The organism is Winogradskyella sp. PC-19 (genome assembly GCF_002163855.1).
Classification (GTDB): domain Bacteria; phylum Bacteroidota; class Bacteroidia; order Flavobacteriales; family Flavobacteriaceae; genus Winogradskyella.
Window position 1 is genome coordinate 2,568,634 of record NZ_CP019332.1, and the last position, 115,343, is coordinate 2,683,976.

The following is a 115,343-nucleotide window of genomic DNA, read 5'->3' on the forward strand; positions in this document are numbered from 1 at the left end:
GGTATTGGTTTAAGCGTGCGCTGATAATCTTCAAGATAACCGAGGTTTACCATTTTATCTTCTAACTCGGCTCTTAATTGATAATACTGATTTTCAGGGAGTTTAGGTAAAGACACAACATCAATCATTGAAGTTTTTTCAATAGGATTGATATAGGCTACAGTTTTTAAATCTTTTGCGCGGTCATTACCATTTAAAACATATTTTCTTGAGTCAGGATTATTCAATTTTTGAAGTTGAAAAGCTAGCGCATCTAGTTTTGAATTGTTTTTGTCAATATCTTCTCTTAAGTCAAAAATTTCGTCAACAACAATGTTGTTTTCGCTATTTAAAGCTTGATTTTTTTGATATAAATAGACACTTAAGGTAGCAAATGCAAAGGCAGCTATACTTGCAGCTATACTATACCATGGCGTTTTTTGTCTAGGCATTGCAATGACTTTTGGTGTTTCTTTTGTATAATTCAACACCTTGTTAAGAACTCCTAGTGGAGCTTCAACTGCATTAGCTTTTGCTATAATTTCTAAATTATTCTGAAGCTTAATGTAAGCATCTTCGATTTCAGAATGATTGTCTATTAGATGTTCGACTTCCAAGTTTTCGGCAATGGAAGTGTCGCCTACTAAATATCGCTCTAGTAAGCCTGATTGTAAAAATGTATGTGATTTTTCTTCCATAATTATTGTTTTAAAAATCGTAAACTTTTTTAAGCTCTCTCAAACCAATTTTTAGTCTAGATTTTACAGTGCCAAGTGGTATTTCCAACTCGTCACTAGCTTCTTGTTGTGTCATGCCTTCAAAAAATAAGGCATTAAGCACTATTTGGTATTTATCTTCTAAACGAGCCACATGCTCTTTAATGTCCATGACATCTTGATTAAGCTTTGTGCCTGGAAGTATATATACGTTGGATTTGTCTATTTGGACTTCTTTATGAAATCTATTATTAAAACTACGTAGCTTGTCTATTGCTGTATTTCTTGCAATTCTAAATAGCCATGTAAATAATTTAGCTTTTTTTGGGTCGTATCTCTGAGCATTTTTCCAAACTTTAATAAATGTTTCTTGAAGCGCGTCTTCAGCAATCTCTTCGTTTCTAGTTACTTTTAGGATAGCTCCGTATAAGCTGTCTGAGTAGTTTTCGTATAGCAAATTAAGCGCATACTGGTCGTTGCGTTTCAAAAGTTGTATAATACGTTGTTCTATGTTACTACTCAATGTTTGTTAATTTAGTTTGTGCGTTAGGGCTGCTGCACTTTTTAAAATTAAATAATATTTACTTCTGTCTCTATTTTTATACTAAACAATCTAAAAACTGTTTGTTGTATAAGCTTTGCCAAGTCATAAATATCTTTACCTAAGGCGTTTCCATAGTTAACGAGAACTAAAGCTTGCTTATTATGTACTCCGTAATCTCCAAATCGCTTTCCTTTAAAACCTGCAGTTTCTATAAGCCAACCAGCTGGGACTTTTATTTGTTTTTCTGAAATCACATAATGCGGTACTTGCGGAAAATTATTTTGAAGCTGTTTAAATTCTTCTTTTGAAATGACGGGGTTTTTGAAAAAACTACCACTATTACCAATCTCCTTTGGGTCGGGTAATTTACTTTGCCTGATGCTGATGACAGCTCTTGATATGTCTTTTATACTAGGTTTTGTGATTTTTAATTTTTCTAATTCGGATTTTATAGCACCGTAATCTATATTTAGTCTGTGATTGCCTTTTGAAAGCTTTAGCTTTACGCTTGTTATTATATATTGACCTTTTAAGTTTTGTTTAAAAACAGATTCGCGGTATCCAAAATTACAATCTTCAGTTGTAAAGGTTTTTATTTCTTGAGTCGAAATATTAATTGCTTCACAAGAATGAAAAACATCTTTTAATTCTACACCATATGCACCGATGTTTTGTATCGGAGCAGTGCCAATATTTCCTGGAATGAGTGACATGTTTTCAATACCTCCTAAATTTTTGTCAAGACACCAAAGTACAAAATCATGCCAATTTTCACCGGCTTTAGCCTCGATAATAGCGTAATCATTGGTTTTATCAAATATTGAGATTCCTTTTAGATTAAGATGAATTACTAAAGCTTCAATATCTTTTGTAAGAAGCATATTACTACCGCCACCGAGTACAAAAAAAGGATTTGAAGATTCTGATTTTAATACAGTTTGTAAATCAGAAATGGTTCTTATATCGACGTAAGATTGCGCTTTGGCATCGATACCAAAAGTATTGTAGTTTTTTAAGGATATATTTTCCTGTATTATCATTTAATCTTTGTAGACTTTTAAAGCTTCTTCAATAATTTTAATGGCTTTTTTGAGACTTTCTTCATTAAGTACGTATGCAATTCGTATTTGGTTTAGACCAACATTTGGTGACGAATAAAATCCTGCAGCTGGGGCAACCATAACTGTCTCATTTTCAAAAGAAAAATGCTCTAATAGCCATTGTGCAAATTTATCAGAATTTTTTATTGGAAGTTCGGCAATACAGTAAAATGCACCATTAGGCTTTGCTACTTTTACACCGTCAATTTTTTCAAGCCCAGAAATTAAAGTATCTCGACGTCCAACATACTCATTGATAACTTCTGTAAAATAAGAGTCAGGTGTACTTAATGCTGCTTCACTTGCAATTTGAGCTAATGTTGGAGGGCTTAGTCTTGCTTGTGCATATTTTAATGCAGTTTGGATGAATTCTTTATTTTTTGAAACTAAATATCCAATTCGAGCACCACACATACTATATCGTTTGGACACAGAATCAATGACAATAGCATGGTCTTCGAGACCTTCTTCTTGTAAAATAGAATAGTGGCTTATACCGTCGTAAATAAACTCACGGTAGACTTCGTCAGCAATTAAAAATAAATCATGCTTTTTTACTAACGAGGCTAATTTTTTTATTTCATCTTTTGAGTACAAATAACCAGTTGGATTACCAGGATTACAGATAAGAATGGCTTTTGTTTTTGAGGTAATCAATTTCTCAAAATCATCAATTGGAGGTAATGCAAAATTATCTTCAATTTTTGAAATTACGGGTACAACATTTACATCCGACGCTGTTGAAAACCCGTTATAATTTGCGTAAAAAGGCTCGGGAATAATAATTTCATCATCCTTATCCATTATACTACCAAAAGCAAAAAGCAAAGCTTCACTTCCGCCTGTAGTTACTATGATGTTATCATGATTTAAAGAGATATCATTTTTTAGATAATACTGTGCAATTTTTTTTCTATAATTTTCTGAACCCTCAGAACGCGTATAGGCAAGTATATCTAAAGAGTGAACTTTTACAGCATCTAATGCAACCTGTGGTGTTTTAATATCGGGTTGCCCAATATTAAGATAGTAAACCGTTTTACCGTCTTTGGTGGCTTGCTCTGCATAAGGAACAAGTTTTCTAATGGGCGATGAAGGCATTTTAAGACCTTTTTCTGAAATCTTTGGCATGATTAAATTTAATTTTTAACTAAGTTCTAAAAATTCTTAAAGTTTGATTAAAAAATGATAACAAAGTTAAGCTATTGCATGTAGAATTGTATTTTTAATTATAATGAATATTTCAATTAAATATATCTGTCTATTTGTTTTGTTATCAGTAGGTCTTCAATCTATTGGTCAAAATAGATTTAGCTTACCAGTAGAAAAAAGTTCTAAGATTAGATTTCAATTAATTAATAATATTATTGTTTTACCAGTTGAGCTTAATGGTGTCAAATTATCATTTGTTTTAGATACTGGTGTAAGTCGTCCAATACTATTTAATCTCGTAAATATGGATTCGTTGCAGATTAAAAATACTGAACGTGCTTATTTGAGAGGTTTGGGAAGTAACGGGTCAATACAAGCAATTAGGTCTAGAGGTAATATAATTAAAGTTGGCGAAGCTATTGCTGTTAATAGAGATGTTTCAATGGTTTTTGATCCTAGTATCAATTTCACACCAAGATTGGGTGTGCCGGTTCATGGTATTATTGGTTATGATATTTTTAGAGATTTTATTGTTGAAGTAAATTATAGTTCAAAATTTATTAGGCTCTATAGACCTAAACTTTTTAAATTAAGAAAATCTTCGAAGTGGAATCGTTTACCTATAGAAGTGATAAATAGAAAGCCTTATTTGGCGGGTAATATTGTTTTAGATGCTGAAGATATCCCTGTCAAACTTTTAATGGATACAGGTAGTAGTGATGCGTTATGGTTGTTTGAAAAAAGTAAAAGTAATATTGAAGTTTCTAAAGACTTGTATTTTGAAGATTTTTTAGGCAAAGGCCTCAGTGGTCCAGTTTACGGTACCAGATCAAAGGTTGAATCATTTAGTTTAGCATCATACAAGTTAGAGAAAGTTAATGTGGCTTTCCCGGACTCCATTTATCTTAGTATTGCTAGGAATTTCAAAGAAAGAAATGGAAGTGTTTCTGGTAATATATTAAAACGTTTTAATATATTCTTTGATTATGAAGGTGAGCAAATTTGGATTAAAAAGAATTCTAATTTTAATAAGCCATTTTATTATAACAATAGTGGTATTACACTAGAGCAACGTGGCTATAGAGTTATAAAGGAGCTTAAAAGAAAAGTAGTAACAGACGGTTACGGCAGGAAAGTTGAAGGTGGTAATGTCAATATTTCATTGTCAGACACGTATAGGTTTGTGCTAAAACCATCATTTCAAATTGTTGAATTAAGAGAAAGTTCTAATGCAAAAGCGGCTGGTGTTATGATTGGAGATATCATTACATCTATTAATAATAAGCCAACAAGTGAATTAACTCTTCAAGAAGTGAATGAGTTTTTTTACAATAAAAAAGGTACAGTACTACGTATAAGAGTAGACCGTGATAAAAAGATTTTATCGTTCAGATTTAAACTAGATGATGTGTTCAAAAAAAAGAGCCTTCAAATTGAAGACTCTAATTAATAGTATTTAGAAATTTCTATTGCTCCACAGAGCTTTTTCCTTTTTTGTCTAGGACACTAGTTTTGCTAGAATCTACAACAAGACCTTTGATTTTTAATGCTACAGTAGGAGTTTCGGCATTAGATATAACTGTTATGGTTTTTCTAATAGGATTAACTCTTTTAGTATCATACTTAACTTCAATTTCTCCTGTTTCACCAGGCATAATAGGTCCTTTAGGTTTTTTAGGAACCGTACATCCACAAGTAGATTTAACGTTTGATATAATTAACGGAGCATTCCCAGTATTTGTAAATTCAAATACGCGTACACCGTCAGCACCTTTCTCTATAGTTCCGTAATCTATTACTTCAGTTTTAAATTCAATCTTGGCAACCTTCTTGTCTTGAGCGTTTAAACTCAAACTCATAACGCCAATAAATAAAATTGTAATTATTTTTTTCATCACTTTATAATTAAATTATTCAATTCAAAATTATGTACTTTTTGTTTCTCATCAAAATTAATACGTTGTATAACACACTATTTAACAATAAATATGCTTTTTAGGCATATTCTCTGCATATTTTCTATTCAAAAAAAGAAATATAAGTACTTTTGTAGGTTATTAGCAAAAACGATACCAAAAAATGGAAATACCTTCAAAATATAGTGCTTCAAGTGTTGAGAGCAAATGGTACGACTACTGGATGAAAAACAATTATTTTCATTCGACACCAGATGAAAGAGAACCTTATACTATTGTAATACCGCCACCAAACGTAACGGGCGTATTACACATGGGGCATATGCTTAATAACACGATTCAGGATGTTTTAATCCGTCGCGCACGTTTATTAGGAAAAAATGCTTGTTGGGTTCCTGGAACAGATCATGCTTCGATTGCTACAGAAGCTAAGGTTGTTGCTAAATTAAAAGAGCAAGGTATTAATAAAAACGATTTGACTCGGGAAGAGTTTTTAAAGCATGCTTGGGATTGGACTGAAGAATATGGTGGTGTGATTCTTGAGCAACTGAAGAAGTTGGGTTGTTCTTGTGATTGGGACAGAACCAAATTTACTTTAGATGATGACATGTCCGAAGCTGTAATTAAAGTTTTTGTTGATTTATATAATAAAGGCATGATTTATCGCGGATACCGCATGGTAAATTGGGATCCAGAAGCAAGAACTACGTTGTCGGATGAAGAAGTAGAATATATTGAAAAACAAGGAAAACTCTATTACATCAATTATAAGATTGAAGACTCTAATGATGTGTTAACCATAGCTACAACACGTCCTGAAACTTTACTAGGTGATACAGCGATTTGTATCAATCCAAATGACGAAAGGCATATGGGTTTAAAGGGTAAACGTGCAATTGTTCCTATTAATAATCGTGTTATTCCTATTATTGAAGACGAATATGTAGATCTTGAATTTGGAACAGGTTGTCTCAAAGTTACTCCAGCTCACGATGAGAATGATAAAGTTTTAGGAGAAAAGCATAATCTCGAAGTGATTGATATTTTTAATGAAGATGCAACATTGAATTCTTTTGGATTACATTATGAAGATAAAGATCGTTTCGTTGTTCGTAAAGAAATAGTAAAAGAACTAGAAGAACTTGGTGCTATCGTTAAGATTGAAGACCACACGAATCGTGTTGGAATTTCGGAACGTACAAAGGCAATTATTGAACCACGTCTTTCTGATCAATGGTTTCTTAAGATGAAAGATTTAGCACAACCTGCTATTGAAGCTGTTTTAGAAACTGAGGATGTAAAGTTACATCCAAAGCGTTTCAACAATACCTATCGTCATTGGATGGAAAACATTCGTGATTGGAATATTTCTCGTCAGTTACGTTGGGGACAACAAATCCCAGCATATTATTATGGAGATGGAAAAGAAGATTTTGTAGTTGCAGAAAATATTAATGAAGCTCTGCAATTAGCAAAAACCAAAACGTCAAATTCTAATCTACAAGCATCTGATTTACGTCAAGATTCTGACGCTCTTGACACTTGGTTTAGTTCATGGTTATGGCCGATAAGTGTTTTTGACGGTATCAGAAATCCTGAAAATGAAGAAATCAATTATTATTATCCAACTAATGATTTAGTAACAGGTCCAGATATTTTATTCTTTTGGGTGGCACGTATGATTGTTGCTGGTTATGAGTTTAAAGGAAAAAGACCTTTTGAAAATGTTTACCTAACAGGTTTGGTTAGAGACAAACAACGACGAAAAATGTCTAAATCATTAGGTAATTCTCCAGATGCATTAAAACTGATTGAGGATTATGGTGCAGATGGTGTGCGAGTAGGACTACTATTAAGTGCAGCAGCTGGAAATGATTTAATGTTTGATGAAGAGTTATGTAACCAAGGTAAGTCCTTTGCTAATAAAATTTGGAATGCATTCCGATTAGTCAAAGGATGGGAAGTTGAAGATATTAATCAGCCAGAATCATCAAAATTAGCATTAGATTGGTATAAAGCTAAATTTCAAAAAGCATTAGCTGAGATGGAAGGTAATTATAACAAATACCGTTTGTCAGATGTGTTGATGACTAGTTATAAGTTAATTTACGACGATTTTTGTGGGTGGTTATTAGAAATGATAAAACCAGCGTATGGTCAACCGATAGATTCTAAAACATTTAATGCTGTAATTGAAATATTTGAGGCTAATCTAAAAGTGCTACATCCATTTATGCCATTCTTAACAGAAGAAATTTGGCAATATATGGCTGAAAGAACACCTGAAGAAGCTTTAATTATTTCAAAATATCCAAAAGTTGAAACTTCAGATTCTAAAATAATAGAAGATTTTGAATTGGTTAAGGATGCTGTATCAGGAATAAGAACGATTAGGAAAGAAAAGAACATCGCTTTTAAAGATGCTATAGAATTGTCTGTAATAAATAATGAAAATTTAGACACATCTTACAATTCAGTTATTGCTAAAATGGGTAATATTTCCGAATTGCAAACGGTAGATACTGCAATTGAAGGAGCATTGACATTTAGAGTTAAGTCTAACGAATATTTTATTCCAATGGCTGGTGCAATAAATGTAGAAGAAGAAATCGAAAAATTAACTGAAGAATTAAAGTATACTGAGGGGTTTTTAAAATCTGTTCAGAAAAAATTGTCTAACGAGCGTTTTGTAAATAATGCACCTGAGCAAGTTGTAGCTTCTGAAAAGAAAAAAGAAGCTGATGCTTTAGCTAAGATTGAAACTATAAATAAAAGCTTGTCAAGCCTAAAATAAGTTTTTTTAAATGAAAATTATAAAGCCTTGCATTAATTTGTGAGGCTTTTTTGTTTACCATTCATTAATCCTATTACTATCTAGCTTAATAAAAATAAAAAGCAAAATCGTAAAGCCCCAAAGCCCAGAGCCACCGTAACTAAAAAAGGGTAGTGGTATACCAACTGTTGGTATTAATCCCATAACCATACCGATATTTATTGTAAAATGTACAAATAGTATAGACGCAACTCCGTAGCCATAGACACGGCTAAATTGTGATTTTTGTTGTTCTGATAAGTATAAGATTCTAATAATAAGAAATACGAAAAGAATAACAACAATACTAGAACCCAAAAAGCCCCATTCTTCGCCAACAGTACTAAAAATATAGTCGGTATCTTGTTCTGGTACAAATTTACCGGTGGTACGTGTACCTTCCATGAAGCCTTTTCCCCAAAATCTTCCGGAGCTAATTGCTTCTTCGGATTGAATTAGGTTATAGGCTTCACGTTTTTTCATAAGCTCTAATTTAGCTGGGTCTTTTTCTAAACGTAGCCAAAGACTAATTCGGTTTTGCTGGTGTGGTTTTAAAACATGATTGTAAAATTGTTTCACCCCTAATGCAAATACTGTACATGCGACCAAAATTATTAAAGATTGAGGTATTGAGATACGTTTTTTTCGATTTAAAAAATATGCTGCCAAAAGTATTATTATGGAAATTAAAGCAGTAATTTTTACACCATATTTTAAGGATAACACAGCCACTACTATTAAAGAAAACCCTAGCAATAAATAGATTTTCTGTAAACCTTCTCTAAAAAAGACAAAGAAAAATGCGCCATATACTATTGTGCTTCCAGCATCATTTTGTAGTAAAATTAATAGGGCAGGCAAAAAAATAATAGCAGCAGCTTTTAGCTGGTCTCTAATGTTTTTCAGATTGGTTTGTATATCGCTAATATATTTAGCGACTGCTAAAGCGGTTGCAAATTTAGCAAATTCACTAGGTTGTATAGTCATACTGCCAATGCCATACCATGAGCGTGCACCGTTTATATCTTTTCCGAATACAAATAAGCCTAGTAGAGCTAATATGGCACCAATGTATATGAGGCTAGCAAATCTTTCATAAAACTTGGCGTCAACTGAAAGCGTGAGTAAAATGATGATAAGAGATGTCCCAATAAAAATAAGTTGCTTTCCATAGGAATTTCCCATATCAAAATAACTTGTGATTTCACCTGTATGAGATGCTGACATTATATTAACATACCCAAAACCAACAAGTAATATGTAGATAAGTATTGTTATCCAATCAAATCCAAAACGTCTCTGATTCTCTCTTATCATTTGCTGTCTATTTTTGCTTTTAGATATTTTAAAGCTTCAAACTCTTCTTGAGGAATAGTTTCTAAAGTTGTCTCTCTGTTGATTTTGAATGGCTCACCAGAATAAGGTTTTTTATACTCGTGTTCTAATGAGTGCGATAATACAAAGTTTTCTAAATCTGTTCTTGTTATTTCGTTTTTGAGATATTTTTCAATCATTAAACTCGCCATTTTTCCAGCAAATCGACTTCCGAAATAACCATTTTCGATAAAAACAGCTATTGCAATTTTCGGATTGTCTTTTGGTGCAAAAGCTATAAAAATAGAGTGGTCGGTAAGTTGCGTTTTGGTACTGTCAATAATGGCAAAATTTTCGGCAGTTCCTGTTTTACCACAAATATCAATACCTCTAACTTTTAGCATTTCAGCAGTTCCTTTGTTATACACATCGAACATACCTTGTATAACTGGTTCAAAATGTTTTTTAGCAATAGTGGTGTAATTAGGTGTTGTGTATTTTGAAGGAATTGTATCATTCTCAATATTCTTAATGATATGAGGTGTGTAATAATAGCCACGATTACCAATAGCAGCTGCCATATTTGCCAATTGTATTGGCGTGGCTAAAACTTCTCCTTGTCCAATGGCATTGGATAATGTGAAAGTTGGATACCATTTGCCTTTACCGTGAGCTCTGTCATAAGTTATAGCTGCTGGGATTTTGCCCGGTTGACCAACGGATAAGTCATTCCCGAGGTAATTGCCTAGCCCAAAACTTTTAACGTGGTTACTCCATGTATCCATTGACTTTGCTGGAGTATCATATTTATTCATGATTTTTAGATACACATTTGCAAAATAAGCATTACAGGATTCATAAATGCCTAAGTTCATATTTGCAGGACTTCTGTGAGCATGACAACCCATTTTTCTATTTCCATAGTTAAAACCCATGCTACATCTAAATGTATCATTAGTGTCTATAACACCTTCTTGTAAACCTATTAATGCATTTATAGTTTTAAATGGAGAACCAGGAGGATACATGGCTTGTAAGCCTCTATCAAACAAAGGTTGTGCAAGACTATCATTATAAAGCTTGGTAAAGTTTTTTGATCGTTCTCTTCCGACCAGTAAGTTAGGGTTATATGTAGGTCCAGAGACCATTGCTAATATTTCTCCACTACTAGGTTCAATAACTACAATACCACCACGTTTGTTTGTCATTAATAATTCGCCATACTCTTGTAATTTTGAATCTATGGTTATAGTAATGTCTTTTCCAGGTTGCGCTATTGTATCATTTTTGCCACCTTTAAAAGCTCCTAAATCTCTATTAAATCTATCTTTTTGAATAAACTTTGTACCTTTTATTCCTCGAAGAATTTTTTCATAAGTTTTCTCAACACCTTGTTTGCCAATTAAATCACCTTTTCCATAATAACCATCTTTGTTTATGATGGCTTGATTTACTTCTCCAATATCGCCAAGAACATTAGCTCCAATAGTTTTTCGATATGTTCTGATAGAACGTTTTTGGATGTAAAATCCATCATACTTTCGCATTTTTTCTTGTAAAACAGCATAATCATCTTTAGCTAAATTTGAAAGAAAAACATAAGGCAACCTTGGAGAATAATTTTTGGCTTTCTCTAGTGTCTTGTGAAATTTTTCTTCGGTTATTTTTAGAAGAGAGCAAAATTCTGAAATATCAAATTCTTCAACTTCTCTAGGAATAACCATCACATCATAAGATGGTTGATTTGCTACTAAGAGTTCACCGTTTCTATCATAAACATAACCGCGTTTAGGATATGTAAATACTTTTCTGACAGCCGTATCGTCCAAGGGATTATAGTTTTTTGAACTATGAACCTGAAGATAATATAGTCGCGCAATAAAAGCGATACCTACAAATACAACTAGCGTTAATAGTAACAGTTTTCTCATTTACGAGTTTTGAATAATAGAATAAGTATTAGACTCAGACTTACGGTGAATATGCCAGAGAATAACGCCTTTTTTAATAAAAGAATTATCTGCGAAATGTTAAAAATTTCGAGATAAAAAAGTATTATATGGTGAAAAATAACACAACCGCTAACATACATTATAAGAGCCCCAATGTCTGTATGACCAAACTTTAGATTTTGATGGTCATACATAGTCCCAAAAGCATATTTTAAAAATACAGGTCTAGCAAATGCTAAGCACACTGATGCACCAGCATGAACACCTCCAGAATCTAAAAACATATCTACAAGTAATCCAAGATTAAATGCAAGAATTAAAAATAATAATCGGTTATTTTTTACAGGGAATAATAAAATAAAAATGATGTAAATAAAAGGATTTATGTATCCCAAAAAATTAATATTATTGCAAATTGTGACTTGTACTAAAAGAATTACTATAAACCTTATGATATTTAAACTTATGCTATTATTCATTATTAAGTTCTTCTAGAGTTTTTAACTCCTCGATATCATTATTTTTTATAATATATACATGCTGAAGGGTTGTCATATCATTAAATAGACGTACTTGGATTGTGTAAGTATCTCCACCAGTATCAGTCGTAAATTCTTCAACCTTACCAATTTCAATGCCTTTTGGGAAAATTGCTGATTGTCCTCCAGTGACTATTGTGTCTCCAATGTTTAGCTTTGCAAATTTAGAGACATCTTCCAATTGCGCAAAGTAAGGAGAATTTGTATCCCATGTCAGTGAGCCACTTTGATTGGATGATTTAAGCTTTGCATTGATACGACTTTTTTTACTTAAAATAGAGAGTACAGTTGAATACTTGTTCGAAGTGTTATCTATAATTCCAACTATACCTTTTGAGGTAATAACTCCAAAATCTTGCTGAATACTGTCACGTAATCCTCGATTAATGGTCAAGTAATTATTTGGAGAATCGTAGCTATTCTTATAAACTTCAGCAGATATTATATCAAATTGTTCATCATTAAAACTAGAATTATCTATAATATTTTGACTAACCTTGTTAGTATTTAATAGCTGTTCACGAAGTAATTTGTTTTCTTCAACTAAGATTGAATTTTGCTCTTTTAAATCAAAGTACTGTCCTATGCTATTTACTGTACCATATACGCCACCAGTTAGGCTATTAGCAGAGTTTATAAATTGACTTTTATGGTAAGAGTGTGATTGAATTGTAAGGGATAATGCAATACCAAAGAGTAATAAAAACAATAGAAATGTTTTGTTTCTAATTACAAAATTGAAAATTTGTTGCATTATTTAGCTTTATTTAATCAATACGCTTTTGTATTTAGCTAGATTTTTCAGAGTAATTCCAGTACCACGAACAACTGCTCTTAATGGGTCTTCTGCAATATAAACAGGTAAATCTGTTTTTTGAGACAAACGTTTGTCTAGACCTCTAAGCATCGAGCCACCACCGGCTAAATAAATTCCTGTATTGTAAATATCTGCTGCTAATTCTGGAGGCGTCTGAGATAAAGTTTCCATAACAGAATCCTCTACTCTTAAGATAGATTTGTCTAGTGCTTTTGCAATTTCTCGATATGAGATTTGAACCTGTTTCGGTTTACCAGTTAATAAATCTCGTCCTTGAACGCTCATATCTTCTGGTGGCAAATCTAAATCTTCAGTAGCAGCACCAATTTGTATTTTAATTTTTTCGGCTGTACGGTCACCAACGTAAAGATTGTGTTGTGTACGCATGTAATAAATGATATCATTTGTAAATACATCACCAGCAACCTTAACAGATTTGTCACATACAATACCACCTAAGGCAATAACGGCAATCTCTGTTGTGCCTCCACCAATATCTACAATCATGTTACCTTTTGGTTGCATGATGTCTACGCCAATACCAATAGCTGCAGCCATTGGTTCATGGATCAAATAAACTTCCTTGCCATTAACGCGTTCACAAGATTCCTTTACTGCTCGCATTTCTACTTCAGTAATTCCAGAGGGAATACAGACAACCATGCGTAAAGAAGGGTTGAATAATTTTTTCTTTAAAGCAGGGATGTTTTTGATAAATAAATTTATCATTTGCTCTGACGCATCAAAATCTGCAATTACACCGTCTTTTAATGGACGAATTGTTTTTATATTCTCGTGTGTCTTACCTTGCATCATGTTGGCTTCTTTACCAACAGCAATTATTTTTCCTGAAATTCTGTCTCTGGCAACAATCGATGGGCTGTCGACAACGACTTTGTCATTGTGAATAATTAATGTGTTTGCGGTACCTAAATCAATAGCTATTTCTTCTGTTAGGAAGTCAAAAAATCCCATGCGTTATTCTAGTATTTTGGGGTGTGTATTCTCTTAAATTATTGGCTGTACGTAAATGTAATAAATTATACGGTATTTAATGCTTTATGGACGTTTATTGCGAGCTTTTTTTTATAATCGTTTAAAAACATTAAAATTTTGACAAAAAGATTTCTGCTATGAAAAGAAATCTAGTGTTTAAAATGGCGTGTTCCTGTGAATACCATTGATACATCATTAGCATCGCAATAATTAATACTTAATTCATCTTTTATCGAACCTCCAGGTTGAATTACTGAAACAATACCTGCATTATCTGCAATTTCTACACAATCAGGGAAAGGAAAAAATGCATCACTCGCCATTACAGCGCCTTTTAAGTCAAAATTGAAAGACTGTGCTTTATGAATCGCTTGATTAAGCGCATCGACACGACTTGTTTGTCCAGTTCCGCTGGCGCACAATTGTTTACCTTTTACCAAAACTATAGTATTAGATTTGGTATGCTTACATATTTTTGAAGCAAAAATTAAATCTTCAATTTGTGCTAAAGTTGGTGTAGTTTTAGTTACCGATTTTAAATCTTCTGGACAATCAGTTTTAGCATCTCTTTCTTGAACTAAAGCTCCATTTAAGCAAGTTCTTACAGTAGTTTTTGGTAACTCAACATCATTTAGAATTAAAAGAATTTTATTTTTCTTTCCTTTTAAAATAGCTAACGCATCATCACTAAATGAAGGCGCAATAACCACTTCGCAGAATAGTTTGTGTATTTCTTCAGCAGTAGCTGCGTCAATTTCGGTATTAGAAATTAATATGCCACCAAAAGCAGAAACTGGGTCACCAGCTAATGCATCTACATAAGCTTGATAAACAGAACTGCGTTGCGCAAAACCACACGCATTATTATGTTTTAAGATAGCAAATGTTGGTGCTTCTCCCTTAAATTCAAAAATTAAATTTACGGCAGCGTCTACATCTAAAAGATTATTGTAACTTAAATCTTTTCCATGTAATTTTGTAAACATCGCATCAAAATCTCCAAAGAAAAATCCTTTCTGGTGAGGGTTTTCTCCGTAACGTAAAACTTTACCGTTTGTTTCAGAAACCTTTAAAGATGCTATCTCATGATTTTTATTGAAATAGTTAAAAATTGCCGAATCATAATGTGATGAAACATTAAACGCTTTTGCAGCAAAACGCTTTCTGTCATCTTCAGAGGTTTCACCATTCTTAGAATTTAAAAGATCTAAAAATTCAGAATAATCATCAACAGAAGAAACACAAGTTACATCTGCATAATTTTTTGCAGCAGCTCTAATTAAAGAAATACCACCTATATCAATTTTTTCAATGATATCTTGGTTGCTAGCTCCAGAGGCTACTGTTTTTTCAAACGGATATAAATCTACAATGACTAAGTCTATTTGTGGGATTTCAAATTCTTTTAGTTCAGAAACATCACCTTCATGATTTTGACGGTTTAAGATACCTCCAAACACTTTTGGGTGTAATGTCTTTACACGTCCTCCAAGTATTGAAGGGTAAGATGTAACATCTTCGACAGGTACGACATTAATACCTAGGTCTTTAATGAATTTCTCTGTTCCTCCTGTCGAGTAAATTGTTACGCCAAGGTCATTAAGTTTTTTTACGATTGGTTCTAGTCCATCCTTACTAAATACCGAAATTAGTGCCGATGAAATGGTTTTGTTGCTCATTATGTTGTGTTGTAAATTTTGAAAGCATAAAAATACTCATAACTCCAAAAAAAGAAGACCAAAAAAACTACTTTGTTTCAGTTTTTTGTAACATAAAATTGTTGACAACGTCTTATGATTATATTTATAGAAAATTAAAGGCCAATGCTTGTATATCTTCGCCTGTTTAAAGAGAGTTTTTCTTTTGCACTAAATGCTTTGCGAAACAATAAATTGCGTACGTTTTTGTCGCTTTTAGGTGTTACAGTTGGTATATTTTCAATAATAGCTGTTTTGGCAGCTGTAGATTCATTAGATAGAAACATCAAGGAAAGTCTTGATGGTTTAGATAAAAATACAATTTACCTTACTAAATATTCTTTTGGACCAACCCAAGTCCCACGTTGGAAACGTGAAAATTACCCTCAAGTAGATTATGATGATTTTGAATTTGTAAGAAGGAATATTAATAATATTGAAGCTTCGGCATATGTTATTTTTGGCGGAGGAGAAACGATACGATATCAAGCGGAAACTTTAAGTAATGTAGAGGTTACTCCGATATCAGAAGGTATTTATATCATAGATAATCTTAAAATATCACAAGGTCGTTTTTATTCGGAATTAGAATCAGAAACTGGTGCTCCTGTTATAGTTTTGGGTTACACACTAGCTGAAAATTTATTTGACAGCGATAACCCTATAGGTAAACAAATACGTGTTTACGGACGAAAGCTTACTGTTATAGGTGTCTTGGATAAATATGGAGAAGGTCTAGGAGATACACCAGATGTAAAGGCCTTTGTGCCAGCTAATTTTGTGCGACGTTTTAGAAATGGAGGTGCAAATGGGCTGCCTGGTGCTGTCGTTATAAAACCGAAAGAAGGAATTGATATAGACGCTTTTGAAAGCGTTTTGAAGCAAAAATTTAGAATATACAGAGGCTTAAAGGCAGATGAAGAGGATGACTTTTTTGTCAATAAACTTGCAGGATTAGTGTCTTTCGTAGATAGTATTATCAGTGTCATGAACGGTATTGGTTGGATGATAAGTCTGTTCTCGTTATTGGTTGGAGGCTTTGGTATTGCAAACATTATGTTTGTAAGCGTTAAAGAACGAACTAATCTTATAGGTATTCAAAAATCTTTAGGTGCCAAAAATAGATTTATACTGTTTCAGTTTTTATTTGAAGCTACAATTTTAGCAGTAGTTGGAGGTTTGGTAGGCTTAGGTTTGGTATGGATTCTAACCTTTGTTGCATCAGGAATGTCAGGAGACTTTAAATTTGTTTTGTCTGTTCAAAATATGCTTTTAGGTTTTGGATTATCAACTATTATTGGGCTTATTTCTGGTGTATTACCAGCAATTAGAGCATCTCGATTAGATCCAGTAGAAGCTATAAGAACAGGTATGTAATTGCATTTTTATTTTTAAGCTTTCTGTAACAGTTTTTAGAATCTGAGATTATATCTTTAATTTTTTATAAAATCAACCATCAATGTTTGTCTATCTAAGACTTTTAAAAGAAAGTTTTTCTTTCGCTTTTAATGCACTTCGTAATAATAAACTTCGTACGTTTTTGTCATTGTTAGGTGTTACGATTGGTATATTTTCGATTATTGCAGTTTTGGCTGCGGTAGATTCCTTAGATAAAAATATCAAGTCCCAATTAAGTTCATTAGACAGCAATACCATGTATTTGGCACGTTTTTCTTTTGGGCCAACGGATGTCCCTAGATGGAAACGACAACAGTTTGATAAGGTAAACTTCACCGAATATAATTACTTAAAAGATAATTTATCAGGAGCTGAACATATAGCGTATCAATTGTTTGTTAGACCAGAAAGTGTACGGTACGAGTCAGAAGTGGTTAGTAATGTTAATACAGTTGTCGTATCACATCAGTTTGCTGACATACAAACTTTAGAATTTTCAAAAGGGCGTTTTTATAATGAATCCGAATCAAATTCAGGAAAACCAGTAATTGTAATAGGCGATGAAATTGCCAATTCACTCTTTGGAGAACTTGAGCCTTTAGGAAAGCGTATTAGAATGTATGGCCAAAAGTTTACCGTGATTGGCGTTGTCAAAAAAGAAGGTTCTGGATTATTTGGAGCAAGTAATGATGTTTCTGTTTTTCTACCCGCTAACTTTGTTAGAAATCGATATGGTGATAATAATAGAAACATAAATAATATTGTCATTATTAAACCCAATCCAGATGCAGATATAGATGAACTAAAAGCTGAGGTTACACAAATAATGAGAAATCGTCGTGGTCTTAAACCTAATGAAATAGACACTTTTTTTATTAGTGTAATTTCTGGATTAAAGGATGCTATCGATGGTATTATTGGTAGTATGAACTTTATCGGTTGGATGATAAGTCTCTTTTCACTACTCGTAGGAGGTTTTGGTATCGCAAATATTATGTTTGTTAGTGTAAAAGAAAGAACTAATCTTATTGGAATTCAAAAATCTCTAGGTGCAAAAAACAGATTTATATTATTTCAGTTTTTGTTTGAAGCAGTAATTCTAGCTATCGTTGGAGGTTTAGTTGGTCTTTTAATGGTTTGGTTAGGGACTTTAGTGGCTAGTAATTTAGCCGAAGATTTTGATTTTGTCCTTTCTACACGTAATATCATATTAGGTTGCTCAATCTCATCCCTTATAGGATTAATTTCTGGAGTAATACCTGCTTTAAGAGCGTCAAGATTAGATCCTGTTGAAGCGATAAGAACTGGAATGTAATTTAACCTATTAGTTTAGACACTTCTTTACAAACAAACTCTAAAAAACGTTCATCAGCTTCTGTAAAAGGGTCAGCAGTATTAGAGTCAATATCTATCTGACCTAAGTTTTCACCATTCACAAAAATTGGAACAACAATTTCGGCTTTTACGGTAATACTACACGCTATATAATTGTCTTGCGCTTTTACATCTGGTACCACAAAATTTTGATTACTAACTGCCACTTGTCCGCAAATACCTTTTCCAAAAGGGATAATAGTATGATCTGTTGGTTCGCCAACATAAGGTCCAAGTTTTAATTCGTGTTTATCACCGTTTTTAAAATAAAATCCAACCCAATTGTAGTATTCTATGTGTTGTTCAAGCAGTTCACATATTTTAAGAAGTTTCTCGTCAACAGTAGTTGTTGTGTTAGAAGTTATGTCTGTTATTTGAGGTTTTAATTCTGTAAAAGTCATTATTAAATTAAAATTTTGTCAAAAATATCTAAAAAGTGCTAGTTTCAAATTCGAAATTCGATAAATTTAACAGCACAATAACATAAGTCCATCTTTGAGAGCATTACTTACAAAATACAAACTTGTTATTCGCTTTATACTCACATTTGTTTTAGTATATGGTGTTTTGTCTATTGGATATAAATTTTATTTAGACTTTTCTGAAGATTCTAAATACTATCCAGATTATATGACACATTTAGTAGGTAAGCAAACAGAAACAATTCTAAACGGTTTTGGTTATCGAACAAATATTGTCCCAATGCTCGAAGAACCTTCATTATTGGTTATTGTAAACCAAAAGAGCTTAGCTAGAATCATTGAAGGCTGTAACGGTATGAGTGTTATTATTCTTTTTGTTGCTTTTGTAATTGCATTCTCTGACACCTTTAAGCGGACGTTTTTATTTATACTAGCAGGCAGTGTTTTAATTTATGCGATGAACCTTGTTCGAGTAGTATTATTAACAGTTGGCTTGTATCATTATCCATGGAGAAGCGAACTCATGCACGAAGTTATTTTTCCATTAGCGATTTATGGTCTTGTCTTCTTATTATGGATGTATTGGGTCAATCATTTTTCAAAAAAAGTAAAAGCTTCCAATGTCTAAAACGTTACGATATATTATTGTTTTTGTGCTCTTGTTATTGCTAGTCTTGGTGAGGGCTTTTGAAGACACATTGTTTTACGACCCATATTTAATCTTCTTTGAAAACGATTATTTATTCATAGACAGTCCTCGACGAGAAGTTGCTAAGTTGGTCTTCTTTACTTTTTTAAGGTATCTTATAAATTCATTATTATCATTAGGTATAATTTATTGTGCTTTTTTAGATAAGCAGATGATTAAGTTTTCTGCAATAGTTTTTGCAGTAGGATACATATGTTTTACAATCCCGTTTTTATACTTTGTAATTAATCCACGTCAAGAAGATTACTATCTGTTTTTTAATGTGCGTCGTTTTTTGATTCAGCCAATTATACTTTTATTGTTATTACCTGCTTTATACTACTATAAGCTAAAGCGTTAAGGAAGTTGTAAAAACTTCGTAATAATTCAAAATTTAGTAATTTTGCAATGTGAAATACTTACTATCACATAAAATCTTTGCTACAACGTTATCTGTATTAGTGTTGCTTTCGACATTTTCTTTCACTGTCGAAAAACATTATTGTGGCGATACCTTAATTGATACAGCTGTATTCTCTGAAGTAAAAGGCTGCGGAATGGATATGGAAGCGGTTTCGAAAAAGAAAAAGCCATGCTGTAAAGATGAGGTAGATGTTATAGAAGGACAAGATGAATTAAATAGAGCCAGTTTTGACGATTTAGAATTTTCAACACATTTATTTATTGCGACTTATGCATATAGTTGTGTTTCGCTATTTGAAAGTCTTCCAAAGCAAATAATTCCTAATAAAGATTACTCACCACCTAATATTGTTTATGATATTCAGCTCTTAGAGGAGGTTTTTTTAATTTGATGTTATTCTTTTAACTAATAGAACATGAAACAATCTTGTTTCAAATTATAACATCAAAACAAATTAAATGAAAACATATATCTTATACTGTGCTATATTTTTGGCAAGTATAATTCATGCTCAAGACAAGCTCGAAGGTGTGATTTTAGAGTCTATTGAAGATAAAGAAATTCCACTAGCTGGCGCAAACGTCTTTTGGTTAAATACTAGCGTTGGAGCGATGACTGATGAGAATGGCGCTTTTTCAATTTCTTATCAATCATTATACAAAAAACTTGTAATTAGTTATGTAGGTTTTAAAACAGACACGCTTACAATTACATCGAATAAAGCCATTCGTCATGTCCTAAAATCTACATCGAGTTTGGACGAAGTAACAATAACGTCTCGTAAACAAGCTACAGCAAAATCGTATCTAAAAGCGACCAATACGTTTACGGTTAGTAGTGACGAGCTACTCAAAGCGGCATGTTGTAATCTATCCGAAAGTTTTGAAACCAATCCATCAATAGATGTCAATTTTGCCGATGCGGTTTCTGGTTCGCGTCAAATAAAAATGTTGGGTTTAAGTTCGCCTTATATTTTAATAGCGACAGAAAATATCCCTGCAATCCGTGGTGCATCACAAGCCTATGGTTTAGGTTTTATACCAGGAACTTGGGTCGAAAGTATTCAAATTACAAAAGGTGCTGGTAGTGTTGTTAATGGTTATGAAAGTATAGCTGGCCAAATAAATGCCGAATTGGTTAAGCCAATGACAGACAATAATTTGTTTGTAAATCTCTATGCAGCAACTAGCGAACGTGTAGAATTAAACACCCATTTTAATACCAAACTAAGTGATAAGTGGAGTACAGGTTTGTACTTACACGGTAACACACATCAGGAAAATCACGATGTTAATAATGATGACTTCTTAGATATGCCACTTTACAATCAGATTAATATTATGAATCGTTGGCAATATGTTAATGGCGAAAAAGGGATTGTGAGTTTTATAAATCTAAGATATTTAAATGACGAAAAGCAAGCTGGACAAGTAAGCTTTAATCCCGAAAATGACACAGGAACGACTAATGCATGGGGAAGCGAAATTAATACGGAACGTTTTGAGATAACCACAAAGTTAGGTTATGTAAACCCCGAAGTACCTTGGCAGAGTATAGGGTTTCAAACAGCCTATAGTCATCATCGACAAGACTCTTATTTTGGGTTGAATATCTATGATATACAGCACAATAGCTTTTATAGCAATTTGGTGTATAACACCATTATTTCTGACTCTAGGCATAAAATTAAAACAGGACTTAGTTTTACTTTAGACGATTATGACGAGTTGGTAAATATAAATACGTATCAGCGTATTGAAAATTCCTTTGGTGGTTTTTTTGAATATGCTTATGACGATTTAGAAAACTTAACACTAACCGCAGGCTTACGAGCTGACCAACATAACCGTTTTGGTTTTTTTGTGACACCACGTTTACATTTGCGTTATACACCTTGGGAGAAATCTGCTTGGCGAATTTCTGCCGGTCGCGGTATAAAAAGTGCTAATATTTTTGCCGAAACTCAAAATATGTTTGCTAGCTCAAGACAAATAAATATTAGAAATGAAGGCGGAAAAATTTATGGACTTGACCCAGAAATTGCATGGAATTATGGTATAAGTTACTTGCAAGGTTTTAACCTTTTTGGTCAAAAAGGCGATATAACATTTGACTTTTATCGTACAGATTTTCAAAATCAAGTCGTCACAGATTGGGAAAACCCTTTTGAAATTAGTTTTTATAATTTAGATGGAAAGAGTTTTGCTAATAGCTTTCAAGTCGAAGTAAATTACAATGCTTTTGAAAATTTTGATTTAAGAACGGCATACAAATTTTACGATGTACAAACCGATTACGATTCTGGACGTTTGCAAAAACCATTAGTATCTCGTCATCGTTTTTTTGCAAATGCAGCCTATGAAACTAAATTAAAAGAAAGTGGCAGCCATTGGAAATTTGATGCCACTTACAATTGGGTCAGTGAACAACGTTTTCCTAACACTAGTCTAAGTGTACCTCAATTTCAAGTCGATGAATTTTCGCCAACAGTCGGTACTTTAAACTTGCAAGTTACCAAAGTGTTTTCTCCTAAATTTGAAATATATGTTGGCGGCGAGAATGTGACCAATGTTAGACAACCAAACCCAATAATTAGTGCAGATAATCCATTTGGTTCAAATTTTGATACTAACTTTGTATATGGTCCGATTTTTGGAAATTTGTATTACGCAGGATTACGCTTTAAAATAAAATAATAATTAAATGTCATTCCGAATTAAATGAGGGATCTCAAAAATTTGATGCTTTGCTTTCGCTCTGAATGAAAAAATTAATAATTAACAACATGAAAAAACTACTAACACTAACAGTAATGCTATTCACCGTAATAGCTTTTGCTCAAGACAAAAACGCACGTAAAACTATTGAAGTAGATGGTATTTGCGGTATGTGTAAAGAACGTATCGAGAAGGCAGCCATACGCACCAAAGGTGTAAAATCTGGCATTTGGAGTGTAAAAACACATGAGTTAAAGCTCATTTTTGATGAACGTAAAACTGATTTGGAAACCATTTCAAAAAAATTAGCCTCAGTAGGTCACGACACAAAAATTATTAAAGCCACAGAAGAACAATATAACTCTGTACATCCATGTTGTCGTTATCGAGATGATGATGTTAAGAAAGACCATGAAAATGAGGAAAATTAATAGAAAAGCCTGATTTGTAATCGAGCTTTTTGTTTTTTAAAAGCTTGATTTTCTGATAATTTTCAACGAAACTTCATGAAATAAGCCCTTGAATTTTAATAAAGGGCTTATTTTATTTTAATGAGATTAAACTTTTGTTAGTTACTGTAGTCTAAATTGAAAACACTAATTAAATCAATATGTCCAAATCAATCATTTTACGTCTATTATTCCTTTTTACGCTTTGTTTTTTCTCATGTAACGATAATGAGGGTTATGAACCTGTTGAGACTAATGATAGTATTTTAAACTTACCAGATCAGTCTTTTGATTATGAGAGTTTAAATTTACCAAATCATTTTACTACAGATTTACCTGGTCAACCTTTACCAACGTCTGTTAATGGTATTGATAATACCCCAAACGATAATCCAATTACCAATGAAGGTGCAACATTAGGTCGCGTACTTTTCTATGATAAAAAATTAAGTGCAAATGGTACTACAGCATGTGCATCTTGCCATAAACAAGATAAAGGTTTTTCGGATGACGCCATTTTAAGTATTGGTTTTGATGGGGGTTTTACTGGACGTCATTCGATGACCTTAATAAATTCTAGGTATTACCAACGTGGTCGTTTTTTCTGGGACGAAAGAGCTACTACTCTAGAAGAACAAGTGTTAATGCCGTTTCAAGACCCAGTTGAAATGGGAATGACTTTGGAAGAAGTTGTAAGCACAGTGCAAGAACAATCTTATTATCCTGAATTATTTGAAAGTGCCTTTGGTACAGAAGATATTGATAGCGATAAAATTTCAAAAGCGTTATCACAATTTGTTAGAAGTATTGTAAGCTATTCGAGTAAATATGATGCAGGTAGAGTTGTATCTGCAGCGCCAGGTGCAAACTTTTCTAACTTTACAGCCGAAGAGAATTTAGGTAAAAATTTATTTTTTCAGACTATTCCAAATGGTGGTGGTGCCTGTTTTGGTTGTCATACAACAGAAGCATTTGTTAGTGCAAATCCAGGTCCGCAAAATAACGGACTAGATTTATTAACTACCGATAATGGTGCAGGTGATGTATTTAATAACCCTATTTTTGTAGGTCGTTTTAAGACAAGTACTTTGCGTAATATTGAGTTGACTGCACCTTATATGCATGACGGAAGGTTTGCAACACTTGAAGAAGTTGTCGAGCATTATAATAGTGGTATACAAAGTCATCCGACATTATCACCAGCATTGACTGATAATAATGGTAATCCTGTTCGCTTAAACTTTACAGAGACAGAAAAAGCCGCTTTGGTGGCATTTCTAAAAACATTAACAGATACTAGTGTTAATACTGAAGTAAAATGGAGTGATCCTTTTTAGTTTAATTCAATATATAAAGCTGTAATTCAAAAAAAGCCCTTGAATATTAAATCAAGGGCTTTTCAATTTTATTTTAGTTTTTATCAAAGAGCATCACGCAAGAGTGAATTCTTTGCCTATCCGTGCTACGGATTACATCATGCCAGGCATTCCGCCGCCGCCCATTGGAGGCATTGCAGGCGTATCTTCTTTAATATCTACTAAAGCACATTCAGTAGTTAAAATCATTCCAGCAACAGAAGCTGCATTTTCTAAGGCAATACGTGTTACTTTTTTAGGGTCAATAATTCCCACTTTAAGCATGTCTACGTAATCTTCAGATTTGGCATCGTAACCAAAGTCTTTTTTACCTTCTAATACTTTGTTGATGACAACTGAACCTTCACCACCAGCATTTTCTACGATAGTGCGTAAAGGTGCTTCAATCGCTTTGTTTACGATTTGTACACCTGTAGTTTCGTCTAGATTATCTGTTGTAATTTTTTCTAGTGTCTTTTTAGCACGAACTAAAGCTACACCACCACCAGCAACGATACCTTCTTCTACTGCAGCACGTGTTGCATGTAAAGCATCATCTACACGGTCTTTCTTTTCTTTCATTTCTACTTCAGAAGCAGCGCCAACATATAGTACGGCAACACCACCAGCTAACTTAGCTAAACGCTCTTGAAGCTTCTCTCTGTCATAATCAGAAGTAGTTGTTTCTATCTGTGCTTTGATTTGGTTAACTCGTGCTTTTATATCTGAAGATTTTCCACTTCCGTTAACAATTGTTGTGTTGTCTTTGTCAATCATTACAGATTCTGCAGTACCTAACATAGTAAGGTCAGCGTTTTCTAAAGAGAAACCTCTTTCTTCAGAAATAACAACACCACCAGTTAAGATAGCGATATCTTCTAACATGGCTTTACGTCTGTCACCAAATCCAGGTGCTTTTACAGCAGCAATTTTTAATCCACCACGTAATTTGTTGACTACTAAAGTTGCTAAGGCTTGTCCTTCGACGTCTTCGGCGATTATTAATAATGGGCGACCAGACTGTGCTACTGGTTCTAGTATTGGAAGTATTTCTTGTAAGTTAGAAATCTTCTTATCAAATAATAAGATGTATGGATTTTCTAAATCAGCAATCATTTTATCAGAATCAGTAACAAAATATGGTGATAAATAACCACGGTCAAATTGCATACCTTCAACAACATCTACATATGTATCTGTTCCTTTTGCCTCTTCTACAGTAATTACACCTTCTTTGCCAACTTTTCCAAAAGCTTTTGCGATTAACTCACCAATTGTGTTATCGTTATTTGCAGAAATAGAGGCAACTTGTTCAATTTTTTCTGAAGAGTTACCTACTTTTTTTGCCTGCTTTTCTAAATCAGCAGTGATAGAAAGTACAGCCTTATCAATACCACGTTTCAAATCCATTGGGTTTGCGCCAGCAGCAACATTTTTTAGACCTTCTTTTACGATAGCTTGTGCTAAAACAGTTGCAGTGGTCGTACCATCACCAGCAAGATCATTGGTTTTAGAAGCAACTTCTTTAACCATTTGAGCACCCATGTTTTCCAATTCGTTTTCTAGCTCAATTTCTTTTGCTACAGACACACCATCTTTAGTCACTTGCGGTGCACCAAATGATTTGCTAATAATTACATTACGACCTTTTGGGCCTAAAGTTACTTTTACTGCATTTGCTAATGCATCCACACCGCGCTTTAATCCGTCGCGTGCTTCAATATCAAATTTTATATCCTTTGCCATTTTATTTTAATTTTCTAATTAAACAATTGCTAAAATGTCGCTTTCGCGCATCATTAAATAGTCTTTACCTTCAAGTTTAAGTTCTGTTCCGCCATATTTTCCATAAAGTACAGTGTCACCAACTTTTACTGTTAAAGGTTCGTCTTTTTTACCATTACCTACGGCAACAACAGTCCCTTTTTGTGGTTTCTCTTTTGCGTTATCTGGAATTATTATACCAGAGGCCGTTTTAGTTTCAGCAGCTGAAGGTTCTACAAGAACTCTATCTGCTAATGGTTTAATGTTTAAAGCCATTTGTTATATTTTTTAGTTATTAATTTAAATTTACGCGAAGCGTAGTTCGAAAATTATGCCAAGTATTAATGACTGACAAAGTTGCAGAAACAAAAAAGCCAACTGTAAAAAGTTGGCTTTTGATATCGTTTTGAAACTTATAATTAACTTCCTGTATTTGAATCGTCAGTTGTAGCTGGAGGTGTAACAGGTTGTTGAGTTGTAGTGTCGTCTGCATCTAATGCCTTAGAATCACTTACTCCGCCAGCACCATCAATTGTAATATTAGATAATAATATTAATGCAATTAAAAGTGTTGCTAAAAACCATGTACTCTTATCTAAAAAGTCACCTGTCTTTTTTACACCACCTAATTGTTGTGTACCGCCACCACCGAAAGAAGATGATAATCCACCACCTTTTGGATTTTGTACCATAATTACTACTACTAGTAAAAATGCTACCACTACGATTAATACCAAAAATATTGTAAACTTAGTCATTGTTTGTATTATTATGTTCTCTTAATTCTTTTATTGCCTTAATTTGGTCTGCAAAGAAACTACTTTTTTCTGGATATTTCAAACTTAAAATTCGGTAAGATTGAATGGCCTTTTCATAGTTTTTTTGCTCTAAGTAAATACGTGCCAAAGTCTCTGTCATTAAGCTGTCATCAGTGCTTTCTTCGTTGTTGACTAATTTTGGCTTTGGTGTATTTGCAGTAGGTTTTATTTTTGGGTTTTCAGTAATAAACTTGTCAATAGCTTCTAATTTGTTACTTATAGGTGCTTCGTTTTCTATTTGATTTTGACTTCTGTCAATAGGTTTAAAGCTTGTAATTTTCAACCATTCTGAAAATGAATGTGTTTCAGAAGAAGAGAATTCTAAAGGTTTTCCTATTTGAAGTTTTTCTTCAATTGGGTCGAGATTTGTTATGTTTCCAGAAATTTTAAAAGATGGAATGTTTTGTCTTTCAACTTCTTTTTCCTCAAATAGATTTGGGTCTAAAACACCATCAGTAGCTTCAACTTGTCTCTTCAAAGCATCGTCAATTGTAACACTTCTATTTATAGAGATGTCGTCTATCGCATTAACTTCGATATTTTTTATATATTCTGAATTTTGTTTTATCTGTTGCGATATCTCATTCTGATTAAAAACTTCAGAGGTAATGAAATCGAATAAAACACTGCGGTCAGTTGTATGTGCAGCAGTTACTTTTAGAGCGTTGTTGTATTTGTAACTGTCTTTGTTTTTAAGAGCCTTAAGGTACAGTGCACGAACAGGCTGAAAGTAAGAATACCTATCTACTAAAGTTTTAAGCTCACCAATTTTCTCTGTTTTTAGAGTTTCTGGGTATTGTAGTATAGATGTAAGTTCTTGTAATTGCATGTTACCAGTCTGCTAAAGCTTTTTGAAAAATATCTTGTGTAATACGCTCAAAAATAGCTTCCCAAGCTGTATCGCGTTGCCCGCCAGTTAACAGTGCATCACCTTCATAGTCAAAAAAGAATGAGAAGCGTTGGTCAAAACTTTTTTCGTCATCTTTTGTGTTAGTATATTTTACATTAACACCAATGGTTAATCTGTTTTGTGCTGCTCGATTATTTGCAGTAGCTGTTGTGGGGCTAATCCTGTACTCAACAATTTCGCCTTCAAAAATAACTTCGGCACCAGAATTTACAAGATTAGAATTAGTTTGATTTACTATTAAATCTTGAAGCGCATTTGTAAATTGAATATCTAAACCAGGCTCTATTAGAGGTGCGTTATTCTGAAAAAAATTAACCTGAAAAGTTTCTGGGGTTTCAGTAATTCCTGTAAATGAATAAGGACCACAAGCTGTTAGACTTGTGAAATATAGTGTGAAGCAGATATATTTAAATAATTTCATTAGTGTTGTTTTTGATAAAACGGAAAAATTATAAATCGTATTGTTTTATCTTTCTGTAAAGCGTTCGTTCGCTAATACCTAACTCGGCAGCGGCTAATTTACGTTTTCCGTTGTGACGTTCTAGTGATTTTTTTATTAATTCTAATTCTTTATCATGAAGCGACAAGGTTTCTTCTTCTTCAATCTCCTCTGCAAAGTGGTATTTGTCTTCAGTTTCTATAATTGGGTCGATTATCTCTTCTCTATGTTCTGGTATCGCTAAAACAGGAACGTCTTGTAGTGTTTCCTCTTCGTTGTTACCATAGATTTTTTGAATCAGTCCTTCGTTATCTTTTTCGACTTCAGAAATGTTACCATTTTTCATAAGTTCCATCGTTAACTTTTTCAAGTCATTGAGGTCACTTTTCATATCAAATAAAACCTTGTATAAAATCTCACGTTCGTTACTAAAATCGCTTTCAGATTTAGTGTCTTTTATTACAGCGGGTAAATTTTGACCAGCACCTGTCGGTAAATAATTTTTTAAAGTAACCCCAGAAATAGAGCGGTTGTGCTCTAAAACCGAGACTTGTTCCGCAACATTGCGCAGTTGACGTATATTTCCATTCCATCTGTAACTTAGAAGAAGCTGAATAGCCTCAGCGGTTAATTTTACCGTTGGCATTTTATATTTTAGTGCAAAATCACTAGCAAACTTTCTAAATAATAAATGTATGTCTTCTTTACGCTCACGAAGTGCAGGAAGATTAATCTCAATGGTACTTAAGCGGTAATATAAATCTTCTCTAAATTTCTCTTTCTTAATAGCCTCAAACATATTTACGTTTGTAGCTGCAACAATACGAACATCAGTTTTTTGAACCTTACTTGAGCCTACTTTGATGAATTCGCCATTTTCTAGAACACGCAACAGGCGCACTTGTGTTGTTAGTGGCAATTCTCCAACTTCATCTAAAAATATTGTTCCACCATCTGCAACTTCAAAATAACCGGAACGTGTTTGAGTAGCTCCTGTAAAAGCTCCTTTTTCGTGGCCAAAAAGCTCACTGTCAATTGTACCTTCTGGAATAGCACCACAGTTTACAGCAATGTATTTACCGTGTTTACGATGTGATAGTTGGTGTATGATTTTTGGAATACTCTCTTTACCAACACCACTTTCTCCGGTAACTAATATAGAAATATCGGTAGGTGCTACTTGTATCGCTTTTTCAATAGAGCGATTAAGTTTGGCATCGTTGCCAATAATTCCGAAACGTTGTTTTATGGCTTGTATTGATTCCATGTTTTAGTTATTGTCTGAGTACCCAACAGCTTCGCCAATAAGCGTTGCAGAAGTGCAATCTGTAATTTTTACATTTACAAAATCTCCAACTTTGTAGTTTTTCTTAAGAAAAACAGCAACAGTGTTTTGACTGTTTCTACCAGACCAATGTGCATCTGATTTTTTTGACTCTTTTTCAATCAAGATTTCTTGAATTTTCCCTACATTTTGTTTTGTTCTGTAATGGCTGTGTTCGCGTTGCAATGCCTGAATTTCATTCAATCTGCGTTGTTTAACATCCGCAGGAATATCATCTTCCATGCGACGACCTGCCAATGTTCCTGGTCTTTCAGAATATGCAAACATAAATCCGAAGTCATACTTTACATATTCCATAAGACTTAAAGTATCTTGATGCTCTTCTTCTGTTTCTGTGGGAAAACCAGCAATCATGTCTTGGCTTATAGCAATATCCGGGATGATACGTCTAATGTTGTCAATTAATTCAAAGTATTCCTCGCGAGTATGAAGGCGATTCATAGCTTTTAGAATTCTGTTGTTTCCGCTTTGAACAGGTAAATGCACATAGTTACAGATATTTCTATGTTTAGCCATTGTCTCAATAACATCTAATGTCATATCCTGAGGGTTAGATGTAGAAAATCTGAAACGCATTTTTGGTTGTGCTTTTGCACACATGTCTAAAAGCATTGCAAAATTTACAGCAGTTGCTTTTTGCATTTCGGTTGCTTTTTTAAAGTCTTTCTTTAAGCCGCCACCATACCATAAAAAGCTGTCTACGTTTTGTCCTAGTAACGTAACTTCTTTAAAACCTTTGCTTGCCAAATCGTTGATTTCTTCGATAATAGATTGTGGCTCACGACTACGTTCACGACCTCTTGTAAAAGGAACAACGCAAAACGTACACATATTGTCGCATCCACGTGTTATAGATACAAATGCAGTAACGCCGTTGGTATTAAGGCGAACTGGAGCAATGTCTCCATAGGTTTCTTCTTTAGAAAGAATAACGTTTATTGCATTTCGGCCATCATCTACTTCGCTAATAAGGTTTGGCAAATCTTTATAAGCATCTGGACCAACAACAAGATCTACCATTTTTTCTTCTTCAAGAAACTTGCTTTTCAAACGTTCTGCCATACAGCCTAAAACTCCAATTTTCATTTTTGGATTTTTGCTTCGTTTTACAGCATTGTATTTTTCTAAACGTTTTCTAACAGTTTGTTCTGCTTTGTCTCTAATTGAGCAAGTGTTTACCAATACTAAGTCTGCTTCTTCGAGAGATTTAGTGGTATTGAAGCCTTCTTCAGAAAGTATAGAAGCTACAATTTCACTGTCACTAAAGTTCATTTGACAGCCATAGCTTTCAATAAAAAGCTTCCTAGAGTTGGTTTGTTTATTTTCAATAACAAGGTTTTCACCTTGTTTGTTTTCGTCTATTATTTTTTCCATATGCATTATTTCGTCGAACGAAATATATATCTGTTATCTATTTCTCAATAAGCATGCAAAGATATGATTATTTTCAGAGTTGTGACAAAGTGACAGTATGAATTATTGTAATTCTAACACGTTAAAATGTCTTAAAAATAAGATGAATTAGTGCTTAATTAGGTTTGTATATTTTTTTTGATATACATTTGTATCCTCAAAAAAAACCAAGCATGCCGAAGAATCTAGTCATAGTTGAGTCACCTGCAAAGGCAAAAACCATAGAGAAATTTTTAGGGAAAGATTATAAAGTAGAGTCCAGTTTTGGACATATTGCTGATCTTCCTTCTAAAGAATTAGGGGTTGATGTCGACGGTGATTTCAAACCAAAATATCAAGTTTCAAAAGACAAGAAAGATGTTGTAAAGAAACTAAAAGATTTAGCAAAAAAAGCAGAGATGGTTTGGTTGGCCAGTGATGAAGATAGAGAAGGAGAAGCCATCGCATGGCACTTGGCTGAGACATTAGATTTAGATAAAGAAAAAACAAAACGTATCGTTTTTCACGAGATTACAAAGTCTGCAATTACAAAGGCTATTGAAAATCCAAGGAGTATAGATTACGATTTAGTAGATGCACAACAAGCGCGTCGTGTATTAGATAGAATTGTTGGTTATGAATTGTCCCCCGTTTTATGGCGCAAAGTCAAAGGTGGTCTATCGGCTGGTCGAGTACAATCTGTTTCTGTACGATTAATTGTCGAGCGAGAACGAGAGATTAATAAGTTTGAAGCCAAAGCGTCTTATAGAGTAGATGCAGAATTTAAAACTATTAGTGGAAGTACTTTTAAAGCAAAATTACCTAAGAATTTTAATTCTGAAGAAGAAGCACTTCAATTTTTGCAAAATAATGTTGGTGCTGGATATGAAGTTTCTGACCTACAAAAAAAACCAGCAAAGAAATCGCCAGCGCCTCCGTTTACAACATCTACATTACAACAAGAAGCCTCTCGTAAATTAGGGTATTCTGTAAGCAGAACTATGAGTAATGCGCAACGTTTATATGAAGCAGGTTTGATTACCTATATGAGAACGGATAGTGTAAATTTATCTGACGAAGCAAAAAAAGGTGCTGAAAGCGAGATAGTATCTGCATACGGTATAGAATATAGTATGCCTCGTAATTATAAAGGTAAATCAAAAGGAGCTCAAGAAGCTCACGAAGCCATACGACCAACAAATTTTGCAAACCATTCTGTTGGTGCAGAACGCGACCAAGCTAGATTATATGATTTAATATGGAAACGCGCTATTGCATCTCAGATGAGTGAAGCTAGGTTGGAGCGTACAAATCTTAAGATTCAGATTAATAGTTCAGGAAGTAAATTAGCCGAGCAGTTTTCTGCAAATGGTGAAATTATAACTTTTGAAGGTTTCCTTAAGGTATATCTAGAAGGTACAGATGATGAGGATGCTGAACAAGATGGTATTTTACCAGATTTAAAAATAGGAGAAAAACTAGATAATAAATATATCACTGCAACAGAACGTTTTACGAGACCACCATCTCGTTTTACAGAAGCTGCTTTAGTAAAAAAGCTCGAAGAGTTAGGTATTGGTCGTCCATCGACATATGCGCCGACAATTTCAACAATTCAGAATAGAAACTATATTGAAAAAGGAACGCACGAAGGCGATGAACGAAAATATAAACAGCTAATTCTTGAGGGTAGTGATATTAAAACAAAACTACTTTCTGAAACTACAGGTTCTAATAAAGGAAAATTAGTGCCAACAGATATTGGAACAATTGTTACTGATTTCTTAGTTAATCATTTTGAAAGTATCCTAGACTACAATTTTACAGCTCGAGTAGAAGCGAGTTTTGATGATATTGCAGAAGGAAAAGAAGATTGGCGAGAAATGATGAAAGACTTTTATAAAGGGTTCCATCCACAAGTGGAAGATGTTCAGGAAAATGCAGAGCGTGAATCTGGCGAGCGTATTTTAGGTGAAGATCCAGAAACTGGTCGTCGCGTAAGCGTACGTTTGGGTAAGTTTGGCCCTATGGTTCAGATAGGTACTGTAGATGACGAAGAAAAACCAAAATTTGCAAGCTTATCACCTGATCAACAATTAAGCTCTATTACTTATGAAGAGGCTATGAATTTATTCCAGCTTCCAAAATCATTAGGTCATTATAAAGACGAAGAAGTAGAGGTTAACAATGGACGTTTTGGACCATATGTAAAATTTGGTAAAAAATTCGTTTCATTACCAAAAGGTTTAGATCCTTTAAGTGTAGATTATGATCAAGCTGTAGAGCTTATAATCGAAAAGGAAAAAGCAGACGCACCAATCTATACGTATCAAGGATTAGATGTGCAAAAAGGAAAAGGGCGTTTTGGACCATTTATTAAATGGAACAATATGTTTATCAATGTTAATAAAAAATACGATTGGGATAATTTATCTGATGAGGATATCGTTACTTTGATTGAAGATAAAATTCAGAAAGAAAAAGATAAAATTATCCATAATTGGGAAGCTGAAGGCATACGTGTCGAAAAAGCTAGATGGAAAAGACATAATATTATTAAGGGTAAACAAAAAGTAGAATTGCCAAAAACTGTAGATGTTACAGATATGACTCTAGAAGAAGCACAAGCAATTTTAGAAAAAAACGCGCCAAAGAAAAAGGCAACTAAGCGAAAAACGACAGCAAAAAAGAAAACGACCAAAAAAAAGTAAAACGATAAATGAACTTTAATTTCCTCTCACCAGTTTCCGATTCAGTATTAGCGCATAGCGAATTATTATCTCAGCAAACAATAGGAAGGAAAATAAAGATTCATTCTGAGCAAAACGGTCTTCCAGACTTAGATAAGGTTCAGTTAGCTCTTATTGGCGTAAAGGAAAATAGAAATGATGTCAATTATATTGGTTCAGAACTAAACTTTGACGACATAAGAAAAACTTTCTACAGTTTGTTTCCTGGTAATTGGCATACAATTATTGCAGATCTTGGAGATATTGAGCCAGGAGAATCTACGGAAGATAGCTACTTCGCACTTCGTACTATTGTAGAATTATTAGTCGAGAAAAAAATCATACCTATAATTATTGGAGGAAGTCAGGATTTGACTTATGCAAATTATCGTGCTTACGATAATTTACAGCCTATGGTCAATATAGTAAATGTAGATACGAACTTTGATTTAGGTGACTCCTCGCAACCAATCAAAAATAATAGTTATTTCGGTAAAATTATTCTTGAAGAACCCTATAATCTTTTTAACTACTCGACTATTGGGTATCAAACCTATTTCAACTCTCAAGAAGAAATAGACTTAATGGAACGTTTGTATTTTGAAGCCTATAGACTAGGGGAAATTTCAAATACTATAAATAGCGTAGAGCCTGTAATGCGAGATGCACATATTGTAACAGTAGATTTAAAATCTGTTCGTGCCGCAGAAGTAGGTGAGCGTCTAAAGTTTACACCAAATGGCTTAGATGGAAAAGAGATTTGTGCCATTACTCGTTATGCCGGCATTAGTAATAAAGTGTCATCTTTTGGTATTTATGAATATCATTATGCGCCAAAGGACACAATAACTGCTATGCTAGTAGCGCAAATGATTTGGTATTTTGTCGAAGGCGTCAATTGTCGAGTTAAAGACGATGATTTTATAAATTCAGATAATTATTTAAAATATAATGTTCTCATTGAAAATGAAGAGCTTATATTCTTCAAAAGTGTCAAGACTGGACGCTGGTGGATAGAAATTCCTTTTTTAGCAAATGTTAATAATAAATTAAAAAAGCATACGTTATTACCATGCGCACACGAAGATTATGTGGCTGCAACCGAAGGTAAAATCCCTGAACGTTGGTACAAAGCCTACAGGAAGAATAACTTCTAAAGAGCGCAGTTTATCGATATTATATAGAAATTTTATCGATGAAATGCATTTTTTTAAGGATGAAATGCAAAAAAAATCGAAAAAAAGTTGTTTTTTCCGATTAATTGAAATATGTTTACCAACTCAAAATTTAAGGATACTAATTTAACCTATAGTTTTATGAAAATGAATAAGCTTGTTTTACTAATCACAGTGTTAGCTTTTATGGTAAGCTGTAACTCTGGAGACCGCGGACAGGTTGTCGGCGTAAAAGGTAAACGATGGCACCCCGAAAAGCCTTATGGAATGACTTTAATTCCTGGTGGCGCTTTCATCATGGGTAAATCTGATGATGATTTAGCAGGTATGCAAGATGCACCTACCAAAACTGCAACTGTTAGAGCTTTCTATATGGATGAAACTGAAATCACCAATAGCGAGTACAGACAATTTGTAGAGGATGTTAGAAATAACGTCATAAGAGAAAAACTTGCTGAAATGGCTGATCTTGAAGGTAAAGTTCAAGGTAATGGAGACATTGGTGAATTTGCTTACACTGATTCTGATACGACAAACTTAAACGCTTACCAGAAGTATATGATTAATACATATGGTAATGAACAGCGTCAACTTAATACAGAAATTGATTTATATCTAGATACTGAAGATTATCCAGATGAATTATACTCTGAAGTAATGGACGGAATGTATTTACCGTTAGAAGAGTCATACAATGGACAGCGCACATGGGATGTGTCACAATTTGTTTTCAAATACTCAAAAATGGATATCCAAGCAGCTGCTAAAGATCGTACACTCAAACGTTCGGACGTTATTGAGCAGCAAGAGGTGATGATTTATCCAGATACCACTGTATGGATACGTGACTTTGCTTATTCTTATAATGAGCCAATGCATAACGATTATTTCTGGCATGACGCATACGGAGATTATCCTGTTGTAGGAGTATCTTGGGATCAAGCAAAGGCATTTTGCCAATGGAGAACGATATACCATAATGATTACCAAAAAGATAGAAAAAGACAACCAGTAAATGTTTACAGATTACCTAACGAAGCTGAGTGGGAATATGCTGCTCGTGGTGGATTACAAGGAGCAACATTTCCTTGGGGTAATAACTATACTTTAAATGATAGAGGTTGTTTTATGGCAAACTTTAAGCCTCTTCGTGGTGATTATGCTGCTGATCAAGCTTTATATACTGTAGAAGCAGACGCCTATGAGCCTAATGACTTTAACCTTTATAATATGGCAGGTAATGTGTCAGAATGGGTAAACAGCTCTTATTCGATATCATCATATGAGTTTATGTCTAGTATAAACCCTAGTGTAAATGATAAAAACAACCAGCGCAAAGTTGTACGTGGTGGTTCTTGGAAAGATGTTGCTTACTACTTACAAGTAAGTTCAAGAGATTACGAATATGCGGATTCTGCAAGAAGCTATATCGGCTTTAGAACTGTACAGGATTACATGGGTACAGAAGTAACCAAAAACGGAAAAAACTAAATAATCATAAACTAAATAATTAACCTACGAGGTTGAGCACGCTTTGACTCAACTAAAATTTAAAACTAAAAACTAAAATTATGGCACAGAAAGGAAAACTTACGTTAACAAATATGATCTACGGATTAGGAGCAGCAATTGTAATTGTTGGAGCATTATTTAAAATTCAGCACTGGCCTTACGGTTCTGAAATCCTAACACTAGGTATGGTTGTAGAAGCGTTGGTATTTGCATACTCAGCATTTGAAAGACAACAAGAAGATTTAGATTGGTCATTAGTTTACCCAGAATTAGAAGGCGGTATGACTAAAGCTAAAAAAGCAAAAGAAGAGCCTAAAGATGCTCAAGGTATGTTATCTAAAAAATTAGACAACTTATTAAAAGATGCTAAAATTGATGGTGAGCTTATGGCTAGCTTAGGAGATAGCATTAAAAACTTTGAAGGTGCAGCTAAGAGTCTTAACCCAACAGTTGATTCTATGGCAGCTCAGAAAAAATATAGCGAAGAAATGTCTTTAGCTGCTGCACAAATGGAATCATTAAATAGCCTTTATAAAGTACAAATGGAGAGTGCAAACCGTCAAGCTGCAATCAACGAAGAAGCAGTAGAAAATGCGGCTAAGCTTAAAGAGCAAATGCAATCATTAGCATCTAACTTATCATCATTAAATGGTGTATATGGAGGAATGTTAACTGCAATGAATAAGAACTAATTAGTTTTTTAATATTAATCTTTAATTAACCAAAAAAACTAATTATGGCAGGAGGAAAACAATCTGCAAGGCAGAAAATGATTAACTTAATGTACTTAGTTTTTATTGCAATGATTGCAATGACTATGGACAAAGAAGTACTATCGGCATTTAGTTCGATGGATGCTAAGTTCGAATCTACAAATGCTTTTACAGCAAAAGCAAATGAAAATTTACTTAAAGGGTTAGAACAAAAAGCTGAAGAAAAAGCTGAATTTAAATTACCTGCAGTAAAAGCAGAACAAATTAAAGCGATTTCCGATAAGTTTAATACTTATATCGGAGGTCTTAAGCAAGACATTCTCAAAGGTGGTAACTATGAGCTAGTTAATGGCCAATTACCAGCGGAGAAAATGGATAAAGGAGATTACTTAGATGAAAAATGGTTTACGGGTGACCGTTTAACTAAAGTCGGTCAGAAAGTAATGGAAACATTCAAAAAGTACAAGGCTGATATAAAAGCAGTACTTGGTGATGATGTTACATATGAAACTGCAGTTGAAAACTTTGATAAACGTTTCGATTTTAGCGACGTTAAACCAGAAGAAGGCGCTAAATTGAGTTATTTAGATTATAACTTCCAAGGGTTTCCAGCTGTAGCATCTTATGCAAAGTTAACATCTATTCAGAATGATGTAAAGACTACAGAAGCTAACTTGTATAATGTATTTTTAGGAAATTCATTAGAAGAAGCAATTACACTTAAAAATTATCAAGCCATTGTTATACCAGATAAGAATGCTTTCTATTCGGGAGAAAAGTTTAGCGGAAAAGTTGTATTAGGTAAATATGCTAATGTAACACCTGTAAAATTAAATATCAATGGAAATGAAGTGTCTTTATCAAAAGAAGGAGCAATCGATTCTTTAGGAAATGCAAGATTAGATTTTACAACAGGTAATGTAGGTGAAAATGAAGTAAAGGGTACGTTTACTTTCATGGAAAAAGGAGAGGAATTACCAATTGAATTTACAGGAAACTATGTTGTAGTACCAAGACCAAATTCTGCAACTATTGCGGCTGATAAGATGAATGTTGTTTACCGAGGAGTAGTTAACCCAATGACGATTTCTTTTGCTGGTGTACCAGATAATAGAGTTGTAGCTAATGCAGCAGGTTTAACTAAGAAATCTAACGGTAAATACGACATGAGACCAGCAGGTGGTCGTGAAGTAACAATAAACGTTACAGGTACATTAGATGATGGAAAAAAAGTTTCAGATAAGAAAACTTTTAGAATTAAAGATTTACCAAAACCAATAGGTGCATTTAATGGTCAAGTAGGTAATGCTAAATTACCAAGAAACAATGTTGAGATAGGTAAACTATCTGCTGATTTCGGAGATGATTTTGACTTTAAATTACCATTAAATGTACAATCATTCACAATGAAAGTACCAGGTAAACCTTCTGTAAATTGTACAGGTAACAGATTGAACTCTGCAGCTAAAACTGCATTAAGATCTGCTAGAAGAGGTGATATCGTACAGTTTATCAATATTAAAGCTAAGGCATCTGGTAGTTCTATTAGAATTAAAACAGTAACGCCAGTTGTTATTGAGCTAGCAAACTAAAATATTTTTGAGCTAAACACGTTTTAAAAATAGCCTCAAACGTTTAAAATAGATTAAAATGAAGAATATAAAGCAATTATTATTAACAACTCTAGGAGTACTTACTTTCAGTGGTGTGTTTGCACAAGCAAATATTCTAAATGCAAAGATTCCTGAAGAAATCGGAGTAAAGACTGAAGAGCAGTTGCTTTTAGATAATGATGAGCCATTAGAGTATGGTTACGTAGACGATAGAGACCGTTTATATTCTAAGATGACTTGGGAAAAAGTTGTATTGGATGAGCGTGTTAACTTTCCGTTGTATTATCCTGTAGATACAAATAATATTGGCCCAGACCGACGTTCTTTGTTTCATGTATTATGGAACTCAGTAAAGTCTGGTGATATACCAAAAGTATATGCAGATTCTTATTTTTCACAAGAACGTACATTCGAGGAGTTAAAACAGTCAATGCAAAAAATCGATACTTTAGATATAGGTTTTGATCAATTCAATGCTGATGGCTATGTAGACCCAGAATATATTACTCAAAGAGATATTGAAGCTTACGATATTAAGGCATATTTATTAAAAGGACTTTGGTACTTTGATAAGCGTCAAGGAGAAATGAAATACCGCCTTTTAGGTGTAGGTCCAGCAGCTCCAGATGTTAACTTTATTGACTCTGACGATGAGGCTAACAACGAACCTATTCCATTATTTTGGGTGTTTTACCCAGAGGCTAGAGGTATCTTGCATGAGGCAAAAGCATTCAATAACAAAAATAGTGCAATGCCAATCTCTTTTGACCATATCTTAAACTCTAGACGTTTTAATGGTTACATGTACAAAGAGGAAAATGTATACGGAGACCGTGAAGTAAAAGATTATATTAAGGATAATGCTTTAATGCAACTTATGGAATCACAACGAATAAAAGACAAAATTCGTAATTTTGAACAAGACATGTGGAATTATTAATTTTTTATTTCAAATAAAACAAACGCCCGCTATTTAGTGGGCGTTTTTCATTTGTAAATAATAATATTAATTAATCTTTTGATAGATTTGCCTAAATGAAAAACGTAGATTACATAATAGTTGGTTGTGGTTTGGCTGGTATTGCCTTTTCAGAAGTTCTAAAATCAAATTCTAAATCCTTTATAGTTTATGATGATGCCTCTCAGCAATCATCAATGGTGGCTGCCGGTTTATATAATCCAGTTATTTTAAAACGTTTTACCGAAGTTTGGAAAGCAAAAATACAACTGGATATTGCATTACCTAGCTATGCAAAAATTGAAAAAGAATTAGGTGTAGAGTTAGATTATCAGCATCCTATTTACAGACGTTTCAGTTCTATTGAAGAACAAAATTTATGGTTTACAGCTTCAGATAAACCATCATTAGAACCTTTTTTGTCAACTGAAATAAAAAAAAATAAAAACCAATATATCGATGCATCTTTTGGTTTGGGAGAAGTATTACATGGTGGACGTATTGATACTGCGCATTTAATTTCTGCTTACAAAAAAGACCTTAAATCTAAAGGTTTATTAATAGAAGAAGAGTTTGATTATAAAGCTCTAGATATTTCAGAAACCAGACTATCTTATAAGGATATTGAGGCCAAGCATATCATTTTTGCAGAAGGCTATGGCGTAAAGCACAATCCGTATTTTAATCATATCCCATTAAATGGAACTAAAGGCGAAGTATTAACAATAAAAGCCCCAGATTTAAAATTAGATACCGCTATTAAATCCTCTGTGTTTATAATTTCTATAGGCAACGATTTCTATAAAGTAGGTTCGACTTACAAATGGAAAGACAAAACGAATACTCCAACAGAGGCTGCTAAACAAGAACTTTTGACGAAATTAAAGAAGTTTATAACCTGTGATTTTGAAGTAGTAGACCATCAAGCTGGAATTAGACCAACAGTTGGTGATAGAAGACCAATCGTAGGCAATCATCCTAAAATTGATAATTTGTACGTTCTAAATGGTTTGGGTTCTCGTGGTGTTATGATTGGACCTTATGTGGCACAAAAGCTTTTCAATCTTATTGAAAATAATATAGAACTCGATAATGAGATTAATATTAAACGCTTCAAGAAAATTTAACTGGTTTTGCTATTTCAACAGAGAGAAGAATGAACGACGAGAAATCTCATAATTGATGAGAAGTTATTTGTTTCCTAAAGATTTATCATAACTCATAAATAGGTTAATCCAAATATTACGAGATAATCTCATAATTATAGGCATAAATGCAATTAATGTTGCTACGATTGCAATAAAAGCTGTGACTAAAGAAGAGTCTAACAATACAAAACTTATAATAAATGCTACAACCGCAAAAGCAATACCAACGCCATAACTAACATACATAGAACCATAAAAAAACGAAGGCTCCATTCGGTATCTGGTATGACAATGAGAGCAATGGTCATTAATTTTTAGAACATCACTAATGTGGTATGGATTCTTGTCGACATACATTGATTCTTTATGGCATTTTGGACAGACACCAAACAAAATACTATAAATCTTATTTCCTTTACCAATCATAACTGAAAACCTTTACTTTTGCGTTTTTTAATACAATGCAAAGATAATTTTTTAAACGCGATGCATTGTAACAATTATAACGTTTGTCGTTATTATTTTATAATTAAAAGCTATGCTTAATATTCACAATCTTTCTATATCATTTCAAGGCGAATATCTTTTCGAGGAGATTACCTTTAAACTTGGTAATGGCGACCGAATTGGTCTAATCGGAAAAAACGGTGCAGGAAAATCAACCATGCTTCGTATTTTATCAAAAGAGCAAGAAGCCGATTCAGGGCAAATAGCTGCTGATAAAGACTTAAAAATTGGTTTCTTGAAGCAAGATATTGATTTCGATTTCGGAAAGACTGTTTTGGAAGAATCTTATGAGGCCTTTAAGGAAATAAAAACGTGTGAAAAACAACTCGAAGATATTAATACACAATTAGCTGAGCGTACAGATTACGAAAGCGAATCATACAATCAACTAATGATTGATTTGAACGATATTCAACATCAATATGAAATTTTAGGTGGTTATAGTTATCAAGGTGAAACTGAAAAGATTTTACAGGGTTTAGGTTTTAAGCGTGAAGACTTTAATAAATTAACCGATACATTTTCTGGTGGTTGGCGTATGCGAATAGAGCTGGCAAAACTCTTACTTCAAAATAATGATTTATTGTTGTTGGATGAGCCAACAAATCACCTAGATATAGAATCTATTATCTGGTTAGAGAATTTTTTGAAGAACTATGCTGGTGCTGTAGTCATTGTATCTCACGATAAAATGTTTTTAGATAATGTTACAAATAGAACTATTGAAATTTCATTGGGCCGTATCTACGATTATAACAAGCCATATACTAAGTTTTTAGCATTACGAAAAGAGATAAAAACTCAGCAACTCGCTACACAAAAAAATCAGGAGAAACAAATTCAGCAAACAGAGAAGCTTATAGAAAAATTTCGTGCAAAAGCATCCAAAGCTACCATGGCACAATCGCTTATAAAAAAATTGGAGCGTATGGATAGGATTGAAGTGGATGAAGAGGATAATGCAGTAATGACATTAAATTTCCCTGTTTCTGTAACCCCAGGTAAAGTTGTAGTAGAGGTTGAAGATGTTTCGAAACACTATGGAGATTTACAAGTACTTCATAACGTAAGTATGTCAATTCCAAGAGATACCAAAACCGCATTCGTTGGTCAAAATGGTCAAGGAAAATCAACATTAGCTAAAATTATAGTTGGCGAAATTGAACATCAAGGAAAATTATCAATTGGTCATAACGTGCAAATAGGATATTTTGCCCAAAATCAAGCTGAATATCTAGATGGTAGTAAAACTGTTTTAGAGACTATGATTGATGCTGCAAACGAGACTAATAGAAGTAAGGTCAGAGATATTTTAGGGTCGTTTTTGTTTAGAGGCGAAGAAGCCGAAAAATATGTACGTGTGCTTTCTGGAGGTGAGCGTAACAGATTGGCATTAGCAAAATTATTGTTGCAACCGCTGAATGTGCTTATCATGGATGAGCCAACAAACCACTTAGATATTAAGTCTAAAAACGTACTAAAAGATGCTTTAAAGAAATTTGAAGGAACACTAATCTTAGTATCTCACGATAGGGACTTTCTTCAAGGTTTAACAGAGACAATTTACGAATTTAAAGATCAGAAGATTAAACAGTATTTGGGTGATATTGATTTTTATTTAGAACAACGAAACTTAGAAAACCTTAGAGAAGCAGAAAAAAGAACAGTCGTGGCTAAAGTTGAAAAAACAACCAATAGTAAACAAAGCTATGAAGATCAAAAGAAATCAAAGTCTTTAAATAATAAGCTTAGCAATATTGAGTCAAAAATTAATCAGCTAGAAAAATCAATTAAGGAAGATGATATGGCTTTAGCAACTAACTATGACGAAACTGCTGCTAAACCCGAATTTTTTGATGCCTATCAAAATAAAAAGAAAGAACTAGACCAACTTATGGAAGATTGGGAAACAGTTCAAGAATCAATAGATACACTAAATTTTAACAATTAGGATTTCTTTAACGAGTACGGTTGGTGGTTTTGGTAAATTTGTAGCTAAAACTAACCATTATAATGCGCAATATTATTCTTACCATATTAGGCGTCTTACTTATTGTAGGCGCTTATTTTATTGGTGAAAAAATTAGTAATAATAAAAAGAAACAACGTCCTGTAGCTGCAAAGGTCATCAAAACCGTATTTACGGATACAGTAAAAAATGGAACCGTACAGATTGTAATACCTGCAAACGGAAATCTAGTGGCTAAAAGACGTGTGGAACTGTATTCAGAAGTACAAGGTGTTTTTAAGAGTAACGGAAAGTTGTTCAGACCAGGTCAAGAGTATCGTCAAGGTCAAACACTAATTGGTATAGATGCTGCAGAATATTATGCCAGTGTACAATCTGCAAAAAGTAATTTATATAATTCTATTGCAGCTATAATGCCCGATTTGAGATTAGATTTTCCTGAAATATTCCCAAAATGGCAAACGTACCTCAATGGGTTTAAGATGGATAAAACCACACCTAAGTTACCAGAAATGACTAGTGATAAAGAAAACTATTTTATAACTGGTCGAGGTATCGTATCTAGTTATTATAGCGTTAAAAATTTAGAACAGCGTTTAGGTAAATTCAATATTAGAGCACCTTTTTCAGGTATATTAACAGAAGCTTTAGTAACTGAAGGGTCATTAATTAGAAATGGACAAAAATTAGGAGAGTTTATAGATCCAACTACATATGAGATGGAGGTTGCTTTAAGTAAAAGATATGCAAATCTTTTAAAAGTAGGTGAGAGCGTTAAGCTAAACAATTTAGATAATACAGAAAAATATACTGGCAAAGTTTCTAGAGTTAACGGAAGTATTGATGCGACCACGCAAACTATAAATGCTTATATAGAAGTTAAAGACAAATCATTAAAAGAAGGTATGTACTTAGAAGCTAATCTAAATGCTAAGTCTGAGGACAATGCTATTGAAGTCAATAGAAGTTTAGTACTAGAAGGTGATCAAATTTTTATAGTTAGAGATAGTATTCTAGATCTTATTGATGTAAATCCAGTTTATTTTTCGGATACTAAGGCAGTTTTAAAAGCAGTTCCTGATGGGACGGTAATGCTTTCAAAATCAGTTCCAGGTGCTTATGCAGGTATGTTGGTAAAGCCATTAATTCCTAAATCAGACGTGAAAGCGATAAAATAGTCATGAGAAAACTAATCGCTTATTTTATAAGGCATAGCGTCGCTGTAAACGTCGTTGTTTTTGCATTTATCATTTTTGGTTTTTTTGGTGCTTCAAAACTAAAATCCTCATTTTTTCCACTTGTAGATTCAAAAAATATTAGCATCAATGTTGTTTATCCTGGTGCTTCACCTCAAGAAGTCGAAGAAGGTATAGTTCTTAAAATTGAAGATAACCTGAAAGGATTAGACGGTGTTGAACGTGTAACCTCTACTTCAAGAGAAAATAGCGGAAACATTAATGTCGAAATTCAAAAAGGCAAAGACATTGACTTTATGTTACTCGAAGTCAAAAATGCAGTAGATCGTGTACCAACGTTTCCTGTCGGAATGGAACCTTTGATTGTTGCTAAGCAAGAAAATCTTCGACCAACAATCACTTTTGCGATTAGTGGAGAAAAAATTCCACTAGCAACGCTAAAACAAATTGGACGACAAGTCGAAAATGATTTGAGAGGCATCGATGGGATTTCTCAAATTTCAATTGCAGGATATCCTGATGAAGAAATCGAAATTGCAGTTAATGAAGCTAATCTTTTGGCTTATAACTTAACCTTTAATGAAGTTTCACAAGCTATAAATCAAGCTAGCTTAATCACTACAGGAGGAACAATTAAAACAGATGCTGAAGAGTATCTGATTCGTGCTAATAACCGTTCGTATTATGCTGACGAATTATCTAACCTAATTGTTAAGTCAGACCCTTCAGGTAGAAAGATTCAACTAAAAGATATTGCTCAGGTTAGAGACCAATTTTCAGAAACACCAAATTCTAGTTATTTCGATGGCGATTTATCTATTAATGTTACAATCACAAGTACCAATACAGAGGATTTAATTACTTCTGCAGATAAGACAAAGGCGTATATTGAAGAGTTTAATCAAAAATATGATAATGTCCAGCTCAATGTTGTTAGAGATTTGTCGACAACATTAGTGCAACGTACAGCATTATTGACAGAAAATGCTATCGTTGGGATGATTTTGGTACTCATTTTTCTGTCTTTATTTTTAAACACTCGCTTGGCATTTTGGGTAGCCTTTGGTTTACCGATTGCTTTTTTAGGGATGTTTATGTTTGCAGGTTATTTTAACGTCACTATAAATGTACTATCTCTTTTCGGGATGATTATAGTCATTGGTATTTTGGTAGATGATGGTATTGTAATTGCTGAGAATATATACCAACAATACGAAAAGGGTAAATCACCAGAACAAGCTGCTATTGATGGTGTGATGGAAGTGTTACCAGCAATTATTTCAGCCATATTAACTACGATTTTAGCCTTTGGTGTTTTTTTGTTTTTAGATGGTCGTATTGGTGAGTTTTTTGGTGAAGTCTCAGTGGTTGTAATGCTTACTTTGTTAGTGTCTTTAGTAGAGGCTTTGATTATTTTACCTGCACACTTAGCGCATTCAAAAGCATTAAGAGCCCAAAACCCAAAACAGAGAACAGGAATTGCAGGTTTTTTTCAGAATGCATTTTCAAAATTACGTTACATAAATACGTTCGGAGATAGTATAATGAGATGGCTTCGTGATAATTTGTATAGTCCGACGTTAAGATTTGCTCTGAAGCACCAGTTCTTAACCATTTCATTTTTTGTTGTATTTGCTATTTTAACAAAAGCCAGTGTTCAAGGTGGTATTGTAAGAGTTGCTTTCTTTCCTCAAATAGCCAGTGACCGTGTTGCGATTAATCTTAACATGCCTAATGGTACAAATGAGAAAGTTACAGACAGCATTATTTCTTTTATTGAAGAAAAGGCTATTGAAGTCACTAAAGAAATAAATAATGAATATTTAGGCGAAAATTCAGAAAAGTATTTAGTCGAGAATATGATTAAAACTATTGGTCCTGGATCTGCGGCGGCAAGATTAGAAATTAATCTATTGCCAGGAGAAGAACGATCAAATGAAATTACAACCCGATTAGTAACTAACAGATTGCAAGAACGAGTAGGACCCATTTTAGGTGTTGAAAGTTTAGTTTACGGTGGAGGCGGAAACTTTGGTGGTAGTCCTGTCGCAGTTTCTTTATTAGGAAACAATATTACAGAACTAAAAGCTGTAAAAACAGAATTGAAGCAAAGCTTAGAAAATAATATTTTGCTTAAGGATGTGACAGATAATGATCCGGCAGGTATAAAAGAAATCCGAATCAAACTTAAAGAAAGTGCTTATGCATTAGGGCTTGATTTAAGAACGATTATGGGACAAGTTCGTTCGGCTTTTTTCGGTGCTCAGGCACAACGTTTTCAACGAGGTCAAGACGAAATAAGAGTTTGGGTTAGGTATAATAGAGAAGATCGCTCGTCTATAAATAATCTGGACGATATGCGTATTATAACACCATTAGGAAACAGAATTCCTTTAAAGGAGATTGCTAGTTATACTATCGAAAGAGGAGATGTTGCTATAAATCACCTAGAAGGGCGCCGTGAAATACAAGTCTCTGCAGATATAAAAGACCCTAAAAAGACAAGTAGTACAGATGTTATGGCAGAAATTAGAGATGAAATTATGCCAGAGATTTTGTCTAAATACCCAACTGTTACGCCTTTCTATGAAGGTCAAAACAGAGAGCGTTTAAAATTGACTAACTCATTAGCACCAGTAGGGATAACAGTTTTGTTATTGATATATATAGTCATAGCATTCACATTTAGAAGTTATAGTCAGCCTTTAATATTGTTACTTATTATTCCTCTAAGCCTACCCGCTGTTGCTTGGGGACATTGGATTCATGACTTTCCTTTAAATATTTTATCACTATTGGGAATTATTGCCCTCATCGGAATCATGGTTAATGACGGTTTGGTTCTTATTGGTAAATTCAATAGTAATTTAAGAGAAGGCTTGTCATTTGATGATGCTTTATATGAAGCTGGCCGTTCTCGATTTAGAGCTATTTTTTTAACATCAATAACTACAGTAGCAGGTTTAGCACCATTAATTTTCGAAGAAAGTAGGCAAGCACAATTTCTAATACCTATGGCAGTTTCTATTGCATATGGTATTGGTTTTGCAACTGTTTTAACACTGATAGTTCTGCCTATATTTTTATCATTTAGTAATGCTATAAAGAAAAATGCAAAATGGCTTTACACCAATAGAGAAGTTTCAAAAGAAGAAGTTGAACGTGCTATCAAAGAAAAAAACGAAGATATTCAATTTAATGTAAGTCAAGGTACAATTGGAATAGAGATGAGTAGTGATAATGACGATTTAGATTTAGGATAATGAAAGTAAAAAGTATACATAGTGTTTTATTAGTATTTGTAATAATGATTTGTGGAAATTCATTTTCACAACAAACAATAAAACCTTCTGAGGCAATTGCCTTAGCCTTAGATTATAACTACGGTATTCTTATAGCTAATAATAATGCTGAAGTAGCAGAGAATAATAAAAACATTCTAAACTCTGGTTACCTACCAACAGTTACTGGTAATGCTGGTGGCTCCATTGACACTCAAGATGCTGAAGGTCAGTTGGCAAACGGAGATGTAAGAGTTGCAGAAGGAGCTGAAACAAGACGGTATAATGCTTCTATAAACTTTAACTATACCCTTTTTGATGGTTTAGGTAGGTATTATAATTATAAACGTCTTAAAGAGGAATATAATCTTTCGGAGTTACAAGCTAGAGAAACTATTGAGAATACGACTAATCAATTATTAACGGTGTATTATAACGTAGCTAGACAAAGTGAAAATTTAAAATCTTTGGAGGAGACTTTAGATATATCAAAAGATAGACTTACAAGAAGTGAGTATCAGTTTGAATATGGACAAAATACAAAGTTAGATGTGCTCAATGCCGAAGTAGATATTAATAACGATAGCATTAACATAATTAATGCAAGACAGAATCTCATAAATTCTAAGCGTGACTTAAATCTAGTTACCGGAAATAAAATTTCTAATATTTTTGATGTAGATACCACTGTAGCCTTTTTAATGCAACTTAACAAAGTAGATTTGTTACAAAAGCTTAATGCAAATAATGTTAGTCTTATCCAAAATGAAAAAAATATAGCGATTAACGAATTTACTCTAAAGGCTAACAAGTCTAGTTATTTACCAACAATTGGTTTAACAGGTACGTATGGCTGGAATGAGTCTACTAACAATAGTCCACTTGCGTTTGTTTTACAGAATACAAGTACTAACCTATCTGCTGGGATAAATCTGACATGGAATCTATTCGATGGCGGAAGTACCATTACAAGAGTTAAAAACGCTCAAATAAATCTTGAAAACCAGAAGCTTCAAAAAGAACAGCTAAAACTAGAGATTACTAGAAATTTTGAGAATGCTTGGGACGACTATCAAAACAAACTACAAATTTTTAACGTTCAGGAAGATAATATTAAAACAGCTAAAAATAATTTTGACCGTACTAAGGAGAAATTTAAGTTAGGTCAAGTGACATCTATCGAATTTAGGCAAGCACAACTAAATCTTTTAGCTGCAGAGCTGAGTAAAAGTCAAGCCAAATACGATGCTAAATTGGCTGAGGTTTTAGTGCTTCAAATTAGTGGAGAACTCTTGAACGTTCAATTTTAATAATTAAAAATGGAAGAACATTTTTTTCAATGTCCACATTGTTGGGAAGAAATATCCATGTTAATGGATGTTTCAGTTTCTAACCAAACCTATATCGAAGATTGTGAAGTTTGTTGCAATCCTATTCAACTTCATGTAATATCAGACGGAACATCAATTCAAGATATCAGTGCAAATAGTATCGAACAATAGCAAAATTTTGATATAAATGTTTTTTGAGAGTGTGCATTTCATCGAAAAAAAAATTATTTTATCGATTAATAGTGTTTTAATCCTATATTTGAGTAGTTAAACGGCAATATTGCCCAAATCGCTTAAATAATGAAAACGTTTTACACTATAATCCTTTGCTTACTAACGACTACTTTTTTACAAGCAGATGTTACGCAAATACAAAAAGATGCATTAGTAGATATATATAATTCTACTGATGGTGTCAACTGGAAAAACACTTGGGATTTAACAGCACCTGTTTCTACTTGGTACGGTGTTACTACTGAAAATAATCAAATTGTAAAAATAAACTTAGCTTTTAATAATCTTAACGGAACTCTACCGGCAAGTATCAATAATCTAAATGCACTAAAAGTCTTAGATTTATCTTTTAATAGTATCGAAGGCGTATTACCATCAGAAATTTATCAGCTTAAACAATTAGAGACTTTAAAATTATATTCAAATAAGCTTAATGGTCAATTATCTTCTGAAGTTGGTCAGATGGAAAATCTAAAAGTTTTAGAAATCTATAATAATAATTTTTCTGGTGAGATACCAACTACCATCGGGAAATTAAACAATATTGAAACCCTAATTTTAAGTAGTAATTCGTTTACTGGAAAGCTACCAAATGAAATTTCAAACCTGAGCAAACTTAAAATATTAAGCGTTTTTGATAATAATTTATTTGGAGCAATACCTACTAATATAGGTGAGTTGGTAAACCTAGAAGAACTAGTATTATCTAATAATAGTTTTTATGGTCAATTACCTTCAAGTTTAGTAAAATTAGATAACCTAAATACTTTACTTTTAGGTGATAATAATTTTACAGGTAATTTTGCAAGTTTACAGTTACAGATGCCAAATATTATTACCTTAGATATTGATGCAGAAAATAAAAAAGGAGCTTTAGTTACTTTAGATGAAGAAGTTAACGATAACTAAAGGTTCAACTATAATTTAAAAAAATAACCTTCAAGTAAAACTGAAGGTTATTTTTTTGATAAAGCTTTTGTAATCTAAAAAAAGTTTTATCTTTGCAGTCCTCTTAAATGATTGAGTCGGCATTATGAACCGAAAGTTAGAAGCTAAGACAATCAAATAAGCTATAAATCGCGGGATAGAGCAGTAGGTAGCTCGTCGGGCTCATAACCCGAAGGTCACTGGTTCGAGTCCAGTTCCCGCTACTAAGAAAAGCTTCACAGAAATGTGAGGCTTTTTTGATTTAACAAATCAATGCTTCCACATTTTTCGAATCTTATTTTTTTCTCTACTCATTTTTGTACCTACTAAAGTATCCCATAAAAAGAGACCTGAAATTTTTTCAACTTTTGAGGTTTCGACTAAAAAACTTGACAGAGGTTCACTTGTAATTTTATTGGGTATTATAAAAGACCACATGTTTATAGTACCTGTATTATTTTCAACCAATACAGATTTAAAAAAAGCATGAGGAATTGGTAATGAAACGTCAATCTTTTCATCATCATCACCAATCATTTTTACTTCTTCGTCAAAAAAGAACAACGGTCCAGATATAACATAGGTTTCAAACACTTTTTTTAAACCATCTAAATCTCTAACGGCTTGCTCTAGACGTTTCCAGATACCACGATTAAACATTGGTCTTTGAGGTGCCATGTTAGATAGTAAAAATGTTTCGCTATTCTGAATATTAACCTCTATTTGATTAGCACTAGAGACTAAATGACCTCTGTCAAAACCAGAACCTTCATAGACATCTAAATCTGCTCTAAATTTTTCTGGAATACGATAATCTGGTCTAAAATTATCTAAACGACTGACATCGGTTTTATCTGGGTCGATAATTTCTAATGCCCATTTAGCCTGTCTAAAATAATAGGAGTATCCAATAACGTAAAATCTATTATATAAAATTTGGTCGGCAGTAGGTAAACCATAACGTGTTTCTCTTTTTAAATTTGAGTGACTGTGCATTATTAGTGTTTTAAGTATTTGAAAATCAGTAATAAAGTTAAGAAAAAGGAAGTTTTTATTTCAGATTTTAAAGTATTATTTTCGATGACTACAAAACTATGAGTAAACAAAAAATTAGAGTCGCAGAGTTATTTGCCGGAGTAGGCGGTTTTAGGTTAGGCCTTGAGGCATATAACAAATTGGATACTAACTTAAACGTTGAGGTGGTTTGGAGTAATCAATGGGAACCTTCTACAAAGCGGCAACATGCATCCGAGGTTTACGAAACGCGTTTTGGGAGTAAAAACCATTCTAATAAAGACATTGCTTCGGTACCAGTTTCTGATATATCAGAGCACGATTTATTAGTTGGAGGCTTTCCTTGTCAAGATTATTCTGTAGCGACTACTTTAAAAAATTCTAAAGGTTTACAAGGCAAAAAAGGAGTGCTATGGTGGGAGATTTACCGAATTCTTAATGAGAGTAAAAACAAACCTAAATATCTATTCCTCGAAAATGTAGATAGACTCTTAAAATCACCTTCAAAGCAACGTGGGCGTGATTTTGCAATTATGCTAAAAAGTTTAGGTGACTTAGGTTATTCTGTTGAGTGGCGCGTAATTAATGCTGCCGATTACGGAATGCCACAACGACGGCGACGTGTTTTTATATTGGGATACTTAAAGAGTACTTCTGTTTATAAAAAAATGAAAGTGTCAGATGATGAAGATTGGATTTTAAAAGATGGCATTTTAGCAGAAAGTTTTCCTATTGATTTTGAAAAAGACTTACATCGATTTGAATTAAATGATGATGTAAAAACTATTTCTGATACTTTTAATATTGGAGGGAAATTATCTCTTTTTAAAAACAGTGGTATTTGCATCAATAACCAAGTTTGCACATTAAAATCTAAAGCACAGTTTGAAGGAGGACGTATAAAACTCAAGGATGTTTTAGTGTCAGATAATGAAGTCTCAGAAGAATTTTATATTTCTGAAAATGAACTTGATAAATGGAATTATTTGAAAGGTGCTAAAAAAGAAATCCGAGAAACTAAAGATGGCTTTAAGTATAATTATGCTGAAGGCGCAATGATTTTTCCTGATAATTTAGATAATGCTTCACGAACTATCATTACTGGCGAAGGCGGAAAATCGGCATCACGTTTTAAGCACGTTATAAAAACAAGAAAAGGGTATAGAAGATTAACTCCAGTAGAGTTGGAACGATTGAATATGTTTCCGGATAACCATACAGAATTAGAAGATATTACAAATACCAAGCGTGCATTTTTTATGGGAAACGCATTGGTTGTTGGTGTTGTAGAAAGAATTGGAGAGACGTTATTTAACGAAATTGCTAAGGATAAATCTGTTTAGCAACTCCGATTTTTAATAAGTATTTTAATCTTAATTGAAGATTTATTGGTTTTTCAGCTAATTGTGGCGAAAAATATAAAAGGCCTTCTGTCTTAAAATTTATTTCAGCTATTGGGTTTTTAATAGTCTTAACTTCAAAATCTCTTAAGTCTGAGTCATATTGTAAAAGCCTTGTTTTATCCAAACCCTTAGACTGTAAATGTTTCATTAGTTTTTTTCGATTTACACTTGTAATAACACAAGATTTAAAACCTTTTGACAAATCTGATTTCTCATTTGTATAAATCCCTGTAATTAAGAAATAGTGCGTTGTTTTTTTATTATTATCCAGTAGCCAACCTATTTTTTGTGCATCATTTTTAAGATATGATAATTCAAAAGTAAAAGTTGGTAAGCTTTTATTTAAATAGTCTAATTGCGCTTTTTCATCTATTAAAATAGTTTCGTTTTGGAGGTAAATTAAGTCTATACCTTGTTGTTGAAGGCTAATATCTTCAATACGTTCAAACTCTAAGTTTAAACTTTCGTATATGCCATCGAGAAATTTACCAAGTAGTTTCTCTTTATTTAAATCCCTTTCGAAATGAGACATGTTAAATTCATGATTAATACATACAATTTAATCATATTTTTGTCATATGAATGACAACTTAAAAAACGAATTTTTTGGTATTGGTATCCAAAACGGAAAAACACCTGAAAATTTGGGTGTTTTATGGCGTTCTGCTCAAAATCTTGGAGCGAGTTTTATTTTTACTATTGGTAATCGTTATGCAAAACAAGCTAGTGATACACATAATGCTGTAAAGTCTATGCCTTATTTTCATTATGAAACATTTGACGATTTTTTTAATAATCTTCCCAAAGGTGCGAGAATCGTTGGCGTGGAATTAACTGAAGAAGCGCAAGACCTAGAAACCTTTAATCATCCAAGGAGATGCGTATATTTACTTGGTGCAGAAGACCATGGGTTATCAAATCTAGCTAAAGAAAAAAGTCATTTTTTAGTAAAATTTAAATCGCAGTTGAGTCTAAATGTTTCAGTAGCAGGAAGTATTGTGATGTACGATAGAGGAATAAACAAACCAAGGTCGTAACTTTGCACCTAATAATAGAGAATTAGTATACATATGCATAAAGCAGGTTTTGTAAATATTATTGGTAATCCTAATGTGGGTAAGTCTACGTTGATGAATGCCTTTATTGGTGAGAAATTGTCAATAATAACATCTAAAGCGCAAACTACGCGTCATCGTATTTTAGGTATTGTTAATGGTGATGATTTTCAGATGATTCTTAGTGATACACCAGGAATTATAAAACCAGCTTATGAGCTTCAAGCATCTATGATGGACTTTGTAAAGTCTGCTTTTGAGGATGCAGACGTGTTGGTTTATATGGTTGAAATTGGAGAAAAAGAACTCAAAGACGAAGCCTTCTTTAAGAAAATTACAAATTCAAAAATCCCTGTTTTATTATTATTAAATAAAATAGATAATTCAAATCAAGAACAATTAGAAGAACAAGCACAATTATGGCAAAGCAAAGTGCCAAATGCTGAGTTTTTTCCAATTTCTGCTCTGCAAGGCTTCAATGTTCAAAATGTGTTTGAACGTATAAAAGAATTATTACCTGAGTCTCCAGCATTTTATCCAAAAGATCAATTAACAGATAAGCCAGAACGCTTTTTTGTTAACGAAGCTATTAGAGAGAAAATATTGTTGCACTATAAAAAAGAAATACCATATGCCGTTGAGGTAGATACAGAAGAGTTCTTTGAAGAAGAAAATATCATTCGTATTCGTTCTGTAATTATGGTAGAACGTGAGACTCAAAAAGGAATCATTATAGGACACAAAGGCTCTGCTTTAAAGCGTGTAGGTATAGAAGCACGTAAGGATTTAGAAAAATTCTTTGGTAAGCAAGTACATTTAGAATTATATGTCAAAGTCAACAAAAACTGGCGTAGTAATCAAAATCAGTTAAGACGTTTCGGATACAATCAGCGATAATCTCTTAGGGTGTCTCGCATAAATGCATGTAATTTATACATTTCAGGTTTTCCTTTTGCCTTACCCATTCGTCCAATAAAATATAGGGTAAACCAAATTATAATCATAAATAACGTCATAAACATTTGTATGGCATAAGAGTTTCCTAAACTCATATTAGTGTATGCCCAAATTCCAAAAGCGATAAAAAGTCCAGCAACAATAAAGTGGAAAAACATAAACATGGTCCAAATCGTAGGATTCGGTCCAAAAAGACCATGAACAGTCGCACTGGCTTTATCTTTTTCGTTAATCTCTAAGTGTAATTGCGGTGACCAATAGTGCTGTGCTTGTTTCGGGAAACGGATAAATACATGGTCGTCCAATCGGGTTACAATAAAATTAGATTGTTTACTTTTCTGTTCTTCAAAGCCAGTTAAGAGAATTTCGTTAGTAGTTTCAACATCAAATTTAAAACGCGGACGTAAAACAATTTCATTAGTAAGTTCCATAATAATATATAACTGACAACAATTTACATAAATTCTTTAATATTATATTCTATATTTGCAGCCGCTTACGGGATATGTAATGCAAAGTAAATCAAAAAGATATGAGTAATATAGTAGCTATAGTTGGGCGTCCTAATGTAGGTAAATCAACTTTCTTTAATAGACTAATACAACGTCGCGAAGCGATAGTAGATGCCGTTAGCGGTGTAACCAGAGACAGACATTACGGAAAAAGTGATTGGAACGGAAAAGAGTTTTCTCTTATTGATACCGGTGGATATGTCGTTGGTAGTGACGATATTTTTGAAGCTGAAATTGATAAACAAGTAGAATTAGCCATTGACGAAGCAGATGCTATTATATTTATGGTAGATGTTGAAAGCGGTGTTACTGGTATGGATGAAGACGTGGCGCAATTACTTCGTAAATCAAAAAAACCTGTATTTCTTACAGTAAATAAAGTAGATAATGGAAAGCGTGCAGAAGATGCTGTGGAATTTTATTCTTTAGGTCTTGGTGAATATTATACAATTGCTAGTATTAACGGAAGTGGAACAGGAGATTTATTAGATGCATTGGTAGAAGCATTGCCTGAAGTTGAAGAGGAAGAAGAAGCGGACGAGTTACCAAGATTTGCTGTAGTTGGTCGTCCTAACGCTGGTAAGTCATCATTTATAAACGCACTTATTGGCGAAGACAGATACATCGTTACAGATATTGCAGGTACAACACGTGATTCTATAGATACAAAATATAATCGTTTCGGATTCGAATTTAATTTAGTAGATACTGCTGGGATTAGACGTAAATCTAAAGTAAAAGAAGATTTAGAATTCTATTCTGTTATGCGAAGTGTTAGAGCCATCGAACATTCAGATGTATGTTTATTAGTTTTGGATGCTACTCGAGGCTTTGATGGACAAGTACAAAATATTTTCTGGTTAGCGCAACGTAATAGAAAAGGTATCGTCATCTTAGTAAACAAGTGGGATTTAGTTGAAAAGGAAACAAAAACCGCTAAAGAATTTGAGACGTTTATCAGAAAGCAAATTGAACCTTTTACTGACGTGCCGATAGTGTTTATATCGGTCTTAAACAAACAACGAATTTTTAAAGCTATTGAAACTGCTGTAGAAGTTTATAATAACCGCTCAAAACGAATAAAAACGAGTGTATTAAATGATACATTTCTCCCAATCATTGAAAACTATCCACCACCAGCTTATAAGGGTAAGTTTGTCAAGATTAAATACATCATGCAATTGCCAACACCACAACCGCAGTTTGCATTCTTTTGTAATTTACCTCAGTATGTCAAAGAACCTTATAAGCGTTACCTAGAAAATAAACTCAGAGAAAAATTTGATTTTCATGGTGTTCCTGTAAGTGTATACATGCGTAAAAAGTAGTTTTATAATTCCATACTACTTTAGCAATTGGAAGTGTGTTCTCGTTGCTTACTCAATATTTATAATACTATCGTCATGGAAATTAACCGCTGAACTTTCGGTAGAAAACCCATTTTGGGATGGTCGTTATAGTGGTAGTTTAATGCCATCCGATGATTATTGGTTTTCAGTAAACCTTCAAGATGGTAGGGTGTTTACCAAGCATTTTGTTCTTAAACGCTAAGATTACCAGCCTCCAGAAGCACCACCGCCGCCAAAACTTCCGCCGCCAAATCCGCCACCAAATCCGCCACTAGAGCTTCCACCGCCAAATCCACCGAATCCTCCAGAAGAGGATGACCCGCTTCTGTAGCTACCTCGTCCCATATTGCTTAAGATAATAGCTTCTAAAAGACTATCGCCACCAGAACGACGATTGTTACCACCACCTTTTCCGCCACCTTTGTGCTTAGATATAGCGATAATAAATATGATAAAAAAGATGAATAGTACAAACAAAAGTCCGAAAGGAAACTCTCCAGATGATTGCCGTGTTCCTTGATACTCTCCATTTAAAACCTCAAAGATTGCGTCAGCACCTCGATTTAGACCACCTGCATAATCATTGCGCTTAAAGTACGGAATAATGTCACGCTCAATAATACGCTTACTTAGCGCATCTGTAAGTATATATTCAATACCGTAACCATTGGCAATAGCTATACGTCTATCATCTCTTGCTAAAAGAATTAAAATACCATTGTCTTTAGCAGCACTTCCTCCAATACCCCATTTTTCACCCCAATTTGCAGCTAAATAATTAATATCTTCACCCTTTGTAGATGGTATAGTAATAACAACAATTTGAGTAGAGGTTGTGTCAGAATATCGAATTAGCTTATTTTCTAGTTGTGCTTTATCATTTTTAGAAAGTAAATTGTAATAATCATAAACGCTAGTCTGAAATTTTGGAACTTCAGGAATATTATATTGTGCTTCTACGTTTTGAATACAAAAAAGTAATACTACAGCCGAAAGAATAAACTTCCAGCTTCTGACGTCTAAATTTACTTTATTACTCATCCTTTAGAAATCGTATTATCCAATTCATCAGTATCACCATGAATCCATGGGAAATTCTTAGACATTTCTTTTCCAGCTTTTTTGATGCCTTCAATTAAGCCCTGTGCAAACTCTCCTTTTTGAAAATAAGTTGCAATAATGTCTCGAGTAGAATTCCAGAAGTCAGTACTTACACTTTCATTGATGCCTTTGTCTCCATAAATAACAAATGCCTTTTTGTCGACGGCGACATAAATCAAAACACCATTCTGCTCTTTGGTATTATCCATTTTTAAATAATGAAAGACTTCCATAGCATGCTCATAGACATCTGTATCGCAATTATGCTCAATATGAACTCGGATTTCTCCAGATGTATCTTTTTCGGCATTGCGTATAGTAGAAACTATGGCCTCTTCTTCAGAAGCTGTTAGAAAGTTTTCAATATTGGATGACATTATGTTATATAGTTAATCAAATTTAATCTCAACGTTTGGAACTTTCTCAGAACCTTCTTCTGCTTTATATCTATGCATTTCTTCAAAGCCAAACCAGCCAGCTAAAATTTTATTTGGAAATTTTGTTGTGTAAATATCATATTCATTAACAGCATCATTATAACGATCTCGTGCAACATTGATTCTGTTTTCTGTGCCTTCTTGTTGCGCTTGAAAATCTCGAAATTGTTGCGTGGTTTTAAGGTCAGGATAACGTTCAAATGTTGCAAGTAAGCGGCTAAATGAGCCTTTAAGATTAGACTGAGCTTTTTGGAAAGCTTCCATGTTTTCAGGTGTTAAGCTACTGGCATCAATGTTAACTGATGTTGCTTTTGATCTTGCCTCAATAACTTCATTTAAAACTTTACGCTCAAAATCTGCCGAGCTTTTTACTGTTTGTACAACGCTGCTGTACAAATCGCTTCTTCTTTGATAAGCACTTTCTACGTCAGCCCATTCTGTTTTTGCATTTGCTTCTAATTCAACAGATCTATTATTTATTCCGACTGCCCAATTGTATATTCCAAATGCAATTACAGCGATTACGATTAAAGGGATTAGCCATTTTTTCATGATATTGATTTTTAAAGTTGTGTTTTGATTTTTATGAGTTTTGCTTTAATACCTTCTAGTTTTGTAATGATTTCAAAGTTATTTAAGGCTTCTTGTTTATCTTCTTTTATATGGGTTTTTGCACCTTCTAAGGTAAAACCTCGTTCTTTTACCAAGTGGTAAATAAACTTAAGGTTTTTAATATCTTCTGGTGTAAATTTTCTATTGCCTTTAGCATTTTTTTTAGGTTTAATGACATCAAATTCTTTTTCCCAAAAACGAATTAGAGACGTGTTTACATTGAAGGCTTTGGCAACTTCGCCAATACCGTAATAACGTTTTTCTGGTAAATCGATGTGCATATTTTAATCTAAAGATTGATTTTCTAATGACGCTTTTTGTAGCAGCTCACTGAACTCTGTAGCTGATAAATTGCCATAATAGAAATTTATTGGATTGATACGTTCACCATCTTTAAAAACTTCATAATGTAAGTGTGGCGCTTCTGAACGTCCTGTACTTCCAACAAAACCAATAAGGTCACCACGTTTTACACGTTGGTTAATACGCACGTTGTATTTGTATAAATGCGCGTAAAGCGAAACATAACCATAACCATGGTCTATACGAATATGTTTTCCATATCCCGAAGAACTATTATCGGCACGCTTTACAATACCATCACCAGAGGCATAAATTGGAGTGCCACGTGGTGCCGTAAAATCCATACCATAATGAAATTTGCGCACTTTGGTAAATGGGTCAGTTCTGTAGCCATAACCAGACGCCATACGTGTTAAATTTTCATTATTTACGGGTTGTATGGCTGGAATTGCTTCTAAAAATTTCTCTTTGTCTTTTGCTAAAATTGAAATCTCATCTAACGATTTTGACTGAACAACTATGGCCTTTTCTAAAATATCGAGACGTTTATTACTTTCTCTTATTAGTGCCGAATTATCATAACCTTCAAACTTTTTATAACGGTTAATACCACCAAAGCCAGCGCGACGCTGTTCTTCTGGTATTGGATTTGCTTCAAAATATAGGCGATAAATAGCATTATCTCGTTCTTCTATATTTTGTAAAACAGCAATCGCATCATCCATACGTTTGTTTAATAAATCGTACTGCAACTCCATATTTTCAAGCTCTCGTGATAGCTCACGCTCTTTAGGAGATTCAAAAAAGTAGCTACCACCAATGACTATGGTAAATGCAAATAAAGCTGAAGATAACATAAACGCTAAGGCGTACTTTACAGTCGTACGCTTTTTTCGTCTTATTTTACGATACGATAATGTTTCGGAATCGTAATAGTATTTTACTTTAGCCATATCTTAAAATGTTCTATTTTTGTGGCGAACTAGATCAATATACAAATATAAAAATACTTTCGTATTTAAGGTGAATTTGAAGATGAAGCCATCACTGATAAATAACGAAAAAGATGAAGCAAAATTATTAAGAATGAAGTCTCAAGATATCCGTAATACATTCCTTGAATTTTTCAAGAAAAAACAGCATCAAATTGTTCCGTCGGCTCCAATGGTTTTAAAGAATGACCCAACGTTGATGTTTGTAAACTCGGGTATGGCACCGTTTAAAGAATATTTTTTAGGGAATTCTAAACCAAAAAGTAACAGGATTTCTGATACTCAAAAATGCTTAAGAGTTTCTGGTAAGCACAATGACTTGGAAGAAGTGGGTTATGATACCTATCATCATACCTTATTTGAAATGCTTGGAAATTGGAGTTTTGGTGATTACTTTAAAAAAGAAGCTATTGCTTGGGCTTGGGAATTGTTGACTGAAGTTTACGGTATTGATAAAGATATACTTTATGTAACTGTTTTTGAAGGTAGCGATGACAATGACAACCTTAAAATGGATACTGAAGCTTATGATATTTGGAAGCAATACATAGCGGAAGACCGCATCCTAAAAGGCAATAAAAAGGACAATTTTTGGGAAATGGGAGAGCAAGGTCCTTGTGGTCCTTGTAGTGAAATCCATGTCGATATCCGTTCTGCCGAAGAAAAAGAAAAAGTAGACGGTAAGTCATTAGTAAACATGGACCATCCGCATGTGGTTGAGATATGGAATTTAGTTTTCATGCAATACAACAGAAAAGCTAATGGTAGTCTAGAAAATCTTCCTAACAAGCATATCGATACAGGTATGGGCTTTGAGCGTTTATGTATGGTTTTGCAAGATGTAAAGTCTAACTACGACACTGATGTTTTTACACCAATTATTCGTGAGATTGAAGCCATAACAAACTCAGACTACGGAAAAGATAATGAAACGGATATTGCTATCCGTGTTATTTCTGACCATGTTAGAGCAGTTGCATTTTCTATTGCCGACGGCCAATTGCCAAGTAATACAGGTGCGGGTTATGTGATAAGACGTATTTTAAGACGTGCTATCAGATATGGCTTTACTTTTTTAGATACTAAAGAACCGTTTATATACAGATTAGTTGACGTTTTGAGTAAAAAAATGGGAAAAGCTTTTCCTGAATTGAAAGCTCAAAAACATTTGATTGAAAATGTCATTAAAGAAGAAGAAGCGTCTTTTTTAAGAACTTTAGAACAAGGTTTAATTCTATTGAATCGGATAGTTGAAGAAACAAAAGGAGACACAATTTCTGGCGAAAAAGCATTTGAGTTGTATGATACGTATGGTTTCCCGATAGATTTAACGGCGTTGATTCTCTCAGAAAAGAATTTAAAATTAGACCAACAAGGTTTCGAAAAATATCTTGAAGAACAGAAAAACCGTTCGCGAAAAGCGGGAGAAATGTCTACAGATGATTGGACTGTTTTAGATAACGACACAGAGCAAGAATTTATAGGTTACGACGCACTTGACGCTAATGTTAAGATTACTAAATACCGGAAAGTAACCTCTAAAAAAGATGGCGAAATGTATCAGTTAGTATTCAATCTAACACCATTTTATGCTGAAGGTGGCGGTCAAGTTGGCGATAAAGGCTATTTACAAGATACCCATGGCGATGTTGTATACATTGTAGATACAAAGAAAGAGAATAATGAGATTATTCATTTTGCTAAAAATTTACCAGATCATTTAAATGAAGTGTTTAAAGCTGTTGTAGATCAAAAACAGCGTCATAGAACCGAATGTAATCATACTGCTACACATTTATTACATCAAGCACTTAGAGAGATTTTAGGCGAGCATGTAGAGCAAAAAGGATCTGCAGTACATTCTAAATATCTACGTTTTGATTTCTCACATTTTTCTAAACTGACCGTTGAGCAACTTAGAGATGTCGAGAATTTTGTAAATGCACGTATCGTAGGTAAGCTGTCTTTAGAAGAGAGCAGAAATGTGCCAATGGAAAAAGCTATTGAAGATGGTGCTATGGCATTATTTGGTGAAAAATATGGCGATACAGTAAGAACTATAAAGTTTGGACAGTCTATTGAATTATGTGGTGGAACACACGTAAATAACACAAGTGATATCTGGCATTTTAAAATCCGCTCTGAAGGTGCTGTTGCATCGGGTATTAGGCGTATTGAAGCCATAACTAACGATGCGGTTAAGGATTTTTATTTTGAGAATAACCGAGCGTATTTTGAAATGAAAGACATGCTCAATAACGCACAAGAACCAGTTAAAGCATTACAGAGTTTACAAGCTGAAAATAACGATTTAAAAAAGCAAGTTGAACAACTTTTAAAGGATAAGACCAAAAATCTAAAAGGCGATTTAAAAAATGAAATTTCCGAGGTAAATGGTGTTCAGTTTTTAGCTAAAAAAGTAGATTTAGATGCTGGCGGAATTAAAGATTTATGTTTTGAGTTAGGTCAGAATACTGATAACCTCTTTTTATTATTTGGAAGCCAGGCCAACGGAAAGGCAATTCTTTCTTGTTATATATCAAAGGAATTGGTGACAAGTAAAGGTTTTAATGCAGGTACAATCGTTAGAGAGCTTGGAAAGCATATTCAAGGCGGTGGTGGCGGTCAGCCATTTTTTGCAACTGCTGGTGGTAAAAATCCTGATGGGATTGATGCTGCGCTTGATGCTGTTAAGTCATATATCGAGTAGTATTTTTTGATATATGAATCTTCAAACCAAAATACCACTTAAACCACAACGTTTTAATCAGATAGATTATAACTCTAAAGTAGTATTGTTGGGTTCCTGTTTTTCTGAAAACATTGGAGATAAATTTCAGTATTTTAAATTTCAAAGTTTACAAAATCCTTTTGGTATACAGTTTCATCCTGTAGCTATCGAACGATTGATTACAGATGCTATTAATCAAAAAAAGTTTGCAGAAGAAGACATTTTTTTTCAGAATGAGCAATGGCATTGTTTTGATGCACACTCAAAATTCAGTAACTCAGATAAAAATCATTTATTAAGTCAACTTAATAATTCAATTTCTATAACACATAAGTTTCTTAGTGAGGCTAAACATATTGTAATTACTCTAGGTACTGCTTGGGTATATCGTTTTATTGAGAACGATAAATTTGTTGCTAATTGTCATAAAGTGCCGCAGAAAAAGTTTTTAAAGGAGTTACTTTCTGTAGAACAGATTACGGAATCACTTGATGCAATAATTAGTCTTGTTAAATCTGTCAACCCAGATGTCAATTTCATTTTTACGGTTTCTCCTGTTAGACATGTTAAGGACGGTTTTGTAGAAAATACGCTAAGCAAAGCACATTTAATAACTGCCATTCATAATCTACTATCACTTAGAAGAGAGCCAAGAAATCTAAATTATTTTCCTTCTTACGAAATTATGATGGATGAGCTTCGAGATTATAGGTTTTACAATGAAGATATGCTGCATCCAAATCAAACAGCTGTAAATTATATTTGGGAGAAATTCAGAAAAGTATGTATTTCTGTGGGAGCCAATCAATTAATGGATGAGGTTGAAATCATTCAAAAAGGCTTGGCACATAAACCGTTTAATCCAGAATCAGAATCTCATAAAAAGTTTGTTTTAAAATTAAAAAAGCAACAAAAAAATATTTCAATAAAATATTCTCATATTACTTTTTAATCGCAACACTTTCAGGCACTAATTTTGTGTAGTCTCCGTTATTTCGAATTACATCTCTAACTATTGATGATGAAATATATGAGGTGTTAGCAGCAGTTAGTAGGAAAACTGTTTCGATTTTTGAGAGCTTTCTATTAGTGTGAGCAATAGCTTTTTCAAACTCAAAATCTGCAGGATTCCTTAAGCCTCTTAAAATAAATTCGGCATTAATTTCTTTACAAAAATCGATAGTTAATCCCTTATAAGTAACCACCTTGACTTTAGGTTCATTTTTAAAAGATTGCTCGATAAATACTTTTCGTTCTTCTAGAGAAAACATGTATTTTTTTTCAGCATTTACTCCAATAGCTACAACAACTTCATCAAAAAGTTTAATACCGCGATTTATGATGTCGTAGTGCCCTAAAGTAATTGGGTCAAAAGAACCTGGGAAAATTGCTCGTTTCATACTAGTTGATACTAAATTAAGCGCTGTTTTGGTTTATAAGCTTTACAAAGATAACTCTAAAAATTAATCTCTGTCTATTTCAAAGATGAACTCTTCAGCATATAGGCTTTGTATCTCTTCGGTCAAATAACCTTCTGTATTTTCTTCTTGATAATTTACTGATTTGTCGATATCATTAATCCCCGATTTTTTATCGACTTCATAATCGTTAAAAGTTAAGAATATACTATCAGCTTCAATAGCACTAACTTTTGCAGTAGTGTAAAATCCAGAAGTACTACCTGTTATACTATATATGTCTCCGACTTGAGGTGATTGTATATAAATTGCTTCGTTCTTTTTATCTTGAGCATTTGAGTAAGAAAACCAAGCAACCAAAGCACCAATTATTCCTATACCAGCAAAGTGTTTTATAGGAACTCCTCGATGTTTTTCTAAATCAAATTTTTGCTGAATTTGCTGAGGTAATTCTTTGAGTTTATATGTGCGTTTACAATTGTCGCATTCTAAGACGTTTACTTTTCCTAATGGAAAAATCGGAATCCAATATATGTAAGCGTATTTACCGAAAACACTGTAAGTCATTGATGTTTGTTCATTACAGTTTGGACAATTTACATTACTTAATTTTCCGTCTTTTAGTCTGGATGAATTTGTTCCGTAGAATACCATTATAATTTGATGATTAGTTAGTTATATAGCCTTAAATATAGACATTATTTAGTCATTGCCTCTTCGATAGCATTACCGAACAAATCATTAAGTAAAATACCTGCGGCAGCTGCTTGCTGTGGTAAAATACTTTCTTTTGTAAGACCTGGAACAGTATTGACTTCTAATAAGTACGGTTCGTCGTCTTTAAAAATAAATTCGCTGCGACTAAAACCACTCATTTTTAGTGTTTCATATATTTTTTTAGCTTCCGTACGAACTTTGTTCTCGTAATCCTCTGAGATACGAGCTGGTGTTATTTCTTGAGACTTGCCTTCGTATTTGGCTTGGTAATCAAAGAAATCATTTTCAGAAACGATTTCGGTAATAGGTAATACTTTGGTTTTACCCTTATAAGAAATCACACCTACAGAAACTTCTACACCATCTAAAAATTGCTCAATAATAATCTCGTCGTCTTCTTCAAAAGAATTTTGTATTGCAGCTTTTAAATCTTCTGCTTTGTAAACTTTAGAAATTCCAAAACTACTACCAGCTTTGTTTGCTTTGACAAAACAGGGTAAACCAACTTTTTTTACAATAGCTGATTCATCAATTGTGTCTCCAAGGTTTAGATAATAACTCTCAGCAGTTTTAATGCCAAATGGTTTTAAACTTGCAAGTAAGTCACGTTTATTAAAGGTCAATGCTGCTTGATACATGTTACAACTGGTTTGAGCAATACCAAGTAATTCAAAATAACCTTGCATAAAACCATCTTCACCTGGAGAGCCATGAATAGCGTTAAAAACACAATCAAACGTTACCTTTTTACCATCGATTAATACTGAAAAATCATCTTTGTTTATTGGTGTTTCTTCGTTATTTTCGGCAACATAAACCCATTTGTTTTTAAAAATGTGTATGGCATAAGGTGTATATTTATTTCGGTCTAAAGTATCATAAACCATGCTGCCGCTTTTTAGCGAAATTTGATACTCACTTGAGTAACCACCCATAATAATTGCAATATTCTTCAGCATAATAACCTTATGAAATTTGTGTTATGTAAATGTATTAATAATTTTTTTTCACGAACAAAAATCGATTTGTAAATTACAAGCGTATATAAAAAAACAAAATCCATAAACTACAAACTACTATTTTCATTAGTTTTGTGAACAATTTTTATAGCATGAGTATTATTAAATTCTTGACGAGTAAAGTGTTTTTTAAGCAATTAGCTTTAGCAGTGGTTGCTGTTGTAGTTTTTTGTTTTTTGATTCTAAAATGGCTTGATGTTACAACAAATAATGGCGAATTTGTTACCGTGCCTGACCTTAAGGGAAAGTCTTTAGAAACAGTTAAGATTGAGTTGGATGACAAAGAACTAGCTATGGAAATCCAAGATTCGGCAAATTTTAATCCTAATTATCCGAAGTTTTCTGTAATAGAACAGGACCCAAGTGCAGGATCGCAAGTCAAAGAAAACAGAAAAATATATCTCACACTTAATCCGTCAGGTTATCGTAAGGTTGCAGTGCCAGCAATTATGAGAAGAACATATAGACAAGCAAAACCTACGCTTGAAGCTCTTGGCTTTAAAGTAGGTGAAACTACTTATATAGATAATATCGGTAAAGACGTTGTCTTAGGTATTAAACATAACGGTAAAAACATCAAAGTTGGAGATAAGCTACCATTAACAACAAAAATCGATTTGGTTTTAGGTAATGGTAATCGAGCTTCAAATTAAAATATGGATACAACTCCAGAACTTCCGCCCAATAATGATTTATATGAGCATCATAAAATCGTTGTAGATAAAGGTCAAAATCCACTTCGTATTGACAAATACTTGATGAATTTTATCGAGAATGCTACGCGTAACAAAATACAAGCTGCTGCAAAAGACGGAAGTATTTTTGTAAATGATGTTGCTGTAAAGTCAAATTACAAAGTCAAGCCATTTGATGTTATTCGTGTAAAGTTTGAACATCCGCCATTTGAAAATTTACTGGTCGGCGAAGACATGCCTCTAGATATTGTTTACGAAGATGATGACTTGTTAGTAGTTAATAAACCAGCAGGTATTGTTGTACATCCTGGTCACGGAAATTATTCAGGTACATTAATCAACGCACTGATTTTTCATTTCGAAAACTTACCAAAAAACTCTAGTGACCGACCTGGCTTGGTGCACCGAATTGACAAAGACACCAGTGGCTTACTTGTAGTGGCAAAGACAGAACATGCTATGGCACATTTGTCAAAACAGTTTAAGGATAAAACTAGTGAGCGTGAATATGTAGCCATTGTTTGGGGAAATGTAAAAGAAGACCAAGGTACTGTCGAAGGCCATATTGGTCGTCACCCTAAAAATCGTTTACAGAACACAGTCTATGAAGGTGATGATATTAACAAAGGCAAACCTGCTGTAACGCATTACAAGGTCATCGAACGCTTAGGTTATGTCACGCTATTAAGTTGTAAGCTAGAAACTGGTCGTACACATCAAATCCGTGTGCACATGAAGCATATTGGTCATACGCTTTTTAACGATGAACGTTATGGAGGAAATTTAATCCTTAAGGGCACGACATTTACCAAATACAAACAGTTTGTAAGTAACTGCTTTAAAGTGTTACCACGACAAGCCTTACATGCCAAGACTTTAGGGTTTGAGCATCCAGTTACAGGAAAGCAGATGAGCTTTAATACAGATGTTCCTAAAGATATGCAACAGTGTATCGAAAAGTGGAGACATTATGCAAAGCATCAAGAAAACTAATAGTAGTATTCGCAATTATTCTTAAATCTTATTTTAATTCTTGTATTGACGTTGTAACTTTGATTCAGAAAAAGAATTAGTTATGAAGTTAGTATTATCTCCAGCAAAATCTTTAGATTTTGATAGTAAACTCCCAACACCAAAAACAACCGAAAGTTGCTTTTTGGCAGAGGCAGAGCGCATCAATAAATTATTAAAAAAGAAATCTCCAAAAGCGTTATCTAAACTCATGCATATTTCTGACAATTTAGGCCAGCTTAACTACGAGCGCAACCAAGATTGGTCATTACCATTTACTTCAGATAATGCACGCCCAGCAGTTTATGCGTTTAATGGTGATGTGTATCGTGGATTAGATGCATATACTATTGATACCAAGAAATTAGATAAAGTTGAAGATACAGTAAGAATCATTTCAGGATTATATGGAATTTTAAAGCCATTGGATTTGATACAACCTTATCGTTTAGAAATGGGAACAAAATTTCCGGTAGGTAAAAATAAAAACTTGTATGAATTCTGGAGAAAGAAGGTTACACAATCACTAAACGATGAGTTAGAAGACAACGAATTGTTTTTAAACCTAGCCAGTAACGAGTACTTTAAAGCTATAGATACAAAAGCCTTAAAAGTACCTGTGATTACTATTAATTTTAAAGAATTTAAAGGCGATAAGTATAAGACGATAGCCATTTTTGCAAAGTTAGCACGTGGTTTAATGACGCGTTATATCATTGATACAGATGCTAAGACTTTAGAAGATATTAAAGGTTTTAACCTCGATAACTATGGTTTTAGTGAGGAATTATCTTCCGATAACGAGTTGGTTTTTGTGAGATAGTTTCTATATTTAAGCATCAATATTAATCGATGCACTATTATTTACTTATTGCTCTACAGGTTTTTTGCCTTTATCATATATATAAAAATCACAAGCCCTATTATTGGTTCTTTGTGATTTTTTTTATCCCAGTTTTAGGAGGTGTATTTTATATTATCACTCAGGTCTTGACAACAAGAGATGTTGATACTTTTCAGAAAGAAATCACATCAATAGTTAATCCGACTAAGAAAATAAAAGACCTAGAAAAGAAGATCGAATTTACAGATACCTATACTAATCGTATAGATTTAGCAGATGCTTATTTTGAAATCAAAGCCTACCAAAATTCGATTTCTAATTATAAGAAGACCTTAGAAGATGAAGTTCAGAATGCGACATATTCACATCAACAATTAATTTTGTGTTATTTTCAATTGAAAGATTTTGAAAATGTCATTTACCATGTTGAAAAGATAAAAGCTAAACCCGAATTCAAGGGTTCTGTTCAGCAGTTTTACTACGGATTAGCATTAAGAGAAAAAGGACAACTTGAAGCTGCTGAAGTTCAGTTAAAAGAAATTGACAGACCGTATTCTAATTATAATGAACGTTTAGAGTTAGCTAAGTTTTATCTTGAAAATAATAGAAAAGAAGATGGCAAGTCTATACTCATAGATATTAGTAGCGAAGCAAAGCATATGACAAAGCCTAATCGTAGATTGTTTCGACAAACAATAAATGAAGTTGAGCAACTGTTAAAACAACTATAGTATTTCAGTAAAATAAAAAACAATATGAAACAAGCATTACAAATAGCTAATGGAGTCGCATTTGTCTTTACAGTATTTATCAATTATTTGTCTAATACAGGTGTTTTGAATAATACAACGATTGGTGAAGTGTCAGATAGTTATAGGTCTTTGTTTACGCCAGCAGGATATACATTTGCCATTTGGGGTATTATCTATCTTTTACTTTTAGGGTTTGTTATTTATCAAGGTAGAAGCCTATTTGTTAAAACAAATGATAATAGTTTTGTGCTTAAAATAGGTTGGTGGTTTATACTAAGCTGTGTATTCAATTGCTTATGGGTATTTGCATGGATATATGAGTATACAGGTTTGTCATGTGTCTTTATCTTTTTATTACTTTTTTCTTTATTAAAAATTGTGTGGAATAATCGTATGGAGTTAGATGATGAGCGTTTTTCAATCATTGCTTTTGTATGGTGGCCGTTTGTAATTTATAGTGGTTGGGTCACTGTTGCTAGTATTGCCAATGTGTCAACATATCTTATAAAAATTGATTGGAATGGTTTTGGAATTTCTGATATTACTTGGACTATTATTATGATTGTTATCGCAGTAATAATTAATCTTGCTGCTACTTGGAAACGTAACATGCGAGAGTTTGCATTGGTAGGTGCTTGGGCTTTGTTAGGTATTGCTAATGCCAATACCGATGTTAATACTACAATTTCAAGTATTGCTTTTGTAAGTGCGACGATTTTGTTGTTAAACTCTGCGATTCATGCTTTTATAAATAGAAAGAAGAATCCTTTTTTGAATTTTAAGAATAAGTAATAAAAGTTAGTCCATACTGTAATTAACAGTATCTTCGCGCCAATCAAAGGAGTGACCTAAATAAATAGAGTTTGCTTCAAAAACTTTATATATGTCATTTAAATCCTTAGGCTTATCTGAGCCTTTATTACGTGCTATTTCAAAAAAAGGGTACGAAACACCATCACCAATACAAGCAAAAGCTATACCGCCAGTTTTAGAAGGTAAAGATGTATTAGCGTCTGCACAAACAGGAACAGGAAAAACAGCAGGCTTTACATTACCACTATTACATAATTTAACACAACAACAGTCTCAACGAAATAGACCTATACGTGCTTTAATACTCACACCGACAAGAGAGTTAGCAGCACAAGTTTACGCCAATGTAAAAGAATATTCAGAATTTTTAGATATACGTAGTGCTGTGATTTTTGGAGGTGTCAACCAAAAGCCTCAAGTTGCAACGATAAGACGTGGAATAGATGTTTTGGTAGCGACTCCAGGTCGTTTAATAGATTTAGAAAACCAAGGTTTATTATCCTTAAAACGCGTTGAGATTTTTGTCTTAGACGAAGCTGACCGTATGCTAGATATGGGTTTTTTAAGAGATATAGAACGTGTAATGAAACTTATTCCTAATAAGCGTCAGAACCTTATGTTTTCTGCAACGTTTTCTAAGGATATTAAAAAATTAGCGTATTCAATATTAAATAATCCAGTACAAGTAGAAGCTACACCAGAAAATACTGCTGTTGAAGTTATTGAACAAAAAGTATATCGTGTTGCAAAAACCAAGAAGACAGGTTTAATAATTAAACTTATATCAGAAGGCGATTGGCAACAAGTACTTGTGTTTACAAGAACTAAACATGGTGCTAATCGGTTGACAAAAAAAATGGTTAGTTCTGGTATTACAGCAGCTGCCATTCATGGTAATAAAAGCCAAGGTGCGCGAACAAAAGCGCTAGCTGGTTTTAAAAGCGGAAAAGTTAGAGTTTTAGTAGCAACTGATATTGCAGCGCGTGGATTGGATATTCCGTTATTACCACATGTTGTGAATTTTGAATTGCCTAATATCTCTGAAGATTATGTACACAGAATTGGTCGTACAGGTAGAGCAGGAGCAAGTGGAGAAGCATTATCCTTAGTAAGTGCAGATGAAACTTCTTATTTAAAAGGTATTGAAAAGTTAATTGCTCAGAAAATACCAGTTGAAATTATTGAAGGTTTTGAACCTGACCCAAATGCTTCGACTGAGCCAATTAAACCTGGTCAGAATAGAAACAGAAATTCTGGAAACAGACGTCAGAAGCCAAAAACAGAAGGTGGTTCTAACTCAAGAAATTCTAATAGGAATAGAAATCGCAATAGAAGACGAAATAACGATAATAGAAATTAATAATGACTCCAGCTTTAAAAAATAAAATTATTGAGGTTTGTAATCTGAAGATTGCAACAAAAGGCGATAATGTTGGAGTATCGTTTTATGCGTTTTTCAAAAATAAAAACGATAATCCTAAGTTATTATTTGAAGCTGCTACTTGGTGGATAAAAACTCATGAGTTAGACCATTTTGAAAAGGCAGTTAAGATTAAAGCAATAGTAGAAAAATTGTAAAATGACATCACAACCAAATAATCCACTTCATGGTATTAAACTTCAACAAATTATTGAAGATTTAGTAGCGCATTATGGTTGGGAATATATGGGTTACGAGATTAATATTCGATGCTTTACACATGACCCATCTGTAAAGTCGAGTTTAAAATTTTTGAGACGTACACCATGGGCACGAACTAAGGTGGAAAAAATGTACTTGAGTATGTTAGAAAAGCGTCGTTAGATTTTAGGTAAGACTTTATTTTTCTTTTTATCTAAATAATGACGTAAAACACCACCTTTTACATTATTAACGTCAAATTCTACAACAAACGCTTCACTGTCAATTCTATTAATAATTCGGTGCATTCGTTTTATGTCAATACGGTTAATTATGGTATGAATAATATCAAAATCGACTTGCTTTCCTGAATTTCCGACACCACGAGTGCCACGATAGAGCGTCATACCAACACCTAATTCTTTCATAATAGCATCTTCAATAAGATGGTATTGTTTTGATACTATGGTAACCCCGATAAAATCCTCGAAACCTTCAATAGTCAAATCAGTCACTTTTGCTGTTACGATATATGTCAAAATCGAATATAACGCCACTTCTATTGAAATTACATAAGCTGTAATACCGAATAAAATGATATTGAATATTAGAATAATCTGACCTATGCTAAAACCAAATTTATCATTTAAATAAACACCTAAAATCTCTGAACCATCTAATACAGAACCGTTTCTAATAGCAATACCAATACCAGCACCAAGGAAAAGACCACCGAATATTGAAATCAAAAGTTTATCTTCTGTTATTGTGCCAAAATTTTCAAAATGAATAAATAGGGCAAGTCCTAGAATACTAATTATTGACTTTACGACAATGCGTTTTGACACTGTGAAATAACCTAATACCAAAAGCGGAATACTGAAGATAAGTAAGAGTAAAGAAATATTTATATCAACAAATGAATTAACCAAAAGTGCAATACCAGTGACGCCACCATCTAAAAACCCATTAGGTAATAAAAAAGCTTTTAAACCAATACTTGCTAAGATAATTCCGAATGCAATTTGAATATATTCCCAAATAAAATTATATGCTTTTGTAGTGCTCAAAGTTTTAGCTTACTCTAAGTTACAAAACCTTATGAGATACTTTGCGTATTTGCAATAATACTAGCTATTTAATTGCCTTAAGCCTTCGTAAGTAATTATACTTACAGCATTTGCAAGATTAAGACTTCTAATGTGTTCACTGTACATCGGTATTTTGAATAAAGCTTCAGAATATTTAGACGTTATCTCTTTAGACAGCCCTACAGATTCCTTTCCAAATACCAAAAACATATCATCTTCAAAATTAATATCCCAATGCGATTGTGTGCCATGACTGCTTAAAAACACCATATTGTTATCTGTATTTTTAGAGAAAAATTCTTCAATATTCTCGTAATATATAACTTCTAAATGCTGCCAATAGTCTAGACCAGCGCGTTTGAGACGTTTATCATCAATTTCAAATCCAAATGGTTTAACTAAATGTAAACGCGAACCTGTAGCTAAAGCTAAACGACCAATATTGCCTGTATTGTTTGGTATTTCGGGTTCTATAAGGACAATGTTTAATTGCATACTAGTCTAAAATGGGTTTTGTGAAATCACCAAGTGTATCTATACCATTTATGGTTACATGTTTTATAAAAGCTGAACCAATAATTGCACCTTTAGCCTGTTTTGTTGATTGATTAAAAGTTTCCTTATTCGAAATTCCAAAGCCAACTATCTGTGGGTTTTTAAGATTCATCTTCGCGATACGGTCAAAGTATTCAGACTGTTCATTACCAAATCCTGTTTTAGCACCTGTTGTACTTGCTGAACTCACCATATAAATAAATCCGTCTGAAACAGAATCAATAAATCGAATACGTTCATCTGAAGTCTGAGGTGTGATTAGAAATACATTTATAAGGCCGTATTTTTCAAAAGTAGATTTGTACTCGTCATGATAAACATCTACCGGTAAGTCAGGTATTATTAAACCATCAATCCCAATCTCTTGGCATTTTTTACAAAAGGCTTCAACTCCATATTGCAAAATAGGATTAAAGTATCCCATGATAATCAAGGGAATAGAAACTGTTTGCCTAATATCCTTTAACTGATTAAAAAGTAGATCGCTATTCATCCCATTTTTTAAGGCTTGTGTTGAGCTGTCTTGTATGGTTGGTCCATCTGCTAAAGGGTCACTAAAAGGTAGACCAATTTCAATCATATCAACGTTACTTTTCTCAAGGTTTTGAATTATTGAAACGGTATCATCTATGTTTGGATAACCTGCTGTAAAATATATGGATAGAAGCTTTTTGTCTTCTTCTAGTTTTTGATTAATTCTATTCATTATTAAATTCTTCTTTCAGTTTTATGAAAATTTCTTTTTGTGATTCGGATAGATTGTCTGCAGTAAAAATTGAAAATCCCCTTGCACCCTTCTCCTTTACTAGACGTATCGCTTTTTCTAAATCTTCAGGATTTTGCAAAGCTGGACTATATAAGCCAGAGTATATTGGGAATTCAACATCTTTAACGGCTTGTTCCGTAGCAAAGCCAATCCAATTTATATTTTCTTGATAAAAATTATTATAAACCATTGGAAAAGCAGCATCTAAATTCCAATCATTCCAAGCTTGACGTACCATTTGTCTAGACATTTCAGGAAAAGGAAATACGGCAGCTGTCATTTTTTGGTCACTTTCATGTGCGATTTCTACTAGTTCATTCACAAGAGAGGTAATTGCATTTAATCGGTATTGTCTCCATTCGGCGCTAAGCTCAGGGTGCTCCATGTCTTGTGGGTCTCTTCCAAATATTTCTTTGAAACCATTTCTTGCTATAGGATGATAACCATAATCATATTCTGGCATTTCAGTAGTTTGTACAAGGTTATATTTAGGTTGTAAATCTTTACCTAAAATAACATCTACATAGCGCACATAGTCTAAATGAATCGAAGCCAATCCTTCAATAGTTGTTAGCTCTTTAACATTTTTTTTAATATGATTCTTGGCTTCAGGATGAAAAGGACTTAGCCATTGGTAGTAATTTACATAGGCTCTATATTCTAACGAGTTTTTACCAGCTCTATTAACAGCATACCATTCAGGATGTTTTTTAGCAATTGTATCACCAGGTCTGTTTAGAGTCCACATCCAGGCGTGTACTTTTATATCTTTTTTTGAAGCTAGAGGAACTAACTGTTTTAAAACTTTTGCATTTGCGCCTACGAGGATTTGAGAAATACCAAGAGAATCGTAATAGGTCAATTTCTCTTCCCATTTGTTTTCATCAAAATCACCGGCACCACCAGTCCAAGTTGCAAAAATGAATTTTTCTTTTTCTATTTCTGAGGAAACTTTATCTTCAGTTTTTGTGTTACAAGAGATAAGTAAGGCGAATAAAATTATGCCGATTTTTTTCATAATTGTTTTAGTATACCTTGTTCGTTAATGATAAAGTAGTTTTCCTTAAGCGGACTTTTAATTTTATATTCAAAACCAAAGTTAGTTTTTAAAAATGTGGCTTTTAATACCTCTTTTTTAGAATATTGAACGTCTAAGCTTAATTCAGAGTTTACCGGTTTATCTAATAAATATTTTAAATCTTGATATCGTGTCTTTCTGAAAAGCGCATATGCTGTTTGTTTTATTAAAAGGTCTTTGTCTTCAATAAACTCTACATTATTAGTATTTTCTTGAGTTGTAAATTGAATAAAACCCCATTTTTCTGGCTCGTGCATATTAATCACTTTTTGATTACTCCAAACCCAGTTATATTCTTTTTGTAATTTATTATCTACTTTTTTACGTTGGTACGTATTATTTACAATATTAAAATCCCATTCTACTCTCGAGAAGTTTAATCGCCATTGTTCTCCTTCCTTTGGAGTTGTCTTTGGTCTGTTTTTAAGATTTATTAAAGGCTTAAGAGGAATTGCTATTTCTAATGCCCAATACTTATCATGGTCATTTGGGTCGTTTAAAGTGCCGTCTATAAATACTGCTGATTTTAAATTTTTTAAATCCCAATGGAAATTCGCTTTTCCTCCAACTCTATAGGGCTTGTCTAAAAATAAATCCCAAACAGTATTTAAAGCATTGATTTCAACTTCTCCATATCCATAACCAGTCTTAGACGGGTCAATAAAAACTTCAAAATCATTATTTAGATAAATTATGGCATCTCTTTTTGTAATGTCTCCCCAAATATGTGGTTCCTCCATTTTAGCATAAACATATAAGAAGTTCTCGTCCCATAACATTTTGGCTTGTGTCTTATATTTTGGAGTTTTTACACCTTCTATATCAATAAATGATGATGTGTAACTCGCGTTTTCCCAACTGATTTCGTCAGCTAAACCATCAATTTTTATTTGAGCATTAGTTTTGGTAACAATGTAATGCTTGGGTATAACAATGTCTTCTGAAATATCAACAGAAATATAGTCTTTAACGTCTTGTTGCTTTTGTTTACAAGAGGTAAAAAATAGAAATGTTGTAAATAGAAGGATTAGCTTCATTATAGTTTGAAATAATCTATATAATTCTGTAAATCTTTATCACCACGGCCAGATAAATTCAATACGATAACATCATCTTGTTTAAATTTTTTATGTTCAAAAACAGCTAGAGCATGAGACGTTTCTATTGCAGGAATAATGCCTTCTAATTGCGATAACTCTAAGCCTGCGGTCATAGCTTCATCATCAGTAATTGAAATGAATTCTGCTCGACCTGTTTTATATAAATTAGCATGCATAGGCCCAACGCCTGGATAATCTAAACCAGCAGAAATTGAATAAGGCTCTGTAATTTGCCCATCTCCTGTTTGCATCAATAAGGTTTTACTTCCGTGAATGATTCCCTCTTTACCTAATACTGATGTTGCGGCACTCTCACCGGTATCAATACCTTTTCCAGCAGCTTCAACCGCTATGATATTTACATCCGTATTGTCTAAATAATGGTAATATGTACCAGCAGCGTTACTTCCTCCGCCGACACAGGCAATTAGATAATCAGGATTTTCGGTACCTTCTTTTTCTAGTAATTGTTTTTGTATTTCTTCAGATACAATAGCTTGAAAACGCGCCACCATATCTGGATAAGGATGTGGACCAACAACACTACCTACAATGTAATGGGTGTCAACAGGATTATTAATCCAATCGCGCATAGCCTCGTTAGTGGCATCTTTTAAGGTGCGACTACCAGAGAGTGCAGGAACTACTTTTGCACCAAGCATTTTCATACGAGCAACATTCGGGGCTTGTCTTGCAATGTCAATTTCGCCCATATACACGACGCATTCAATTCCCATTAATGCACAAACAGTTGCTGTTGCAACACCATGTTGTCCAGCACCAGTTTCAGCAATAATTCTAGTTTTACCTAAACGTTGTGCTAAAAGTATCTGTCCAATTGTATTGTTGACTTTATGCGCACCTGTATGGTTTAAATCTTCACGTTTTAGATATATTTTAGTATTATATTTTTCGGATAAACGCTTTGCAAAATATAATGGTGAAGGTCGCCCAACATAATCCTTTAATAACTGATGAAACTCTTCTTGAAATGAAGCTTCAGCTGTTATTTTCAAATAGTTCTGTCTTAGTTCTTCTATGTTTGGATAGAGCATCTCAGGAATGTAAGCGCCTCCAAATTCGCCATAATAGCCTTTGCCGTTAATATTGTAACTCATGCTTAAATTTTTCTAATTCATCTATATTTTTCAATCCAGGCTCAATTTCAAATTTACTATTTACGTCAATAGCATAACAGTATTTTGATGCTGGACTCTTTTTAAACTCTTTTATGTTTTTAACTTCATTTAACCCAATACCACCGCTTAAAAAATAGGGTGTAGTTGATGGATAATCTTTTAAGACATCCCAATTGAAAGTATAACCATTTCCTCCGGGTAATTTACCTTTGGTGTCAAACAAGAAATAATCTACAATATCCTCATATGGATTAAGAACCTCAAAATTGAATTCGTTTTTGATGCTGAATACTTTAATAATTTCAGCTTTCGACGATTTTAAACTTTTGCAATATTCAGGAGATTCTTTTCCATGTAATTGAATGGCTTTTAAATCGTGTTTTTCTATCATTTGAAATACTTTATCTAAATCTGCATCAACAAAAACACCTGTTTTATTTATAGTTCCCGAGAGTTTAGGGATTTCAGTATCAAAAAAACGAGATGATTTATCATAAAATATAAAGCCCATATAGTCTGGTTGCAAATGAGCAACAGCTTCCATGTTATCTTGATATTTCATTCCGCAGATTTTTAATTTCATGATTCTAGATTTTGAATAAATTCTAATGCGGATTCTCCTGGGTTATTTGTTTTCATGAAGTTTTCACCTATCAAAAAGCCTTTGTAACCATAAGGTTTTAGTTCTTTTATTGCAGAAACAGAACTGATACCACTTTCAGACACTTTTACAAAGTCATCTGGGATTTGTGTGCTTAGTTTCTTTGAAGTTTCTAAACTAACCTCAAAGGTCTTAAGATTACGGTTGTTAACGCCCAACATATCTAATGACGGCATGATTGATTTCTGTAGTTCTTCTTCGTTATGTACTTCTAATAAAACATCCAAATTGAGACTTTTGGCAAATTCCGAAAATTGCTTTATTTCTGTTTTGGATAATATTGCGGCTATTAATAAAATAACATCAGCGCCATAAGCTTTGGCTTCTAAAATCTGATAGTCGTCGATGATAAATTCCTTGCGTAATATTGGTAAATCACAAGCAGCTCTTGCAACTAACACGTCATCTAAACTGCCTCCAAAATATTTCCCATCAGATAAAACAGACATGCCACATACACCAGCATTTTCATAACCAGAAGCTACGTCTTGAACATTTAAGTTATTATTAATAATAGATTTAGAAGGCGAACGACGCTTGTGTTCTGCGATAATACCACTGTTACTTTTCTGTAAATTTTCAGTAAGTGAAACTGTTTTTCTATTAAATAAAACAGACGCCTCTAACTGTGACGTTGGTACAATTGATTTTCGAAAATCAACTTCTAATCGTTTGTCTCTAACTATTTTGTCTAAGATGTTCATTTACTCAGTTCTATAAGTTTATTTAAACTTTGTTTTGCTTTACCACTTAACAAAGATTCTTTTGCTAATTCGAAACCTTCAATATGTGTAATTTGTCTGCTTGTTGCAATTGCTAAACCTGCATTAGCACAAACCACGTTGTTCTGTGCTTCGGTTCCGTTGCCATCAATAATATTGACGAATAAATTTGCTGCTTCTTTTATGGTTTCACCGCCAAAAATTTCAGAGGGCTTGATGGTTTTTAGATTTAAATCTTGAGGTGAAAATAAAGTCTCTGAGTGATTTGAAATTAGTTTTGCTTTTCCGGTTAAAGAGATTTCATCATAACCATCTAATGCATAAACGATATTATAATTCTTATCTGTTTTTTGATATAAAAAACTGTAAAGCCTTAGTATTTCTAGACTATAAACACCCAATAATTGGTTTTTAGGAAATGATGGATTTACCATTGGTCCTAGCATGTTAAAAAAAGTTTTAACGCCTAACTCTTTGCGAATTGGAGCTACATTTTTCATAGCTGGGTGAAATAAAGGTGCATGCAAAATACAGATACCAGCTTTGTCTAAACAACGTTTTAAAAAGGCTTCATCATTAGAAAATTTTACACCTAAATACTCCATTACATTAGATGATCCAGATGTTGAGGATACACCATAATTACCATGCTTAGATACATGAATACCTGCACCAGCCGTAATAAATGATGATAGTGTCGAAATATTAAAAGTATTCTTGCCGTCACCACCAGTACCAACGATATCTATGGCATTATATTCGCTTAAATCTATTGGGATACAAAGCTCTAAAAGTGCATCTCTAAAACCTTGTAATTCTTCAATAGTAATACTACGCATCATATACACCGATAGAAAGCAAGCAATCTGACTTGAGTTATACATATCGTTTGATATGTTAACAATAATCTGCTTAGCTTCTTCAGTAGAAATTGTTTGGTGTGCTATGAGTCTGTTTAATACGTCTTTCATATTCCTTTAACTATTCACCCAGTTTTTTAAAATTTGTTTTCCATCCGGAGTTAAAACAGATTCTGGATGGTACTGTACACCTTTTACATCATAAACTTTGTGGCGTAGGGACATAATTTGTCCGTTTTCGTCAAATGATGTAGCTTCTAAGCTATCTGGTAAATTAGTTTTGACAACCCACGAGTGATAGCGACCGACTTCAAAAGTTTTGTCTAAACCCTCAAATAAAATTTCATCATCAACAGACAGAGTTATATGAGTTGCAACACCATGAAACACAGTGTTTAAATTTTCTAGTTTACCTCCAAAGACTTCACCTATGGCTTGTTGTCCTAAACAAACTCCAAGAATACTTTTTGTTGGTGCATATGTTTTGATAATATCTTTTAATAATCCAGCTTCATCTGGTATTCCTGGGCCTGGAGAAAGCACAATTTTATTGAAATTATCAACTTCTTCAAGAGTTAATTTATCGTTTCGTTTTACGGTAACTTCACAATCTAAATCTTCCAAATAGTGAACAAGATTATAAGTAAAGCTGTCGTAGTTATCTATGACTAAAATTTTTTTCATATTAAATTTCTTTAGCAAGTTCAATGGCTTTGTTTAAAGCTCCTAACTTGTTGTATACTTCTTGTTTTTCACTTTCTGGATTTGATCTAGAAACTAATCCAGCACCAGCTTGCCAGTTAAGCTTATAATCTTTGCTCAAAAAAGTTCTAATCATGATAGCATGATTAAAATTGCCTTCAAAATCCATAAAACCTATAGCACCGCCATAATAACCTCGGCTAGTTTTTTCATATTTCTCAATTAATTGCATGGCTCTATGTTTTGGTGCACCACTCAAAGTTCCTGCAGGAAAAGTATCTGCTACGACTTGCATGGTTGAAGTCGAATCGTGTTTATGGCCAGTAACTTTACTTACCAAATGGATAACGTGTGAGAAAAACTGAACCTCTCTGTAAGTTTCAACCTTTACTTTATTTCCGTTTCGACTTAAATCGTTTCTAGCTAAATCAACAAGCATGACGTGTTCTGCATTTTCTTTTTCGTCATTTATTAATTCTTCTGCTAAGACAGCATCTTTTTTGTCATCACCTGTTCGCTTAAAGGTACCCGCAATTGGATGAATTTCTGCCAAACCGTTGTCAACTATAAGCTGTGCTTCAGGTGAACTTCCAAAAATCTTAAAGCTTCCGTAATCGAAATAGAAGAGGTAGGGCGACGGGTTAATACTTCTTAAAGCGCGGTAGACATTAAAATCGTCTCCAGAAAATTCTTGTGTGAAACGTCTTGACAATACTAATTGAAATACATCGCCTCTAGCACAATGTTTTTTTGCTAGATCTACCTGTTTTATAAATTCATCATCAGTGAGGTTTGACGAAATATCATCTTTAGTATCAAAGTTGAATGATGCGAAATTTTGAACATTAATGAGTTTATCCACAGCATCTATATTGCTTTCTATACCGTCTGGACAATGCGCAAATATGTAGGCTTCATTTTTAAAATGATTTATCGCTATGATGTTTTGATACACTGCATAGTATAGGTCTGGTATTTCAATAGAGTCATCTTTTTTAGAAATAACGATATCTTCAAAGTACTTAACTGCGTCATAAGCAGTATAGCCAAAAATACCATTATTTATAAACTTGAAATTTTCTTCAGAATTGGAACTGAAACGTTTTGTAAACTGTTGAATTTCTTCTACAACATTTATTGATTCTGTAATGGCCATTTCAGTAAAGCTTCCGTCAGGAAAATTCTGAAATATAGCTTCATTTTCAACTTTTATTGAGGCTATTGGGTTAAAACAGATATAAGAAAAATTCTTGTGGTTTCTATGATAATCGCCACTTTCTAGTAGAATACTGTTAGGGAATTTATCGCGTACCTTGTAATAGACTGAAACTGGTGTAATCGTATCAGTTAGAATCTTTTTGTAATGGGTATGTAAATTAAATATTTTCATAAGTTTAAAAGAAAAAAGGCTTGTCGTGAATGACAAGCCTTTTAGTATTTCAATTAACACAATGGACTATTTCACGAACGTTTCGTTAGTAAAATACCACCACCATGTTTGTTGTTTTCTCATTTGATGTCAAATATAGAAATGATATATATGAATTCAAACTAATTTTTAGATTTTTAACAATCTAGAAAGATAATATTACTGATAATTCAAAATCATCATAAATAGCTTTGTCTTTCAAATCATTAAAGAAGCTAGGAGAACCATATCTTACATCAAATTTAGATCTGTCTACAATTACTTTTGCAGTTGCAGAGTTAACATCTACTACCATTGTAAAGTTTATAGGTTTAGTAATGTTCTTTATTGTTAAATCTCCAGAAACTTCATGGTTTTTAACATCTATCTTATTCACCTTAGTAATGGTGAAATTTGCTTTGCCATGTTTTTCAACACCAAAGAAATCATCAGACTTAAGATGTCCCTCTAAGTTAGTTTTTCCTTTTCCTTCCAAATCTGTAACAGTAATGGTAGTCATATCAATAACAAAGTTCCCACCAGTAAGTGTTTTTCCATCAAACTGAAGTGAACCACTTTCTAATTTTATAGTTCCTTCATGTTGTCCAGTTACTTTTTTACCTACCCATTTTACGGTACTTTGCTCAGTGTTAACTTTTTTATCAATCATTGTGGTGAATGAGAAAAATGATAGTGCTAAAATTGCTACTGTTAGTGTTTTTAAATTTTTCATTTTCGTTTAATTTTAATTATTGAGTTTTAATAAAAGGTTATTTAATTGTTTTAATTCTTTTGGATTTAGAGGTGACGTAATTTTACTTTCTGTACCATCTATCTTTGGGTCTAGTTCTTTTAAGATTTCTAGACCAGTTTTAGTAATTGAGATTTCTACTTTTCGTCTATTTTTTTTACAAGTAATACGCTTTACAAAATCTTTTTTAAGAAGCTTATCTACAAGTCTTGTAGTGTTACTCATTTTATTAATCATTCGTTCTTGAATGTCTTGTAGATTAATTGGGTTTCCCTTTTGACCTCTTAAAATTCGTAATACGTTATACTGCTCTATTGATAAATCATAAGGCTTTAATTGCAAAAGCAAAGCGTCCTTAATAATACTGTTAATATGAAATACACTAATAACCGTGGTCTTGGCATCCGATATTTTTGCAGTTGATTTTAATATATTTTCTAACTCTTTCATATACAACAATTGTATATACAAATGTATAACTATTTGTTGTTATTAAATTTAATTTTTTGTTAAAACTTAAATGGGCTTAAATTCCATGTGTAACTTTATGACATGAAAAAGCTTTTATGCATACTATTTGTCTTTGTAATAGCCTGTGATAGTCCAAAGGAATTAGAGGTATACGACCATGATGGATTAGAACCTTTGATTAATGTAACTGATGACAAAATTCATGTTGTTAATTTTTGGGCAACTTGGTGTGCACCTTGTGTAAAAGAATTACCTTACTTTGAAAAGCTTAACGAAGAGTATAAGGATAAGGATGTTGAATTACTATTGGTTAGTCTAGATTTTCCAAGACAATACGAAACGAAGTTAAAACCATTTTTAAAAGAAAAACAACTAAAGTCTAGAGTGGTTTGTTTAGACGATGTGAACCAAAACAGATGGATACCAGCCATCGATACAACATGGTCTGGTGCTTTGCCAGCAACAATCATATATAAAGGTAACAAGCGACAATTTTATGAAAAGTCTTTTACCTATGAAGAATTAGAAAAAGAAGTACAACAATTATTAAAATAGATTTATTATGAATTTTTCAAATCACGAACTCAAAAAAGCTAATAAAAATAGCGTGAGTAATACACTAAGAATATTAGCAGTATTAGTCTGCTTTGTTAGCTTAACAGCATTCACAATCAAAACAGATGATGGTGGTTATAAAGTTGGAGATATTGCAACAGACTTTTCTTTAAAAAATATAGATGGTAATATGGTATCGCTTTCAGATTACAATAACGCAAAAGGGTTTGTAGTCATTTTTACTTGTAATACATGTCCATATGCTGTTGCCTATGAAGATAGAATCGTTGATTTAGATAAAAAATATGCTTCAAAAGGGTATCCAGTAATTGCTATAATGCCAAATGATACTGATGTTAAACCTGGTGATAACATGCAAGCTATGAAAGCTAGAGCTAAAGCAAAAGATTTTACCTTTCCTTACTTGATGGATGAAGGACAGAAAATATATCCACAATATGGTGCTACAAAAACACCTCATGTGTATATCCTAGAAAAAACTACTGATGGTAATATTGTAAAATACATTGGAGCTATTGATGATAATTATCAAGATGCTGCTGCAGTTAAAACAAAATATGCCGAGAATGCAATTGATGCACTTTTAGCAGGTAAAGAAGTAGAGCAAAAAACAACTAGAGCCATAGGTTGTTCTATCAAAACAAAATAGTTAATTTACCTTTTGTAAGGGAATAAATGTTAAAATTGGAATCCGGAGTGTAACACTTCGGATTTTTTTACGTCTATATCATAAAGAAATGTTAATTTTGTTTAAACAAATTATAGTAAATGGCTGATTTGCAACAGAAAGATTGGACAAAACTACTGTCAGAAGACAATAATTCGGTGGTTTTGGATGTTAGAACATTAGATGAAGTTGAAGAATTAGGAATAATTCCTAATGCGTTGCATATTGATATATTTAAAGGTCAGGGTTTTATTGATGAGATTCAAAAGTTGGATATATCAAAAAAATACTTTGTTTACTGTAAAGCTGGTGGCAGAAGTGCGCAAGCATGTGCAATTATGAATCAGTTAGGTTTCGACAATACGTATAACCTTCTTGGCGGTTTTACCGAATGGGAAGGCGAAGTCAATCAAATATAAAATCAATCAAATCATGAAAAAATTAATATCCATCACACTATTATGCCTTTTAATGCTTATTAGTATAGGCTGTGTGGACAAAAAAGCAGACTCTAGCGATGTCAAATTAGTAACGGCAGACGAGATGAAACAAATAATTGAACTAGAAGATGTCCAAGTAGTTGATGTCAGAACAGCCTCAGAATTTGAAGCCGTACGCATCAAATCTGCACAAAATATTGACTTTAACTCACCAACGTTTGAAGAAGATATAAAAAAGCTTGACAAATCTAAGCCAGTCGTATTGTATTGTAAAGGTGGAGCCAGAAGTGCTAAATGTGCAAAAAAACTAAAGGATGAAGGTTTCGAAAAAATCTATGACTTAGAAGGTGGCTTGTCCAAATGGGAACATTCAAAAATTCTCAACATCGAGAAAAAATCATAAAGTATTTAAAACCGAACTATAAACGTTCGGTTTTTTTGTGCACTCAAGTCTTAAGGTTTTTATAAATTAGACGACTTTTAAGTAGTAAAATCAACACAACTTTTACATTTGTGTTATAACCTTATTATATGGCAATTTTAAAGCGTTTCTTTTTTGCATTACTTACCATAGTAGTAACAACAATTACTTTTGGACAAAATTATAACCCAGCGAGTTGGGAGCATACAGTTGAAAAAATTTCTGAGACCGATTACAAGGTTATTCTTACAGTGACTTTAGAAGAAGGTTATAGTATTTATTCGCAGTATGCAATTGAAGAAGATGGGTTTGCGCCTCAAACTTATTTTGAGTTTAAAAACCAAAAAGGGAATTATACTTTAGTTGGTAATACTACCGAGCCGGACACTAAGCCCAAATTTGATAAGTTGTTTGGCGAAAATGTTAAGAAGTTTAATGACCAAGCCATCTTTACACAACAAATATCTTTAATTAACCCATATTTTAATAAAGTTGTAATTAGCGCAGAGTATCAGACCTGTAATGATGAGAGATGCATTTTAGGAGATGACACTTTTAAATTTAATTTAGACGGAACTCCAGTTGAGGAAGATCTTATTGATATTGACGAACGTAGTCAAAAACTCTCTGAAGAATTAAAGTTAAACGTCACTGGTTGGGACAAATACAAAAAACAAGATATTGAAGAAAAAAGTAACCTTTCCATATTTATTTTAGGGTTTTTAGGTGGTCTTATTGCCTTACTGACACCTTGTGTGTTTCCTATGATTCCTTTGACAGTTTCGTTTTTTACAAAGAGTTCTGGCGATTCTAAGAAAGGATTGTTCAATTCTGTTTTGTATGGATTCTTTATTTTTTTAATATACTTTTTATTGAGTTTACCGTTCCATGTTTTAGATTCTTTAGACTCTGGCATATTGAATAATATTTCAACAAACTCAACACTAAATGTCATATTCTTCGCTATATTTTTAGTGTTTGCATTTTCGTTTTTCGGTTATTTTGAATTGACATTACCACAATCGTGGAGTGCGAAAATGGATGATAAAGCCAATAAGATAGGTGGAGTTATTGGTGTCTTTTTTATGGCGTTAACATTAGCAATTGTGTCATTTTCCTGTACTGGACCAATTCTAGGTGGTTTATTAGGAAGTAGCTTAGCGTCTGATGCTAGTGCCACACAACTCACAATGGGAATGAGCGGTTTTGGTTTGGCATTGGCTTTGCCTTTTACATTGTTTGCCATGTTTCCAAAATGGTTAAATTCATTACCAAAATCTGGTGGTTGGTTAAATACAGTAAAAGTGGTTTTAGGGTTTATAGAGTTGGCCTTAGCACTTAAATTCTTGTCTAATGCAGATTTAGTAGAGCATTGGGGATTATTAAAACGTGAAATTTTTATTGGTCTTTGGATTATTATCGGTATTGGCTTGATATTATACTTGTTCGGTAAAATTAAATTCCCACATGATGGACCACTACAAAAAATTGGAAAAGGTAGAATGACCACTGGTATTTTAGTTGTGGCATTCGTCATCTATTTAATTCCGGGATTGACCAATACAAAATATGCCAATTTGAAGTTATTAAGTGGTTTTCCACCACCAATGTTTTATAGTATTTATGAGAAAGCTTCTGAGTGTCCATTAGATTTAAATTGTAGTAAAGATTGGGAAGAAGGCTTGGCCAAGGCAAAAGCAGAAAACAAACCTATCTTATTAGATTTTACAGGTTGGGCATGTGTTAATTGCCGTAAGATGGAAGAGCAGGTGTGGAGCACATCAGAAGTTTACGATATTTTAAGCGAAAAATACGTAGTTATCTCATTGTATGTAGATGACAAAAAGGAGTTGCCAAAAGACGAGCAGTTCGATTATTTAAGAATAAACGGAACTGTAAAAAACATAGAAACGATTGGTGATAAATGGGGGACGTTACAGACCATAAACTTCCAAAATAATTCGCAGCCCTATTATGTGCTTTTAAATCATGACTTAGAATTACTAAATACGACAAATGCGTATGAACCCAATTCGGATGCTTATTATGAGTGGCTTAAAATTGGGTTAGATAATTTTGAAAAGAAGAAGTCTGTGTCTAATTTTAGATTTGGAAACTAAACTTCAAAATAAACGCTCTCAAAAGGTACTCTAAACCGAGGGCCATAAATACCTTTTTCATCGCGTATACCGCAACTTATAACCATATTTATTTCTGCACCACGAGGTAAGTCTAAGATTTGCTTTACTCGCAGTGTGTCACTGCCTTCCATAGGACAAGTATCATAACCAATTGCAGCCATGCTTGTCATAAAATTTTGTGCGGCTAACCCAGCACTTTTATGAGCCACAATACGCATATCACTTAAGCGTGTTTGCCTATAAATAGGTTTAAATAATCCAATAACTTGGAACACAACAAACTTTATATACCCTAAGATTCCTAGAAAGTCTGTATAGATGGTTGGTATAAGTTTACCGTAATAATTGGTTGCCATCTTTTTACGTTTCAAATCACGTTCAGATAAATCGTCCCTGTCATAAACTTTATTCAAAAAATCTATGTTTGCCTTAGCGCGTTTGCGCCATAAATCTTTACGTGCTACTACAACAACTAATTGTTTAGCGGTTTTTGCTGCACTTTGGTTAAAGCATGCTTGGGCTAAAGCTTCAAGTTTAGTTTTATTAGTTACATGATAAAATTCCCAAAGTTGTAAATTACTACTAGTTGGCGCTAATGACGCGTTAACTAAACATTGTCTTACTTTTTCGGTATCTATGTCATCTTCTTTATAAACACGTGTTGAACGTCTATAACCAATTGCTTCTGATACTGTTTTTTCCATATATGAGTTTTATGAGAATAGGAATTGGTACATTTTGTCACCTATCCAATATCCAAATCCTAAAATTATTGGGTATGCGAGAAATAGCCATACATAATCTATTATTCTTATTACAATTTCTTTTTCACCGGATGCTGTCAAAAATTCAATAAATCCGTACCAAGTCATTATGTTAAGCTTATAGGCAATAAAATTTGCGACTATAGCCGTTAACAATATAAAAATACCAATAAAATAAATTCGCATCATAACCTGTTTTTAAGAACTACAAGATAACATAGAACAACCCACTTTATGTCTTGCCCATTCTGGACGTTTTGCAAACCATTTTATGTTTTTTGGCTGCTCTGCATACGGATTTTTTAAGAGTTGAAATAACGCATCGATTAAATCGTAGTTTCCATTGTTGGCGTCGTCAATGGCGAGTTGGGCCATATAATTTCTAAGTACATATTTTGGGTTTATCAAATCCATTTTAGTTTTTCGTTCTAAATCTGAAAATTTTTCTTTTTCTAATCTAAAACTGTAGCGATCAAACCAATCACCCCATTGTTGCGCAATGGTATCAGCAACGTCATGTGACTTATAAAAGGCATCATTTACAACTTCTAAACCTTTTATACTATTATCTTTATTGAAGTTACTTAACAATCTAAAAAAGATAGTCATATCTGTTTCCGTCAGCTGAAGAATATCTTCTAAAGCTTGAATAAATTGTTGGTCCTTGGCATCATCCTCAAATAAACCTAGTTTAGATTTCATCATTGCCAGCGACTTGGTTTCAAATCCATTTTTGTAATTCTCTAATATTTTTTCCAGAGGTTCTGCGTCCTCAATTAAAGGATATAATGCGTTAGCAAGTTGGTATAAGTTCCATAATCCAATATTGGGTTGATTGGCAAAACGATAGCGTTTGTTTTGAGCATCAGTCGTGTTAGGTGTCCAACCAAAGTCAAATCCTTCTAACCAACCGTATGGGCCGTAATCTATCGTTAATCCTAAGATACTCATGTTGTCAGTATTCATAACTCCATGAACAAAACCAACGCGTTGCCAATGGATTATCATATCTAAAGTCCGCTGCATGACTTGATCAAAAAACAAAATATAGGTATCTTTTGAAGGTTTACCTAAATGCGAAAAATGATGTTTGATTGTATAATGAACAAGAGATTTTAGATTTTTATGGTCTCCACGAGCAGAAAAGATTTCAAAATTTCCAAAACGAAGAAATGATGGTGAAACTCTAGATACAATAGCACCTTTCTCGTATGCCTGATTACCATCATAAAGCATATCTCGCATCACTTGATCACCAGATAATGCTAATGATAACGCTCTTGTTGTTGGCACACCTAAATGGTGCATGGCTTCACTACATAAATATTCTCTGATAGAAGATCGTAATACCGCCAAACCATCTCCACTACGAGAATATGGTGTTTCTCCAGCACCTTTTAACTGAATCGTCCATTGCTTGTTATTATGGTTAACATCAAAAAGATTTATAGCTCGCCCATCACCTAATTGTCCAGCCCAACGTCCAAACTGATGACCACCATAGCACATGGCATAAGGATTTGTCTTTTCTAAAACCTTGTTACCTGTAACAATATTTATAAAATCTTTCGATTTTAAATCTTCATTTGTAAAACCTAAATCTTTAGAAAAATCTGTGGCAACATGTATCAACTTTGGATTAGTAGTTTTCTTGGGTGTGACATAACTAAAACATGCCTCATTTACTTGGCGTCTTGTGTTTGTTTTAATTGAGTCACCAGGCAGTTCTTCAGTAAAATTGCTTTTAATTTTTAGATTCATAATAATTTACTAAGCCACTTGTTCAAATCTTTCTCGGATGGATTTCTTAGTTTTTTTTCTCCAATAGTTATTGATGGAAAATTAAGTTTTCGATTAGTGTACAAGTTACGTAATTCTTCGGCATGAGTTTCATTTTCTTCGACATCGTAAAAAGAAAAATTAAGTTTACGACTTTCAAAAAAAGATTTGTAGTATTGGGTTTTATGGCACCTTTCGGTGCCATAAATTTTAATTTTAGTTTCCATTAAATGATTTGGATTGCTATTTAAGTTTATCCGAATGTAATTTACGGAGTTTTGCCAATTTTGGGTCAATCACAAAACCACAATATCCATATTCTGGATTGTTTTTATAAAAGTCTTGATGTTCTTTTTCTGCTTCGTAAAACGTAACTGCTTCAGATAACTCTGTTACAATAGGGTTTTCGTAATACTTAGACAATTCATCAATTACTGTCTCTGCGATTTCTTTTTGCTTGTAATTATGATAAAAAATTACAGAACGATATTGTGTTCCTCTGTCTGCTCCTTGACGATTTAATGTCGTAGGGTCATGAGTTGTCATAAAAATGACAAGGATATCTTCGTAACTAATCACATTAGCGTCAAAAGTGACTTGCACAACTTCGGCGTCACCAGTTAATCCAGAACAGACTTCTCTGTATGTTGGTCTACCCGGAGCTTTACCGCCACTATAACCGGATACTACGTTTTCTACACCTTTTATTTCTTGAAATACTGCTTCTGTACACCAAAAGCAACCGCCGCCAATAGTAGCGATTTGTAAATTTTTAGTTGTCATTAGGCAGTCTCCTTATTTAAGGTCATAGATTCTGAATTAATACAATAGCGTAATCCACTTGGTTCTGGACCATCAGGAAATATGTGTCCTAAATGTCCATCACAGGTATTACACATAACCTCTACGCGCACCATACCAAAAGATGAATCTTTTTCGTACTTAATAGCATTCTCTTTGATAGGCTGCGTAAAACTTGGCCAACCAGAACTTGAATTAAATTTTATTGTAGAATCAAATAAGGGTGTGTCACAACACACACAATTGTATTGCCCTTCGTCATAAATGCTACAAAGAGCTCCACTATGTGGGCGTTCTGTTCCTTTTTGTCTAGTAATTCTGAATTGTTCTGGAGTTAATTGCGCCATCCATTCGGCTTCAGATTTTTCAACACGCTTGTCTGGCGTTGGATTTCCGTTTACGGAAAAGTTAATTACATCTTTCCAAGTTAGCATACCTTTGGTTCCTTTCTTTCTGTGAGTTAATGTTTTATTAATTAGGTCAGAAACAACCTTACTATTGTAATCAATAAGATTAATTTTAGTCGAAGTTTTTCGGTTTCTTTTCTAGTTAATAAATATGCTTTATTTAGATGTAAAATTAGTCGAAATAACAGCTAATACCTTACGAAAGGAATTGTAAAATAAAAACTCACTATAGATCATCTCTATAGTGAGTTTTTTGTGGAGTCGGAGAGAATCGAACTCTCGTCCAAACAAGTAACCAAAGAGCTTTCTACACGTTTAGTTTTTTCTTAGTTTTCGATTGTAAGCCGATTAAAAACATTCTACTTACAACTTATCTTCTAAATCTCGAAAAGGCATTAAAGCACTACCTAATCTTAGTTAATATTTACGATGCCTCTAAATAGAACGCCATTAACCAAGGCTTTCCGGAGACATAAAGCTTGCCCACCTAGTGAGCCGAGGCTTAATCTTACTATAATTCAGATTATGCAGCTAAAGCGTAGTTATTCTCGCCGTTTAAAATTTGGTCTAGCCTTTTACGTGTTTCAATGCCATTACACGACGTGCTTACCATTTAATTAATCTCGCTGTCAAAACCAGTCGACCCCATAAATGATAAAAGGATGGCGAAGTTACAAAAAAAGTTGTGCAACCTCTTAAATCCAAGTATTTTTGAACAAAAATTATTCCAGACTAATTTATAGTCGTTTTGTCAGTAATTTAAACCTATAAGTATGAAATTCGCCATTATAAAAGAACGCAAAAATCCGCCAGATAGACGAGTGGTATTTTCACCTGAAAAATTGGCCGAAGCAAGAACACAATTTCCTAGTGCAGAATTTGTAGTAGAATCCTCAGATATCCGCATTTTCCCTGATGAAGCGTATAGAGCTTTAGGTTTTAAGGTTACTGACGATGTTTCGGATGCTGATGTTATGATTGGTGTTAAGGAAGTTCCTGTTGAAAATTTAATTCCGAATAAAAAATACTTTTACTTTTCTCATACCATAAAGAAACAACCTTACAATAGGAAGTTACTTAAAGCAATGCTAGACAGACATATTGAAATGTATGATCATGAGACTATTGTCAAAGAAAATAATGCTAGACTTATAGGCTTTGGCCGCTATGCGGGATTAGTAGGTGCCTATAATGGATTTAGAGCTTTGGGACTCAGAGACGGTTTGTTTAGCCTCCCAAAAGTAGAAACACTTGCTGACCTGAATGCAGTAAAGGCACAACTTGATAAAATCTCAGTACCTAATATAAAAATACTCTTAACAGGTACAGGCAAAGTGGCGTATGGTGCAAAAGAAATTTTGGATCATCTTAGCGTAAAACAAGTTAGTGACGCATTGTATTTGACGTCACAGTTTACTGAACCTGTTTATTGTATGGCAGATGTTATGGAATATGCCAAGCGTAAAGATGGTAAGGTAGGAGAGAAGTACGCTTTTTACAAGGATCCAAGTGAATATGAGAGTAATTTTATGGCTTACGCTAAAGAAACCGAATATTTTATTGCTGGGCATTTTTATGGGAATAATGCACCGTATTTGTTTACTAGAGATGACGCAAAACACCCAGAGTTTAGAATTAATTTGGTAGCAGATATCTCTTGTGATATCGATGGTCCAGTGGCAAGTACAATTAGACCATCTACTATTGCAGAGCCTTTTTATGGTTATAATCCAGAAACCGAGGCCGAAACTACTTTTAATAATAGCAATGCAATAACTGTAATGGCAGTAGATAATTTACCTTGTGAATTACCAAAGGACGCTAGCGAAGGTTTTGGTGAAGCATTTTTAGAGCATGTGATTCCTGCATTTTTTGATGAGGACCAGAATCGTGTATTAGAACGTGCGTTGATAACAACAAGCAAAGGAGAACTTACCAAACGTTTTTCTTATTTACAGGATTATGTAGAAGGTAGGGAATAGATTTTCTTAAACATTGAGTAAACTATAAATAAAAATCCTCCGAATCCAAAAGTAAATAACCAAACTTCGGAATGTTCAAAAGGATGAAAAAGCATTTTCATTACATCTAATATTAACTTATTAGGATTGCTAAGTATTTCCCAAGAATTGTATCTAAGAAATCGCCCTAGATATACACCAAATCCGCATAAGAATATTACTGTCGTCATAATTATACTTCCATAAGACTTATTGAGGTACTGTTTTAATAAAGTCGTCATTTCGTTTAGGGATAAAAAGAAAAGTAACATTCCAGTAATAGCAAAGGACGAAATTACCAATATATCTAACCAGAGCATATGAGTTGTGCTCACTTTAAGGTGCAATAAGTCTGTAATGATATAAGGTGCATTTGGTAAAAAGAGTAGCCAAATACAAAAACCAAAACTTAGTTTTATTTTAGTCAGTTTTATCCGGCTTAAATACATTGTTATGGCATAAGGAATAATAGCTAAAAAAACATTCCAAACTAGAAATAAGTAAAAGAATGATTTATTCAGTTTTATTCTAATCATAAGTAGAACAAAACTCATTACCAATGCGGAGAAGAGCATGTATAAGTTTTCAAATTTGTGAATTATAAGTGTTTTTAATGTTTTCATATGTCACTGTTTATAGGTTTATTATAATTTGTTTCGATATGCAGAATTGTTAAGACTCCTGATGTGTATGCTATTATATCAGTAAACTGAAATGTAGTGCCAAAAACAAGTTTTGCAATTTTATTGTTTCCTAGATTGAAAAACTCTAAAACCGGCCAGAGTTGAAATAATTCAATACTAAATGAAATTATTAGTACAATAATGGCCGCTGTCCAAACTCTTATATTAATTATACTTTTTAAGCCTGTATATAATAGAATAACTACGAGGTAATCACCAAAAGTATGTCTTATAAACCCTGTTTTTAGGTATAGAGCAATACAGAATTCAATAGCGAAAAATAGTAATGCTAAGATGAAGTACGTTTTGTTGAATTGAAGATTCATAATAAAAATTTATGCCCTGGAAATGTTGCTATCATATAGAAATATAGAATCGCGATAGGGATATTTATGAGCATTGTTATAATAGTTTTTAGTGCTTCTAAACGATCGATTCTGTTAAGAATTGCTGCCCCAATAATAACAGTTAGTATGACTGTGTTTGTAATTATTGCAGCAATGACAAAGAGAAATGCTAGAAATACACTTACAACAGATTCACCATAATAGAGGTAGAGCGATAAGAAAATAGTACCAATGACAAAGCTGACTAAAGCAATTGTTTTTCCTGTATTGTTGATGTTGTTTTTCATTTTAAGAGCTTTTATTAAACCTCGTTCATTTCGATAAATTGAAAGCGGAACGAGGTCAAACCACCAACTAATTAATCGTTATGCCAATCTATTTTACGGGATACAAACATTACTGATGCTAAGATGAGAAAGAGTCCAATGCTACCTACTAAAAGTGCATAGTTTTCTAACTGAATAATTACATAAATAAATGCATAAAGTGCAGATAGCGAAACACCTATAAATGCTGAGAATTTTAGACTTTTTAATATAGATTTAGAGTAAATGGTAATCAATGTCACAACTGAAACACCAGCTACTAAATACGCCTTTAAGAAATTACTATGCTCTGATATAGAAACTAGTAATGTATAGAACATGGTTAAGGCTAAACCAATCATTAGATACTGAAATGGATGAATATGTATTTTACTCATGGTTTGTATTAAGAAAAAAATTAAAAATGTTAGACCAATTACTAAAAACCCATATTTGGCAGAGCGCTCACTTTTTTGATATTCATCTACTAAAACGACGAATTTTGTCCCAAACCCAAACTGTGTTAAATTGGGGATTTTATTTAAATACAATTGTGAAAATGCCCGGTTAATTGATAAGACTTTCCAATTGACTTTAAATCCTTCCTCAGTAATACTTCTTGTTTCGTCATCTGGAGAGTATGCTCCTATAAAGCCCGGATCAGCCCAATTTGATGTCATAGACATGGTTGAGGTTTTTCCAACTGGAATCATTTGTATTTGCTCGCTCCCATCATAAGAGACTTGCATATTAAATGAAAAAGTATCTTTTAGAATATCTTGATTTATGAATCCTGTTTCTAACTCATCTAAGCGGTTTTTATAATTGTTATTATCACTAAAATTGGTATCGAAATTATATGGCGTGTCATTTAACTTTACCATCATTTCGGTTTTTATGCCTTTTACGTTTGTGGTTTTAAAGATTAGCGTCGCTTTATCCCAAACAACATCCTCGTTTTTAATGTCTTTAGATTTTAAATCAGGTGCTTTATATTCGCCATTAATGTTGAAATCTGAAGTAAATACAGCGGATTCAAAATTCCCTAGATACATTGATTTTGATTTTACATCCGTTTTGACATCTAGTTTTTCTGGGAATAGATACGCATAGTTTATTTGTGTTTCTGTTTCTTTAAAATAAGTCTTTGACTTTTGGTTATAAGTTGTTTTTTCTGAATAAGTCTTGTATGGTAATTTTAAAACTGGGCCATAAATTAAGACATCACTTCCCCATTTGTCATTGATTTCATTTACCACATCTGTTTGTCTATAGGAGCGCTCTCTAATAAGACTATTTATGTATGATAACGGAATAAGCAATACAATTACCAAAAAACCGACCATAAGCATTCTTGCAGTAATCGATGTTTTTAACCAATACGTAAATCTGTTAGACTGTTGTTTTTCTTGTTGAGGTGTTCTAGACTGTTCCATGGATTTAAAAGTTTAAGACGTTATTATTTATGTTTTGTATTTGATATTTTGAGAATATAGATGTCCGTAAATCGTCAATAGGTATACATAGAAGTTTCTTGTAGTCAAATTGATGGAATGCGTTTGCCGATTTACCTATTTTATAAGACTTGTAATAGTATTTGTAATAATCAGGTAGAATTGCAACGCCAAGTATAATGGCACCATAGAGGTAAGGACTGCGTTTTCCATTACCATAACACAGGAATTGTAAGGCGATTTCGTCTTGTACTTTTGTGCTGTAGTCGCATAGTACATGATAGCAATCATGACGCTCTACTTTCGGTATAAGTTCAAAATTATTTGAAGTTAAAAAGTCTCCGAGATGCCAACCAAACGTATATTGTGGGTAATCTAGAAGTTGAGTTTTAGAAATCCCCCAAGCATCGTGATTTTTGAACATAGACGTATATATACGTTGCGAATGTTTAAATAGAAATATGATAAATTGTTTTCTGATTTTTTTCATTTTAAAAGTACTTTGAAATACAAAGTAAATACGCAAAAAAAATGTTTTTGGATTTTTACTCTGTCTTTTTTATTAATTTTTCTAGGGCATTAATATGTTTTTTAAATTCAGATTTACCAAGTTTTGAAGCACTATAACGTGTATTTGGTTTTTTACCTATAAATTGTTTTTCGATTAAAATATACTCAGCCTTTTCTAAAGCTTTGGTATGGCTCGCTAGATTACCGTCTGTAGCTCCAAGCAATTCTTTTAGCGTATTAAAATCTGCATACTCATTTACCATAAGTACAGACATGATACCTAATCGAATACGATGGTCAAAGAGTTTGTTTATGTTGGTGATTATGCTCAATTTTTAATTTTCAGGGTTCAATATTCAGTTTTGCTTTATTTTTTCAAGACTTTTCGGGATACATCTTTTACTAATATCACACCAAGAATTAACAGAGTTATGCATATGATAAGCGTTATAGTGTTGCCAATAATTGGTAGTACATTGAAATCAATACACTCTAACTCGCCTAGTTTTTTTCCTCTATAGAAGGCGATATAAAGCGAAAGTAACAAAAGTAAATAACCAAGATATTTTTTAAAGTTTGAATTCATCTTCACTGTTATTTTAACTTCCTGCAATTGGTGAGCCAAAAATACCTACCGCCATTTCTGCCCACAAAAGTAGTAATACAAAAAGTATGATTACGATAAAAATTGTTTTATGATTCTTATTGCTAAATAATCGTAAAGAAGTTTCTATTGCAATAGATGTTAGAATTAATAAAACACCAGCTACAATAAAATCTGTTAATTGCCAATTGATTTCATCTGTATATTGCATCGCAATTAATGGAAGTAATAATACAAGTAAAATACAAGTAATATATACCGAAAATCTTTTTTGAATATTCATATTATTTGTTTTTAATATCATACTTAAAATGCATCCATGTTCCGTAGACAATATGCATAATTCCGAAACCAATTACCCAAAGCCAAAAACCATAACCAGGAAATAAAGCTGCAATTAGTCCTAATATAATTTCGATATAGCCTAAATATTTAATATCACCAATACTATATTTTGAGGCATTTACTAGAGCTAAGCCATAGAAAATCAGCATTAATCCACCTGTTTGTCCGTATCGACCTTGACTTAAAATAATTAGGCAATATAAACCTCCAACTACAAGGGGAATCAAGAAATTAAACAACAAACGCTTTGATGAACTGTCCCATATTTTTTCATTATTCTTTTTTGCTTTTCTTGTAGTAAGTATTATTCCTGTGACTATACTAAATAAAGCAACTAGAAATAAAATTAGCATAGCTGTTCTAAATACCCAACCATCCAAATATAATTCACTATTACTGTAAGTTGTAACTAGCCAAAACGCTGTAAAAGCTCCAATTAAAGCATATATGCCTGCCATGATACCGGATAGGCCACTTAAGGATATAAACCTCGAGGATTTATTCATTAGGTTTTTAATCTCACTAATGTCTTTTAGATATTCTTCGTTGCTCATAATTAAAGTACTTTGAAATACAAAGTAAAATAAAACAATTCATTTCACAAAATTTTAAATGAATATAATTAGCGTTTTAATGTGAAGTGACCGTGATGTACTTTACCGTTTTGTCTAACGACCCTAAACCAGTAGTCAGATGTAGGCATTTTTACACCATCGGATGTTCCGTCCCAACCGCGGTCATAATAGCTCATTGTTTCGAGTAACTTACCGTATCTATTAAAAATTTGAATTTCAATATCCTCTTCTCTAAAATTATTTATTACACGCCAATAGTCGTGTCTTCCATCTCCGTTAGGAGTAAAAAATTTATCATAGTAAAGTAAAAACAAAGTTTCACTTTCTATTGTTTTTTGACAATCTACATCTCTCACATATACTTTATAGTCTTCTTTAAATGGTAAATTTTTAAGTATAGGTGATTCTTGAAAGTTAATACCATCAGCTGAAAATTCGTAATTACCTGTTCTGTCTAAAATAACTTCTATAGAGTTGTGATATTGACTCCAGTCAATTACCTTAATTTCTAATATTTCAGGCAATTCATCACCAACTCTAACTGAAATTCTTGCTTGCGCTTCACATGTGAAATCACCGAAATCTTTTACTACTGTTAATGTATAAATTCCAGGAGTAAAAACCTGGATGTTTTGTGTCATCTCACCATTAGACCATGCATAGCTTAAAAAATCATCTGGGGCTTCTAATATAAGACCAGCTCTATCATTGCATATATATTGAATTTCAGGTATATTAAGGTCTATATATTCTGGAGTAATTATCTCAAAACTTTTTATATCATAGCATTGTGGATTAATTAAGTTTTGCACTCTTACCCAGATGGTTTTTGTGCCAATTTCTGGAATAATTTCAAATTCTTCACTACTTAATGTTAATGCGTCATTTTCAGAAAGAAAATAAGATACTTTAAAGGCGCTTGAATCCAATTCGCTCAAAATATCTAAATCATAATTTGAAAAATAAATAGTAGTATTTTCCGAGCATATATAAATATCTGCCGGTTGATTTATTACCGGAGATGCATAAATGGTGACATCTTTTGTGTCTGAATAAAATATAGTGTTTGTGTCGTTATCAATAGCTTCTACAGTTACTGTATATGTGCCTGGAGCATTATAGGTATGAAAAACGTTTTCACCATTTGCGATAGAGCCGTCGCCTAAGTCCCATCTATATGTAGGATCTCTTAACGAGGATGTATAATAAAATTCCATAGCTTCACCTTCACATATATTTTTATAAGAAATGCCTTCTGGGTATTTTGGAGGTAAAAATGTTGGTAAATCTAATAGATTAGAACCAGATAGATTTAGAACATTGGATTGGTAATCGCAATCTAAACCTAAAACATTTGGTTCTTTTATTGATCCTATATATTCGTCGCCTCTCTTTATGCTAAAAATTTGGCCATCAGGTCCACGTTTTAAGTACGGAAAAGGAGCTGCTTCAATTATAGTTACAGGTGAGGGAATGTTTTCTAAGTTAGATAAATCGTACTGTTTTATGGCTCCACCAACGTAAGCTGAATAAAACACCTTACTGTTAGACGAAAACTCTATACCCGATGAAGGTATACTAGCCATCGGCTCTGTAGGTTCGCTGTCTTCAAAAATTAAATTAAGTCTTCCGTTTAAGTTATTGAAACTTGATAAAAGGACTTTACTAGTAAAGCCACCACTTTCCTCTGCAAATAAAGGAAAACCAGTGACAATTAGTTTGTTGTCTGGTGAAACTTCCATATTACCAAACTTAATTGCACTACCATTAACAAAGCTAAAACCAGCTTGTGAGGTAACTGGGCTAGAAGATATACCATTTTCTGTTATTAAATAGGCATAATAACGACTTTTCCGGATGCATATTAACCAAGCATCAATGCCATTTGCATGCTGAGCAATAACCATATGTTGACCAGTATCGTTGGCCATTAGGATGTGTTTTTTATCTGGGACTAATCCTCCACGACCATTATTCATAGACATATCTACAACCGTGTAAGTGAGTCTATTTTTAATACCATCCATTATTGTAATAAAAACATAATATCTGTCAGCGTTACTTGGATCGCGTGCAACAGCAGCTTGTGATTCCCTGAAAGCATATTCATCTGTTGGAGAGTTTAGAAGATTTTCATGAAATTTGTTTTTAAAAGTTCTTCCATCTGAATAAAACAAAAGATTTCCTTTATCATCAGTAGCACAAATAAGATTGTCTGGGCCTTCAATAATTCCAAGAAAGACATTACGTGGTATGTTGTTATCACTTAAGTTTTCATAACTACCACCAGTATAACGCATACCCGCTAATTGCCCAAAGTACCAGAAGTCTCTTTCGCCTTGTCCATGTATGTTACTAATAGACAAAAATGCCAAAAAAATAAGTAATTGTATGCCCTGTGTGTTTTTTAACAAGCGTTAGAATTGGTTTGGTTAATTTGTGTTTAAAATATATTGTTATGTATCAAAAATTGTACCATTGTAAAAAGATAGTTTACTGTATATTATTGATAATTAGAAGATGGAGTTCTTTTTAGTTTTAAAGTTTTTTAACTAAATTTAGAATCTAACTAAAAAATCTAAAACTAATGATGTCTTTACTTTTAACAATAGCTTGTATTACAGGTGGAATTCTATTAGGCCTTGCAACACTAGATAAATGGGATGGCGAAGCTAACTTTTTCAATAAAATAGCAGGATATTTAGTGCCATTTCAAACAGTAATAGGCGGTGCTTTGATTTTCTTTGGTATATGGAATTTTTGGGGAAATCTACTTTACACGGCTGTTGAGCTTATCGGAGGCTTATTATTAATAACTCATGTTATTAAAGTTGAGTCAATTAAAAAAATATCGGCTAAACTTATGCCATTTAAGGCTATAGTTGGAATTGCTTTATTAGTAGTTGGTATTTTGAGATTATTTTAATTTCAGTATTATGAATTTTTGTAGCATGTAACTAATCCATATCAAAAGCATAGGTAATAAAATATCTAAAAATCTTGGATAGCTAGATAGCAGGCTAACGCCACCAATATAAATGATTATAAAACTTCCTAAAAAATAAAAAATAGGTTTTATTTTTTTAGAATGTTTTAAGGTCAACAACACTGTTATTACTGTAAGAAATAATAAGACACCCTTAAACATTGTATTTATAAAAACACTTTTGGATGGTTTGTATTCAGTTGAATATGGTGAGTTAAAAAATAAACGGTTTAAATTATACATCCAATTTTTAAAAAATTTAAACTTATTATTTTTTATGTTTTCTATAGCCTTTTCTTTCAGCGCAATATCCTTATCAACAGGATGAAGGTTTTGTATGGAGTTAACAAAACTACCATGATTTTTATAGAGTTTGGGTTTTTCTTTTAGGGTAGTGAAGGAGTGCCAGTCACCATATTCATCTTCATAAGGCGTACTCATCCAATATAAACTCATACCTCCAGAATCTCCAAAATATAACAATTTGTTTGTTAGAGAATAAGTGTAGGCTAGATAAGGTGTAGTAAAACTAAAACTTAAAAATAATAGAATGGCATATTTTCTTGAGGTCTTATGAGATTTTTTATTAAATAAAAATGGAATTGTAATTGCAAATAATGCCATAACTACATAGGCAAAAATAATTTTTGTTAAGACCAAATAGCCTAAAGAGAAGGCTGCAAGCCATTTGTTTTTATTTGAGTTTTTATTCGAATAAAGTAATAGGTTGTATGAAAACAAACTAGTTAAGAAGAAGCATAAAGCTTCAGTAAGTATAAATGGTATTGCTTGAGCTAAAAAAGGATAATACAATCCTAAAATCAACGCTACATAAATAGCTTTTTTCTCTGGTATTAAAAGCTTTAGTGTTTTAAAAAAAAGAGTGATGCCAAAATATAAAAATAAAGCATTACATAATTTAGGAATCAAATAAGAACAATTAAAGAACTCAAATATTGTTAAGAAAATAGGATAGCCTGGACCATTCCACAAAAAATCATAGTCGTATGAAGTATGCGCATAGTAACCGTTTAAAAGATTATTTGCGTACCTTAAATAATCATCTTCATCACCAACTAAAATATTCTTTGATTTTACAATACATATAAGAAGATATACTAATAGTAGTGGTATAAATTTTAGATAATCATTTAGAAGCAAAATTTTTTTCATTTAAGATAGGTTATATTTTAGGATACACCATATTGCTCTAAATCCATCTTTCCAGTTTATTTTTTTTCCTTCTTTATAAGTTCTGCCGTAGTATGAAATTCCGACTTCGTATATTCTAATGTCTTCAATTTTAGCAATTTTTGCTGTGACTTCAGGCTCAAAACCAAAACGTTTTTCCTTTAATTTTAAGCTTTTTAGTATGTCTGCTTTAAATAATTTATAGCAGGTTTCCATATCAGTTAAGTTAAGGTTGCTAAAGGCATTGGATAGGAATGTCAAAAATTTATTTCCGATAGAATGCCAGAAAAATAAAATTCTGTGTGGATTGTTACCAACAAATCGAGAGCCATATACTACGTCAGCATGACCATTTTCAATTGGTCTTAGTAACACATTATATTCGGCTGGGTCGTATTCTAAATCTGCATCTTGAATTATTATGTAATCACCAGTGGCATGTGTGATACCTGTATGTATTGCAGCGCCTTTCCCTTTGTTTTTATTATGTTTAAAGTATGCTATGTTTAATTCTGGATTATCTTTAATATACTGATCAATGATTTGTTGCGTATTATCTGTAGAAAAGTCATCGATTATAAGAATAGATTTTTCGATATTAAAATCTAATTCAACAGCTTTCAATTTATCTAAAATTAGATGAATTGTTTTTGCTTCGTTGTAAGCAGGTACAATAATAGATATTACTTTAGCCATGTAAGTTTGTAGAATGAAATTCAAATATAAACTAATATATCAAACCCTTAGAGAGATAAAATGAATCCAGCTGAAAATTATATTCTGAGTCAAGAAGAACCTTTTAAAAGTATTTTGCTTCAACTTCAAAGTGTTATTGAAGCCTATGCATCAAATACAGAGTTATTGTTTAAGTGGCGCATCCCATTTTATTATTGTAATGGTATTCCTTTATGTTATCTTAATCAATCTAAAGATTATGTAGATTTAGCATTTTGGCATGGCGACAAAATAAAAAAGTATAGAGAGCATTTTGTGACCACAAACAGAAAATCTGTGACATCTTTGCGCTTTAAATCTGTTGAAGATATTAATGATGAGGTTATAGCTTACGTTATCCAAGAACAATTACGGATTAATATTAATCCATTTAAATTGACAAGAATCGGTAAGGCTAAAAACTAGTTACTACTTTTCTAATCTTAGTCAAGTTAGTCAATAGACTTTCTAGGTTATCTAAGTGTAACATATTAGCGCCATCACTTTTAGCGTTTGCTGGGTCAAAGTGAGTTTCTATGAATAAGCCGTCAACATTATTTACAACACCAGCACGAGCTATTGTTTCAATCATATCTGGTCTTCCACCAGTAACACCAACACTTTGATTAGGCTGTTGTAACGAATGCGTAACATCTAAAACCGTTGGCGCATATTCCCGCATGGTTGGGATACCTCTAAAATCTACAATCATATCTTGGTAACCAAACATGGTTCCTCTATCTGTAATCCAGGCATTTTCATTACCAGCATCTTTCACTTTTTGCACAGCATGTTTCATAGCTTCAGGACTCATAAATTGTCCTTTTTTTAGGTTAACAACTTTACCAGTTTTTGCAGCCGCAACTACCAAATCTGTTTGTCTAACTAAAAAGGCAGGTATTTGCAATACGTCTACATACTCTGCAGCCATTGCTGCATCAGAAGCCTCATGAATATCGGTTACAGTTGGCACATTAAAAGTTTCTGATACCTTCCTTAAGATTTTAAGCGCTTTTTCATTTCCAATACCAGTAAAACTGTCAATTCTACTTCGGTTAGCTTTTTTAAAACTCCCTTTAAAAACGTATGGAATTTCTAACTTATCAGTAATTGTAATGACTTTTTCAGCGATACGTAACGCCATGTCTTCACCTTCAATGGCACACGGGCCACAAAGCAAAAAGAAGTTATTAGAATTTGCATGTTTAATATTCGGAATATTTTGAAGTGCCATCCTTTGAAAACGTTTATAAATTTACGCTGCAAATATACCATAAGTTTCGGGTTATAAAATCGTAATTATGTGCACTTCTTAGTTTAAAAATCGTAAAAGAGATGTCGTAACAATTAACTAACCTAAAATCCAATAAATAAGCGTACATTTGCACGCTTAAAAATAGCACCTATTATGGCTACAATTAAAAATATTGCGATTATCGCACACGTTGACCACGGTAAAACAACCTTGGTAGATAAAATCATGTATCACTGTCAGTTATTTCGTGAAAACGAGAATACAGGAGATTTAATCTTAGATAATAATGATTTAGAACGTGAAAGAGGAATTACAATTACCTCAAAAAACGTTTCAGTTGTTTATAGAGATACTAAAATCAATATTATAGACACACCTGGTCACGCCGATTTTGGAGGAGAAGTAGAGCGTGTATTAAATATGGCCGATGGTGTTTTGTTATTAGTCGATGCCTTTGAAGGACCAATGCCACAAACACGTTTTGTTTTACAAAAAGCAATTGATTTAGGGTTGAAGCCTTGTGTAGTGGTTAATAAAGTAGATAAAGAAAATTGTACACCAGACGAAGTACACGAAAAGGTATTTGATTTGATGTTTGAGCTTGGTGCAGAAGAGTGGCAGTTAGATTTCCCTGCCGTTTATGGTTCGGCAAAAAATAACTGGATGAGTGATGACTGGCAAAATGAAACTGAAAACATTGAGCCATTATTAGATATGGTGATTGAACATATTCCTGAGCCAAAAATTGAAGAAGGAACAACACAGATGTTAATTACATCATTAGACTTCTCTTCATTTACAGGACGAATTGCTATTGGACGTTTGACAAGAGGAAACTTAAAGGTGAATCAACAAATCTCTTTAGTAAAGCGTGATGGGTCAATCGTAAAATCTAAAATTAAAGAATTACATACTTTTGAAGGTCTTGGTCGTAAAAAGGTTGAAGAAGTTCAAACAGGAGATATTTGTGCCATTGTAGGCTTAGAAGGTTTCGAAATTGGTGATACTGTTGCTGATATCGAGAATCCTGAAGGTCTAAAGACTATTGCTATTGATGAGCCAACAATGAGTATGTTGTTTACTATTAATGATAGTCCTTTCTTTGGTAAAGACGGAAAGTTCGTAACATCACGTCATATCAAAGACCGTTTAATGAAGGAGCTTGAGAAAAACCTAGCACTTAGAGTTGAAGAAACTGATAGTGCAGATAAGTTTATGGTTTTTGGTCGTGGTGTATTACACTTATCGGTTTTAATAGAGACAATGCGTCGTGAAGGTTATGAACTTCAAATTGGACAACCACAAGTAATTATCAAAGAAGTTGATGGTGTTAAATGTGAGCCTTTTGAAGAAATGACGATTGATTTACCAGAGCATGTTTCTGGTAAAGCTATCGAAATGGTTACCATGCGTAAAGGAGAAATGCTAAGTATGGAAGCAAAAGGCGAACGTATGGTTTGTGAGTTTGTAGTGCCATCTCGTGGTATCATTGGATTAAGAAATCAATTATTAACTGCAACTGCAGGTGAGGCTATTATGGCGCACCGTTTTGTTGATTATAGACCTTTAAAAGGTGGGATTCCAGAAAGACAAAATGGGTCTTTAGTATCTATGGAAAACGGAAGTGCAATTCCTTATTCTATTGACAAATTGCAAGATAGAGGTAAGTTTTTTGTTGATCCAGGTGAAGATATATACGAAGGTCAAGTTATTGGAGAAAATTCTCGTGGTGATGATATGACAGTTAACGTTACAAAGACTAAGAAGTTAAGTAATGTTCGTTCATCAGGTGCAGATGATAAAGCTAAGATTGTGCCAGCTATAAAATTTTCTTTAGAAGAGGCTTTAGAATATATTCAGAAAGATGAGTATGTTGAGGTTACACCAAATCACTTAAGATTACGTAAAATTTTCTTGAAAGATGTTGATCGTAAGCGAAACAAAATTCACTAGAATATTTTAATATATAATTTTTGAAAAGAGAAATATTGAAAAATATTTCTCTTTTTTGATAATAAAATTAACCCTTATGGAATTATTCGGAATAACAGGAACTGAATATGTAGGCTATTTAGCATCTTTTATGGTGTTACTATCTTTCACCATGAAAGATGTCAAAAGATTGCGACTGGTTAATATGTCTGGTTGTGTACTTTTTATTATTTATGGTTTTTTAATGCCTACGCTTCGAATAGGATTACCTATAATTATTGCAAATGCTGCAATCTTAATGGTAAACATTTACTATCTAATAAGGCCAGCTAAACAGTAATCTATTAAATTTTATAGAGTTAAGTTTGAAGTTGAAGGCTTAAACAATTAGATTTGCTGAAAACCCATATAAGTTAGCTCTTAATTGAAGAAATTTAACAATTACATTAATACCAACGTTTTATTCAACGTAGCTAATCTTAATTCTTTTATATTAGGAGTTCGAATTATAGCAGGTATACTCACTTCAAAGTTTATCGCTATTTTCATTGGTGCTGAAGGTTTAGCACATATTGGAAATCTTTCTAGTTTTTTAAAAGCAATTCAATCATTTTCGGCATTAGGCTTTTATAAAGGTCTTGTAAAATATATTGCAGAATTTAAAGAGGATAATAAAAGACTTAGTGAAGTACTTTCAACTTCTTTTTATATAGGATTTCTAAGTACTATGATATCTGCACTGCTTTGTTATTATTTTGCTGCGCATATTAATACGTTCTTATTTGGTACAGCAGATTACACTTATGCTATTGAGATTTTAGCTTTTGTATTGCCTTTGTATTCGCTTAACGCATTCTGTTTTGCAATAATGAATGGTTATTCCAAGTATAAGTTTTTGTTGGTGATTAGCCTTATAGGACAAATAGGAGGACTTTTAATAACATTATTGCTTATTTGGCAAGACAGAATAGATGGTGCGTTAATTGCGATAGCTATAACTCCTGGATTAGTCTTTTTAATTACACTAGTAGGAATTCTTTTTAGAACAAGTTTAGTTCCGTTTGTAAAGATTACGAGAGTGTCAGCTCAGATGCTTAATAAACTCAGTCCATATTCGGTCATGGCATTGACTAGTGCTGTTGCTTTACCTTTAGTTATGATTTTTATAAGAAATTATATCACTTCTGAAATTGGCTTGCAAGAAACTGGATATTGGGAAGCAATGAATCGTATTTCTGATTATTATTTAATGTTTGTTAACTCATTAATAGCTTTATACTTAGTTCCAAAACTTACAAAAATAGACACCAAAAAAGATTTTAGAAAAGAGGTAATTAACTTCTATAAAAATCTTATGCCTTATTTTGCTGCATTACTTGTTGTGTTATACCTTACAAGAAAAATAGTCTTGAGGCTTGTTTTTTCTGAAGAATTCTTACCTGCAAGTGACTTATTTTTATGGCAAATTTCAGGAGATTTTATTAGAGTATTAGCTATGGTGATTGCATATCAGTTTTTAGCAAAAAAGATGTTTAGCCATTTTATAATATTAGAAATCTTTCTTTTTGTTACACTTTATTTTTCCAGTGTATATTTAATCGATGTTTTTGGATTAGAAGGTGCTGTTATGGGGCATTTCTTTACACACTTATTACACTTTGGGATTGTAATTTTAATATTCAGTAGTTCGCTGTTTGGAATTATACAAGATGACACAGTATAGATTAATCATTCGGTTTTAAATGATTGATAATATTGTATATTACTAATTATTAGAAATTTGTAAATGAAATTTAGGATTTTTAATTCCAATCATCTTATCAAGGCCTCTTATTTTAATGCCATAATAGTGCTTGTTAGAGCTATTTCTGGGATAATTACCTCAAAAATAATCGCTTTATTTCTTGGGCCAAGTGGACTAGCACTACTCGGAAATCTAAGGAGTTTTACACAAACAGCTTCAAGTTTTACAGCAGAAGGTTATCATAATGCCACAATCCGTTATGTTGCAGAATACAATGAAGATGAGCTTAAAAGAAGTAAGACTATTGCTACTGTATTTCAATTAAGTATAGGATTAGCTTTATTAATAGGTATAATCCTCTGGGTATTTTCGTCGATTTGGAGTAGTGTTTTATTTAAAACTGAATCTTATGCATATGTCATTAAAACCTTAGCAATAGGCTTACCTTTTTTTTCTTATAACTTGCTAGTTATATATGTGCTTAACGGAATGGAGCGCTATAAAAAATTGGTTATAGTAAATTCCATTTTGAGTATAGGCAATATGCTTATTACTGTTTTTTTTACCATTAAATTTGGTTTACAAGGAGCTTTAATAGGTATTATTATAGGCCCAATAATTGTTTTTATTATTAATTTTTTTGCTCTAAGAGAAAAGCGAATTATCCTTTTTTATGCTTTTAAGTTTGAATTATTTTCAATTAAAGCATTAAAGAATATTAGTATTTATTTTTTAATGGCCGCATACTCTACAGTAGTAGTATCAATAACTTTTTTATTAATAAGAAATCTTATTATAGAAAATTTGAGTGTAGAAGAAGCTGGTTATTGGGAGGCTATGAATAGAATATCATCATTTTATTTAATGTTTTTCATCAGCTTAACCTCTTTTTATCTATTACCGCGTTTATCAAAAACAAATAGTTTTGAAATTTTTAAAAAAGAAGTTAAAAGCTTTTATATATTAATTATACCATTAATAATAATTGCATTTACGTTAATTTATTTTCTTCGTTATTTTTTATTAAACTTTCTTTTAAGTGAAGAATTTATTCCAACCTCTGAGTTGTTTTTTTGGAGACTCATTGGTGATTTTATTAATGTTATGGCAATAGTTTTAGTAAAGCAATTTCATGCCAAACTTCTTTTTAAATCATATTTATTTACTAATGGTCTTTTGAGTCTAATGTATTTTTGTTTGAGTTATTTTTTTATAGATATATACGGCTTAGTTGGAGTAGTAAAGGCTTATGCTTTTAGTTATATGGTTTATTTACCAATAGTGATTTTTTTTATTTATAATTATTACAAGCAAAATAAAAATAATTTAGTGTGAGAGATTACTTAAATGTTTATTTAAAACCTAGTATTGCTTTATTGCTTTACCCGATACTTTTATCTCTAATATTAGAAATAACAATACATGAAATAGAATTTTCAACATTTTTAAACTTTGCTGAAAATTTGTTATTCGCAGCTGCTATTTTGATAATAGTAGGCCAGCTTTCATATTTTAAATATGGAAAAAGATTTGCTAATTTTTTAATTTGCTCATTTTATTTAATGTTGCTAATTGAGACTGGTTTGTATCTATTGTTTCAGACTAGGTTTAATGCCTCATACATATATGTAATACTAAATACAAATTATAACGAAGTTAGAGAGTTCAGTATCGTCTATTATAACAAGAATTTACTCTGGTTACTTCTGTTTATTATACCCTTATTTCCGATTTTTAAAAAGCAAATTTTTAAAAAAGTAAATCTCATATCAAAAAAAATTAGGCCAAATTTTATAGCTATACTCATTGTGTTATTGTTTTTAAAATTTAGTGGACTCATAGTTTATAATTTACCTTATATAACTATTAAGTCTTACATGCAATACAGTGCTCAGATAGAAGCGATTAATAAGTCAATCAATTCTAAAATTAAACTTGAAACAAAAATAAAAACTGATAATGATGCAATTGTAGTTGTTATAGGTGAGTCTGCAAACAGAAAGCATATGCAGGTTTATGGTTACCACCGTAAAACAAGCCCAAACTTAAAAGCATTATCAGAATCATTAGTTGTTTACGATGATGTAATTAGTTCACATGCTTATACAACGGGTTCTATTAATGATATTTTCACCCTTTCTAATTACGAAAATCCTAATGCAGTAACAACACTGATTAACTATGTTAAAAGTGCTGGATTTAAAGTCATATGGTTATCAAATCACAGAGCAGTTGGTGTTCATGATAATTTGGTTTCCAGATTAGCGTCTTCATCTGACGAAACACTATTTTTAAATTACAATGATTATCGAAAAAACACTTTACACGACGAGGTTTTATTACCAAAGGTTAGGAATAAGTTATCTGAAAAAGGAAAAAAAGTAATATTTGTTCATTTAGTAGGAAGTCATTATGCATATAACAAGAGATATCCGGAAAGTTTTAATAAATTTCAATCAGAAGAAAAGAGTAGTAAAAATGAGATTATTGATACTTATGATAATTCAGTTTTATATACTGACTTTATTCTCAGCGAGATAATAGAATCTGTAAAAAAATTAAATCAAAAAAGTGCAGTATTATATTTTTCTGATCATGGAGAGGAAGTTTATGATGTAGCTGATTATTTTGGGCATTTTGAAGACAAACCTACCTCTACGATGTATGAAGTTCCGTTTTTTGTGTATATGTCACCTACATTTGAGAAAGCAGATAATTTTGTTGTTGATGAGGCGCGTCCATATATGTTAGATGATTTTCCTCATAGTCTTACACATTTCTTAGGAATTGAAAGTGAATTACTTGACAATAGTAGAAGTATTTTCAGTGAAGATTTTAAACCAAGAAAACGTATAATTCAGGAAAATAAAGATTTTAATGAATTTAAGTCAAGTGAAAATAAATGACATACAAAATTTGTATACTGATTGAGAGGTTAAATGGTGGTGGTGCGGAACGCTCTGCAGGTTTGTTGTCTCTGATACTATCAGACTTAGGACATGAAATTACCCTTGTTACACTTTATGACGATATAGCTTACCCGTATAAAGGCGAGCTTATAAATTTAGGAACTTACAAGAATAGATCAACATCATTATTAAGTAAATATTACAGGTATAAGAGATTATACAAAGAAATTAAGAGTCGCAAATTTGATATTATTTTAGATTTTAGAATGAAAAACTTTCCTCTAAGAGAGTTGATTTTAAACAAAATAGTTTTTAGGACTAGCATGATAAATATGGTTAGGCATTATAATCTAAAATGGTACTTTCCAAATCCAACATTACTCTCTAAGTATTTATACAAAGGATATTTGTCTATTAATGCAGTCTCTTTTGATATTAAAAAAGAAATAGAAAAGAAGTTTTCTTTCACTAATGTTAGTGCAATTTACAGTCCTATTGATATAGGTTATATTAAGAATAAAACACAAGAAGATAATATAATTACTGATGATTATGTAATTGCTTTAGGTAGATTAAATGTTATTAAGCAATTCGATAAACTTTTAGAGGCTTATAAAAATTCTGTTTTGCCATCACAAAACATTAAGTTGTATATCGTAGGTAGTGGACCTCAAGAAAAAACATTATTGGAAAAAATTAAAATATTGAATCTTGATGAAAAAGTCACCTTATTACCTTTTCAAAATAATCCTTTTACGTATTTAGCGAATGCTAAATTTTTGATTATGTCAAGTTTAGGTGAGGGTTTTCCAAGGGTTTTGATAGAGTCTTTAGCTTGTGAAACACCAATAATATCTTTTGATTGTAAGTCAGGTCCTAGAGAAATTATTACAGACAAAAAAAACGGCTTATTGGTAGAAAATCAAGACTTTGCAGCGCTAACAAATGCTATTAACGAAATGTATACAAATAAGGTTTTATATAATACTTGCCAGGCAAACGCCATAAGTAGTATACAATCCTTCTCAATGGAGCAAACATCAGTAAAATGGAATAAATATATAAATGCCCTTATGGAAAGTAGATTCTAGTTGCTAAATGAAGTAATTCTAATATTATACTTCAACAATAATTTTTTTATACTTTTCAAAAATTTCAGAAAAAATAAAGGACTTTTTAATAATACTTTCTGTTTCAAATTAAGATTCCCGAAATCCAGAGATTTTATAAGATGATTAAAGTTAGATGCATCCTTTGCTAATTTGTATTCAATTGCATAGGCGTATCGCTTGGAGTCCAGAAATTGTTTTAAAGAATTATTTTGAGGATTGTTTTTTTCGTAAAAATTTAGATTTGGTATGGTTTTATTTTTAATTCCTTGTCTAGTTATTTGGTTAGGTATATTACTCAAGATTGTGGTAAGCGGTGTGTAGTCGTAAGCTAAATTGTGATTTGTAAAGCATTTTAAGTAAAAATCGACATCTTCGGCATAGTCGATACTCTCATCAAAAGCAATTTCTGATAGCACTTTTTTTCTAAATGCTATACTACTTTGACAAACTATAGATTGAAATTTATTTGCTATGAAGAAATCTTCTATTAAAAGCGCTTTGTTTTTTAGTTTTGGGTCTATGTTTTTTTTAGTTTCAATAATATTTGAATCACTGTATTTCTCTAGATAATCTGTTCCATAAACTGAAGCTTCTGGGAAAGTTGTGTATAGATTATAAATCGATTCTAAAAAATTCTCGTGCCATATATCGTCGGCGTCTAACAATGCAATAACTTTTCCTTTTGATAAAGAAGCACCTATGTTTCTTGAAGCAGATAGACCTTTGTTTTCTTGACTGTGTATTAAGTGATTTGTGTGTTTTTTTAAAATATGTTTTGCCTTTTCAAGACTGCCGTCAGTAGAACCATCATTTATTATTACAATCTCATAGGACTTAAATGTTTGTTTAAATATGGAATTAAGAGTAGGTCCAATATACGATGCTTTGTTGTATAGCGGTATAATAATAGAAAAAAATGGTGTCTCTTTCATACTATTGACTAAGGTCTTTATGACTTATAAATAATAGTTTATAAATCTGGAGTAAATATATGTTAGGAGAGTCACTCAGTAAATTTTTTCGAATACTGTTATTAAAAAAGCGATATAAGAATGCAGTAAAATAATTTAGCTTTATTGCCTTAATATAGCTGTAAGTATTTAGTAATTTATTATTGTGAGAAGTTATATTTCTTGTGTCCTTCATCCACAAAAGTGTATCAATAGCTTCTTCACTTTTTCTTATGTAAGAGGCATTGTCTTCTAAGCCATAATGATAAGCTTCATTGTTAATATGTAAAACTTTTAATTTATGCTGTTTTAATAAAGCAGAAAAATAGTTATCTAATCCATAACTGTTTCTATTTAATTCGGGATTAATTTTGTTAAAAACCGTCTTTCGAATCAGGAAGTTAGCAGATATTATAAGCTCATATGGTTTAAGGTTACGTTTTTTTGCATCGACTTCTTCAAACTTTTTTCCGTACTTCCAGCGTAAGATTCCGTTTTTAATACGCTGTGGATTGTTATAGGCAAAACCACCAAAAATCGCATCGTAATTTGAAGTAAAGTAAGTTGAGTAATTTTTAATAAGAGAATCGCTCTTAGGTATGACATCTGCATCTAAGAATAGTAGCCAATTGTATTTTGCTTTTTGACAAAGAAATTGCCTGCTAGCTGTTCGACCAATATTTATTTCAGAAGCAAAGTAATGCGTATCCTTTAGGTCTTTAATACCAATCTCATTTTCTTGAAAGTATTTTGAGGAAGCATCGTCTCTGCATAAAATTTCAAATTCAACACCAAGGCTTGTTGCTTGTCTATGCAATGTGCTAACTAAATCAGTAATTTTATAGTTATATGTTGGTATTAATATTGAGAGCATAAAACAAATATAGAGCTTACTAAAAGGAGTTTAGGGTAGTCACAAAAGATTAAAGTTTATTTTTTACACACGATTACGGTTTCATCGTAAAAACCAAAAGTAGAATCCTTTTTGTAATTAATGATTTTAGTCTTAAAACCAACAGATTTTAATCTCGAATTTAATCCTTCAATAGAATATATTCTTACATGGTCTTCTTGACCAAAATGTTCAAGCCTTTTTTCGGGTAGTTTAATTGTGGCATCTTCGTAAATGTCACCATTTTTAAAAGGTGTTTGTATATAGCAGCTGCCAGATTGTTTTAATACACGATATAGCTCTTGCATTGCTTTGGTGTCATCATCAATGTGTTCTAAAATATGGAAACAAAGAATAAGGTCAAACTTATTATTTGCTTGGTCAATGTTAGTAATATCAAATTTGTAGTCAGCTAAAAAGGCATTTGTAAAGTCTGTACTATAATATTCAGCTGATATATTAGCTTTTAATTTTCTGTAAATAGCTCTTGATGGCGAAAAGTGCAAAACAGTTCCTTTTATCAAATCATTTTTTAATAATTCATCATAAAGTCTTCTTGTTCTAGAAAGGCTTCCGCAAAATGGGCACAACAAATCTTTGTCTTCAAAATTTATAAATGTTCTTAATTTATTATTGCAAATGGTACATTGACAGGAGCTGCCTTTGTAAAAAAGTCCAAAAGGATATCTAAAAAGTAATTCGTTTTTATGAAGAATTTTCTTCGGGAATAATTTCTGTATTAAGGCCTTAAAAGATTTATACATTATTATGATTTTCGCTGTACAACCTCAAAAACCTTATTCTCATCACACTTAAAGGTTTTGCTAGGGTATTTTAAAAGCAAGGCATAATCGTGTGTTGCCATGAGTATCGTATTGCCATTTTTATTTAATTCCTGTAAGACCTCCATGACTTCTATACTGGTTTGTGGGTCAAGATTTCCGGTAGGTTCGTCAGCTAAAATAAGCTCGGGTTCGTTTAGCAAAGCTCTTGCAATTGCAACACGCTGTTGTTCACCGCCAGAAAGCTCATGAGGAAATTTAAAACCTTTGTTTCCCATACCTACTTTATCTAAAACTTTAGTCAAACGTTCTTTGATTTCAGTTTTATCTTTCCAACCTGTTGCTTTCAATACAAACTCTAAGTTTCCATTGATAGTCCTGTCAGGTAATAATTTAAAATCCTGAAATACAACACCTAATTTTCGTCTCAAAAACGGAATGTCCTTTTCTTTTAAACCCAATAAATTAAAATCCACAATATGACCTTCACCTTCGGTAAGTTGTAAATCACCATAAAGTGTTTTCATAAAACTACTTTTTCCGCTTCCAGTTTTTCCTATTAAATAGACAAAATCACCCTTTTGTAATTCGACATTAACATCGCTAAGTACTAAGTTTTCAGCTTGATAAATATTGGCGTTCTTGAGTTGTAAAACGGTTTCGGACATAAATGTATTTTGGTGTAAAAAACGTTATTGGGTATAAATGTATTGCAAAAAAATCAATTAATACTTTTAAAAAGTGGCATAATAATTGGCAATTAAACTTTTATTGTATCAAATGACGGGTAAAACCAAAATACAGATTTGTAGCGCTTGTATTGATAACTTGGTTTATAATTAACCTAATTTTTCTGCGTTACTAATAAGGTATTCATTTACTTTTATCATCAATAGTTTAAATCAAAAAACGACGCATATGACGTTATTCAAACATAAGATTTTTGGAGTTTTATTGTTATTCTCGACAATTCTTTCTGCTCAAGAAACATCTATTTATACAAGCGAGTTCAAGGACTATCAAAAAGCATTAACACTATATAATAATCAACAATACAAAGCAGCACAATCGTTAT

Annotated in this window: 119 protein-coding genes, 1 tRNA gene and 1 other RNA gene (2 of these 121 only partly in view); 54 read left to right on the forward strand and 67 right to left on the reverse strand. The window is 32.8% G+C overall.

The genetic code is table 11. The annotated features are described in order from the left end of the window. The 4 genes in view from BTO05_RS11815 to BTO05_RS11830 are tightly spaced (at most 47 nt apart) and all read right to left on the reverse strand, a layout consistent with a single transcriptional unit that may run on beyond the window. Nucleotides 1–677 carry the 5' portion of an RNA polymerase subunit sigma-70 gene (locus BTO05_RS11815; RefSeq protein ID WP_087492865.1) on the reverse strand. It extends 103 nt beyond the left edge of the window, so only the first 677 of its 780 coding nucleotides appear in the window; the start codon lies at nt 675–677; its stop codon lies off the left edge, out of view. Between the two features lie 10 nt (nt 678–687). Next, on the reverse strand, nt 688–1,218 hold the full coding sequence (locus BTO05_RS11820) for an RNA polymerase sigma factor (protein ID WP_087492866.1): 531 nt from the start codon (nt 1,216–1,218) through the stop codon (nt 688–690). A 47-nt stretch (nt 1,219–1,265) separates the two neighbouring features. Further along, entirely contained in the window at nt 1,266–2,279 is a 1,014-nt protein-coding gene (gene murB, locus BTO05_RS11825) for a UDP-N-acetylmuramate dehydrogenase (protein ID WP_087492867.1), read from the reverse strand. Beyond that, nucleotides 2,280–3,470 carry a pyridoxal phosphate-dependent aminotransferase gene (locus BTO05_RS11830; protein ID WP_087492868.1) on the reverse strand — a complete coding sequence of 397 codons (1,191 nt, stop codon included), beginning with the start codon at nt 3,468–3,470 and terminating at the stop codon, nt 2,280–2,282. Between the two features lie 103 nt (nt 3,471–3,573). On the opposite strand from BTO05_RS11830, the gene BTO05_RS11835 reads away from it, so the two are divergent. Next, the gene (locus BTO05_RS11835) at nt 3,574–4,941 is read left to right on the forward strand and encodes an aspartyl protease family protein (protein WP_087492869.1); all 1,368 of its coding nucleotides are present in this window, start codon (nt 3,574–3,576) and stop codon (nt 4,939–4,941) included. Between the two features lie 16 nt (nt 4,942–4,957). Here the strand turns inward: BTO05_RS11835 and BTO05_RS11840 are convergent, their stop codons facing one another. Beyond that, entirely contained in the window at nt 4,958–5,386 is a 429-nt protein-coding gene (locus BTO05_RS11840) for a DUF1573 domain-containing protein (protein ID WP_087492870.1), read from the reverse strand. Nucleotides 5,387–5,570: 184 nt separating this feature from the next. Between BTO05_RS11840 and BTO05_RS11845 the strand changes: the two genes are divergently transcribed. Further along, the gene (locus BTO05_RS11845; RefSeq protein ID WP_087492871.1) at nt 5,571–8,201 is read left to right on the forward strand and encodes a valine--tRNA ligase; all 2,631 of its coding nucleotides are present in this window, start codon (nt 5,571–5,573) and stop codon (nt 8,199–8,201) included. A gap of 54 nt (nt 8,202–8,255) precedes the next feature. Here the strand turns inward: BTO05_RS11845 and rodA are convergent, their stop codons facing one another. The 6 genes from rodA to purH all read right to left on the reverse strand — a co-directional run bounded on the left by rodA (nt 8,256) and on the right by purH (nt 15,516). Beyond that, nucleotides 8,256–9,536 carry a rod shape-determining protein RodA gene (rodA, locus tag BTO05_RS11850; protein WP_087492872.1) on the reverse strand — a complete coding sequence of 427 codons (1,281 nt, stop codon included), beginning with the start codon at nt 9,534–9,536 and terminating at the stop codon, nt 8,256–8,258. After that, nucleotides 9,533–11,464: a penicillin-binding protein 2 gene (mrdA, locus tag BTO05_RS11855; protein ID WP_087492873.1), complete on the reverse strand. Its 1,932-nt coding sequence runs from the start codon at nt 11,462–11,464 to the stop codon at nt 9,533–9,535. The genes rodA and mrdA overlap by 4 nt, the downstream gene beginning before the upstream one ends. Continuing rightward, a complete protein-coding gene (locus BTO05_RS11860; RefSeq protein WP_317041899.1) occupies nt 11,461–11,880 on the reverse strand; it encodes a rod shape-determining protein MreD in 420 nt (139 codons plus the stop codon). Before BTO05_RS11860 ends, mrdA begins: the two co-directional genes overlap by 4 nt. 76 nt (nt 11,881–11,956) lie before the next feature. Continuing rightward, the gene (mreC, locus tag BTO05_RS11865) at nt 11,957–12,778 is read right to left on the reverse strand and encodes a rod shape-determining protein MreC (RefSeq protein ID WP_087492875.1); all 822 of its coding nucleotides are present in this window, start codon (nt 12,776–12,778) and stop codon (nt 11,957–11,959) included. 9 nt (nt 12,779–12,787) lie between these two features. Further along, nucleotides 12,788–13,816 (reverse strand): rod shape-determining protein, encoded by a 1,029-nt coding sequence (locus tag BTO05_RS11870; protein ID WP_087492876.1) that lies wholly within the window; start codon nt 13,814–13,816, stop codon nt 12,788–12,790. 170 nt (nt 13,817–13,986) lie between these two features. Continuing rightward, complete coding sequence (gene purH, locus BTO05_RS11875; RefSeq protein WP_087492877.1) at nt 13,987–15,516, reverse strand: bifunctional phosphoribosylaminoimidazolecarboxamide formyltransferase/IMP cyclohydrolase; 1,530 nt, start codon at nt 15,514–15,516, stop codon at nt 13,987–13,989. Nucleotides 15,517–15,660: 144 nt separating this feature from the next. Here purH and BTO05_RS11880 point away from each other — a divergent pair, with 144 nt between their 5' ends. Both BTO05_RS11880 and BTO05_RS11885 read left to right on the forward strand, forming a co-directional pair. Further along, on the forward strand, nt 15,661–16,911 hold the full coding sequence (locus BTO05_RS11880) for an ABC transporter permease (RefSeq protein ID WP_087492878.1): 1,251 nt from the start codon (nt 15,661–15,663) through the stop codon (nt 16,909–16,911). Nucleotides 16,912–16,993: 82 nt separating this feature from the next. After that, entirely contained in the window at nt 16,994–18,247 is a 1,254-nt protein-coding gene (locus BTO05_RS11885) for an ABC transporter permease (RefSeq protein ID WP_087492879.1), read from the forward strand. 1 nt (nt 18,248) lies between these two features. Here BTO05_RS11885 and BTO05_RS11890 read toward each other — a convergent pair whose 3' ends face one another. Continuing rightward, the gene (locus tag BTO05_RS11890; RefSeq protein ID WP_087492880.1) at nt 18,249–18,707 is read right to left on the reverse strand and encodes a GAF domain-containing protein; all 459 of its coding nucleotides are present in this window, start codon (nt 18,705–18,707) and stop codon (nt 18,249–18,251) included. A 94-nt stretch (nt 18,708–18,801) separates the two neighbouring features. Here BTO05_RS11890 and xrtF point away from each other — a divergent pair, with 94 nt between their 5' ends. The 6 genes from xrtF to BTO05_RS11920 all read left to right on the forward strand — a co-directional run bounded on the left by xrtF (nt 18,802) and on the right by BTO05_RS11920 (nt 24,343). Next, nucleotides 18,802–19,356, forward strand: coding sequence for an exosortase family protein XrtF (gene xrtF / locus BTO05_RS11895; RefSeq protein ID WP_087492881.1), 555 nt, complete (start codon nt 18,802–18,804; stop codon nt 19,354–19,356). Further along, nucleotides 19,349–19,777, forward strand: a complete 429-nt coding sequence (locus tag BTO05_RS11900; protein ID WP_087492882.1) for an exosortase F system-associated membrane protein — start codon at nt 19,349–19,351, stop codon at nt 19,775–19,777. Before xrtF ends, BTO05_RS11900 begins: the two co-directional genes overlap by 8 nt. 49 nt (nt 19,778–19,826) lie before the next feature. Further along, nucleotides 19,827–20,231 (forward strand): HYC_CC_PP family protein, encoded by a 405-nt coding sequence (locus BTO05_RS11905; RefSeq protein ID WP_087492883.1) that lies wholly within the window; start codon nt 19,827–19,829, stop codon nt 20,229–20,231. A gap of 67 nt (nt 20,232–20,298) precedes the next feature. Continuing rightward, nucleotides 20,299–22,536, forward strand: a complete 2,238-nt coding sequence (locus tag BTO05_RS11910) for a TonB-dependent receptor (RefSeq protein WP_087492884.1) — start codon at nt 20,299–20,301, stop codon at nt 22,534–22,536. A gap of 89 nt (nt 22,537–22,625) precedes the next feature. Continuing rightward, nucleotides 22,626–22,988 (forward strand): heavy-metal-associated domain-containing protein, encoded by a 363-nt coding sequence (locus tag BTO05_RS11915; protein ID WP_198295229.1) that lies wholly within the window; start codon nt 22,626–22,628, stop codon nt 22,986–22,988. A gap of 179 nt (nt 22,989–23,167) precedes the next feature. Further along, a complete protein-coding gene (locus BTO05_RS11920) occupies nt 23,168–24,343 on the forward strand; it encodes a cytochrome-c peroxidase (RefSeq protein WP_087492885.1) in 1,176 nt (391 codons plus the stop codon). A gap of 132 nt (nt 24,344–24,475) precedes the next feature. On the opposite strand, the gene groL is transcribed toward BTO05_RS11920, so the two are convergent. The 7 genes from groL to miaB all read right to left on the reverse strand — a co-directional run bounded on the left by groL (nt 24,476) and on the right by miaB (nt 31,011). Beyond that, a complete protein-coding gene (gene groL, locus BTO05_RS11925; protein WP_087492886.1) occupies nt 24,476–26,107 on the reverse strand; it encodes a chaperonin GroEL in 1,632 nt (543 codons plus the stop codon). An 18-nt stretch (nt 26,108–26,125) separates the two neighbouring features. Further along, nucleotides 26,126–26,401: a co-chaperone GroES gene (groES, locus tag BTO05_RS11930; protein WP_087492887.1), complete on the reverse strand. Its 276-nt coding sequence runs from the start codon at nt 26,399–26,401 to the stop codon at nt 26,126–26,128. A 143-nt stretch (nt 26,402–26,544) separates the two neighbouring features. After that, entirely contained in the window at nt 26,545–26,883 is a 339-nt protein-coding gene (gene secG / locus BTO05_RS11935) for a preprotein translocase subunit SecG (RefSeq protein ID WP_087492888.1), read from the reverse strand. Beyond that, nucleotides 26,876–27,772: a hypothetical protein gene (locus BTO05_RS11940; RefSeq protein WP_087492889.1), complete on the reverse strand. Its 897-nt coding sequence runs from the start codon at nt 27,770–27,772 to the stop codon at nt 26,876–26,878. The genes secG and BTO05_RS11940 overlap by 8 nt, the downstream gene beginning before the upstream one ends. 1 nt (nt 27,773) lies before the next feature. Next, nucleotides 27,774–28,274 carry an LptE family protein gene (locus BTO05_RS11945; RefSeq protein WP_087492890.1) on the reverse strand — a complete coding sequence of 167 codons (501 nt, stop codon included), beginning with the start codon at nt 28,272–28,274 and terminating at the stop codon, nt 27,774–27,776. A gap of 28 nt (nt 28,275–28,302) precedes the next feature. Then, nucleotides 28,303–29,559 (reverse strand): sigma-54 interaction domain-containing protein, encoded by a 1,257-nt coding sequence (locus BTO05_RS11950; protein WP_087492891.1) that lies wholly within the window; start codon nt 29,557–29,559, stop codon nt 28,303–28,305. 3 nt (nt 29,560–29,562) lie between these two features. Continuing rightward, nucleotides 29,563–31,011, reverse strand: a complete 1,449-nt coding sequence (gene miaB / locus BTO05_RS11955) for a tRNA (N6-isopentenyl adenosine(37)-C2)-methylthiotransferase MiaB (protein WP_087492892.1) — start codon at nt 31,009–31,011, stop codon at nt 29,563–29,565. A 212-nt stretch (nt 31,012–31,223) separates the two neighbouring features. Here miaB and topA point away from each other — a divergent pair, with 212 nt between their 5' ends. The 7 genes from topA to BTO05_RS11990 all read left to right on the forward strand — a co-directional run bounded on the left by topA (nt 31,224) and on the right by BTO05_RS11990 (nt 40,856). Beyond that, nucleotides 31,224–33,740 (forward strand): type I DNA topoisomerase, encoded by a 2,517-nt coding sequence (gene topA, locus BTO05_RS11960; RefSeq protein WP_087492893.1) that lies wholly within the window; start codon nt 31,224–31,226, stop codon nt 33,738–33,740. A gap of 8 nt (nt 33,741–33,748) precedes the next feature. After that, on the forward strand, nt 33,749–34,915 hold the full coding sequence (locus BTO05_RS11965) for a formimidoylglutamase (RefSeq protein ID WP_087492894.1): 1,167 nt from the start codon (nt 33,749–33,751) through the stop codon (nt 34,913–34,915). Nucleotides 34,916–35,080: 165 nt separating this feature from the next. Then, the gene (gldK, locus tag BTO05_RS11970) at nt 35,081–36,424 is read left to right on the forward strand and encodes a gliding motility lipoprotein GldK (protein ID WP_410529721.1); all 1,344 of its coding nucleotides are present in this window, start codon (nt 35,081–35,083) and stop codon (nt 36,422–36,424) included. Between the two features lie 80 nt (nt 36,425–36,504). Beyond that, on the forward strand, nt 36,505–37,137 hold the full coding sequence (gene gldL / locus BTO05_RS11975; RefSeq protein WP_087492895.1) for a gliding motility protein GldL: 633 nt from the start codon (nt 36,505–36,507) through the stop codon (nt 37,135–37,137). A gap of 44 nt (nt 37,138–37,181) precedes the next feature. Then, the gene (gene gldM / locus BTO05_RS11980) at nt 37,182–38,750 is read left to right on the forward strand and encodes a gliding motility protein GldM (RefSeq protein WP_087492896.1); all 1,569 of its coding nucleotides are present in this window, start codon (nt 37,182–37,184) and stop codon (nt 38,748–38,750) included. Nucleotides 38,751–38,808: 58 nt separating this feature from the next. Beyond that, entirely contained in the window at nt 38,809–39,711 is a 903-nt protein-coding gene (gldN, locus tag BTO05_RS11985) for a gliding motility protein GldN (RefSeq protein WP_087492897.1), read from the forward strand. Nucleotides 39,712–39,806: 95 nt separating this feature from the next. Further along, the gene (locus BTO05_RS11990; RefSeq protein WP_087492898.1) at nt 39,807–40,856 is read left to right on the forward strand and encodes an NAD(P)/FAD-dependent oxidoreductase; all 1,050 of its coding nucleotides are present in this window, start codon (nt 39,807–39,809) and stop codon (nt 40,854–40,856) included. A gap of 63 nt (nt 40,857–40,919) precedes the next feature. Here the strand turns inward: BTO05_RS11990 and BTO05_RS11995 are convergent, their stop codons facing one another. Continuing rightward, nucleotides 40,920–41,303, reverse strand: a complete 384-nt coding sequence (locus tag BTO05_RS11995) for a DUF983 domain-containing protein (protein WP_087492899.1) — start codon at nt 41,301–41,303, stop codon at nt 40,920–40,922. 112 nt (nt 41,304–41,415) lie between these two features. Between BTO05_RS11995 and BTO05_RS12000 the strand changes: the two genes are divergently transcribed. The 7 genes from BTO05_RS12000 to BTO05_RS12030 all read left to right on the forward strand — a co-directional run bounded on the left by BTO05_RS12000 (nt 41,416) and on the right by BTO05_RS12030 (nt 50,546). Next, complete coding sequence (locus tag BTO05_RS12000) at nt 41,416–43,335, forward strand: ABC-F family ATP-binding cassette domain-containing protein (protein ID WP_087492900.1); 1,920 nt, start codon at nt 41,416–41,418, stop codon at nt 43,333–43,335. A 62-nt stretch (nt 43,336–43,397) separates the two neighbouring features. Beyond that, a complete protein-coding gene (locus tag BTO05_RS12005; RefSeq protein ID WP_087492901.1) occupies nt 43,398–44,531 on the forward strand; it encodes an efflux RND transporter periplasmic adaptor subunit in 1,134 nt (377 codons plus the stop codon). A gap of 2 nt (nt 44,532–44,533) precedes the next feature. Further along, nucleotides 44,534–47,812 carry an efflux RND transporter permease subunit gene (locus BTO05_RS12010; protein WP_087492902.1) on the forward strand — a complete coding sequence of 1,093 codons (3,279 nt, stop codon included), beginning with the start codon at nt 44,534–44,536 and terminating at the stop codon, nt 47,810–47,812. Further along, nucleotides 47,812–49,140 (forward strand): TolC family protein, encoded by a 1,329-nt coding sequence (locus tag BTO05_RS12015; RefSeq protein ID WP_087492903.1) that lies wholly within the window; start codon nt 47,812–47,814, stop codon nt 49,138–49,140. Before BTO05_RS12010 ends, BTO05_RS12015 begins: the two co-directional genes overlap by 1 nt. 9 nt (nt 49,141–49,149) lie before the next feature. Continuing rightward, nucleotides 49,150–49,332 (forward strand): CPXCG motif-containing cysteine-rich protein, encoded by a 183-nt coding sequence (locus BTO05_RS12020; protein ID WP_087492904.1) that lies wholly within the window; start codon nt 49,150–49,152, stop codon nt 49,330–49,332. A gap of 129 nt (nt 49,333–49,461) precedes the next feature. Next, nucleotides 49,462–50,304 (forward strand): Two component regulator three Y domain protein, encoded by an 843-nt coding sequence (locus tag BTO05_RS12025; RefSeq protein ID WP_087492905.1) that lies wholly within the window; start codon nt 49,462–49,464, stop codon nt 50,302–50,304. 169 nt (nt 50,305–50,473) lie between these two features. Continuing rightward, nucleotides 50,474–50,546: transfer RNA gene (locus BTO05_RS12030), tRNA-Met, on the forward strand. Nucleotides 50,547–50,592: 46 nt separating this feature from the next. Here the strand turns inward: BTO05_RS12030 and BTO05_RS12035 are convergent. Beyond that, nucleotides 50,593–51,318 (reverse strand): DNA/RNA non-specific endonuclease, encoded by a 726-nt coding sequence (locus BTO05_RS12035; protein WP_087492906.1) that lies wholly within the window; start codon nt 51,316–51,318, stop codon nt 50,593–50,595. A gap of 98 nt (nt 51,319–51,416) precedes the next feature. Here BTO05_RS12035 and dcm point away from each other — a divergent pair, with 98 nt between their 5' ends. Next, nucleotides 51,417–52,679 (forward strand): DNA (cytosine-5-)-methyltransferase, encoded by a 1,263-nt coding sequence (gene dcm, locus BTO05_RS12040; RefSeq protein ID WP_087492907.1) that lies wholly within the window; start codon nt 51,417–51,419, stop codon nt 52,677–52,679. Here dcm and BTO05_RS12045 read toward each other — a convergent pair. Further along, nucleotides 52,660–53,271 carry a hypothetical protein gene (locus BTO05_RS12045; protein WP_087492908.1) on the reverse strand — a complete coding sequence of 204 codons (612 nt, stop codon included), beginning with the start codon at nt 53,269–53,271 and terminating at the stop codon, nt 52,660–52,662. The two genes, dcm and BTO05_RS12045, sit on opposite strands and share 20 nt — an antisense overlap. Nucleotides 53,272–53,317: 46 nt before the next feature. On the opposite strand from BTO05_RS12045, the gene BTO05_RS12050 reads away from it, so the two are divergent. Together BTO05_RS12050 and era are read left to right on the forward strand one after the other, a co-directional pair. Then, nucleotides 53,318–53,776, forward strand: a complete 459-nt coding sequence (locus BTO05_RS12050) for an RNA methyltransferase (protein ID WP_087492909.1) — start codon at nt 53,318–53,320, stop codon at nt 53,774–53,776. Between the two features lie 33 nt (nt 53,777–53,809). Continuing rightward, entirely contained in the window at nt 53,810–54,691 is an 882-nt protein-coding gene (gene era, locus BTO05_RS12055) for a GTPase Era (protein ID WP_087492910.1), read from the forward strand. Here the strand turns inward: era and BTO05_RS12060 are convergent. Then, entirely contained in the window at nt 54,682–55,182 is a 501-nt protein-coding gene (locus BTO05_RS12060; protein ID WP_087492911.1) for a GTP-binding protein, read from the reverse strand. The genes era and BTO05_RS12060 overlap by 10 nt on opposite strands. Before the next feature lie 101 nt (nt 55,183–55,283). Between BTO05_RS12060 and der the strand changes: the two genes are divergently transcribed. After that, nucleotides 55,284–56,591, forward strand: a complete 1,308-nt coding sequence (gene der, locus BTO05_RS12065; protein ID WP_087492912.1) for a ribosome biogenesis GTPase Der — start codon at nt 55,284–55,286, stop codon at nt 56,589–56,591. Next, nucleotides 56,569–56,814: a T9SS type B sorting domain-containing protein gene (locus tag BTO05_RS12070; protein ID WP_087492913.1), complete on the forward strand. Its 246-nt coding sequence runs from the start codon at nt 56,569–56,571 to the stop codon at nt 56,812–56,814. The genes der and BTO05_RS12070 overlap by 23 nt, the downstream gene beginning before the upstream one ends. Nucleotides 56,815–56,816: 2 nt before the next feature. On the opposite strand, the gene BTO05_RS12075 is transcribed toward BTO05_RS12070, so the two are convergent. The 5 genes from BTO05_RS12075 to BTO05_RS12095 are packed head-to-tail and all read right to left on the reverse strand — an operon-like array spanning nt 56,817 to nt 60,018. Continuing rightward, entirely contained in the window at nt 56,817–57,653 is an 837-nt protein-coding gene (locus BTO05_RS12075) for a TPM domain-containing protein (RefSeq protein WP_087492914.1), read from the reverse strand. Further along, nucleotides 57,650–58,090 (reverse strand): TPM domain-containing protein, encoded by a 441-nt coding sequence (locus tag BTO05_RS12080; RefSeq protein WP_087492915.1) that lies wholly within the window; start codon nt 58,088–58,090, stop codon nt 57,650–57,652. The genes BTO05_RS12075 and BTO05_RS12080 overlap by 4 nt, the downstream gene beginning before the upstream one ends. A gap of 12 nt (nt 58,091–58,102) precedes the next feature. Then, complete coding sequence (locus BTO05_RS12085; RefSeq protein WP_087492916.1) at nt 58,103–58,702, reverse strand: LemA family protein; 600 nt, start codon at nt 58,700–58,702, stop codon at nt 58,103–58,105. An 11-nt stretch (nt 58,703–58,713) separates the two neighbouring features. Continuing rightward, complete coding sequence (locus tag BTO05_RS12090; RefSeq protein ID WP_087492917.1) at nt 58,714–59,043, reverse strand: MerR family transcriptional regulator; 330 nt, start codon at nt 59,041–59,043, stop codon at nt 58,714–58,716. Nucleotides 59,044–59,046: 3 nt separating this feature from the next. After that, nucleotides 59,047–60,018, reverse strand: a complete 972-nt coding sequence (locus tag BTO05_RS12095; protein WP_087492918.1) for a M23 family metallopeptidase — start codon at nt 60,016–60,018, stop codon at nt 59,047–59,049. A 133-nt stretch (nt 60,019–60,151) separates the two neighbouring features. On the opposite strand from BTO05_RS12095, the gene alaS reads away from it, so the two are divergent. Then, entirely contained in the window at nt 60,152–62,767 is a 2,616-nt protein-coding gene (alaS, locus tag BTO05_RS12100; protein WP_087493358.1) for an alanine--tRNA ligase, read from the forward strand. Nucleotides 62,768–62,780: 13 nt separating this feature from the next. Beyond that, nucleotides 62,781–63,740, forward strand: a complete 960-nt coding sequence (locus BTO05_RS12105; RefSeq protein ID WP_087492919.1) for a GSCFA domain-containing protein — start codon at nt 62,781–62,783, stop codon at nt 63,738–63,740. Here the strand turns inward: BTO05_RS12105 and coaD are convergent. The 3 genes from coaD to BTO05_RS12120 form a co-directional block, all read right to left on the reverse strand. Further along, nucleotides 63,730–64,188 carry a pantetheine-phosphate adenylyltransferase gene (coaD, locus tag BTO05_RS12110; protein ID WP_087492920.1) on the reverse strand — a complete coding sequence of 153 codons (459 nt, stop codon included), beginning with the start codon at nt 64,186–64,188 and terminating at the stop codon, nt 63,730–63,732. The genes BTO05_RS12105 and coaD overlap by 11 nt on opposite strands. 63 nt (nt 64,189–64,251) lie before the next feature. Then, a complete protein-coding gene (locus BTO05_RS12115; protein WP_087492921.1) occupies nt 64,252–64,860 on the reverse strand; it encodes a zinc-ribbon domain-containing protein in 609 nt (202 codons plus the stop codon). A 44-nt stretch (nt 64,861–64,904) separates the two neighbouring features. Further along, nucleotides 64,905–65,882 carry a D-alanine--D-alanine ligase gene (locus BTO05_RS12120; protein ID WP_087492922.1) on the reverse strand — a complete coding sequence of 326 codons (978 nt, stop codon included), beginning with the start codon at nt 65,880–65,882 and terminating at the stop codon, nt 64,905–64,907. A 152-nt stretch (nt 65,883–66,034) separates the two neighbouring features. On the opposite strand from BTO05_RS12120, the gene BTO05_RS12125 reads away from it, so the two are divergent. From BTO05_RS12125 to BTO05_RS12160, 8 genes are all read left to right on the forward strand, one after another. Beyond that, entirely contained in the window at nt 66,035–66,595 is a 561-nt protein-coding gene (locus BTO05_RS12125; RefSeq protein ID WP_087492923.1) for a PASTA domain-containing protein, read from the forward strand. A gap of 3 nt (nt 66,596–66,598) precedes the next feature. Next, nucleotides 66,599–67,630 carry an RluA family pseudouridine synthase gene (locus BTO05_RS12130; RefSeq protein ID WP_087492924.1) on the forward strand — a complete coding sequence of 344 codons (1,032 nt, stop codon included), beginning with the start codon at nt 66,599–66,601 and terminating at the stop codon, nt 67,628–67,630. A gap of 82 nt (nt 67,631–67,712) precedes the next feature. Then, nucleotides 67,713–68,471 carry a peroxide stress protein YaaA gene (yaaA, locus tag BTO05_RS12135; RefSeq protein WP_087492925.1) on the forward strand — a complete coding sequence of 253 codons (759 nt, stop codon included), beginning with the start codon at nt 67,713–67,715 and terminating at the stop codon, nt 68,469–68,471. 113 nt (nt 68,472–68,584) lie between these two features. Further along, nucleotides 68,585–69,223 (forward strand): hypothetical protein, encoded by a 639-nt coding sequence (locus BTO05_RS12140; protein WP_087492926.1) that lies wholly within the window; start codon nt 68,585–68,587, stop codon nt 69,221–69,223. Nucleotides 69,224–69,247: 24 nt separating this feature from the next. Then, entirely contained in the window at nt 69,248–70,036 is a 789-nt protein-coding gene (locus tag BTO05_RS12145; protein ID WP_087492927.1) for a hypothetical protein, read from the forward strand. Between the two features lie 91 nt (nt 70,037–70,127). Then, on the forward strand, nt 70,128–71,417 hold the full coding sequence (locus BTO05_RS12150) for a DEAD/DEAH box helicase (RefSeq protein ID WP_087492928.1): 1,290 nt from the start codon (nt 70,128–70,130) through the stop codon (nt 71,415–71,417). Between the two features lie 2 nt (nt 71,418–71,419). After that, complete coding sequence (locus tag BTO05_RS12155; protein WP_087492929.1) at nt 71,420–71,635, forward strand: DUF6500 family protein; 216 nt, start codon at nt 71,420–71,422, stop codon at nt 71,633–71,635. A gap of 1 nt (nt 71,636) precedes the next feature. Next, nucleotides 71,637–71,861: a VF530 family DNA-binding protein gene (locus BTO05_RS12160; RefSeq protein ID WP_087492930.1), complete on the forward strand. Its 225-nt coding sequence runs from the start codon at nt 71,637–71,639 to the stop codon at nt 71,859–71,861. Here the strand turns inward: BTO05_RS12160 and BTO05_RS12165 are convergent. The 13 genes from BTO05_RS12165 to BTO05_RS12225 form a co-directional block, all read right to left on the reverse strand. Then, nucleotides 71,858–72,748: a YitT family protein gene (locus BTO05_RS12165; protein WP_087492931.1), complete on the reverse strand. Its 891-nt coding sequence runs from the start codon at nt 72,746–72,748 to the stop codon at nt 71,858–71,860. The genes BTO05_RS12160 and BTO05_RS12165 overlap by 4 nt on opposite strands. A 60-nt stretch (nt 72,749–72,808) precedes the next feature. After that, a complete protein-coding gene (locus BTO05_RS12170) occupies nt 72,809–73,264 on the reverse strand; it encodes a tRNA (cytidine(34)-2'-O)-methyltransferase (RefSeq protein WP_087492932.1) in 456 nt (151 codons plus the stop codon). Nucleotide 73,265: 1 nt separating this feature from the next. Beyond that, complete coding sequence (gene trpA, locus BTO05_RS12175; protein ID WP_087492933.1) at nt 73,266–74,030, reverse strand: tryptophan synthase subunit alpha; 765 nt, start codon at nt 74,028–74,030, stop codon at nt 73,266–73,268. Continuing rightward, on the reverse strand, nt 74,023–75,108 hold the full coding sequence (locus BTO05_RS12180; RefSeq protein WP_087492934.1) for a family 10 glycosylhydrolase: 1,086 nt from the start codon (nt 75,106–75,108) through the stop codon (nt 74,023–74,025). Before BTO05_RS12180 ends, trpA begins: the two co-directional genes overlap by 8 nt. Then, on the reverse strand, nt 75,105–76,205 hold the full coding sequence (locus BTO05_RS12185) for a carbohydrate-binding family 9-like protein (RefSeq protein WP_087492935.1): 1,101 nt from the start codon (nt 76,203–76,205) through the stop codon (nt 75,105–75,107). The genes BTO05_RS12180 and BTO05_RS12185 overlap by 4 nt, the downstream gene beginning before the upstream one ends. Continuing rightward, entirely contained in the window at nt 76,205–77,386 is a 1,182-nt protein-coding gene (trpB, locus tag BTO05_RS12190) for a tryptophan synthase subunit beta (RefSeq protein WP_087492936.1), read from the reverse strand. The genes BTO05_RS12185 and trpB overlap by 1 nt, the downstream gene beginning before the upstream one ends. Beyond that, nucleotides 77,370–77,990, reverse strand: a complete 621-nt coding sequence (locus BTO05_RS12195) for a phosphoribosylanthranilate isomerase (RefSeq protein WP_087492937.1) — start codon at nt 77,988–77,990, stop codon at nt 77,370–77,372. Before BTO05_RS12195 ends, trpB begins: the two co-directional genes overlap by 17 nt. Next, nucleotides 77,987–78,772, reverse strand: coding sequence for an indole-3-glycerol phosphate synthase TrpC (gene trpC / locus BTO05_RS12200; protein WP_087492938.1), 786 nt, complete (start codon nt 78,770–78,772; stop codon nt 77,987–77,989). Before trpC ends, BTO05_RS12195 begins: the two co-directional genes overlap by 4 nt. Then, nucleotides 78,769–79,761, reverse strand: a complete 993-nt coding sequence (gene trpD / locus BTO05_RS12205) for an anthranilate phosphoribosyltransferase (RefSeq protein WP_087492939.1) — start codon at nt 79,759–79,761, stop codon at nt 78,769–78,771. Before trpD ends, trpC begins: the two co-directional genes overlap by 4 nt. Before the next feature lie 6 nt (nt 79,762–79,767). After that, entirely contained in the window at nt 79,768–80,334 is a 567-nt protein-coding gene (locus BTO05_RS12210) for an anthranilate synthase component II (protein ID WP_087492940.1), read from the reverse strand. A 1-nt stretch (nt 80,335) separates the two neighbouring features. After that, the gene (locus tag BTO05_RS12215) at nt 80,336–81,742 is read right to left on the reverse strand and encodes an anthranilate synthase component I family protein (RefSeq protein ID WP_087492941.1); all 1,407 of its coding nucleotides are present in this window, start codon (nt 81,740–81,742) and stop codon (nt 80,336–80,338) included. A gap of 184 nt (nt 81,743–81,926) precedes the next feature. Continuing rightward, complete coding sequence (locus tag BTO05_RS12220) at nt 81,927–82,493, reverse strand: YceI family protein (RefSeq protein ID WP_087492942.1); 567 nt, start codon at nt 82,491–82,493, stop codon at nt 81,927–81,929. A gap of 12 nt (nt 82,494–82,505) precedes the next feature. Next, complete coding sequence (locus BTO05_RS12225) at nt 82,506–82,961, reverse strand: MarR family winged helix-turn-helix transcriptional regulator (protein WP_087492943.1); 456 nt, start codon at nt 82,959–82,961, stop codon at nt 82,506–82,508. 102 nt (nt 82,962–83,063) lie between these two features. Between BTO05_RS12225 and BTO05_RS12230 the strand changes: the two genes are divergently transcribed. The 5 genes from BTO05_RS12230 to BTO05_RS12250 all read left to right on the forward strand — a co-directional run bounded on the left by BTO05_RS12230 (nt 83,064) and on the right by BTO05_RS12250 (nt 87,206). After that, on the forward strand, nt 83,064–83,537 hold the full coding sequence (locus BTO05_RS12230; protein ID WP_087492944.1) for a TlpA family protein disulfide reductase: 474 nt from the start codon (nt 83,064–83,066) through the stop codon (nt 83,535–83,537). 7 nt (nt 83,538–83,544) lie between these two features. Next, entirely contained in the window at nt 83,545–84,207 is a 663-nt protein-coding gene (locus BTO05_RS12235) for a thioredoxin family protein (RefSeq protein ID WP_087492945.1), read from the forward strand. A 119-nt stretch (nt 84,208–84,326) separates the two neighbouring features. Next, complete coding sequence (locus BTO05_RS12240) at nt 84,327–84,644, forward strand: rhodanese-like domain-containing protein (RefSeq protein WP_087492946.1); 318 nt, start codon at nt 84,327–84,329, stop codon at nt 84,642–84,644. A gap of 13 nt (nt 84,645–84,657) precedes the next feature. Beyond that, nucleotides 84,658–85,068 carry a rhodanese-like domain-containing protein gene (locus BTO05_RS12245; protein WP_087492947.1) on the forward strand — a complete coding sequence of 137 codons (411 nt, stop codon included), beginning with the start codon at nt 84,658–84,660 and terminating at the stop codon, nt 85,066–85,068. 128 nt (nt 85,069–85,196) lie between these two features. Next, complete coding sequence (locus tag BTO05_RS12250) at nt 85,197–87,206, forward strand: protein-disulfide reductase DsbD family protein (protein ID WP_087492948.1); 2,010 nt, start codon at nt 85,197–85,199, stop codon at nt 87,204–87,206. Here the strand turns inward: BTO05_RS12250 and BTO05_RS12255 are convergent. The 7 genes from BTO05_RS12255 to ssrA form a co-directional block, all read right to left on the reverse strand. Beyond that, the gene (locus BTO05_RS12255; protein WP_087492949.1) at nt 87,203–87,931 is read right to left on the reverse strand and encodes a nitroreductase family protein; all 729 of its coding nucleotides are present in this window, start codon (nt 87,929–87,931) and stop codon (nt 87,203–87,205) included. The genes BTO05_RS12250 and BTO05_RS12255 overlap by 4 nt on opposite strands. A 9-nt stretch (nt 87,932–87,940) precedes the next feature. After that, on the reverse strand, nt 87,941–88,180 hold the full coding sequence (locus tag BTO05_RS12260) for a hypothetical protein (protein WP_087492950.1): 240 nt from the start codon (nt 88,178–88,180) through the stop codon (nt 87,941–87,943). Nucleotides 88,181–88,189: 9 nt separating this feature from the next. Continuing rightward, nucleotides 88,190–89,752 (reverse strand): protein adenylyltransferase SelO, encoded by a 1,563-nt coding sequence (locus tag BTO05_RS12265; protein ID WP_087492951.1) that lies wholly within the window; start codon nt 89,750–89,752, stop codon nt 88,190–88,192. Beyond that, complete coding sequence (locus BTO05_RS12270) at nt 89,749–89,997, reverse strand: glutaredoxin family protein (protein WP_087492952.1); 249 nt, start codon at nt 89,995–89,997, stop codon at nt 89,749–89,751. Before BTO05_RS12270 ends, BTO05_RS12265 begins: the two co-directional genes overlap by 4 nt. A 16-nt stretch (nt 89,998–90,013) precedes the next feature. Continuing rightward, on the reverse strand, nt 90,014–90,553 hold the full coding sequence (msrA, locus tag BTO05_RS12275) for a peptide-methionine (S)-S-oxide reductase MsrA (protein WP_087492953.1): 540 nt from the start codon (nt 90,551–90,553) through the stop codon (nt 90,014–90,016). Next, nucleotides 90,553–91,005: a peptide-methionine (R)-S-oxide reductase MsrB gene (msrB, locus tag BTO05_RS12280; protein ID WP_087492954.1), complete on the reverse strand. Its 453-nt coding sequence runs from the start codon at nt 91,003–91,005 to the stop codon at nt 90,553–90,555. The genes msrA and msrB overlap by 1 nt, the downstream gene beginning before the upstream one ends. A gap of 226 nt (nt 91,006–91,231) precedes the next feature. Next, nucleotides 91,232–91,625, reverse strand: a transfer-messenger RNA (tmRNA) gene (gene ssrA, locus BTO05_RS12285). Nucleotides 91,626–91,751: 126 nt separating this feature from the next. On the opposite strand from ssrA, the gene BTO05_RS12290 reads away from it, so the two are divergent. After that, nucleotides 91,752–92,960 carry an NAD(P)-dependent oxidoreductase gene (locus tag BTO05_RS12290; protein ID WP_087492955.1) on the forward strand — a complete coding sequence of 403 codons (1,209 nt, stop codon included), beginning with the start codon at nt 91,752–91,754 and terminating at the stop codon, nt 92,958–92,960. On the opposite strand, the gene BTO05_RS12295 is transcribed toward BTO05_RS12290, so the two are convergent. The 9 genes from BTO05_RS12295 to BTO05_RS12335 all read right to left on the reverse strand — a co-directional run bounded on the left by BTO05_RS12295 (nt 92,939) and on the right by BTO05_RS12335 (nt 100,215). Then, nucleotides 92,939–93,601: a DUF1361 domain-containing protein gene (locus BTO05_RS12295; protein WP_087492956.1), complete on the reverse strand. Its 663-nt coding sequence runs from the start codon at nt 93,599–93,601 to the stop codon at nt 92,939–92,941. The genes BTO05_RS12290 and BTO05_RS12295 overlap by 22 nt on opposite strands. Then, complete coding sequence (locus BTO05_RS12300) at nt 93,598–93,987, reverse strand: DUF2809 domain-containing protein (protein ID WP_087492957.1); 390 nt, start codon at nt 93,985–93,987, stop codon at nt 93,598–93,600. Before BTO05_RS12300 ends, BTO05_RS12295 begins: the two co-directional genes overlap by 4 nt. Next, the gene (locus tag BTO05_RS12305; RefSeq protein ID WP_087492958.1) at nt 93,984–94,295 is read right to left on the reverse strand and encodes a hypothetical protein; all 312 of its coding nucleotides are present in this window, start codon (nt 94,293–94,295) and stop codon (nt 93,984–93,986) included. Before BTO05_RS12305 ends, BTO05_RS12300 begins: the two co-directional genes overlap by 4 nt. A gap of 71 nt (nt 94,296–94,366) precedes the next feature. Next, nucleotides 94,367–95,749: a cell envelope integrity protein CreD gene (gene creD, locus BTO05_RS12310; RefSeq protein WP_087492959.1), complete on the reverse strand. Its 1,383-nt coding sequence runs from the start codon at nt 95,747–95,749 to the stop codon at nt 94,367–94,369. Between the two features lie 4 nt (nt 95,750–95,753). Further along, nucleotides 95,754–96,257 (reverse strand): Coq4 family protein, encoded by a 504-nt coding sequence (locus tag BTO05_RS12315; protein WP_087492960.1) that lies wholly within the window; start codon nt 96,255–96,257, stop codon nt 95,754–95,756. A 55-nt stretch (nt 96,258–96,312) separates the two neighbouring features. Continuing rightward, nucleotides 96,313–96,609, reverse strand: coding sequence for a winged helix-turn-helix domain-containing protein (locus tag BTO05_RS12320; RefSeq protein ID WP_087492961.1), 297 nt, complete (start codon nt 96,607–96,609; stop codon nt 96,313–96,315). 267 nt (nt 96,610–96,876) lie between these two features. Further along, nucleotides 96,877–97,164 (reverse strand): hypothetical protein, encoded by a 288-nt coding sequence (locus tag BTO05_RS12325; RefSeq protein ID WP_087493359.1) that lies wholly within the window; start codon nt 97,162–97,164, stop codon nt 96,877–96,879. A gap of 1 nt (nt 97,165) precedes the next feature. After that, the gene (locus BTO05_RS12330; RefSeq protein WP_087492962.1) at nt 97,166–97,780 is read right to left on the reverse strand and encodes a hypothetical protein; all 615 of its coding nucleotides are present in this window, start codon (nt 97,778–97,780) and stop codon (nt 97,166–97,168) included. A gap of 68 nt (nt 97,781–97,848) precedes the next feature. After that, nucleotides 97,849–100,215: a T9SS type B sorting domain-containing protein gene (locus BTO05_RS12335; RefSeq protein ID WP_087492963.1), complete on the reverse strand. Its 2,367-nt coding sequence runs from the start codon at nt 100,213–100,215 to the stop codon at nt 97,849–97,851. A 173-nt stretch (nt 100,216–100,388) separates the two neighbouring features. Here BTO05_RS12335 and BTO05_RS12340 point away from each other — a divergent pair, with 173 nt between their 5' ends. Next, nucleotides 100,389–100,727 (forward strand): hypothetical protein, encoded by a 339-nt coding sequence (locus BTO05_RS12340; protein WP_232459738.1) that lies wholly within the window; start codon nt 100,389–100,391, stop codon nt 100,725–100,727. Here BTO05_RS12340 and BTO05_RS12345 read toward each other — a convergent pair. Continuing rightward, complete coding sequence (locus tag BTO05_RS12345) at nt 100,719–101,960, reverse strand: glycosyltransferase family 39 protein (RefSeq protein WP_087492965.1); 1,242 nt, start codon at nt 101,958–101,960, stop codon at nt 100,719–100,721. The two genes, BTO05_RS12340 and BTO05_RS12345, sit on opposite strands and share 9 nt — an antisense overlap. After that, entirely contained in the window at nt 101,961–102,674 is a 714-nt protein-coding gene (locus BTO05_RS12350; protein WP_087492966.1) for a glycosyltransferase family 2 protein, read from the reverse strand. It lies immediately after the preceding gene. A gap of 60 nt (nt 102,675–102,734) precedes the next feature. Between BTO05_RS12350 and BTO05_RS12355 the strand changes: the two genes are divergently transcribed. Continuing rightward, nucleotides 102,735–103,118: a DUF1801 domain-containing protein gene (locus BTO05_RS12355; RefSeq protein ID WP_087492967.1), complete on the forward strand. Its 384-nt coding sequence runs from the start codon at nt 102,735–102,737 to the stop codon at nt 103,116–103,118. On the opposite strand, the gene kdsA is transcribed toward BTO05_RS12355, so the two are convergent. Beyond that, a complete protein-coding gene (gene kdsA, locus BTO05_RS12360; protein ID WP_087492968.1) occupies nt 103,108–103,926 on the reverse strand; it encodes a 3-deoxy-8-phosphooctulonate synthase in 819 nt (272 codons plus the stop codon). The two genes, BTO05_RS12355 and kdsA, sit on opposite strands and share 11 nt — an antisense overlap. A 174-nt stretch (nt 103,927–104,100) precedes the next feature. Between kdsA and typA the strand changes: the two genes are divergently transcribed. The 6 genes from typA to BTO05_RS12390 all read left to right on the forward strand — a co-directional run bounded on the left by typA (nt 104,101) and on the right by BTO05_RS12390 (nt 111,623). Next, the gene (gene typA, locus BTO05_RS12365; RefSeq protein WP_198295230.1) at nt 104,101–105,900 is read left to right on the forward strand and encodes a translational GTPase TypA; all 1,800 of its coding nucleotides are present in this window, start codon (nt 104,101–104,103) and stop codon (nt 105,898–105,900) included. A gap of 76 nt (nt 105,901–105,976) precedes the next feature. Then, nucleotides 105,977–106,219: a uroporphyrinogen decarboxylase gene (locus BTO05_RS12370; RefSeq protein WP_087492970.1), complete on the forward strand. Its 243-nt coding sequence runs from the start codon at nt 105,977–105,979 to the stop codon at nt 106,217–106,219. A gap of 84 nt (nt 106,220–106,303) precedes the next feature. After that, nucleotides 106,304–107,602, forward strand: a complete 1,299-nt coding sequence (locus BTO05_RS12375) for an O-antigen translocase (RefSeq protein WP_087492971.1) — start codon at nt 106,304–106,306, stop codon at nt 107,600–107,602. A 63-nt stretch (nt 107,603–107,665) separates the two neighbouring features. Then, nucleotides 107,666–108,958, forward strand: coding sequence for an O-antigen translocase (locus BTO05_RS12380; RefSeq protein WP_087492972.1), 1,293 nt, complete (start codon nt 107,666–107,668; stop codon nt 108,956–108,958). 542 nt (nt 108,959–109,500) lie between these two features. Next, nucleotides 109,501–110,529: a phosphoethanolamine transferase gene (locus tag BTO05_RS12385; RefSeq protein ID WP_157662586.1), complete on the forward strand. Its 1,029-nt coding sequence runs from the start codon at nt 109,501–109,503 to the stop codon at nt 110,527–110,529. Continuing rightward, nucleotides 110,526–111,623 carry a glycosyltransferase gene (locus BTO05_RS12390; protein WP_087492974.1) on the forward strand — a complete coding sequence of 366 codons (1,098 nt, stop codon included), beginning with the start codon at nt 110,526–110,528 and terminating at the stop codon, nt 111,621–111,623. Before BTO05_RS12385 ends, BTO05_RS12390 begins: the two co-directional genes overlap by 4 nt. Here the strand turns inward: BTO05_RS12390 and BTO05_RS12395 are convergent. The 4 genes from BTO05_RS12395 to BTO05_RS12410 are packed head-to-tail and all read right to left on the reverse strand — an operon-like array spanning nt 111,620 to nt 114,936. Further along, complete coding sequence (locus BTO05_RS12395; RefSeq protein ID WP_087492975.1) at nt 111,620–112,576, reverse strand: glycosyltransferase family 2 protein; 957 nt, start codon at nt 112,574–112,576, stop codon at nt 111,620–111,622. The two genes, BTO05_RS12390 and BTO05_RS12395, sit on opposite strands and share 4 nt — an antisense overlap. Before the next feature lies 1 nt (nt 112,577). Then, complete coding sequence (locus tag BTO05_RS12400) at nt 112,578–113,468, reverse strand: glycosyltransferase family 2 protein (RefSeq protein ID WP_087492976.1); 891 nt, start codon at nt 113,466–113,468, stop codon at nt 112,578–112,580. Nucleotides 113,469–113,524: 56 nt separating this feature from the next. Then, nucleotides 113,525–114,250 (reverse strand): class I SAM-dependent methyltransferase, encoded by a 726-nt coding sequence (locus BTO05_RS12405; RefSeq protein ID WP_087492977.1) that lies wholly within the window; start codon nt 114,248–114,250, stop codon nt 113,525–113,527. Between the two features lie 2 nt (nt 114,251–114,252). Next, the gene (locus tag BTO05_RS12410) at nt 114,253–114,936 is read right to left on the reverse strand and encodes a cell division ATP-binding protein FtsE (RefSeq protein WP_087492978.1); all 684 of its coding nucleotides are present in this window, start codon (nt 114,934–114,936) and stop codon (nt 114,253–114,255) included. A 250-nt stretch (nt 114,937–115,186) separates the two neighbouring features. Between BTO05_RS12410 and BTO05_RS12415 the strand changes: the two genes are divergently transcribed. After that, nucleotides 115,187–115,343, forward strand: the beginning of a protein-coding gene (locus BTO05_RS12415; protein ID WP_087492979.1) for a tetratricopeptide repeat protein. It continues 2,864 nt past the right edge of the window; the window shows 157 of its 3,021 coding nt (coding positions 1–157); its start codon is at nt 115,187–115,189; the stop codon falls past the right edge of the window.

Coding starts and splice junctions, on each gene's coding strand:
- era (WP_087492910.1), top strand. CDS start 53,810: ATGCATAAAGCAGGTTTTGTAAATATTATTGGTAATCCTAATGTGGGT.
- gldL (WP_087492895.1), top strand. CDS start 36,505: ATGGCACAGAAAGGAAAACTTACGTTAACAAATATGATCTACGGATTA.
- BTO05_RS12235 (WP_087492945.1), top strand. CDS start 83,545: ATGAATTTTTCAAATCACGAACTCAAAAAAGCTAATAAAAATAGCGTG.
- BTO05_RS12185 (WP_087492935.1), bottom strand. CDS start 76,205: ATGAAGCTAATCCTTCTATTTACAACATTTCTATTTTTTACCTCTTGT.
- BTO05_RS12270 (WP_087492952.1), bottom strand. CDS start 89,997: ATGGAAACTAAAATTAAAATTTATGGCACCGAAAGGTGCCATAAAACC.
- trpB (WP_087492936.1), bottom strand. CDS start 77,386: ATGAGTTACAATATTAACGGCAAAGGCTATTATGGCGAATTTGGAGGC.
- kdsA (WP_087492968.1), bottom strand. CDS start 103,926: ATGGCACTTCAAAATATTCCGAATATTAAACATGCAAATTCTAATAAC.
- mrdA (WP_087492873.1), bottom strand. CDS start 11,464: ATGAGAAAACTGTTACTATTAACGCTAGTTGTATTTGTAGGTATCGCT.
- BTO05_RS11915 (WP_198295229.1), top strand. CDS start 22,626: ATGAAAAAACTACTAACACTAACAGTAATGCTATTCACCGTAATAGCT.
- BTO05_RS12115 (WP_087492921.1), bottom strand. CDS start 64,860: ATGGTATTCTACGGAACAAATTCATCCAGACTAAAAGACGGAAAATTA.
- BTO05_RS12035 (WP_087492906.1), bottom strand. CDS start 51,318: ATGCACAGTCACTCAAATTTAAAAAGAGAAACACGTTATGGTTTACCT.
- msrB (WP_087492954.1), bottom strand. CDS start 91,005: ATGCTAACTTGGAAAGATGTAATTAACTTTTCCGTAAACGGAAATCCA.
- BTO05_RS11890 (WP_087492880.1), bottom strand. CDS start 18,707: ATGACTTTTACAGAATTAAAACCTCAAATAACAGACATAACTTCTAAC.
- BTO05_RS12145 (WP_087492927.1), top strand. CDS start 69,248: ATGAAACAAGCATTACAAATAGCTAATGGAGTCGCATTTGTCTTTACA.
- BTO05_RS12325 (WP_087493359.1), bottom strand. CDS start 97,164: ATGAATATTCAAAAAAGATTTTCGGTATATATTACTTGTATTTTACTT.
- BTO05_RS12125 (WP_087492923.1), top strand. CDS start 66,035: ATGAGTATTATTAAATTCTTGACGAGTAAAGTGTTTTTTAAGCAATTA.
- BTO05_RS12005 (WP_087492901.1), top strand. CDS start 43,398: ATGCGCAATATTATTCTTACCATATTAGGCGTCTTACTTATTGTAGGC.
- BTO05_RS12050 (WP_087492909.1), top strand. CDS start 53,318: ATGAATGACAACTTAAAAAACGAATTTTTTGGTATTGGTATCCAAAAC.
- purH (WP_087492877.1), bottom strand. CDS start 15,516: ATGAGCAACAAAACCATTTCATCGGCACTAATTTCGGTATTTAGTAAG.
- BTO05_RS12380 (WP_087492972.1), top strand. CDS start 107,666: ATGAAATTTAGGATTTTTAATTCCAATCATCTTATCAAGGCCTCTTAT.
- topA (WP_087492893.1), top strand. CDS start 31,224: ATGCCGAAGAATCTAGTCATAGTTGAGTCACCTGCAAAGGCAAAAACC.
- yaaA (WP_087492925.1), top strand. CDS start 67,713: ATGAAGTTAGTATTATCTCCAGCAAAATCTTTAGATTTTGATAGTAAA.
- der (WP_087492912.1), top strand. CDS start 55,284: ATGAGTAATATAGTAGCTATAGTTGGGCGTCCTAATGTAGGTAAATCA.
- rodA (WP_087492872.1), bottom strand. CDS start 9,536: ATGATAAGAGAGAATCAGAGACGTTTTGGATTTGATTGGATAACAATA.
- gldN (WP_087492897.1), top strand. CDS start 38,809: ATGAAGAATATAAAGCAATTATTATTAACAACTCTAGGAGTACTTACT.
- murB (WP_087492867.1), bottom strand. CDS start 2,279: ATGATAATACAGGAAAATATATCCTTAAAAAACTACAATACTTTTGGT.
- BTO05_RS12340 (WP_232459738.1), top strand. CDS start 100,389: ATGATGTCTTTACTTTTAACAATAGCTTGTATTACAGGTGGAATTCTA.
- BTO05_RS12240 (WP_087492946.1), top strand. CDS start 84,327: ATGGCTGATTTGCAACAGAAAGATTGGACAAAACTACTGTCAGAAGAC.
- coaD (WP_087492920.1), bottom strand. CDS start 64,188: ATGAAACGAGCAATTTTCCCAGGTTCTTTTGACCCAATTACTTTAGGG.
- BTO05_RS12300 (WP_087492957.1), bottom strand. CDS start 93,987: ATGAATCTTCAATTCAACAAAACGTACTTCATCTTAGCATTACTATTT.
- BTO05_RS12105 (WP_087492919.1), top strand. CDS start 62,781: ATGAATCTTCAAACCAAAATACCACTTAAACCACAACGTTTTAATCAG.
- groL (WP_087492886.1), bottom strand. CDS start 26,107: ATGGCAAAGGATATAAAATTTGATATTGAAGCACGCGACGGATTAAAG.
- BTO05_RS12370 (WP_087492970.1), top strand. CDS start 105,977: ATGGAATTATTCGGAATAACAGGAACTGAATATGTAGGCTATTTAGCA.
- BTO05_RS11900 (WP_087492882.1), top strand. CDS start 19,349: ATGTCTAAAACGTTACGATATATTATTGTTTTTGTGCTCTTGTTATTG.
- BTO05_RS11950 (WP_087492891.1), bottom strand. CDS start 29,559: ATGGAATCAATACAAGCCATAAAACAACGTTTCGGAATTATTGGCAAC.
- BTO05_RS12160 (WP_087492930.1), top strand. CDS start 71,637: ATGACATCACAACCAAATAATCCACTTCATGGTATTAAACTTCAACAA.
- BTO05_RS12195 (WP_087492937.1), bottom strand. CDS start 77,990: ATGAAATTAAAAATCTGCGGAATGAAATATCAAGATAACATGGAAGCT.
- BTO05_RS12215 (WP_087492941.1), bottom strand. CDS start 81,742: ATGAAAATATTTAATTTACATACCCATTACAAAAAGATTCTAACTGAT.
- BTO05_RS12010 (WP_087492902.1), top strand. CDS start 44,534: ATGAGAAAACTAATCGCTTATTTTATAAGGCATAGCGTCGCTGTAAAC.
- BTO05_RS11885 (WP_087492879.1), top strand. CDS start 16,994: ATGTTTGTCTATCTAAGACTTTTAAAAGAAAGTTTTTCTTTCGCTTTT.
- BTO05_RS12075 (WP_087492914.1), bottom strand. CDS start 57,653: ATGAGTAATAAAGTAAATTTAGACGTCAGAAGCTGGAAGTTTATTCTT.
- BTO05_RS12250 (WP_087492948.1), top strand. CDS start 85,197: ATGGCAATTTTAAAGCGTTTCTTTTTTGCATTACTTACCATAGTAGTA.
- BTO05_RS12060 (WP_087492911.1), bottom strand. CDS start 55,182: ATGGAACTTACTAATGAAATTGTTTTACGTCCGCGTTTTAAATTTGAT.
- BTO05_RS12330 (WP_087492962.1), bottom strand. CDS start 97,780: ATGAGCAACGAAGAATATCTAAAAGACATTAGTGAGATTAAAAACCTA.
- BTO05_RS12015 (WP_087492903.1), top strand. CDS start 47,812: ATGAAAGTAAAAAGTATACATAGTGTTTTATTAGTATTTGTAATAATG.
- miaB (WP_087492892.1), bottom strand. CDS start 31,011: ATGGAAAAAATAATAGACGAAAACAAACAAGGTGAAAACCTTGTTATT.
- BTO05_RS12180 (WP_087492934.1), bottom strand. CDS start 75,108: ATGAAAAAAATCGGCATAATTTTATTCGCCTTACTTATCTCTTGTAAC.
- alaS (WP_087493358.1), top strand. CDS start 60,152: ATGAAGTCTCAAGATATCCGTAATACATTCCTTGAATTTTTCAAGAAA.
- BTO05_RS11845 (WP_087492871.1), top strand. CDS start 5,571: ATGGAAATACCTTCAAAATATAGTGCTTCAAGTGTTGAGAGCAAATGG.
- BTO05_RS11840 (WP_087492870.1), bottom strand. CDS start 5,386: ATGAAAAAAATAATTACAATTTTATTTATTGGCGTTATGAGTTTGAGT.
- BTO05_RS12020 (WP_087492904.1), top strand. CDS start 49,150: ATGGAAGAACATTTTTTTCAATGTCCACATTGTTGGGAAGAAATATCC.
- BTO05_RS12315 (WP_087492960.1), bottom strand. CDS start 96,257: ATGAAAAAAATCAGAAAACAATTTATCATATTTCTATTTAAACATTCG.
- BTO05_RS11990 (WP_087492898.1), top strand. CDS start 39,807: ATGAAAAACGTAGATTACATAATAGTTGGTTGTGGTTTGGCTGGTATT.
- BTO05_RS12120 (WP_087492922.1), bottom strand. CDS start 65,882: ATGCTGAAGAATATTGCAATTATTATGGGTGGTTACTCAAGTGAGTAT.
- BTO05_RS12255 (WP_087492949.1), bottom strand. CDS start 87,931: ATGGAAAAAACAGTATCAGAAGCAATTGGTTATAGACGTTCAACACGT.
- gldK (WP_410529721.1), top strand. CDS start 35,081: ATGAATAAGCTTGTTTTACTAATCACAGTGTTAGCTTTTATGGTAAGC.
- trpC (WP_087492938.1), bottom strand. CDS start 78,772: ATGAACATCTTAGACAAAATAGTTAGAGACAAACGATTAGAAGTTGAT.
- BTO05_RS12290 (WP_087492955.1), top strand. CDS start 91,752: ATGAAATTCGCCATTATAAAAGAACGCAAAAATCCGCCAGATAGACGA.
- trpD (WP_087492939.1), bottom strand. CDS start 79,761: ATGAAAGACGTATTAAACAGACTCATAGCACACCAAACAATTTCTACT.
- mreC (WP_087492875.1), bottom strand. CDS start 12,778: ATGCAACAAATTTTCAATTTTGTAATTAGAAACAAAACATTTCTATTG.
- typA (WP_198295230.1), top strand. CDS start 104,101: ATGGCTACAATTAAAAATATTGCGATTATCGCACACGTTGACCACGGT.
- creD (WP_087492959.1), bottom strand. CDS start 95,749: ATGGAACAGTCTAGAACACCTCAACAAGAAAAACAACAGTCTAACAGA.
- BTO05_RS12230 (WP_087492944.1), top strand. CDS start 83,064: ATGAAAAAGCTTTTATGCATACTATTTGTCTTTGTAATAGCCTGTGAT.
- groES (WP_087492887.1), bottom strand. CDS start 26,401: ATGGCTTTAAACATTAAACCATTAGCAGATAGAGTTCTTGTAGAACCT.
- secG (WP_087492888.1), bottom strand. CDS start 26,883: ATGACTAAGTTTACAATATTTTTGGTATTAATCGTAGTGGTAGCATTT.
- BTO05_RS12080 (WP_087492915.1), bottom strand. CDS start 58,090: ATGTCATCCAATATTGAAAACTTTCTAACAGCTTCTGAAGAAGAGGCC.
- msrA (WP_087492953.1), bottom strand. CDS start 90,553: ATGACAACTAAAAATTTACAAATCGCTACTATTGGCGGCGGTTGCTTT.
- BTO05_RS11910 (WP_087492884.1), top strand. CDS start 20,299: ATGAAAACATATATCTTATACTGTGCTATATTTTTGGCAAGTATAATT.
- trpA (WP_087492933.1), bottom strand. CDS start 74,030: ATGAATAGAATTAATCAAAAACTAGAAGAAGACAAAAAGCTTCTATCC.
- BTO05_RS12095 (WP_087492918.1), bottom strand. CDS start 60,018: ATGGCTAAAGTAAAATACTATTACGATTCCGAAACATTATCGTATCGT.
- BTO05_RS12210 (WP_087492940.1), bottom strand. CDS start 80,334: ATGAAAAAAATTTTAGTCATAGATAACTACGACAGCTTTACTTATAAT.
- gldM (WP_087492896.1), top strand. CDS start 37,182: ATGGCAGGAGGAAAACAATCTGCAAGGCAGAAAATGATTAACTTAATG.
- BTO05_RS12350 (WP_087492966.1), bottom strand. CDS start 102,674: ATGGCTAAAGTAATATCTATTATTGTACCTGCTTACAACGAAGCAAAA.
- BTO05_RS12385 (WP_157662586.1), top strand. CDS start 109,501: ATGCAATACAGTGCTCAGATAGAAGCGATTAATAAGTCAATCAATTCT.
- BTO05_RS12220 (WP_087492942.1), bottom strand. CDS start 82,493: ATGAAAAATTTAAAAACACTAACAGTAGCAATTTTAGCACTATCATTT.
- BTO05_RS12345 (WP_087492965.1), bottom strand. CDS start 101,960: ATGAAAAAAATTTTGCTTCTAAATGATTATCTAAAATTTATACCACTA.
- BTO05_RS12085 (WP_087492916.1), bottom strand. CDS start 58,702: ATGAAAAAATGGCTAATCCCTTTAATCGTAATCGCTGTAATTGCATTT.
- BTO05_RS12155 (WP_087492929.1), top strand. CDS start 71,420: ATGACTCCAGCTTTAAAAAATAAAATTATTGAGGTTTGTAATCTGAAG.
- dcm (WP_087492907.1), top strand. CDS start 51,417: ATGAGTAAACAAAAAATTAGAGTCGCAGAGTTATTTGCCGGAGTAGGC.
- BTO05_RS12260 (WP_087492950.1), bottom strand. CDS start 88,180: ATGATGCGAATTTATTTTATTGGTATTTTTATATTGTTAACGGCTATA.
- BTO05_RS12265 (WP_087492951.1), bottom strand. CDS start 89,752: ATGAATCTAAAAATTAAAAGCAATTTTACTGAAGAACTGCCTGGTGAC.
- BTO05_RS12295 (WP_087492956.1), bottom strand. CDS start 93,601: ATGAAAACATTAAAAACACTTATAATTCACAAATTTGAAAACTTATAC.
- BTO05_RS12395 (WP_087492975.1), bottom strand. CDS start 112,576: ATGAAAGAGACACCATTTTTTTCTATTATTATACCGCTATACAACAAA.
- BTO05_RS12225 (WP_087492943.1), bottom strand. CDS start 82,961: ATGAAAGAGTTAGAAAATATATTAAAATCAACTGCAAAAATATCGGAT.
- BTO05_RS12045 (WP_087492908.1), bottom strand. CDS start 53,271: ATGTCTCATTTCGAAAGGGATTTAAATAAAGAGAAACTACTTGGTAAA.
- BTO05_RS11880 (WP_087492878.1), top strand. CDS start 15,661: ATGCTTGTATATCTTCGCCTGTTTAAAGAGAGTTTTTCTTTTGCACTA.
- BTO05_RS12090 (WP_087492917.1), bottom strand. CDS start 59,043: ATGCACATCGATTTACCAGAAAAACGTTATTACGGTATTGGCGAAGTT.
- BTO05_RS12390 (WP_087492974.1), top strand. CDS start 110,526: ATGACATACAAAATTTGTATACTGATTGAGAGGTTAAATGGTGGTGGT.
- BTO05_RS11870 (WP_087492876.1), bottom strand. CDS start 13,816: ATGGGATTTTTTGACTTCCTAACAGAAGAAATAGCTATTGATTTAGGT.
- BTO05_RS12305 (WP_087492958.1), bottom strand. CDS start 94,295: ATGAAAAACAACATCAACAATACAGGAAAAACAATTGCTTTAGTCAGC.
- BTO05_RS12405 (WP_087492977.1), bottom strand. CDS start 114,250: ATGTATAAATCTTTTAAGGCCTTAATACAGAAATTATTCCCGAAGAAA.
- BTO05_RS11940 (WP_087492889.1), bottom strand. CDS start 27,772: ATGCAATTACAAGAACTTACATCTATACTACAATACCCAGAAACTCTA.
- BTO05_RS11995 (WP_087492899.1), bottom strand. CDS start 41,303: ATGATTGGTAAAGGAAATAAGATTTATAGTATTTTGTTTGGTGTCTGT.
- BTO05_RS12130 (WP_087492924.1), top strand. CDS start 66,599: ATGGATACAACTCCAGAACTTCCGCCCAATAATGATTTATATGAGCAT.
- BTO05_RS12000 (WP_087492900.1), top strand. CDS start 41,416: ATGCTTAATATTCACAATCTTTCTATATCATTTCAAGGCGAATATCTT.
- BTO05_RS12025 (WP_087492905.1), top strand. CDS start 49,462: ATGAAAACGTTTTACACTATAATCCTTTGCTTACTAACGACTACTTTT.
- BTO05_RS11920 (WP_087492885.1), top strand. CDS start 23,168: ATGTCCAAATCAATCATTTTACGTCTATTATTCCTTTTTACGCTTTGT.
- BTO05_RS12410 (WP_087492978.1), bottom strand. CDS start 114,936: ATGTCCGAAACCGTTTTACAACTCAAGAACGCCAATATTTATCAAGCT.
- BTO05_RS12170 (WP_087492932.1), bottom strand. CDS start 73,264: ATGCAATTAAACATTGTCCTTATAGAACCCGAAATACCAAACAATACA.
- BTO05_RS12150 (WP_087492928.1), top strand. CDS start 70,128: ATGTCATTTAAATCCTTAGGCTTATCTGAGCCTTTATTACGTGCTATT.
- BTO05_RS11965 (WP_087492894.1), top strand. CDS start 33,749: ATGAACTTTAATTTCCTCTCACCAGTTTCCGATTCAGTATTAGCGCAT.
- BTO05_RS12355 (WP_087492967.1), top strand. CDS start 102,735: ATGAATCCAGCTGAAAATTATATTCTGAGTCAAGAAGAACCTTTTAAA.
- BTO05_RS12400 (WP_087492976.1), bottom strand. CDS start 113,468: ATGCTCTCAATATTAATACCAACATATAACTATAAAATTACTGATTTA.
- BTO05_RS11830 (WP_087492868.1), bottom strand. CDS start 3,470: ATGCCAAAGATTTCAGAAAAAGGTCTTAAAATGCCTTCATCGCCCATT.
- BTO05_RS11945 (WP_087492890.1), bottom strand. CDS start 28,274: ATGAAATTATTTAAATATATCTGCTTCACACTATATTTCACAAGTCTA.
- BTO05_RS11835 (WP_087492869.1), top strand. CDS start 3,574: ATGAATATTTCAATTAAATATATCTGTCTATTTGTTTTGTTATCAGTA.
- BTO05_RS12245 (WP_087492947.1), top strand. CDS start 84,658: ATGAAAAAATTAATATCCATCACACTATTATGCCTTTTAATGCTTATT.